Source organism: Humidesulfovibrio sp. (assembly GCF_031082295.1).
GTDB lineage: Bacteria > Desulfobacterota > Desulfovibrionia > Desulfovibrionales > Desulfovibrionaceae > Humidesulfovibrio.
In genome coordinates, this window is the sequence record NZ_JAVHLD010000002.1 from 1 (window position 1) to 109942 (window position 109942).

Annotated in this window: 82 protein-coding genes and 2 tRNA genes; 48 read left to right on the forward strand and 36 right to left on the reverse strand. The window is 61.4% G+C overall.

The features are described from left to right. Window positions 1-228 precede the first annotated feature (228 nt). From abc-f to RDU24_RS01450, 5 genes are all read left to right on the forward strand, one after another. On the forward strand, window positions 229-2193 hold the full coding sequence (gene abc-f, locus RDU24_RS01430) for a ribosomal protection-like ABC-F family protein (protein ID WP_308733941.1): 1965 nt from the start codon (window positions 229-231) through the stop codon (window positions 2191-2193). Window positions 2194-2571: 378 nt separating this feature from the next. Then, a complete protein-coding gene (locus tag RDU24_RS01435; RefSeq protein ID WP_308733942.1) occupies window positions 2572-3297 on the forward strand; it encodes a substrate-binding periplasmic protein in 726 nt (241 codons plus the stop codon). Window positions 3298-3423: 126 nt separating this feature from the next. After that, window positions 3424-4068, forward strand: a complete 645-nt coding sequence (locus RDU24_RS01440; protein WP_308733943.1) for a carbonic anhydrase — start codon at window positions 3424-3426, stop codon at window positions 4066-4068. 63 nt (window positions 4069-4131) lie between these two features. Then, complete coding sequence (locus tag RDU24_RS01445; RefSeq protein WP_308733944.1) at window positions 4132-5010, forward strand: glycosyltransferase family 2 protein; 879 nt, start codon at window positions 4132-4134, stop codon at window positions 5008-5010. Window positions 5011-5120: 110 nt separating this feature from the next. Next, complete coding sequence (locus RDU24_RS01450) at window positions 5121-6104, forward strand: alpha/beta hydrolase (RefSeq protein ID WP_308733945.1); 984 nt, start codon at window positions 5121-5123, stop codon at window positions 6102-6104. 74 nt (window positions 6105-6178) lie between these two features. Here the strand turns inward: RDU24_RS01450 and RDU24_RS01455 are convergent, their stop codons facing one another. Both RDU24_RS01455 and motA read right to left on the reverse strand, forming a co-directional pair. After that, window positions 6179-6955 carry an OmpA/MotB family protein gene (locus tag RDU24_RS01455; protein WP_308733946.1) on the reverse strand — a complete coding sequence of 259 codons (777 nt, stop codon included), beginning with the start codon at window positions 6953-6955 and terminating at the stop codon, window positions 6179-6181. After that, a complete protein-coding gene (motA, locus tag RDU24_RS01460; protein ID WP_308733947.1) occupies window positions 6942-7799 on the reverse strand; it encodes a flagellar motor stator protein MotA in 858 nt (285 codons plus the stop codon). The genes RDU24_RS01455 and motA overlap by 14 nt, the downstream gene beginning before the upstream one ends. Window positions 7800-8075: 276 nt before the next feature. Between motA and RDU24_RS01465 the strand changes: the two genes are divergently transcribed. The 3 genes from RDU24_RS01465 to RDU24_RS01475 all read left to right on the forward strand — a co-directional run bounded on the left by RDU24_RS01465 (window position 8076) and on the right by RDU24_RS01475 (window position 10891). Beyond that, complete coding sequence (locus RDU24_RS01465; RefSeq protein ID WP_308733948.1) at window positions 8076-9476, forward strand: DUF4139 domain-containing protein; 1401 nt, start codon at window positions 8076-8078, stop codon at window positions 9474-9476. Between the two features lie 80 nt (window positions 9477-9556). Then, window positions 9557-10468 carry a DMT family transporter gene (locus tag RDU24_RS01470; protein ID WP_308733949.1) on the forward strand — a complete coding sequence of 304 codons (912 nt, stop codon included), beginning with the start codon at window positions 9557-9559 and terminating at the stop codon, window positions 10466-10468. Window positions 10469-10531: 63 nt separating this feature from the next. Then, on the forward strand, window positions 10532-10891 hold the full coding sequence (locus tag RDU24_RS01475) for a PilZ domain-containing protein (RefSeq protein ID WP_308733950.1): 360 nt from the start codon (window positions 10532-10534) through the stop codon (window positions 10889-10891). A 104-nt stretch (window positions 10892-10995) separates the two neighbouring features. Here RDU24_RS01475 and RDU24_RS01480 read toward each other — a convergent pair whose 3' ends face one another. From RDU24_RS01480 to RDU24_RS01490, 3 genes are all read right to left on the reverse strand, one after another. Next, window positions 10996-14592 (reverse strand): PEP/pyruvate-binding domain-containing protein, encoded by a 3597-nt coding sequence (locus RDU24_RS01480; protein WP_308733951.1) that lies wholly within the window; start codon window positions 14590-14592, stop codon window positions 10996-10998. Window positions 14593-14935: 343 nt separating this feature from the next. Then, on the reverse strand, window positions 14936-18640 hold the full coding sequence (locus RDU24_RS01485) for a pyruvate carboxylase (protein WP_308733952.1): 3705 nt from the start codon (window positions 18638-18640) through the stop codon (window positions 14936-14938). 58 nt (window positions 18641-18698) lie between these two features. Continuing rightward, window positions 18699-19595 (reverse strand): biotin--[acetyl-CoA-carboxylase] ligase, encoded by an 897-nt coding sequence (locus RDU24_RS01490; RefSeq protein ID WP_308733953.1) that lies wholly within the window; start codon window positions 19593-19595, stop codon window positions 18699-18701. A gap of 59 nt (window positions 19596-19654) precedes the next feature. Here RDU24_RS01490 and RDU24_RS01495 point away from each other — a divergent pair, with 59 nt between their 5' ends. The 5 genes from RDU24_RS01495 (at window position 19655) to RDU24_RS01515 (ending at window position 24624) form a co-directional block, all read left to right on the forward strand. Next, entirely contained in the window at window positions 19655-20779 is a 1125-nt protein-coding gene (locus RDU24_RS01495) for an HD domain-containing protein (RefSeq protein ID WP_308733954.1), read from the forward strand. 137 nt (window positions 20780-20916) lie between these two features. Then, window positions 20917-21957 (forward strand): energy-coupling factor ABC transporter permease, encoded by a 1041-nt coding sequence (locus RDU24_RS01500; protein ID WP_308733955.1) that lies wholly within the window; start codon window positions 20917-20919, stop codon window positions 21955-21957. A 73-nt stretch (window positions 21958-22030) separates the two neighbouring features. Next, window positions 22031-22864 carry a cobalt ECF transporter T component CbiQ gene (gene cbiQ, locus RDU24_RS01505; protein WP_308733956.1) on the forward strand — a complete coding sequence of 278 codons (834 nt, stop codon included), beginning with the start codon at window positions 22031-22033 and terminating at the stop codon, window positions 22862-22864. Then, complete coding sequence (locus tag RDU24_RS01510) at window positions 22861-23655, forward strand: energy-coupling factor ABC transporter ATP-binding protein (protein WP_308733957.1); 795 nt, start codon at window positions 22861-22863, stop codon at window positions 23653-23655. Before cbiQ ends, RDU24_RS01510 begins: the two co-directional genes overlap by 4 nt. 51 nt (window positions 23656-23706) lie before the next feature. After that, window positions 23707-24624 (forward strand): exopolyphosphatase, encoded by a 918-nt coding sequence (locus tag RDU24_RS01515; RefSeq protein ID WP_308733958.1) that lies wholly within the window; start codon window positions 23707-23709, stop codon window positions 24622-24624. A 37-nt stretch (window positions 24625-24661) separates the two neighbouring features. Here RDU24_RS01515 and RDU24_RS01520 read toward each other — a convergent pair whose 3' ends face one another. Next, window positions 24662-25429 (reverse strand): hypothetical protein, encoded by a 768-nt coding sequence (locus RDU24_RS01520; RefSeq protein WP_308733959.1) that lies wholly within the window; start codon window positions 25427-25429, stop codon window positions 24662-24664. A gap of 212 nt (window positions 25430-25641) precedes the next feature. On the opposite strand from RDU24_RS01520, the gene RDU24_RS01525 reads away from it, so the two are divergent. The 3 genes from RDU24_RS01525 to RDU24_RS01535 all read left to right on the forward strand — a co-directional run bounded on the left by RDU24_RS01525 (window position 25642) and on the right by RDU24_RS01535 (window position 27865). Continuing rightward, entirely contained in the window at window positions 25642-26736 is a 1095-nt protein-coding gene (locus RDU24_RS01525) for a glycosyltransferase (protein WP_308733960.1), read from the forward strand. Between the two features lie 9 nt (window positions 26737-26745). Further along, a complete protein-coding gene (locus RDU24_RS01530; RefSeq protein WP_308733961.1) occupies window positions 26746-27711 on the forward strand; it encodes an NAD-dependent epimerase/dehydratase family protein in 966 nt (321 codons plus the stop codon). Window positions 27712-27788: 77 nt separating this feature from the next. Then, a tRNA-Pro gene (locus RDU24_RS01535) sits at window positions 27789-27865 on the forward strand. A 263-nt stretch (window positions 27866-28128) separates the two neighbouring features. Here RDU24_RS01535 and pyk read toward each other — a convergent pair. Both pyk and RDU24_RS01545 read right to left on the reverse strand, forming a co-directional pair. Then, window positions 28129-29550 carry a pyruvate kinase gene (pyk, locus tag RDU24_RS01540; protein ID WP_308733962.1) on the reverse strand — a complete coding sequence of 474 codons (1422 nt, stop codon included), beginning with the start codon at window positions 29548-29550 and terminating at the stop codon, window positions 28129-28131. 150 nt (window positions 29551-29700) lie between these two features. Continuing rightward, a complete protein-coding gene (locus tag RDU24_RS01545; protein WP_308733963.1) occupies window positions 29701-30594 on the reverse strand; it encodes a carbonic anhydrase in 894 nt (297 codons plus the stop codon). Between the two features lie 246 nt (window positions 30595-30840). On the opposite strand from RDU24_RS01545, the gene RDU24_RS01550 reads away from it, so the two are divergent. Beyond that, a complete protein-coding gene (locus RDU24_RS01550; protein WP_308733964.1) occupies window positions 30841-31233 on the forward strand; it encodes a flagellar protein FlaG in 393 nt (130 codons plus the stop codon). Window positions 31234-31312: 79 nt separating this feature from the next. Here RDU24_RS01550 and RDU24_RS01555 read toward each other — a convergent pair whose 3' ends face one another. From RDU24_RS01555 to RDU24_RS01565, 3 genes are all read right to left on the reverse strand, one after another. Beyond that, window positions 31313-32641 (reverse strand): HlyD family type I secretion periplasmic adaptor subunit, encoded by a 1329-nt coding sequence (locus RDU24_RS01555; protein ID WP_308733965.1) that lies wholly within the window; start codon window positions 32639-32641, stop codon window positions 31313-31315. Next, the gene (locus tag RDU24_RS01560; protein WP_308733966.1) at window positions 32638-34323 is read right to left on the reverse strand and encodes an ABC transporter ATP-binding protein; all 1686 of its coding nucleotides are present in this window, start codon (window positions 34321-34323) and stop codon (window positions 32638-32640) included. Before RDU24_RS01560 ends, RDU24_RS01555 begins: the two co-directional genes overlap by 4 nt. An 85-nt stretch (window positions 34324-34408) precedes the next feature. Continuing rightward, a complete protein-coding gene (locus RDU24_RS01565; protein WP_308733967.1) occupies window positions 34409-35800 on the reverse strand; it encodes a TolC family protein in 1392 nt (463 codons plus the stop codon). 186 nt (window positions 35801-35986) lie between these two features. Here RDU24_RS01565 and RDU24_RS01570 point away from each other — a divergent pair, with 186 nt between their 5' ends. The 9 genes from RDU24_RS01570 (at window position 35987) to RDU24_RS01610 (ending at window position 44895) form a co-directional block, all read left to right on the forward strand. Beyond that, entirely contained in the window at window positions 35987-38209 is a 2223-nt protein-coding gene (locus RDU24_RS01570) for a CHASE2 domain-containing protein (protein ID WP_308733968.1), read from the forward strand. 160 nt (window positions 38210-38369) lie between these two features. Further along, window positions 38370-41183, forward strand: coding sequence for an isoleucine--tRNA ligase (gene ileS / locus RDU24_RS01575; protein WP_308733969.1), 2814 nt, complete (start codon window positions 38370-38372; stop codon window positions 41181-41183). A gap of 11 nt (window positions 41184-41194) precedes the next feature. Beyond that, window positions 41195-41710 carry a signal peptidase II gene (gene lspA / locus RDU24_RS01580; RefSeq protein WP_308733970.1) on the forward strand — a complete coding sequence of 172 codons (516 nt, stop codon included), beginning with the start codon at window positions 41195-41197 and terminating at the stop codon, window positions 41708-41710. Between the two features lie 21 nt (window positions 41711-41731). After that, window positions 41732-41956 (forward strand): PLD nuclease N-terminal domain-containing protein, encoded by a 225-nt coding sequence (locus RDU24_RS01585; protein ID WP_308733971.1) that lies wholly within the window; start codon window positions 41732-41734, stop codon window positions 41954-41956. Further along, window positions 41953-42879, forward strand: coding sequence for a tetratricopeptide repeat protein (locus tag RDU24_RS01590; protein ID WP_308733972.1), 927 nt, complete (start codon window positions 41953-41955; stop codon window positions 42877-42879). Before RDU24_RS01585 ends, RDU24_RS01590 begins: the two co-directional genes overlap by 4 nt. 36 nt (window positions 42880-42915) lie before the next feature. Next, window positions 42916-43359 (forward strand): NIL domain-containing protein, encoded by a 444-nt coding sequence (locus tag RDU24_RS01595; RefSeq protein WP_308733973.1) that lies wholly within the window; start codon window positions 42916-42918, stop codon window positions 43357-43359. A gap of 22 nt (window positions 43360-43381) precedes the next feature. Next, window positions 43382-44116 carry a protein phosphatase CheZ gene (locus tag RDU24_RS01600; protein ID WP_308733974.1) on the forward strand — a complete coding sequence of 245 codons (735 nt, stop codon included), beginning with the start codon at window positions 43382-43384 and terminating at the stop codon, window positions 44114-44116. Window positions 44117-44184: 68 nt separating this feature from the next. Next, window positions 44185-44261: transfer RNA gene (locus tag RDU24_RS01605), tRNA-Arg, on the forward strand. Window positions 44262-44403: 142 nt separating this feature from the next. Next, window positions 44404-44895, forward strand: coding sequence for a superoxide dismutase family protein (locus RDU24_RS01610; protein ID WP_308734148.1), 492 nt, complete (start codon window positions 44404-44406; stop codon window positions 44893-44895). 69 nt (window positions 44896-44964) lie between these two features. On the opposite strand, the gene RDU24_RS01615 is transcribed toward RDU24_RS01610, so the two are convergent. After that, window positions 44965-46776: a methyl-accepting chemotaxis protein gene (locus RDU24_RS01615; RefSeq protein WP_308733975.1), complete on the reverse strand. Its 1812-nt coding sequence runs from the start codon at window positions 46774-46776 to the stop codon at window positions 44965-44967. Window positions 46777-46902: 126 nt separating this feature from the next. Between RDU24_RS01615 and RDU24_RS01620 the strand changes: the two genes are divergently transcribed. The 4 genes from RDU24_RS01620 to RDU24_RS01635 are packed head-to-tail and all read left to right on the forward strand — an operon-like array spanning window position 46903 to window position 61052. After that, window positions 46903-50610: a hypothetical protein gene (locus tag RDU24_RS01620; RefSeq protein WP_308733976.1), complete on the forward strand. Its 3708-nt coding sequence runs from the start codon at window positions 46903-46905 to the stop codon at window positions 50608-50610. Then, complete coding sequence (locus tag RDU24_RS01625; protein ID WP_308733977.1) at window positions 50607-51200, forward strand: DUF1318 domain-containing protein; 594 nt, start codon at window positions 50607-50609, stop codon at window positions 51198-51200. The genes RDU24_RS01620 and RDU24_RS01625 overlap by 4 nt, the downstream gene beginning before the upstream one ends. Next, complete coding sequence (locus RDU24_RS01630) at window positions 51197-59788, forward strand: CHAT domain-containing protein (RefSeq protein ID WP_308733978.1); 8592 nt, start codon at window positions 51197-51199, stop codon at window positions 59786-59788. Before RDU24_RS01625 ends, RDU24_RS01630 begins: the two co-directional genes overlap by 4 nt. A gap of 49 nt (window positions 59789-59837) precedes the next feature. Beyond that, window positions 59838-61052: a M48 family metalloprotease gene (locus RDU24_RS01635; RefSeq protein ID WP_308733979.1), complete on the forward strand. Its 1215-nt coding sequence runs from the start codon at window positions 59838-59840 to the stop codon at window positions 61050-61052. Between the two features lie 9 nt (window positions 61053-61061). Here RDU24_RS01635 and RDU24_RS01640 read toward each other — a convergent pair whose 3' ends face one another. Genes RDU24_RS01640 through RDU24_RS01650 form a run of 3 tightly spaced genes read right to left on the reverse strand, consistent with a single transcriptional unit; the run spans window position 61062 to window position 65523 of the window. Continuing rightward, window positions 61062-61649, reverse strand: coding sequence for a hypothetical protein (locus tag RDU24_RS01640; RefSeq protein ID WP_308733980.1), 588 nt, complete (start codon window positions 61647-61649; stop codon window positions 61062-61064). Window positions 61650-61687: 38 nt separating this feature from the next. Beyond that, window positions 61688-63862, reverse strand: coding sequence for a RelA/SpoT family protein (locus tag RDU24_RS01645; RefSeq protein WP_308733981.1), 2175 nt, complete (start codon window positions 63860-63862; stop codon window positions 61688-61690). After that, window positions 63862-65523, reverse strand: coding sequence for a peptide-binding protein (locus tag RDU24_RS01650; RefSeq protein ID WP_308733982.1), 1662 nt, complete (start codon window positions 65521-65523; stop codon window positions 63862-63864). The genes RDU24_RS01645 and RDU24_RS01650 overlap by 1 nt, the downstream gene beginning before the upstream one ends. A gap of 208 nt (window positions 65524-65731) precedes the next feature. Here RDU24_RS01650 and RDU24_RS01655 point away from each other — a divergent pair, with 208 nt between their 5' ends. The 3 genes from RDU24_RS01655 to RDU24_RS01665 are packed head-to-tail and all read left to right on the forward strand — an operon-like array spanning window position 65732 to window position 70244. Continuing rightward, window positions 65732-68941 carry an SNF2-related protein gene (locus RDU24_RS01655; RefSeq protein ID WP_308733983.1) on the forward strand — a complete coding sequence of 1070 codons (3210 nt, stop codon included), beginning with the start codon at window positions 65732-65734 and terminating at the stop codon, window positions 68939-68941. A gap of 20 nt (window positions 68942-68961) precedes the next feature. After that, the gene (locus RDU24_RS01660) at window positions 68962-69849 is read left to right on the forward strand and encodes a hypothetical protein (RefSeq protein ID WP_308733984.1); all 888 of its coding nucleotides are present in this window, start codon (window positions 68962-68964) and stop codon (window positions 69847-69849) included. Then, window positions 69822-70244 carry a DUF3783 domain-containing protein gene (locus RDU24_RS01665; protein ID WP_308733985.1) on the forward strand — a complete coding sequence of 141 codons (423 nt, stop codon included), beginning with the start codon at window positions 69822-69824 and terminating at the stop codon, window positions 70242-70244. Before RDU24_RS01660 ends, RDU24_RS01665 begins: the two co-directional genes overlap by 28 nt. A gap of 212 nt (window positions 70245-70456) precedes the next feature. Here RDU24_RS01665 and RDU24_RS01670 read toward each other — a convergent pair whose 3' ends face one another. From RDU24_RS01670 to RDU24_RS01705, 8 genes are all read right to left on the reverse strand, one after another. Beyond that, the gene (locus tag RDU24_RS01670; protein ID WP_308733986.1) at window positions 70457-70981 is read right to left on the reverse strand and encodes a single-stranded DNA-binding protein; all 525 of its coding nucleotides are present in this window, start codon (window positions 70979-70981) and stop codon (window positions 70457-70459) included. A 54-nt stretch (window positions 70982-71035) separates the two neighbouring features. Continuing rightward, complete coding sequence (locus tag RDU24_RS01675) at window positions 71036-71416, reverse strand: hypothetical protein (protein WP_308733987.1); 381 nt, start codon at window positions 71414-71416, stop codon at window positions 71036-71038. A 10-nt stretch (window positions 71417-71426) separates the two neighbouring features. Next, window positions 71427-72077, reverse strand: coding sequence for a biotin attachment protein (locus tag RDU24_RS01680; RefSeq protein ID WP_308733988.1), 651 nt, complete (start codon window positions 72075-72077; stop codon window positions 71427-71429). Between the two features lie 86 nt (window positions 72078-72163). Further along, complete coding sequence (locus tag RDU24_RS01685) at window positions 72164-74422, reverse strand: acetyl-CoA carboxylase carboxyl transferase subunit alpha/beta (RefSeq protein WP_308733989.1); 2259 nt, start codon at window positions 74420-74422, stop codon at window positions 72164-72166. Window positions 74423-74444: 22 nt separating this feature from the next. Next, the gene (locus RDU24_RS01690; protein ID WP_308733990.1) at window positions 74445-75881 is read right to left on the reverse strand and encodes a biotin carboxylase N-terminal domain-containing protein; all 1437 of its coding nucleotides are present in this window, start codon (window positions 75879-75881) and stop codon (window positions 74445-74447) included. Between the two features lie 23 nt (window positions 75882-75904). Continuing rightward, window positions 75905-76288 (reverse strand): PilZ domain-containing protein, encoded by a 384-nt coding sequence (locus tag RDU24_RS01695; protein ID WP_308733991.1) that lies wholly within the window; start codon window positions 76286-76288, stop codon window positions 75905-75907. A gap of 79 nt (window positions 76289-76367) precedes the next feature. Then, on the reverse strand, window positions 76368-77111 hold the full coding sequence (locus tag RDU24_RS01700) for an OmpA/MotB family protein (protein WP_308733992.1): 744 nt from the start codon (window positions 77109-77111) through the stop codon (window positions 76368-76370). 3 nt (window positions 77112-77114) lie between these two features. Beyond that, window positions 77115-77861: a motility protein A gene (locus RDU24_RS01705; RefSeq protein ID WP_308733993.1), complete on the reverse strand. Its 747-nt coding sequence runs from the start codon at window positions 77859-77861 to the stop codon at window positions 77115-77117. 76 nt (window positions 77862-77937) lie between these two features. On the opposite strand from RDU24_RS01705, the gene RDU24_RS01710 reads away from it, so the two are divergent. The 6 genes from RDU24_RS01710 to RDU24_RS01735 all read left to right on the forward strand — a co-directional run bounded on the left by RDU24_RS01710 (window position 77938) and on the right by RDU24_RS01735 (window position 84556). Next, window positions 77938-78789, forward strand: a complete 852-nt coding sequence (locus tag RDU24_RS01710; RefSeq protein ID WP_308734149.1) for a purine-nucleoside phosphorylase — start codon at window positions 77938-77940, stop codon at window positions 78787-78789. Window positions 78790-78881: 92 nt separating this feature from the next. After that, window positions 78882-79658 carry a FlgO family outer membrane protein gene (locus tag RDU24_RS01715; protein ID WP_308733994.1) on the forward strand — a complete coding sequence of 259 codons (777 nt, stop codon included), beginning with the start codon at window positions 78882-78884 and terminating at the stop codon, window positions 79656-79658. 87 nt (window positions 79659-79745) lie between these two features. Then, window positions 79746-80630 carry a carboxylating nicotinate-nucleotide diphosphorylase gene (gene nadC / locus RDU24_RS01720; protein WP_374989735.1) on the forward strand — a complete coding sequence of 295 codons (885 nt, stop codon included), beginning with the start codon at window positions 79746-79748 and terminating at the stop codon, window positions 80628-80630. An 86-nt stretch (window positions 80631-80716) separates the two neighbouring features. Continuing rightward, entirely contained in the window at window positions 80717-81748 is a 1032-nt protein-coding gene (gene nadA / locus RDU24_RS01725) for a quinolinate synthase NadA (RefSeq protein ID WP_308733995.1), read from the forward strand. A gap of 35 nt (window positions 81749-81783) precedes the next feature. Then, the gene (gene nadB, locus RDU24_RS01730) at window positions 81784-83376 is read left to right on the forward strand and encodes an L-aspartate oxidase (RefSeq protein WP_308733996.1); all 1593 of its coding nucleotides are present in this window, start codon (window positions 81784-81786) and stop codon (window positions 83374-83376) included. 52 nt (window positions 83377-83428) lie between these two features. Continuing rightward, window positions 83429-84556, forward strand: coding sequence for a M48 family metallopeptidase (locus RDU24_RS01735; protein ID WP_308733997.1), 1128 nt, complete (start codon window positions 83429-83431; stop codon window positions 84554-84556). A 120-nt stretch (window positions 84557-84676) separates the two neighbouring features. Here the strand turns inward: RDU24_RS01735 and rpsT are convergent, their stop codons facing one another. The 9 genes from rpsT to RDU24_RS01780 form a co-directional block, all read right to left on the reverse strand. Beyond that, a complete protein-coding gene (gene rpsT / locus RDU24_RS01740) occupies window positions 84677-84949 on the reverse strand; it encodes a 30S ribosomal protein S20 (protein WP_308733998.1) in 273 nt (90 codons plus the stop codon). A gap of 105 nt (window positions 84950-85054) precedes the next feature. After that, window positions 85055-87139 carry a glycine--tRNA ligase subunit beta gene (gene glyS, locus RDU24_RS01745; RefSeq protein ID WP_308733999.1) on the reverse strand — a complete coding sequence of 695 codons (2085 nt, stop codon included), beginning with the start codon at window positions 87137-87139 and terminating at the stop codon, window positions 85055-85057. 28 nt (window positions 87140-87167) lie between these two features. Next, window positions 87168-88040 (reverse strand): glycine--tRNA ligase subunit alpha, encoded by an 873-nt coding sequence (gene glyQ, locus RDU24_RS01750; RefSeq protein ID WP_308734000.1) that lies wholly within the window; start codon window positions 88038-88040, stop codon window positions 87168-87170. A gap of 17 nt (window positions 88041-88057) precedes the next feature. After that, the gene (gene recO / locus RDU24_RS01755; protein ID WP_308734001.1) at window positions 88058-88852 is read right to left on the reverse strand and encodes a DNA repair protein RecO; all 795 of its coding nucleotides are present in this window, start codon (window positions 88850-88852) and stop codon (window positions 88058-88060) included. A gap of 21 nt (window positions 88853-88873) precedes the next feature. After that, entirely contained in the window at window positions 88874-89938 is a 1065-nt protein-coding gene (locus RDU24_RS01760) for a helix-turn-helix domain-containing protein (RefSeq protein ID WP_308734002.1), read from the reverse strand. A gap of 15 nt (window positions 89939-89953) precedes the next feature. Then, entirely contained in the window at window positions 89954-90931 is a 978-nt protein-coding gene (locus tag RDU24_RS01765) for a SurA N-terminal domain-containing protein (RefSeq protein ID WP_308734003.1), read from the reverse strand. 73 nt (window positions 90932-91004) lie between these two features. Next, window positions 91005-92051 (reverse strand): peptidylprolyl isomerase, encoded by a 1047-nt coding sequence (locus tag RDU24_RS01770; protein WP_308734004.1) that lies wholly within the window; start codon window positions 92049-92051, stop codon window positions 91005-91007. Beyond that, window positions 92051-95530, reverse strand: coding sequence for a transcription-repair coupling factor (gene mfd / locus RDU24_RS01775; protein ID WP_308734005.1), 3480 nt, complete (start codon window positions 95528-95530; stop codon window positions 92051-92053). The genes RDU24_RS01770 and mfd overlap by 1 nt, the downstream gene beginning before the upstream one ends. A gap of 124 nt (window positions 95531-95654) precedes the next feature. Continuing rightward, a complete protein-coding gene (locus RDU24_RS01780) occupies window positions 95655-96134 on the reverse strand; it encodes a chemotaxis protein CheW (protein WP_308734006.1) in 480 nt (159 codons plus the stop codon). Window positions 96135-96370: 236 nt separating this feature from the next. On the opposite strand from RDU24_RS01780, the gene RDU24_RS01785 reads away from it, so the two are divergent. Continuing rightward, on the forward strand, window positions 96371-96589 hold the full coding sequence (locus tag RDU24_RS01785) for a hypothetical protein (RefSeq protein WP_308734007.1): 219 nt from the start codon (window positions 96371-96373) through the stop codon (window positions 96587-96589). A gap of 22 nt (window positions 96590-96611) precedes the next feature. Here RDU24_RS01785 and RDU24_RS01790 read toward each other — a convergent pair whose 3' ends face one another. Genes RDU24_RS01790 through RDU24_RS01805 form a run of 4 tightly spaced genes read right to left on the reverse strand, consistent with a single transcriptional unit; the run spans window position 96612 to window position 100876 of the window. Further along, window positions 96612-97778 carry an ABC transporter permease gene (locus tag RDU24_RS01790; protein ID WP_308734008.1) on the reverse strand — a complete coding sequence of 389 codons (1167 nt, stop codon included), beginning with the start codon at window positions 97776-97778 and terminating at the stop codon, window positions 96612-96614. Beyond that, window positions 97778-98935 carry an ABC transporter permease gene (locus RDU24_RS01795; RefSeq protein WP_308734009.1) on the reverse strand — a complete coding sequence of 386 codons (1158 nt, stop codon included), beginning with the start codon at window positions 98933-98935 and terminating at the stop codon, window positions 97778-97780. Before RDU24_RS01795 ends, RDU24_RS01790 begins: the two co-directional genes overlap by 1 nt. Further along, a complete protein-coding gene (locus RDU24_RS01800; RefSeq protein ID WP_308734010.1) occupies window positions 98910-99665 on the reverse strand; it encodes an ABC transporter ATP-binding protein in 756 nt (251 codons plus the stop codon). Before RDU24_RS01800 ends, RDU24_RS01795 begins: the two co-directional genes overlap by 26 nt. Beyond that, window positions 99662-100876 carry an efflux RND transporter periplasmic adaptor subunit gene (locus RDU24_RS01805; protein WP_308734011.1) on the reverse strand — a complete coding sequence of 405 codons (1215 nt, stop codon included), beginning with the start codon at window positions 100874-100876 and terminating at the stop codon, window positions 99662-99664. Before RDU24_RS01805 ends, RDU24_RS01800 begins: the two co-directional genes overlap by 4 nt. 226 nt (window positions 100877-101102) lie before the next feature. Here RDU24_RS01805 and RDU24_RS01810 point away from each other — a divergent pair, with 226 nt between their 5' ends. The 8 genes from RDU24_RS01810 to RDU24_RS01845 all read left to right on the forward strand — a co-directional run bounded on the left by RDU24_RS01810 (window position 101103) and on the right by RDU24_RS01845 (window position 109818). After that, window positions 101103-101756, forward strand: coding sequence for a CBS domain-containing protein (locus RDU24_RS01810; RefSeq protein WP_308734012.1), 654 nt, complete (start codon window positions 101103-101105; stop codon window positions 101754-101756). Beyond that, window positions 101756-102550: an ABC transporter ATP-binding protein gene (locus RDU24_RS01815; protein WP_308734013.1), complete on the forward strand. Its 795-nt coding sequence runs from the start codon at window positions 101756-101758 to the stop codon at window positions 102548-102550. Before RDU24_RS01810 ends, RDU24_RS01815 begins: the two co-directional genes overlap by 1 nt. A 20-nt stretch (window positions 102551-102570) precedes the next feature. Then, complete coding sequence (locus RDU24_RS01820) at window positions 102571-104478, forward strand: AMP-binding protein (RefSeq protein ID WP_308734014.1); 1908 nt, start codon at window positions 102571-102573, stop codon at window positions 104476-104478. Between the two features lie 3 nt (window positions 104479-104481). Beyond that, on the forward strand, window positions 104482-105369 hold the full coding sequence (locus RDU24_RS01825) for a branched-chain amino acid ABC transporter permease (RefSeq protein WP_308734015.1): 888 nt from the start codon (window positions 104482-104484) through the stop codon (window positions 105367-105369). 3 nt (window positions 105370-105372) lie between these two features. Further along, window positions 105373-106419, forward strand: a complete 1047-nt coding sequence (locus RDU24_RS01830; RefSeq protein ID WP_308734016.1) for a branched-chain amino acid ABC transporter permease — start codon at window positions 105373-105375, stop codon at window positions 106417-106419. Between the two features lie 84 nt (window positions 106420-106503). After that, on the forward strand, window positions 106504-107706 hold the full coding sequence (locus RDU24_RS01835; RefSeq protein WP_308734017.1) for an ABC transporter substrate-binding protein: 1203 nt from the start codon (window positions 106504-106506) through the stop codon (window positions 107704-107706). Between the two features lie 4 nt (window positions 107707-107710). Then, complete coding sequence (locus RDU24_RS01840; RefSeq protein WP_308734018.1) at window positions 107711-108529, forward strand: ABC transporter ATP-binding protein; 819 nt, start codon at window positions 107711-107713, stop codon at window positions 108527-108529. 53 nt (window positions 108530-108582) lie between these two features. Beyond that, complete coding sequence (locus RDU24_RS01845) at window positions 108583-109818, forward strand: phenylacetate--CoA ligase family protein (RefSeq protein WP_308734019.1); 1236 nt, start codon at window positions 108583-108585, stop codon at window positions 109816-109818. Window positions 109819-109942: the final 124 nt, after the last annotated feature.

Sequence of the window (109942 nt, forward strand, 5' to 3'; positions counted from 1 at the left end):
ATTTCCGACCGGGCCAACATCTATCTTAACCTGCCCTCAAGGCATGCTCAGACATCAACACACTCATTGCGCCGACGATTGAGACGATACGACATTCCCAAGCGTTAGCGCAGGTTCGCTTCTCATACCAAGCGATCCGAATCCATCTCTTCATTCAAAAGCTCCTGCACGCCCTTCCCTCCTCCCATTGCCTTGACCCACAGCCTCAGCCAGCATAGGAAGCCCGGCATGGCACTCTTCAGCGTTAACAACCTCTCCATGAGTTTCGGCGGACCCAAGCTGCTCGACAGCATTTCCTTCCAAATCGAGCCTGGACAGCGCGTCTGCCTTGTGGGCCGCAACGGCGAAGGCAAGTCTACACTCCTGCGCCTGCTCTCAGGCGACCTGACTCCTGACAGCGGCGACATTGCGCGCTCTGTCGGATTGACGGTTGCTCGTCTCTCGCAGAAAGTGCCCGAGGAACTTACCGGCACGGTGTATGAGGTCGTCACCCAAGGGCTGGGTGAAGTCGGGCGTCACATTGCCGAACACCACAAGGCGCTGGAGAGCGGCGACATGGACCGACTGGCCGAGGCGCAAACCGCCCTGTCTGATGCCTGTGGCTGGGAAGCGCTGTCCGATGTGGACGCGGCCATTTCCCGCCTGGCCCTGAATCCGAACCAGAACTTCGAAGACCTCTCCGGAGGGCTCAAGCGCAGGGCGCTGCTGGCTCGGGCGCTGGTCGGCAACCCCGACGTTCTGCTGCTCGACGAGCCCACAAACCACCTGGACATCGACTCCATCGCCTGGCTGGAGGACTTCCTGCTGCGCCACGTGCGCACGCTCATCTTCATCACCCACGACCGCATGTTCCTGCGGCGCATCGCCACCCGCATCATCGAACTGGACCGTGGCAAGCTGGCAGACTGGTCCTGCGACTACGACACCTTCCTGGAACGCAAGGAAGCCCTGCTCGCCTCCGAGGAGAAGAGCTGGGCCGAGTTCGACAAGAAGCTCGCGCGGGAGGAAGTCTGGGTCCGCCAGGGCGTGAAGGCCAGGCGCACCAGGAACGAAGGCCGCGTGCGCGAGCTCAAGAAGCTGCGTGAAGAACGCGCCCGCCGGCGCGAGCGCACAGGCACCGCGACCATCATCGTGCAGGACGCAGAGCGTAGCGGCAAGCTGGTGGTGGAGGCCAAGGGCGTGTCCCACTACTGGGGCGATGGCCACCTTGCTGGCGCCACGCCTGTATTTAAGGACCTCGATCTTTCCATCATGCGCGGGGACAAGCTTGGGCTCATCGGTCCAAACGGCGCTGGCAAGACGACCCTCATACAGGTGCTTTTGGGCAGGATCAAACCCACAACCGGCATTGTGCGCCTGGGCACCAACCTCGAGGTGGCCTATTTCGACCAGCACCGCGAAGAGCTCGACCCCAACAAAAGCGTGCGGGAAAGCGTGGCCGAAGGCAGCGACCAGGTCACCATCAACGGCCATGTGCGCCACGTCATGGGCTACCTGAAGGACTTCCTCTTCTCGTCAGACCGCGCCAACAGCCCGGTCCGCGTGCTCTCCGGCGGGGAGCGCAACCGGCTGCTTCTGGCACGCCTGTTCACCCGGCCCTCCAATGTGCTGGTCATGGACGAGCCAACCAACGATCTGGACGCTGAAACCCTGGAGCTGCTTGAGGACCGCCTCATGGAGTATCCAGGCACCCTCATCCTGGTGAGCCACGATCGCGCGTTCCTGAACAACGTCGTCACGAGCACCCTTGTTTTCGAAGGGGATGGCGTTGTGGCTGAATACGTCGGCGGCTACGATGACTGGTTGCGGCAGAGGCCCGCGCCCACGGAGTCTTCAACGACCTACGCTTCGAGCAAACCCTTGCTGGTCAAGCAACCCGCGCAGGTTACGGCACCGACGTCACCAACGCCTTCTTCCACGTCAAAGCCGAGAAAGCTGAGCTTCAAGGAACAGCGCGAGAAAGAAGCATTGGCGACAGAACTGGCGGAATTTCCGGCGCGCATCGAAGCGCTTGAAACTGAAATCGCAAAGACCACTGAGCGACTGGCCGACCCCGAGCTCTACAAGAAGGCTCCCAAGGTCATGACTGCGACACGCAACGAACTTGTTGCCCTGGAAGAGGAGCTCGAACAGGCGTTCGCTCGCTGGGAGGAGGCTGAGGCCAGGCTGAACGAACTGAATGCGTCTGCTTGAATCTATCGAGCGACTCAAACATCCTTGACTTTGCATTCAGCTTAAAAGACGAAGTACCACACGCGCTGGCTTGCTGCATTTGTAGGCGCCACAGGGTTCAGCACTGAATGCGCTACGTTAATATCGTGAGCGCACAAACGTATCTCGGCAAGCCACATTCTTAGCACCTTATAAGTGCTGTGAAGTTTAATTACACCATGCGCTCTAATACTGTTTTCACCTCTGAAACAGAAACGACGTCATAACGGCACACCAGACAACCAACCAAGGTATTTCAGGACAGCACATAGTCCTTGCTCAAATTATTATTGACGCACCTCCCAAAAGTAGGTCATTAACATCTAATGCATCAAATGGATTACCACCCAAGGGATCGCTATGCGCACTTGTATATGCACGGTCATTATCGTCCTCTTCCTCTTCACAAATGCATCATTTGCTCAGACGCTGGTGCTCAACACCGATGATATATATCCGCGCTCAACGCCAGATGCCACCGGCTTTGAAGACTTGATCCTCAAAATGGCTTTCCGCAGCATCGGACTCGATATCAGAGTCGTTCTTCTGCCCTCGGAACGAGCCCTTATCAACGCTGACCAAGGCATCGACGACGGGAACTTTGCAAGGACAAGCGGAGTTGAGGACAAGTACCACAATCTTGTGATGGTCCCAGCCAAGATATGCGACTTCGCATTTACAGCCTTTGTTAAAAATCCTGACATAGTCATTAAAAAGTGGGAAGATCTTAAGCCCTACAATGTCGGGATGCTGAACGGCTGGCAATACCCTGAACGATACATGCCCAAAACAAAATCCTTACACAAGGTACGCGACGACAAGACGCTGTTCACGTTGCTCACGAATGACCGCGTTGACGTGATTATCCATGAGGATATCGCAGGATCCATGCTCATAAAGTCCATGGGCTTGACGGGAGTGAGAGCGCAAACACCGGCGCTGGGCAACCCAGACATGTACCTCTACCTCAACAAGAAGCACGCCGCTCTGGTTCCTCTGCTGTCCAAGGCGCTTAAGCAAATGGACGCGAATGGAACACGCCAGGCCATAATTGATCGCACATTAAAGCAGGCTGGCCTGCAATGATCAATTCTTGCCAGTCACTCCAGCCAGTGACGCATTGACTCCGCAACGATTTTCGGACAGATATGTTTTGGCGTTAGTTCACCACTAATGCCCTAAGCAGACATCACCCCGCTTCACAGGAACTCCATGAGCGAAATCGCCAAGTTCATTTTTGGATTCAAGCGTTTCCAGAAGGACTACTTCTGCGCTGATTCCACAGTTTTTTCTGATCTCAAGGAAGAGCAAAAGCCTCGCGCCCTGCTTATTGGCTGCTCCGACTCTCGCGTTGACCCTGCCCTGCTTACCGGTTGCGCACCTGGCGACCTCTTTGTGGTTCGTAACGTCGCCAACCTTGTGCCTCCCTGCGAAAACGACGGCGGGCACCACGGCGTCAGCGCTGCCGTTGAGTTTGCTGTGCGCTCCCTTGAGGTGGAGCACATCATCGTGCTTGGCCACTGCAACTGCGGCGGCATCAAGGCCTTGTTGCGCGAGGGCGGCGGTGGCCGAAGCGGCGCCTTCATCGACGCTTGGGTGGGCATCGCCGCCAAGGCGCGCGAGGAAGTCCTCACCAATCTGGCTGGCCAAGAACCACGGGTACAAGAACGCGCGTGTGAGCAGGCAGCCATCCTCATCTCGCTGGAGAACCTGTTGAGCTTCCCCTGGGTTCACGAGCGGGTCGAAGCTGGCAAATTATACTTGCACGGCTGGTACTTTGACTTCGAGAGTGGCGAACTCTTCAGCTATCTTCCGGAGACGCAGCAGTTCGAACTGCTGGTCCCTCGCTGCCCCTAACCCAACAGGAAAAAGGTTCCAGGTACGCTTCTTGCTCAGTCCATCCCGCAGACTGGAGGCAAGATGCAACGCCCACAGGTAAACATCACCGTCGTCACCCACAATCGGCTGGAGCTTACGCGCCGGACCATTGACTCGGTGCTTCGCAACACGCGAGAGCATTACGCCTTATGCGTTGTCGACAATGCCAGCACTGACGGCACACGAGCATTCCTTCGCGAACTGAAGGCACAGGGCAAGATCCAACATCTCATCATGTTTGAGAAAAACATGGGCGTCGCCTGCGCCTGCAACACGGGTTGGGCCGCTGCCGATGCCGACCACTTCCTCAAGCTCGATAACGACATCGAAGTGTTGCACATAGGCTGGCTCAAGAATCTGCTCCAATTCTTCACCCCAGGCTCAAGCATAGGCGCAGTAGCCTACAAGGTCATCCCAGACGATGCGATCCCGACCTTGCATATTGGGCCAACCGCCATCTTCGAGACGGAATTCTGCGGCGGAGCGTGCCTGCTCACCTCCCGCGAGATGCGTTTAGCATTGGGCAATTTTTGTGAAGACTATGGGGTGTACGGCGAGGAGGATTCCGACTTCGGAATTCGCGTCGGCCTGAGTGGACGCAAAAACATCTTTGTCGATGGCGCTGGTCATGTTCTGCACAATTGCGACAGCGACTATGACATGCAGATGCAACCAGTGAAATCTCGTATCGCCCGCAAGCGTAACATTGAACAGTTCCAGTCAAACGTCCACGCCTACGACACAGGACTACGCTCTTTGCACGTTGGGCGCAGATTCCTCCCGGTACAGAAAGGCGAACTCCATGCATGCACTCTCAGCCAATCATATAAACGAGAAGCGCTGGCCTGGAACAAATACCGGAAGGTTGTAAGCTACGCCACACGCGACATCATTTCCGAGCATCTCTCTCAAGCCATGTAGCAATCTACGCCTCTATCAGCCAGCCAAATACTGGACAAAGTCTTCCCATTGGGGCTAGATTCCAATGAGGCAGTGACAACTCTTGTGAATGATCCGCAAAGGAGCAGCACATGTTTTTCATCACCAACAGGCCGTTCGTCGAGGGCAACAAGTCCTCTGAAATGCGCAAGGTGAGTTTCGACCTGGACAACAACGAAGCCTCCCAGTCCGTATATTTCTGCTGGCGTGACGACAACAAGAAGGCTTACGTTGAGCTGGGCAACGAGAATTTCATGAAGGCCATGCGCAAGTCTCCTGCGCGCCAGATTCTGTTCTACATCCACGATTCAGCGCAGTTGCCCGAAGAACACATCTTCCCTTTGGCTGAAAAGCTCCAGGCACTGTTCGACGAACAAGACAAAGGCCTTGTTGATGTTGTGCCCATCATCTGGCCCTGTGACAACGGCTCGGGCATCCTCAAAGACTTCCACGAGGACCAGGTCGCCGCAGAGGCAAGCGGAATCGCCTTCGCCCGCGCTCTCGAGAAGTTTCTTGTCTGGCGCGAGTCCGTAAAGTCCAGCGACGCCCCCTGCCTCAAGCGCATGAGCGTTTTGGCCCACTCCATGGGCAACCGCGTGCTCCGGCAGGCACTGTTCTGCTGGTCTCGCTATCACCGCAAGAGCCAGGTTCCGCTGATGTTCCGCAACATCTTCATGCTAGCGGCCGATGTCTTCAACGAAGCACTCGAAAACAGCCGCGAAGGGCGTTTCATCTGCCACAGCACGCGAAACGTCATCGTCTACTACGCTACCGACGACCGCATTCTCGGCGCAGGCACTGTCGGCCCCCTCGGCGCTGATTCCGCCTCGCGCCGCCTCGGTCATACCGGCCCAGAGCATATCCACCTGACGCCCAAGAACGTCTTTTCCGTCGACTGCGACGACGTGAACAACAAGTACGACCGCCCCAGGGGGCATACCTACTTCCTGCATGACGAAAAGGGCGAACCGGGCAAGGTCTTCCTGCACATTTACGATGCCATGAAAAAGGGGCGCCTTGAAGGCCATGACGAGCACAGGAATCTCATAGTGGACTTGAACTTCCGTTCCTGCTGATCACCTGCCCCACCAGACAACAAAAAAGGCGCCCGGAAGGACGCCTTTTTACTGGTAAAACCAAGCCGTAGCAGCTACCAGGTCTCAGTCTCTGGGCTGTGGTAATAGAACTCCACCCTTCTGTTTGCCGAGCGACTTGCGTCGTCAAAAATCGGCACAAGCGGCCTTGAGTCGGCGTAGCCCGCCGCTCGCATGCGGGTTGCTGCAATGGCGCCATTGCCCTTGGCCAGAATGAAGCGCAGGCAGGCGGCGGCACGTGCGGCGGACAGCTCCCACTTGGAGGGGTAAAGGCCGCTGCCGTTTTCCGTATCGTCCGTATGGCCACGAATGACGAGATTGACCTTCTGGGACAGCATGATGTTGGTGACGCCTTCAAGCATTTTCGCAGCTTCCGGCTTGAGCACAGCCGAATTTGGCGCGAACATGACCGAGTTGTTCACCTGCATCAGCACACCGGCGTTGTCTGAACTGATGCCGGAGTTGTTCTGAAGGTCTTGGTCCTTGGCCAACAGCTCCTTCACCAGCAGGGCCACCTGGTACTTGAGCTGATCCTTTTCGGAAAGGTTCATCTCCGCTACGCCGACCTTGGCATCTTTTGGGATGAAGGTCGCCATGACGACCTGCTTGGTCACCTGGGTGGCGTCCTTCTTGACGTCCTTAAAGACGATGGACAGGGACTCCTTTTGTTGCGGCTTAAGCGCGGCGATGAGCCACATGAGCAGGAAGAAGGCCATCATGGCCGTGACGAAGTCAGCGTAGGCAACCTTCCAGCTGCCTCCGTGGTGGGCCGCGTGCCCCTCACCACCCTTCTTGATGATGATTATGTTCTGGCTGCCTTTACTTTTGGCCACCCTTCAGGGCTCCTTCCAGTTCTTCAAACGAGGGCCTGGCCTGGCCGGAAACGGCACGTCGCGCAGCCTCTACGGCGAGCATTGGCGGAAAGCCGCTGGCAAAACCGACAAGTCCAGACTTGACAACTTCAAGCATGGAGTGGGTTTCCTTCACTTGATATTCAAGATTCTGGGCCATGGGTCCGGCGAAGCCGTAGCACATGAGAATGCCCAGGAAGGTTCCGACCAGCGCCGCGCCGATGCTGTGTCCAAGCACCTCGGGGGGTTCATTGATCTTACCCATGGTGAGAACGACGCCAAGAACCGCGGCAACGATACCCAGGCCGGGCAGGGAGTCGGCGACCTTGTTGATAGCGTTTGGCGTGTTGGACTCATGCTTGTGGGAAGCCGACATGTCGATGTCCATGAGGGCTTCGAACTGATGCGGCTCGATGTTGCCAGCAAGAAGAACCTTGAAGTTGTCGCAGATGAAATCACGCACTTCGTGGTTCTTGAGCACTGACGGGAATTTTGTGAAAACAGCGCTTCCATCGGGCTTGTTCACATGCGACTCGATGGACACGATGCCGTCGCGGCGGGCCATGTTCATGAGCGTGTAGAGCACGCTCAGGATATCGAGAAAGGTCTGCTTGGAAGCTTCCGACGCAGTGAAGACTTTTAAAGCCTTTTTCATAGTCCCAAAAATGATGCTTTTCGGCGAGGCAATGAAAAATGATCCGACAGCGGCGCCGCCAATGATGAGCAGTTCGATGGGCTGGTAAAGCACGCCAAGGGGGCCGCCCTCAAGGACATAGCCCCCAACGACACAGCCCAGAACAATAAACACACCTATAATCGCAAACATACTGCTTGAATCTCCTCCTGGCAGCCTTCAGCGGGCGGCCTATCACGTCAACCTGCGCCATTGGCAGCAGACTCGACTGGGAATACTTATTGAATCAAGTTGTGCCCTCTTGTAAAGTACTCATTTGCAATATTCTCGTTACCAATGGGATTCTCAATAGTTATACTTTTTATAGACTCTTTCGACAGGCTCAGAAACCCGCTGGACAAACCCGCAAAACATGGTACGTATCCAATCAAAATCTTACATCTTTACTCGTCCATCCTGGAGGATGCCGTGAAATACCTTTTCCTGACCATTGCCGTTGTCGCTGCTCTCTCGACAAACATTTTTGCTCAGGAGCGGTCTTCAAAAGTTCGTCTTGTCGTACAACAAAACAACCAGGCTCTGGTAACCGAGATTCGTCATTTGACCCTGCCAAAGGGCGAAGGCAGCGTTCTTTTGACCGACCTGCCGGCCACCATAGAGGCGCACACGCTTCAGGTTGACTCCAAGTCCTCGCCTCGAGCTCTCACCATTCGTGATCTCAGTCTTGAAAACGACCTGCTGACACCGACCAACCTGTTGCGCAAACACCTTGGCAAAGAGGTCATGCTCATCCTGCCTGATGGCAAGAGCCGCGATGGCCGTGTTCAGAAGCAGGCCACTATCATGTCCACTGAGGAGGCGCCCGTGTTCCTTGTAGATGGCGCACTCTACGCTGGGCCATACGATGCGATCATCTATCCGGAGCACCCCAAGAGCCTTTCGGCACGTCCAAGAATCGTGATGAACGTCAACAACACCGGCCAGGTCAAGCAAGACATCGAGCTGAGTTACATCGCTCGCGAGATTTCCTGGCGAATGGACTACGTCCTGACAATGAACAAAGCATCCACAAGCGGCCAACTCACAGGCTGGGTGACCATCCAGAACCGTTCAGGCGCTGATTTCACAAAGGCAGAAGTCGAACTGTTGGCCGGAGAGCCGCGAAGCGTTCAACAGTTCACTCCAAGGACCTTGTTCGCGAACCAAGCAAAGTCGGCTGCGATTTCACTCGAGTCTTCAAGCACGCCGGAAGAACTCTTTGAGTACCACCTCTACCCCTTGAAGCGTCCAGTCACCCTGGCGAACCAGCAGTCCTCGCAGGTTCAGCTATTAGCTTCCGGCCGCCTGGACGTGAGCAAAAAACTGCTTGGGCACGCAAACGCCTTGCCATCTGGTCGCGACGTTGACCCCATCAAGGAACGGCTCGACACCATTATCTCTTTTCGGAACTCCGAGGTCATGGGTTTAGGGGTTCCGCTGCCCAAAGGCATCGTGAGAGCGTTTCAGTCAGAAGGCGGCAGCAAGCATTTTCTTGGTGAAGCGCCTATAGACCCCGCCCCCGCAGGCGAAATGGTAGATCTTCGCCTTGGGCAGGCGTTTGACGTCACAGTTGAACGAGTGGCCATGGAGTTCGAAAAGACCGGCAAGAACAGCTACAGGTGCTCCTGGGAGCTGCGGGTTAAAAACGCCAAGAAACAGAAGCAGCGGGTGGTTCTGCAGGAACTGATACCTGGCAACTGGAAGGTTCAAGATTCCACGCAGAAATGGACGAAGCGTTCTTCCGGAGTTCTGGAATTTGCGTTGGATGTGCCAGCGCAAACAGCACAGGAGCCGCTTGTCATCAAGTACACCTTCACGACGGATCTTTAGCGGCGTCCTTCTGACGCTGAACTTGCTCTGTGTCCTCACATCGCGTAGCACACTGCCCACGAGTATAGGAGTGTGCAGTAGTGGGACACGGCTCTAAAGGCTTCATTTATGCCGCGCTCAGCGCTTGCTGCTTCGGCATGCTGGCGGTGCTGGGAAAGCTTGCCATGACTCACGGCCTGGAGGCCGCTGAGATCCTGCAGTACCGCTTCGGATTCGCAGGCCTGATGCTGCTTGCCTATTTTGGGCTCACGGACCGTTCTGTTCTTCGCGCACGGCCCAAGACCCTGCTCAAGGCGGCCTTTCTCGGCATCGGCCTGTACCCGGTGCAAAGCTTCTGCTTCATGTCCTCACTCAAGTACATCCCCGCAGCCACGACCTCACTCATCCTCTACTTCTACCCGGTGGCGGTGACGCTTCTTTCCGCCCTACTCTTCAAAACCCGGCTGGATCGCCTCGTTGCCATTTCGCTGGCCCTGCTGGTTGCCGGGTGCGGGCTTGTGTTTTTCGATGCCTTCCTGCGCAGCATCAGCCAGACAGGGCTGACTCTCGCCGTCGCTTCGATGCTGATCTTCTCGCTGTATCTTCTTTGCCTGGAATACCTGCTTGTCGGAGAGAACCCGCGCACCATCTCCGTGTACGTTGTTGTCGCCACCGCCCTTGTCTACACGACGATGGCCCCGCCGACTCGTTTTCCCGACCTCGACATGTTCACCAAAGCACTGACCATCCTGCTCGGCCTCGTACCGACAGCCCTGGCAGTGACCCTCTTGTACCGCGCGGTTGAGCTTGTGGGCAGCGCCAAGGCCTCAATCTGCTCCACCCTTGAACCCATCACAACGGTGCTCGCCTCTGCCTTGATTCTGGGCGAAGCCATCGTTCCGATACAGGTTGCTGGCATGGCGCTGATCCTTGCCGGGATCGCGCTTCCGAACCTCAAGGTTCTGAGTCTGGCCAAGCAGCCGGACAAGCCGACACAAACCCCCAACCCTTGACGCCCCAACACCTTCAACATACATTTTTCGGTAGAGCATACCGACTCCACCAAGGGGCACCCCATGGAAGAAAACCGCCGTCGCCGCAGCAGGGTAAACACGCATATTATTGCGCAATACCTCCAGAAAGGCAGCACTGTGTTCCAGCTCAGCACTGAGAATATCAGCCTGAAGGGAATGTTGGCCAAGCCTCAGCCCGGCATTTCCACTGGCGAGGTTGGCGTCATTCGCATCGAACTTTCAAGCGAGGCCAGCATTGAAATCGAGTGCGAGATCATTCGAAGCGATACCACAGGCGTCGCCATAGACTTCAAGCCCATGGACGAAGACAGCTTCTTTCATCTGCGCAACCTGGTGCGCTACAATGCGCCAGATGCCGACCAAATCGACGACGAGCTCAAGTTCCCCGCCTTTGAGGACTAAGCGTTTCCTTGCCAAACAAGAAGCGGCGGCCCGTCTCCAGGCCGCCGCTTTATTACTGTTGCTCGTCTAGCGCCGCTAGCGCGTTGTCGCCAACGGCACCATTGCTACCACTGCATAGACCGCTTCACGGCCATGGCCTTGGCCTGCTCGTCGTAGGTGGCGAAGCCGGCGTGGTGCATGGCGTCTTCTACAGTGTATGTCCAGTTCCAGCTGGAATAGATCACGGGCTTGTGGAAGGTGGAACGGAAGTGCTCCATCTCCTGGCGGTAGAAGGCTTCCTTGGGGCTCTCGATATTGTCGCGCAGCTGCTCGCTGAAACGGTCAAGCTCGCCCTCGTACCATTCCATGATGTCCTCGGCGGTGTTGTAGCGCTTGAGGATGTGGCCGTAGCCGTGCTCGTCGAGTAGCATGCGAAGGCGGGCGAAGTGCTGCTCCTTCAGCCATGCGCCGAGTTCGGACACAGGGATGTTCAGGGCTTCGACCTCGGCCATCTGGACCTTGGTCTTACGGTAGGTGTCGGGCACGACCGATGCGGAGTCGATGCCGGCGATGGCCACCAGGCCGCGCAGGATCTCGCTGTTGGACACGCCCTGGCCGCAGAAGCCGACCTTCTTCACGTACTTCTGACCCGCGAAGATGGTCACCAGGATGGCCCAAACGACAGCGGGATCTTCCTCGTCGTAGATGTGCTGCAGGCGGGGATTGTCGCGGTCGGTGGCCAGCACCATCTGGGTCATGTCGTTGGAGCCGATGGAGAAGCCGTCGACCTCCTGCAGGAACTCCTTGCAAAGAATGGCGTTGCTGGGAATTTCCGCCATAAGGATGAGCTTGACCCCGTCCTTGCCGGACTCGATGTTGTGCACCTGCTTCAGGTAGCGCTTCATGCTGCGCGCCTCTTCAAGGGTGCGCACGAAGGGCAGCATGATCTGCAGGTTCTTGCCGCCGAAGATGCCGCGCGCCAGCTTGAAGGCCTCAAGCTCCCAGTCGTGGATGTTGCGCGACACGCCGCGGAAGCCCAGCATGGGGTTGTCTTCGTCGTGCTCGAACAGCAGCCCGCCCAGGAGGTTGCGGTACTCATTGGTCTTGAAGTCCGTGGTGCGGTAGACGATGTTCTTGCCGTAGAAGGCCATGGCGAACAGGGCCAGGCCCTGGGCCAGAGTCTGGATGTAGTGCTCCTTGCCGGTGCGGAACCCGCGCGATTCAAGCAGCTTGCGGATGCGCTCCGGCAGGGTGCGCACCTCGTCCATTTCGGTCTTGAGGCCCATCTTGAGGGCCACTTCCTCGCGCAGGGCGGCGATGCGATCCAGCACCTCGACCACGCCCGGCTCGTCCTTGATGCGCGCGGCGATCTTCTCGATCTCGCGCTCGTGGTCCTGCTTGGTCTTCTGGGCGTCGGCGTAGTTCTCGTTGATGTTGTCGACGACATCGGTGTAGCCCATGATGACGGCGATATGCTTCTTCAGGGAAACCGAGGTCTTGAGGGTCTCCAGGCGCTCGGTGGCGAAGCCGATGTGCTCGTCGAGCTTCTTGTCCAGCTCGCGCAGGCGGCGGTGCAAGGCAAGCACCTCGTCGGTACCCTTTGTGTTTTCGCGCTCGGAGAGGGCAGCGAGCTCCTTGCCCAGACCGGTGACGAGGCCGACGTAGTCGCGCAGCTTGATGCGCATGTTGATGAGGCCGGAAGACAACTGCTCCTTCATGACCTTGGACAGGATGCCGTCCAGTTCACGCAGCTTGGCATCAACCAGGGAGTTCAGCACGCCCCGGTCATAGGCCTCAAGGGCCAGCGGATGTACGCTGATGTTGCCGAGCATGAACTCGGCGCGCAGGAGGCCGACCTCAAAGTCGGGCACATGGCGCAGGCGCGACAGGAACAGCGACTGGCCGATGTCCGCCAGGATCAGGCCGACTTTGGTCTTGGTGGCCGGAAGCTTGCTCACGTCGATTTCGCCGCCAACGTCCACCAGGGGCAACAGGCCCCGGTACACGCGACCGCGCGAGCCGTCTACCGTGATCTCCTGCCCGTCGAGAGAGCGGATGACCTCCAGGCGCTGCAGGCCGATGACGGCCGGAATGCCCAGTTCGCGCGAGGTGATGGCGGCGTGGCTGGTGTCGCCGCCAACATCGGCCAGAATGGCGCTGGCGATGCGCATTCCCGGCACCATGTCCGGGTCGGTGCGCTCTGCGGCCAGGATGTCACCCTTGTTGACCTTGTTGAGTTCAAGGGCGGAACGCAGGAACTTCACGGTGCCCTGCCCGGCCCCGCGCGAGGCGCCGTTGCCTTCAAGGATCAACTCGGCGTCGTTCAGGGCCTTGGGGTCCACTTCCTTGCGCCGCATGAAAATGGTGTGCGGGTGCTGGTCGAAGTCGTCGTTCCAGCGGGTCTCGGGCCGGGCCTGAACGAACCACAGACGGTCGGCGGAGTCGATGCAGAACTCGGTATCCATGATCATGCCGCCATAAGCCTTGGAGATGCCGCGAACGCCGCGGGCGACCTCCTCTGCCTGGGCAAGCGAGAGAGCCCAGCGAAACACCTCGTTCTCGTCAACATGCACGTCTTTGGTGCCGCCAAGATCCTCGTCGTAGACGATCTTCTTGTCCTTGCAGCCCATGTAGCGGACCACGACCTCGCTGCCGTCGTCACGCTGGAAGACGTAGAACTTGTCGGGGGTGACCATGCCGCCCACAACTGCCTCGCCGAGGCCGTAGCTGGCGTCGATGGAAACAAGATCGTTGCGGTCGGTGCCACGGCAGCCGGTGGCCGTGTCTGCGCTGAAGGCCGTGCCGGAAATGAGCGGGTTGATCATGCGCATGATGCACACCGAGAGGGAGGTGTTCTCGATGGCCCATTCCTTCTTGGCCGTTTCGGCGATGGTGTCGTCGCCGGTCTGCTCGGCCTTGTGCACCGCGTCGAGGATGGCTTCGCGGCGGTAGGTCATGCTGCGCAGATTGTAGGCAGAGGCACAATCCCAGTGGTAGGCCTCGACGCAACGGTCTTCGCCCACGATGTTCAGGTAGGTGTCCTGCAGGCCGGCAAAGGCCTTCTTGCGGCTGTCCTCGCCCGCGGCTGAGGAGCGCACGGCCATGGGCTCGTTCTCCAGGCCGGCATCGGCGCAGATGTCGAGATAGGCGCGGCGGACGGAATCAACGACCTCCTGAGGGGGGTCGACCGAAAGAATGGCCGCCTGGACGAGGACAGAACGCTTGCGCAGCTGGTCGATGCCCTCCGGCGAGGTGGCGAAGCCCTCGACAACATTGTTCACGAAGGTACGCAGCTTGATGAGCGTGCCGGAATTGCGGACCAGCTCTTCCCTGATGCGCTTGGAGATGCGGCGGGTGAACTTGCGAAGGAATTCAACGTCGCGGTTGACCTCGTCGTCGTTCCAGTCTGTGGCGTTGTATTCCTTGTCCACGATGGAGCGCACAAGAGCCGCGTTGACCTTGGTCTCATCAAGCAACATGTGGAAAGCGTTGGAGGAAATGGCTCTGAATTGCGGGGCGCGGATGCCGGGAACCTGGCTGATGATGGCGGTGTTGTAGTTCTTTCCGCCGACAATCAGCTCGGCGTCAGGTCCAATCTGGACGATGTCGGCGCCAGTGAGGACGATTTTCTTTGTGAGATCGGTCGCTGCGGCAGGCTTGGACTTGGACTCGGCTCCAGCGCCTTCGGGCTTTTCGCCCTGTTCCTTCTTGCTCTTGGCCATGCTCTCCTCCTTGGCATCTTGGGGCATCGGGGCCGTATGGCCGCATCAGAGGACACAAATGCGTCCATCCCTGTGCACGAGCCTCTCGTGGAAGTGGGATGAGGACGCGGTTCGTCTTCTCGTTCGAACTGCGATACACCGTTTGCCGACTCTACGTCAATTGTACATACAACAACAGTCGCAGATAATCGAGAAGGCCTTGATGCGTGGGGTTTTTGGCAGGAATGAGAGGGTCAAAGAAACGCAGCAGAAAGGGACAGACTCAAGAAAAGAGTCGCGGACAACCTCCGGCTGCGCGTCAATTGCACATACAAGCAACTAGACGCGCAGCCGGAGGAGCGACCTAGATCTTTTGGCCGCAGCCGGGGCAGAACTTGAAGTCCGCGCTACCGACAGGAGCTTTGCAGGTGGGGCAGCAGCTCTCAACCGGGCCAAGCTCCACAAGAAGCTCGCCTTCCTTAACAGGTACCATGATCTTGTCTTCCTGGTAGTTGGCGTTCTTGAGCACGCGCTTGACCATGCCGGCCGTGGCCGCGTAGACGCTCTTCTCCTGCTTCATGATGGAGATGTTGCAGATCTCCTCGCCAAGCTTGACGTGATCGCCCACGCGAACATGCATGACCCAGAGGTCACCGTTCGAAGGCGAGGCGATGTGGTACTCGTTCTTCAGGTCGGCCATCTCCACGGCATCGCGCTCGGAGGCGGCTCCTTCACGCACCTTCACCTGATAGCTCACGCTCTCGTTGTCCACCGTGTAGCGCACCGTGCAGATGCCCTGCTCGTCCGGCTCGGAGATGTCATGGATCTGCATGACGTGCGGCTTGCCGGAAGCGCTCTGGAAGAGCAGCTTCTCGTTCTTCTCAAGCCCCTCGAACCAGACATCGACGGGCAGGTTGTTGGCATCGCCGAAGTTCTCGCAGAACTCGATGGTCTTGAGCGCATCGCCAGGGTGGTTCAGGTAGAGCACGAACTCTTCGGGCGTCGGCTTGCGGCCAAGGCGCACTGCCAAGGCCTGCTCCTCGGCGGCGAGGTCCATGTCGGCCAGGGTCTCGAGCGGGGAGGCCTCGGTGCGGCAGGCGACGGCGTCCTGCCAGTCGTTGCCGAAGGCGCTCTGGTAGACCCAGTCGGCAGGGAAGCCCAGAGGCAACTTGCCGTACTTGCCGAGCAGCAGATTGCGGAAGGCGTCGTTGCTGTCGCGATAGAGGTCGAGGCGCGCCTCGCACTCATGAGCGGTGAGGTCGGCCTCGGGCGCCAGGTTCACGATATCCAGAATGTTCAGCAGACGACGCACCTCGCGCTCGCCGCCGCGCTTGTACGCGCCGGTGACAGCCAGAAACGCCGTGTTCCAGGTGATCTGGGAACCGGGGGTGACGTCGTGGTAGCGCACGATCTTGCGCGTTCCGGCCAGGAACTTCAGCATGTAGGGCAGGAGGTGGATGTAGCCCTGCTTCATGGCCCCTTCCTGCGAAGAGGAGGTGGCCCCGCCGGGCATGCCGTGCATGACAACGTCGTGGTCGATGCCCTGGAAGTACGGCGCGCAGTAGCGGTCATAGTACGGCATGATCTGCTTGAGGGTGAAGTTGGTGGAGCGGATCATCTCCTTGTCGATCACGGTCGACAGCCCCATCTCCTCCTCAATGTACGCGCAGGTGGAGAGCACGTCGCCCTGTCCGTACCAGCGCACGGAGGAGCCGATGGCTGTATCGACGATGTGCGCGCCAGCGCTCGCGGCAGCGCCCATGGTGGGCACGAAAAGGCCGTCCGTGTAGTGGCGGTGGCTGTGGATGACCAGATCCGGGTACTTCTTGACCAGCGCCTGGATGAGCTCGCGCATGAAACGCGGCGGGCAAACCCCTGCCATGTCCTTGAGCCCCAAGGTGATGGACTGGCTGGCCATTTTCTTGGAGACGCCCAGCACGTCCGCGCACATGGCAAGGATGTTCTCAGTGACGCCCAGGTAGTGATCCACGTCAAAGCCCTTGGCCCAGGACAGGGACAAGGCGGGCTCGAAGATGTGCTTCTTGGATTCGAGGACCACTTCCGCGAACGGACGCATGTTTTCAACATGATTCAGGAAGTCAAAGCAGCGGATGACGTCGTAGTGCTCGCAGATCATCTCGCCGGTGAGGCGCATCAGGTTCTTTGGTTGCGGCTTGTAGCCCAGAACGTTGGTGGAGCGGATGAGGATCTGCTTCAGCGTCGTGGGCGCGAACTGGTTCCACTCCTTGGCCTCGGTGAAGGGGTAGGTCATGTTGGCCAGCATGGCCACGTGGAAGTGCGCGCCTCCGCCATTCTCCAGGGAGAAGAATCCGCAGCGGTCCAGGTAGGGGCCGATGATGCGGTCTTCGGCCAGGCGGAAACGGTTTCCGGAATTGCTCTGTGTGATGTCGCGTGTGGTGGTGTCGCTGAAATGGACGATGCCCTTGGAGCGGTCCTCGCGCAGCGCATCCAGAATGGAATCACGGCTCATGCTGCGGGTGATGCGCGGCTCAAAGGCGGCGTCAGAGGTCTCCGGCGCCTTGACCAGCTGGAAGCGGCCCACACGCTTGTCGGCGCGGCCACGGTACTCTCCCAGGGACACATACGGGTTGTAGCCCTTTGCCGAAATCTCGGCCACCAGGCGCGTCAGGCGCACGCGCTCCGGCTCCTGGTCCGAGTAGGACATGAGCTCGGCCTTTTTCAGGCGAACGAAGTTGGTGTCGTAGTAGCCGGAAACGAAGTCCGGGTGCTTGATGACCTGGCGGTGGAAGTTGATGGTGGTTTTGACACCGCTAATCATGTACTCGCGCAGGGCGCGGCGCATGAGCATGACGGTCTTGTCCCAGCTGCTGCCGTACGTGATGAGGAGCGCGGCGGCGGAGTCGTAGCGAGAGGGGAAGCGGTAGCCCGCGCAAATGCAGGAGTCGATGCGCACGCCCTGGCCGCCGGGAGAAACGTAGCGGGTGATGGTGCCTGCGTTGGGCGAGAAATTGTCCTGCGGGTCCTCGCAATTCACGCGCACCTGCATGGCGTGCAGGTAGGGCTTGGTGTTCTTCTCGTTGAAGCGCAACTTGGAGCCGAAGGCGATGGCGATCTGCTCCTCAACCAGGTCAATGCCGTAGCGGCATTCGGTGATGCCGTGCTCCACCTGGAGGCGCGTGTTGACCTCGATGAGGTAGGGGCGTCCGTCCTTGTCGACGAGGAACTCCACCGTGGCCAGGGAATGGTAGCCGCACGCCTTGATGAGCTTCTCAGAGTAGCCCTTGAGCTCCTTGCGCAGCTCCGGCGTGAAGACCGGCCAGGGCGAAGGGGTGATCTCAATGAGCTTCTGGTGGTTGCGCTGCACGGAGCAGTCGCGCTCGTCGAAGACGAAGACGTTGCCGTACATGTCGGCCACGGTCTGAAATTCAATGTGGCGCACCGAGGTGAGCAGCTTTTCCACGTAGAGGCGCGGATTGCCGAAGCTTGCCTTGGCCAGGGCCGAAGCCTTGGTGAAGGCGCTCTCAAGCTGGGATTCCTCGTAGACCTCGTAGATGCCGCGACCGCCGCCGCCGCCCTCGGCCTTGAGCATGATCGGGAAGCCGATCTCCTTGGCGATGCGGCGTGCCTCGGGGATGCTGACGGCCTCGGGGGAGCCGGGCACCACGGGTACGCCAATCTCCTCGGCCAGTTTGCGCACGGCCACCTTGTTGCCAAGAAGACGCATCGGCCCCTGGTTCGGCCCGATGAAGATGATGCCCGCTTCCTCGCATTTCTTGGGGAAGGAGTCGTCCTCGCTGCCGAAGCCCCAGCCGGGGTGGATGGCGACAATGCCGCGATCCTTGGCCATTTTGATGACGCGGTCCAGATCGAGATAGGCGCGGGGGTCCTCGCCAAGCAGGAGCAGCTCGTGGGCGCCGGTAGTGGCCGGGGAAGTCTTGTCGACATCGGTCGCGGTCATGACGGCCACGGCCTCAAACATTTCGGTAATGGAGCGGCAGATGCGACGTGCCGGGATGCCCCGATTGGCCACCAGGATTGGCTTGCCCTTGACGATTTCCAGAACCTGCTCAAATGACTTCGGCTTCATGCGAAAGCGTTCCCCCTTATATCAAACTTGTCGCCCGCCAAACCCAAAACGCCAGGGATCAGAGAGGCGTCACATCGCCGGCAAGGAGACGTATTTCCCTGCCCTCACTATCGAGAACCAGTTCACCAATTCCGGAGACACCCATCACCCTCGCCTCGTACCGAACGCCTGCGCCTTCGGTCACAAGGACACGACGACCGACCCAGGCAAGCCTGGACCGGAAGATCGTCAGAAAATCACTGGGAGTGAATGTCTCAAGTAGAGTTGTGTAACCCGTTTCCATCCGATTTACAAGCATCCGCCACAGCCCGAGGACGCCAGGAATGTGCTGGAGGCCCGGAAACTGCGCTGCCGCAACGCAATGCCCGTCACGCAGGTCCGACTCGCCAGGAGCCCATGCCACGTTCAGTCCAAGCCCAGCGAGAATGCAGCCAGGCCGCTCCTCGACGAGGATTCCACCTATCTTCTTGTCATCCAACAGAAGATCATTCGGCCATTTCACGCGGACAGGCCCGCAAACGTCCTCCAAAGCCTCCGCAAGCAGATGGCCGAGCACGAGAGGGCGTAGGTCGTTCCAAAGCCCCTGCGCAGGCGGGCAGACTAGTGTCGCCAGCACGTTGCCAGGCGCCGAGAGCCAGTTCCGGCGGAGCTGCCCGCGCCCAAGCGTCTGCACCGGCGCGATGACGCTGCCGAAAACGCCCAGGCAGCCGCGCGACACCAGTTCACGGGCCACGTCCATGGTCGACGAGCAGGGGCCGCACACGACCACCGCAGAGCCCGGCGGCGCATCTGCGCGCAACGTCCTGTCATCGCAATGGTTCCAGGGGGCAAAAGTCTGCATATCCGACGCCCAAAGCGGATGAAACGACGCCAGCGAGTCCGGCGATATGGGGTCAGCCAGACCGGGTAGGCCTTCGGCTAGCAGGCGCACGCCGGAAGCGTCTGACTCAGGCACTGGATGCTCCACGAGAGACGCCTTCTTTCCTTCCAGGCCGCAAGGTGCTATGTTGACGCATGAAAATTCTCCTGGTGGGCGGGGCCGTCCGCAACAAACTCCTTGGACTTCCCGTCAGAGACAGGGATTATCTTGTCCTTGAGGCCACTGTCGAGGACTTCTTGGCCACTCATCCCGGGGCCAAGCCCGTCGGCAAGTCGTTCCCGGTCTTCATATATAACGGCGAGGAGTACAGCTTTCCTCGCGGCGCTGGCCTTGATGAAGATTTTGTCCGCCGCGATTTCACCATCAACGCCATTGCAGAGGATGAAGACGGCACGCTCCACCACCATCCGCTGGCCCTGGAAGACATAAATAACCGCCTGCTGCGTCCGGCCTCGGAGCATTCCCTGTCCGACGACCCCTTGCGGGCGTATCGTGCCGCGAGGTTCCTGGCGGAACTACCAGGGTTCACCCCGCACAAGGACCTTGTCGTGGCCATGCGGCAGGCCGCAGACCTCGGCACTCTCGGGACGCCTTTTGCCGAGCGTGTCGGCCAAGAGACGCTCAAATCCTGCGCCAGCGCTCGTCCCGGAGAATTCCTGCGACTGCTGGACCAGGGGCGCTGCCTGGCGCCGTGGTTCTCTGAACTTGCCAGCGCCTCGGACATTCCGGCGGGACCGCCCAAGTTCCATGACAGCTCCCTGCTTGAGCACACGGCGCAGGTCATGGACAAGCTCGCCGGAGACGGCATGACCGTGTGGATGGGCCTGTGCCATGACCTTGGCAAAGCGACCACTCCTGCGTCGGAATTACCGCGACACATCGGTCACGAAACGCGCGGCGAAGCCCTGGCCAAGGCTCTTGGGGAACGCCTGCGGCTGCCCACTCGCATGGTCAACGCAGGGGCCGACGCTGCCCGCTGGCACATGCTGGCCGGAAACTACCCTGAACTGCGCGAGGCGACCCGCGTAGACCTGCTGTTCCGGCTCAAGAGCCGCGGCGTGCTGCGTGAATTGTTCAGGCTTGTTCAGGCGGACAAGGATCAGGACCACCTGCCAGAGGCCCAGGCCGATCTTGATGCGGCGCTTGCCGTCTGCTTGCCGCCTGAGGCACGCGACCAGGGCGAAGCCTCCGGCGACCTCCTGCGTTCCTTGCGCATCAAGGCATTGCGCTCTGCAAAGAAGGCTGTTGGCCGCACCTGATTACCAATGCCTTGCACGGAGCGTAACACTATTTTTCACTTCGTGAGACTTTTTTGTTGACGCGAATCAGACCCGTGTGCATAAAGAACTGGCCTGGACGTCCAAGAGCTCGTTTTCTGGAGGACTAACACATGCACATGGCTGACGCTCTTCTCTCCCCCGCCGTCGGCGGGACCATGTGGGCCGCATCCGCTGGTCTGCTCGCCTACTCCTCAAGCCGCTTGAAAACCACCCTGGACGACAACCGCGTGCCCCTCATGGGTGTGCTCGCCGCATTTGTTTTCGCGGCGCAGATGATCAACTTCAGCATCCCTGGCACCGGTTCCAGCGGTCACCTCGGCGGCGGGCTAATCCTGGCCGTTCTGCTCGGCCCCCACGCCGCGTTTTTGTCCATCGCCTCGGTGCTTGCCGTGCAGGCGTTGTTCTTCGCCGACGGAGGCCTGCTGGCTCTTGGCTGCAACATCTTCAACCTCGGCTTCTTCCCCTGCTTCCTGTGCTATCCCTTCATCTTCAAGCCCCTGGCGGGCGAGGCGCCGAGCAGGGGCAGGCTCATGACCGCCTCGGTCATCGCAGCCGTAGTCGGACTGCAGATGGGAGCTTTCGGGGTCGTGTTGGAAACCGTGGCGTCCGGCATCAGCGAACTTCCTTTCAACTCCTTCGTGCTACTCATGCAGCCCATCCATCTTGCCATCGGACTAGTCGAGGGCGTTGTGACCGCGGCGCTGCTGGTGTTCCTGCACAAGGCGCGGCCGGAGCTCTTCGGCGCTGCCCAGCAGAATGCCAAGACTCGCTCCCTGCGCCCCGTCATCGTTGGCCTGGCTTTGGCGGCCATGGTCGTCGGTGGTGGCCTGAGCTGGTTCGCCGCTGGCGATCCTGACGGACTTGAATGGTCCATGGCCAAGGTGAGCGGCAAAGAAGAGCTGGAGGCCCCGGAACATGGCATCCACAGCACCCTGGGCAGTTTGCAGAAGAGCTTCGCCTTCCTGCCGGACTACAATTTCAAGGAGCCCGAGGCGACCGCCACCGATTCCGGCAAACCTGAGGCTCAGCAGACTGAGTCCTGGCCCAACGTCAGCGCTGGCACAAGCATTTCCGGCCTTCTCGGCGGGTTCATGACCCTGTGCCTGGCTGGACTCGTGGCCTTGTTGCTGCGGCGCCGCGCACCGAGCAAGGCTTGAACCAGGTGGCTTAGGACTTACGGCATCACTCGGCGGGCAGGGCTCACCCTGCCCGTTGCTTTTCGGGGCATTCATGGGGCTGGATAGCGCACTGCACGAGATACGACACCTGGATGACCTGTCCTCCAAGGATACGCCCACGCATCGGCTTGACGCCCGGGCCAAGGTGTTGGTCACGCTCTTTTATCTTGTCTCGATGCTTTCCCTGGGACGCTACGAGGTTTCAGCACTTCTGCCCTTCGCAGCCTTCCCCTTGCTGCTGGCCGTTCAGGGTGAAGTCCCCCTTGCGCTTCTGCTTCGTCGTGCCGCCCTGGCCCTGCCCTTCGTTATTTTCGTCGGCATCTTCAATCCCCTGATCGACCGCGCGGTGCATTTCCATGTTGGCCCGCTCGCCATAACCGGAGGCATGCTCTCCTTTGCTTCCATCGTCCTGCGATCGCTCTTGGCCGTCACTACCGGCCTGGCGCTTGTGGCCGTAACCGGGTTCGACCAGATCTGCCGCGCCTTGGGGCGGCTTGGCATGCCGACCACCCTGCTTGTTCAGCTCCAGTTCCTTTACCGCTACCTGTTCGTCCTTGCCGACGAGGCGCTTCGCATGCTGCACGCCCGCGTCCAGCGCTGCGCCAAAAACAACCATCCGACCCTGCGCGAGTATCGCACACTGCTCGGCAGCCTGCTCCTGCGAACCCTTGACCGGGCCGGGCGCGTGCATCAAGCCATGCTCTGCCGCGGTTTTGACGGCCAGATGCCCGACCTGCGTCCTACTACGACTTTTGGCCCGGCGGAATGGCGCTTCTGCGCAATTTGGGGGCTCTTCCTCATCGCCGTGCGCATCCTCAACATCCCCCAACACCTGGGCAACCTGCCCCTGTACCTGGGCGGCAAAGCTGGAGGCCTGTTCCCGTGAGTCATCACATCGTTGAGTTGAAAGGCCTGAGCTTTCGCTATCCAGACGGCACGCCTGCCCTGGACAGCATCGACCTGACCATCCACCACGGAGAATCGGTGGGACTTGTTGGCGCCAACGGCGCGGGCAAATCAACACTGCTCCAGCATCTTTGCGGGGTGCATGTGCCGCAGGCAGGTCGCGTCCGTGTGGGCGATGTTCCAGTGCTGCCAAGCACCCTGGGGGAAGTGCGGCGCACAGTCGGCCTTGTCTTTCAGGACCCGGACGATCAGCTCTTCATGCCGACCGTGGCCGAGGACGTTGCCTTCGGCCCGCTGAACATCGGCCTGCCGCCCGAGGAAGCCGCCCAACGCGTGGATGAGGCCCTGGCCCAGGTGGACGCTCTGCACCTGAAGCACCGCCCGCCGCACCGGCTCTCCGGCGGCGAAAAACGGGCCGTCGCCATTGCCACGGTGCTGGCCTGTTTGCCGGACATCATGGTCATGGACGAGCCATCAGCCAACCTGGACCCGCACTCACGCCGCCTGCTCATAAACCTGCTGCGCAGCTTTCATCACACGAAAATCCTGGCCACCCACGATCTGGACATGGTGCTGGACCTCTGCGAACGCACCGTGGTCATGCACAAGGGCCGCATCATGGCAGACGGTCCCACCGGGGAATTATTCTCAGATATCGAACTTTTGACAGCTTGCGCACTGGAACCACCCTTGCGCATGCAGGGTTGCCCCCTGTGCGGAGCAGGCAAAGAAGTCGTTTCCGAGTTGACAGTTCCTTCGGCATCGGGATAATAGCGTGAAGGGTCGACACATTTCGGCCAAACGCAACCAAAGGACACCTCGATGCGACTTGTGACTCGGTCCGACTTTGACGGCCTCGCCTGCTCGGTGCTGCTCAAAGAACTGGGGCTCATCGATGACTACCTCTTCGCCCACCCCAAGGACATCCAGGACGGCTTAATCACTGTCAGCGAAAACGATATACTGGCCAACGTTCCCTATGTTCCCGGTTGCGGCATGTGGTTCGACCACCACAGCAGCGAGCAGACCCGCCTCGGCAAGGACATTAAGTTTGTGGGAATGAGCAAGCCGCTCAAGAGCTGCGCGCGCGTCATTTGGGAGTATTACGGAGGAGACAAGAAATTCTCCAAGAGCCTGCACCCGATGCTTGAAGCCGTGGACAAGGTCGACAGCGCCACGCTGACCGCACAGGAGATCGCCGACCCCAAGGGCTGGATCCTGCTTGGCTTCATCATGGACCCGCGCACAGGACTCGGCCGCTTCAAGGACTTCCGCATCAGCAACTACCAGCTGATGCTGGACATGATCGAGTATTGTCGCACGCACAAGGCCGAAGACATCCTGAAGCTGCAAGACGTTCAGGAACGTGTCGACATCTATCGCGAACAGTCGCGCATCTTCGTCGACATGCTGCGCCGCAACTCGACCCAGCACGGCAACCTCGTGCTGACAGATCTGCGCGGCGAGGAAGCCATTCACGCGGGCAATCGCTTCCTCATCTACACCTTGTTTCTGGGTTGCAACATCAGCATGCAGATCATGTGGGGCGTTCGAAAGCAGAACGTGGTCATCACCGTTGGCCACAGCATCCTCAAGCGCAACTGCAAGACCAACGTTGGTCGTCTCATGCTGGAATATGGTGGCGGAGGGCACGACAAGGTCGGCACCTGCCAAGTGCCCGCGGAGGGAGCGGACGCTGTCATTGACGCGCTGATGAAGCAGATTACCGCAAACGGCTGATCATATTCTCGCGAAGATAACGAAAGGGTGCTGTCGGCTAGGATAGGTCGGACAGCACCTTTTTAATTTGGGTGCTGTTCCGCTTGTAATAGCCCTGGCAGAAGCTGCGTATGGCCGGTCCGCACGACTCCACAGGAGGCAGGTTGGGCGCCTTCCACAGGCCTAGCGACACGAAGTCTATCTTTGGAAACATGAGTCCGTTGTCGAGACTCTCAGCGCCCAGGGAGTTTGACAGCGTCCCATGTCCCGGCTGATCCTCTGCGCTGATGCTCCGGGCATACTGCAACACCGAGGATGGCGACATCTCCGTGTTGACCTTATCGATGCGCTCGTTAAGGCGCGCGCAATGCCGTTGAATCTGCCGATAATGCGGACTCAAGCGCTTGCGCCCGCTCCGGTCGGGATCTTCTTCGTACTCGCCATTCATGTAGACTTCACAGGTACGTCGCACTTCAGAATACGCCTGGAGGACAGCCTTCTCAAACCGCGTGCTGACAAAGAAGGCGAAAGCAACACGCTCGGGCTGCCAAGTGCGCGAACCAGGATGAAGCATCGAGCCGTTGAAGGGATCCTCAAGACCCAAGGCTGCGAATAGCTCTGCCTCGCCTTCTTGACCCAGCAGAAGCGAACGGAGGAAGAAAACTCGAGAGAACACCTTGGCCTCCCTGGCCTTGATGTCCTCAACGAGAAGTTTGAAGTCCTCGATCAAGTCTTCAAGCGCCTTGCGCTTTCCGAAGAAGGTGTCCGCCATCTCGGTCAGCACCTCGCTCTCCAGGGCATCCGCAAGGGTCTTGTGCCTATCCATGCAAAACCTCATGTAGTTCTTGCAAGAGTACTTACGTTAATACACACGGCGAAGCAATGCGCAAGCAACCGGCATTCGGGTATCCTCCAGATAATCTTGCTTGCCCGTTGATCTTCAAAAGAGTAGGAAGCATTGCGGCCTGGCACGAGTGGCTGGCCTCCGGCTCAAACAGCGACAAAACCCGATCAGGCACACTCTCACAAGGATATATAATGCAGCCCAAGTGCATCTGTTTTTTCAACTCCAATAAGCCCTGGGGCGGTGGCGAGAAGTGGCATTACGAGAATGCCCTGCTTGCCCGAGACAAAGGCTATCGAGTCTGCGTCGTGGCAAACCTGGAGAGCGCGTTTGCCGACAGGATCGAGAAAGAGCCTGGCATCACGCTGCTGCGAATGGACATAAGCAGCATGAGCTTCCTGAACCCCCTGCCCCTTTTGCGGCTGGTTCGCTTTTTCCGTAGACAGGCGGTGAAGGCTGTCATCCTGTGCCTTCCAGCCGACATGAAGGCCGGAGGCATCGCCGCCAAGCTCGCCGGCGTTCCGGACATCATTTATCGCCGCGGCATTGCCGTGCCGGTGCGCGACCGCTGGCTCAACAGGATGCTGTTTCGGCATGTGCTGACAAAGCTCATCGCCAACTCGGCAAACACCCGCGATTGCGTGCTAGCCGAGAACCCTAGACTCATCGCGCCAAGCCGCGTCCATGTAATCAACTGCGGGTTCGACGTGGAGGCCTTCGACGCCCTACCGACCCGTGAGCTGTTGCAACGTCGTCCCGGCGAGATTCTCATTGGCAATGCCGGTCGCCTGACCCACCAGAAGGGCCAGAAGCTGCTCATAGACATCGCCGCACGGCTGAAAAAACAGCCGATCCCCTTTCGCATCCTGATCGCCGGCATCGGCGAGCTGGAAGCAGAGCTCAAAGACTATGCACGCGAACAGGCCGTGGATGACGTTGTAGAGTTCCTCGGCTTCGTGTCGGACATGAAGAGCTTCCATCAACACCTCGACATCTTTGCACTTACCTCCCTATGGGAAGGCTTCTGCTACGTTCAGGTCGAGGCCATGGTGCTCCGGCGACCTGTGGTTGCCTGGAATGTCAGCAGCATCCCGGAGGTTGTCACGGACGGCGAAACCGGGTACCTATGCACCGTTTCGAAAGTTGATGATTTTGCCGATCGCCTGCTTGCCCTCATGCAGGATGAGGCTTTGCGCAAACGTATGGGAGACAAGGGCCGGGCCAGGGTTATCGAGCATTTCGAAATGCGCAAAACCTTCGCTGACCTAGAAAAATGTCTGAATTCTTAAGGGAGTAATATGGCCAAGGTATTCATCACCGGCGGCGCTGGCTTTGTAGGTTCCCGCGTGGCCAAGCTATTTGTGGATCGTGGCGACGAAGTTTTCATCTTCGACACCTTCAAGCAGTACCTCATCCCCGACTGCGAAACGACGCCTCCCAACCTGCTCATCCGTCTGCGCGACATCATGGACAAGATTGAGCTTGTACAGGGCGACACCCTGAACAAGGACCATCTGCGCCGCGTGCTGAACCGCATCAAGCCTGACATCATCATCCACATGGCTGCACTGCCACTGGCATTTATGGCCATTGAACATACCGAGGACGCCTTCCAATCCATCCTCGGCAGCACGGTCAATTTCCTGGAGATTGTCCGCGACTTCGACCATCCCTGCCGCTTCGTGTACACGTCCTCCAGCATGACGTACGGCGACTTTGTCACCGATCCGGTCACCGAAGACTCTCCCCAGAGCCCGAAGGAGATCTATGGATCCTTTAAGCTCGCTGGGGAAATCGTCTGCAGGGGCTACATGCGCTGTTACAACCTCGACCTGGCCATTGTGCGCCCCTCTGCCATCTATGGGCCTTATGACGCCAACCAGCGCGTCATCCAGAAGTTCGTCACCCGGGCGCTGAGTGGCGAAGCCATCAAGGTCGACGGCGACGGCTCCATGCGCCTTGACTTCACCTACGTTGACGACGCGGCCCAGGCCATCTTCCTGGTCGGCACGCATCCGGCCGCCAAGGGCGAGACCTTCAACATCACCCGCGGCGAAGCCCGTAGCCTGAAGGACGTTTTGGACATCATCCAGAAGGAAATACCTGAACTGAACGTCCAGTATGGTCCTGTCCCGTCCTATATGCCCAAGCGCGGCACACTGGACGTGACCAAGGCCAAAACTCTTCTCGGCTACAAGCCCGAGTACGATCTCGAGCGCGGCGTGAAGCTCTACATCGAGCATCTGCGCAAGAATCCTATCTAAAGACAATAATCCGCAGGTTTTCGCTTGTCCTTTGTTGACAACCGGCACCGGCAGGGGTATCAACCCACTTCGCAAGACGGGATGTAGCGCAGCCTGGTAGCGCACCTGAATGGGGTTCAGGGGGCCGGAGGTTCAACTCCTCTCATCCCGACCAGAAAGAACAAGGGCTTACGGTGAACACCGTAGGCCCTTTTTCATTTGCCCATGACTGACATTCCGCCCCGTTCACACTTATGGCCTTCCCTGGACTTGTGCTCGCGCACGAGCTGCGGGAAGGGTCCATGTATAAAGGAGAAAAGCGGATGCTCAGCCACTGAGGCACAATGACCCGGTCGAAAACCAGAAGGGTTTGGGGGCGTTCGCCCCCAAACCCCTTGATGGTGAGATAAAGCCAGACCCGGGACAACCCGGCCTGGACTATTTGTAATAGATCTTCAGCTCGTTGGTGTGTGTCGTGGCCTGGCCGGGCGTGGGCTGTCCGGCGGTAATGACCACGCTCTGTCCCGGAGTGAACGCATCCGATTCGCTCACAAACTTCTCGGCTCGTGCGACATGGCTGGTGAGGGTGGTGTCGACCTGTCGTGGCTCTACGCCCCAGAAGAAGTTCAGGTGCTTCACCACCCGCGGATCAGGTGTCAACGCATAGACGGTATGCTCCGGACGACGGCTGGAGAGATACCGCGCGGTGGAGCCGCTGCTGGAATGCGACACGATTCCCTCGGACGCGCAGTTCTGTGCCAAAAGGCAGGCGGCGTAGGACAAATACTTTGCGGGATTCTTTTCCGGCTTGGGCGCAAGCGGGCCTTTCGAGCGTTCAATGTAATACGGCTCGGCGTTGGCGGCGATCTCGCTGATGAATTTGACAGCCTCAAGCGGGTAGTTACCCATGGCCGTCTCCTCGGACAGCATGACGCAGTCGGCGCCGTCGAGCATTGCGTTGGCCACGTCAGCCGCTTCCGCCCTTGTGGGCAGAGGGTTGTTGACCATGGACAGCAGCATCTGCGTGGCCACGATGACGGCCTTTTGGGCATGGCGGCAGGCGCGAATGATGCGTTTCTGAATAACAGGCACGGCGGACAGCGGGCACTCCAGCCCAAGGTCGCCTCGGGCCACCATCACGGCGTCGGTCAGGCTCAGGATGGATTCGATATTGTCCACCGCGTTCTGGCGCTCGATCTTCGCCACCACAGGAATCCAGACACCATGCTTCTGAATCTCGCTGCGGATGTCTCGAATGTCGTCGAGGGTTTGCACAAAGGACAGGGCCACAGCGTCCAGACCGATATCCAGCCCCTCATGCAAGTCCTTGCGATCCTTGGCGGTGAGGGCGGGCATCGGATGAAATTTTCCCGGGAAGGCAATGCCCTTTTTAGATGTAAGCACGCCGCTGTTCTTGGCCTCCATGACGAAGAGGGAGTCCGTCTTGCGAACCTCGGTGACGGTGAACTGGAGCATGCCATCTGACAGAGACACCGGCATGCCCTTGTCCAGCCCCTTGAGCAACTCGGGCATGTCCAGGTTGACGAAGACCATGTCGCGCACGCTGCCTCTATGCTCCGGCAATCCCAGCGCCAGCATGTCTCCCTTGCGGACCTGCACGGGCGAGCCCGTAATCTCGCCGATGCGAACTTTTGGTCCGCACAGGTCGCCCATGATGGTGACCGGTTGGCCAAGATCCTGCTCAACCTTGCGAATGAGCTTCACCGTAGGCGCAAAGGTCGCAGCATCAGAGTGCGAAAAGTTCAGGCGAAATATGCGCACCCCATATTCGACCATGGCCTTCATCGTTTCGTAATTGTTGGAGGCGGGCCCCAGAGTCGCGACGATCTTGGTCAGCATAGGTTCTCCTCGCAGGCAGTGCTGAAGTTCGATGAATGTTCAATGATGACTCTACGCATCATCCATTGATGGTTCAAGACATAAACAGTGCACTTAAGAACGAGGGGAAGGCGGCGCAACTCCGCCCTCCCCGACGATACTCTGCGAGGATTACTGATGCGCCGGAGCGGCCGGAGCAGGATGAGCGGCAGGGGCCGGGGCAGGCGCGGAATGCGCGGCCGGGGCCGGATCGATCATGGAACCCTGATCCGCAGCTTCAGCCTTGGCCGAAGCGGCAGGCTCGGCGGCGGCAGGAGCAGGAGCGTGCTTGGGCTTCGCAGGAGCATGCGGCTTGACGGCAGCGACAAGGAGCTTGCCCTGGTCAGGATGCGCGCCCAACCACTTCACCTGTCCACTGTGCAGGTCGTAGATGCCGCCCACAACCAGCAACTTGCCCTTCTTAACCAGTTCACGCACCTCGGAGCTTTTGCGGAACATGTTTTCCATGGTCAGATAGACATTGGCCTTGATGGAAGTCGCGACGAGGTCATCGCCGCTGGCAGTGGGATTCCAAGACCTGGCCTTGGCTACCGCTGGCTTGATCTGGTTGATGAGGAAAGGAAGGTTGCCATGAACCTTGGCGTTCTGAACGGCGGCGGTCACAGCACCGCAGGAGGTATGGCCGAGCACCAACATCACGGGGGTGTTCAAATGCCCAACGCCATACTCAATTGAAGCCAGTTCGTCGGGACCGGCGACGTTGCCGGCAACACGGATGACAAAAATGTCTCCAACTCCCTGGTCAAAGATATGCTCAAGGGGTTCGCGGGAATCCGAGCATCCTATAATGGTGGCAAAGGGGTGCTGACCGTTCTTCACAGTTTCGGCGCGCCTGTCGCTGCCAAGGTTCGGGTGCGTCGATTGACCTGCGGCATAGCGGGCATTGCCCTCTTTCAACAGATTCATTGCCTCGTCGGCGGGAATGGCCGGGCCTGCAGACGAGGCCAGGGCCGAAGCGCCAAAAGATAATACAAGAACTACTGTCGCCAAATAGCTGCGTTTCATTATTTCCTCCAACGAATTATGTGCGCAAATCACTATCATCCATTCTTGGTGATTTATCACAGGAGGTTCATGGAATCAACGAGGATCATCGACTCGGGCCAAGCCAACGGCTATAACACCAAAAATCTACGCACGCGATCGACCATTTCTTTCCATTACCCTAAAGATCGTGATCAACTCTGCCGATAAGAGGTGCGTAAGGATAAATGCAAACTGTGACCACCACAACTCAAAGAGGTTAGCGCTATGAACATCAACCCCTCGGACATGGAAGTCAGGCAGGGGTATTCTCCTGCCGAACATGCAGCCACCCGTGTGACCGCGAACACAGGCCAGCAGAAGCCAAATACCCAGGATTCCACTGGGGGCGTGGAGTCGGATGCTCGTTCACAAGCTGCCTCTGCAGCCGCTGACAGGATGATCGCCCTTGAAACGGCGGATAAAATCTCCAAGCAGTTGGACGCAACCGACACCACACTTAAGATAAGGCTGCTGGACAATACCCAGGATGGCGTTCAGGTGGAGATAGTTGACAAGGACAGCGACAAGGTGCTGCGGAAGATCCCGCAGGACGAGCTTATCAAGCTCTCGGCGTCCATCAAGAAGATGTCCGGCCTGTTCCTGAATCAGACGACCTGAGCCAAGGAACAATAGAGTTAGGCAGACACAGCCCCCGTTGGGGGCTTTTCTGCGTTCAGGTGTCGGCTTGGGGAAACGGCTAGCGTTCGTGCATCGAACCGCTCAGTGCGTCGATGAACGGATCAAGGAAGTACCCCAGCACTGAACGGCGCCCAATATGAATGCCCACGATGACGCGCATGCCGGGAAAAAGATTGTAGCGGTTTGAATTATGGGAGAAATGGTCCTGCTTTGTTTCCACGAGGACCTTGTAGAAGGTGTTCACACCGCCAGGCATCGTCTGGGTCACGGCGTCAGGACTCACGTGCAGAACCTTGCCGTCGATGTTGCCGAAACGACGCGCATCTCGTGAAGCCAGCTTCACGACAGCAAGCTGTCCTGGCCGCACATAGCCGATGTCCTGAATGGGAAGATGGGCCTCGATGACAAGCTTGTCACCAGCGGGAACTATCTCCGCAACGGTCATTCCCGGCTGAATGACCTCCCCTTCGCTAACCACGTTGATGCTCTTGACGATGCCCTCTTCAGGAGCGCGCAGGGTGGTTCTGTTCTGGCTGTCGCGCAGCTTCTTCATGCGTTGCGTAAGCTCCATGAGCTCGCGCTGGACCTTCTTGAGTTCCGTCTCGACGTCCTCGTTGAAGGCGTTCTGCGTGCGGACCAGCTCTTCCTTTGCCGCGGCCAGTGCGGCAACGGCGCGAGAATACGCAGCCGAGTTCTCAAGGATGGCGCTTCTGGTGTTGTTCTCTTCCTTGCGCCTGGCGATGAGTTCGTCCTCCTTGACCAGACGTTCACGGTACAGCTCTTCGCTACGCTGCACCTGACGCTGCACAAGAGGCAGATTCCGGCGCAGGTTTTCAAGCCGGGCGCCAGTCTCGCGAATATCCTGTTCGCGCTGACGTACCCGTTCGGCCTGGGACGAAATATCTGTTGTTACACGCTTTTTGCGTGCCTCGAAGAGATTCCTAGCCTGGTCCACAAGATCCTTGTGCTTTTGCTCCAACTCAGGCGTGAACTTTGGTTCCGGCAGTCCCTGCGACTCGGCTTCAAGACGAAGGGATTCGATCTTCAGTGAGTTGAGGCGCACTTCGAGTTCGTCGGCGTTGGCCTCGGCGGCGGCGGCGTCGAGAACGATGATGGGCTGGTCCTGCTTCACCAGATCGCCTTCGTGGACCAGTATCTCGCGCACAATGCCGCCCTCAAGGTGCTGGATCTTCTTGACCTTTGTCCGTGGAATGACCTCGCCAACGGCCTCGCTGACGATATCCAGGCTGGTAAGGGCCGACCAGAAAAAGGTCAAAACAAGCAGGCACCCGCACAAGTACAAGAACCTGCGGTGCGCCGCCATGGTCTTGTCGACGGCTGCGTGGAGGGCATCCGGCCCGAGGATGGAGGGGTCGGGCCTGGTCATGCGCCCTCCTCAGCCTTTGGCTCTCGCACCTGGGTGAAGGTCGGGGTCGGCTTTTCGTTCATGTCCAGCACGTACGTTGCGCCCTTGAGGATATTTTGATCCACGGTTGCCACAATGATGGTGGCGCCGACCTTGGCGAGAGCGTTCAGGACGTTGTACACTGCCAGGCAGCCTTCGGAATCAAGGCCTTCGGTAGGGTCGTCGAACACGACCAGACGTCCCTGGTTCATGAGTGCGCGGGCCAACGCAATGCGGCGGCGGATGCCAACCGGGAGCGTGCGGCCTCCTTCCGCGATCTCCATATCCAGCCCCTGGCGGCTGACATCGAGGAAGCGGCGCAAGGCGGCGGCACGGACGGCCTGGTTGAGCCGTTCCTGGGTTGCTGGGCTGTCTGGCTCCAGTTCCGCCAGAGTGATGTTTTCACGAATGGTCGCGTTGAGGAACGTCGGTTCCTGCGGAAGGTAGAGCAGTTGCCTCCGCCACCAATCAGGCGCGAACTGGCGCAGCTCAATGCCGTCAGCCAGGACGTGACCGCGCCCAGGTTCAAGCAGCCCTGCGACGAGCTTGCAGAACGTCGATTTGCCGGAACCGTTGAAGCCAGAGACCGCGAGGATAGCGCCAGGAGGCAACGTAAAGCTCAAGGATTCGAAGACAGGACCAGTGGAGCCGGAATAGGCAAAGCCCACATCGCGCAATTCCAATCGACCTGAAAATTCCCGCACGGCTGAGCCGGACACAGGCTCGAGGGGCATGGAGTGGAACTCGCCAAGCTGAAGGAGAGCTTCTTCCGCCTTCTGGCCAGCCAAGTGAGACTGCAGAAAGCTCGTGCTCATCTGCATGGCCTTGGCCGAGAGGATGCTCGCGCCGATGAGCCCACCGACGCTCATCTCTCCCACGACGGCCAGCATGGCGCCAAAAAAGTAGATGGATACGCGAAGCAGCATGCTCACAGTCTCAAGCCGGGTCTTGCTTCTATCGCGCGCGTTCTCCATGACCTCGCGCAGATCCTGGATGGCCTGCATCTGCTTGCGCCAAGCCTTGCGCAAAAAGTCGCCGCCAAGAAAAGCCCGCACTGTCTCAGCACCAGCGACAGCAGAGAGCGTCAGGTTGCGGTGGGCGATTCCCTGTTCACGTTGGCGCTCGTCCAGGGGAACGTTTGCGCGCATGCTCGAGAGGGTGAAGATAATAGTCGCGATGATCGCTAGAACTGTGATGACTGCAAGCAGCGGGTGGATGAAGGCGATCGCGAGGAGGAACAGCAACAAGAAAGGGGCATCGAGAATAGCAGAGATGTTATTGGAATCGTAGGCGAATTCTACAGTCTTGAGGGCCGTGAGCATCTCCTGGTGACGCCCAGTCGGCATCCTGTACAGCGCGGTCAGGCGCGCTCTTGTAAATACCGTGAGGGTTTTCTCGTTCAGTTCGTGATCCGGCAGGACACTGACCGCACTGGCCAGGCGCCCACGTACGGAAGCGAAGCCGGTTCCAAGGATGGAAGCGATAAGCACGCCTGTTGTAAGCGTGTAAAGGGTGCCGTCAAACCCGTAGCCAATGTAACGGTTCAAAACCAGGATGACGTAAATGGAGGAAGCCACAGACATGAGATTCGCCAGAAAAGAAGCGAAGAGGATTTCCCAGGCCAACCTGGGGCGAAGAGCTAGGCGCCGGAAGAGTTCTTTCATCAGACTGCCAGATCATCCGTTGAGCCGAGCGCGGGCTTCACGGCGGCCCACTGCCCAAATGCGTCTGCGCTAGGAGCGCAACCGCTCAATTTTCAACGACATCTGGGGTGATAAGCCCCATCTGGTTGAGAAGGGTGTATGCGGCGGTGATATGCTCGATCTCGGAAGTGACCTTGCTACTCGTGGCGTTGATGTAGTCACGCTCACCGGTGATGATCTCGGTGATGCCAACCTCTCCGCCCATTGCCTTCTTCTTCTTGACGAGCTCAAGGTACGCCCAGGTGATGTTTGCTTGGTTATCGTACAAGGCAATGGTCTTCTGCAATGTCAGCATGTCGTTCCAGGCGTTGCGTATGCGCTCTTCGACGATTCTGCGGCGGTCGAGGAGAGACTTGCGGACGGAAAGGATATCACTCTTGGCGGCACGGATGTTATCCACGTCACGGAAGCCGGAGAACAGGTTGTAGCTGACCTGCAGCCCGGCGCGCTGTTCGGAGCGGATGCCGGCGTCGCCCTGATCGTTCTCCTTGCGCGTAGCCTCGGCGACCGCCTCGAGCTTAGGATACATGGCCGATTCGCGGACCTCGAGATCACCCTTCTTCGTACTCAAAGCCTGCTGCAGTTCGATGAGTGCAGGGCTGCTCTCAAGCGCCTTGGATACTGCCTCGTCCAAACCGGCAGGAAGACTCTTCTTGGGCAGGGAAGGCAGGATAAGGGAGTTGATCTGCTCTTCCGTGAGGTCAACGCCGTAGACGGACTTGTAATTATTGCGCGCGTTGGTGTAGGCGCGTTCAATGTTGATGCGGTGGGCGATGGACTGGGACAGCTGCGCCTTGATCTGCAGCTCTTCATACGACAGGCCGACGCCACGCTCGACAAGCGCTTCCTGCATGCCGGATAGACGCTTGATGTTCTCCTCGGAGCGCAACGCATAACGCAACATTTCACGGGTGCGGATGAGGCCTAGGTAGGCGGTGACGCCCTGCAGAGACACTTCCTGACGGATGAGATCGAGCTTCGCCAAGGACTCCTTTCGGATTCCCTCGGCCTGGGCGATGCCGCCGCTGGTGCCGCCGAAGTCGTAGATGGTCTGGGCGGCAGAGAGGGTCTGCACATTACGCCATTTGCTGGTGTTCGCTGGGTCAGCGGGCTTTTGGATGTCTTCCTTGCCGCCATCGATAACCGCGTTCAAGCGGGGATACCAGGCGCCCTTGGCGCGTTCATACATGTGCCCAGCCGAGTCGACAGCGGCCTCAGCCGCCTTTATGCGGTCATGTGTTCTGAAGAGTTCAGCAATGGAGTCCTTGAGAGTGACCTTGACCAGCCCCTGGTCTTCAGGTGATTTATGGGAAGCGGTCACGGAAGGGGGCGCCTGAGGCTCCGCATCGGCGCAATAGCTTGCTGCAGGAGCTGCGAGCAAAAGCGCAGCAATCGCGAGCGCCAATCTCGTGCTTTTCCTGATCAGATGCATGCTCATTTCGCCAATCCCCGTATTGATGGTCAGGAGTCGGAACACCTCAAAAATGTGTATCAACTTCTTTGACGTATTCTTCAAAGTTCGTTATACGACATGGACTGAATTAGCAAGTAATTTTCATATCCGTCATGTTTGTCGCCAAGCTGCATCAAGACCTGTCATCACCGTCGACAACGGAGAGGCACCATGCTGAATTTTCTTAAAAAAATTCTTAAAAGCGACAAGACGCTGCTTGTCGCCATCGGTATCCTGGCCTCACTTTTCATGGCTGGACTGTATATCGTTCAGCCAACCGTACTTCGGTTTCTGGACTATAAGATCTACGACCAACTTCTACGCAGACAGCATACAAGACAAACATCAGGCATTCCTGTCATTGTTGACATAGACGAGAAAAGCCTCGCCGCCCTTGGCCAATGGCCATGGCCACGCTATCGAGTCGCGCTGCTGCTGGAAAAAATCCGCCTCGCCGGAGCGTTGTCCGCCGGAATGGACATCGTGCTCGCGGAACCGGACAGGACCTCACCCGCCCTGCTCCGCGAGCAGATCAAGAAGGAACTCCAGGTCAACGTTGATTTCCAGGGACTGCCCAAGGCCCTGGAAGATCACGACGCCCTTCTGGCGTCAGTCATCACCGGCAAACCCTACGTCCTCGGCTTCTACTTCAACTTCTCCAAGGCCGAAGCCGACCAGCAGATACAGACTTCCGCCTGCATGATAAAACCGGCCCAGGTGGCCATGCTGGAAGCCCCCGGCGCCATGAAGGCCAAGAACGCCCTGCACACTGCTTCCGGCACCGTCTGCCCGCTGCCGGCATTGGCCAGCGCCGCAACGGCCACCGGCTTCTTCAACGCCACGCCGGACCCTGATGGCATCCTGCGGCGTGTCGCGCTGCTGATTCACTACAAAGACAACATCTACCCTTCCTTGGCTCTTGCGACGCTCATGGAGGCCACGGGAGAGCGGAACGTTCTGCTCAAGCTCGACACCCAGGGCACGGAATCCCTGCGATATGCAGGTACGGTCATCCCTGTCGACCGCGCCGGACAGCTTCTGGTCAACTACCGCGGACCAGGAGGCGCCTTTCCGTACATCAGCGCGGTTGACATCATCGATGGCAAGATCGCGCCAGGCGCCCTGGACGGCAAGATCGCCTTCATCGGAACCTCGGCAGCGGGCCTCAAGGATTTACGCGCAACCCCCTTCTCCGCCGTCTATCCTGGTGTTGAAACGCACGCCACCATCGTGGACAACATACTGACCCAGGACTTCATCTCCATCCCAGACTATGCTCCAGCAGTTGAGCTGCTGTGCACCATCCTTGCAGGCATCACCATCACCCTGCTGGTGGCCTGGGCGCGCGCGGTGTGGCTCATGCTGCCCCTGGCCGGCATGGCCTTCGGCATGTGGGAAGGCTCGGCCTACATGATGTCCAGCGCCCGCGTGTACATCTCGCCCCTCTATGCCTACATCATCCTCGCGGCCAACTTCACGCTGCTGACGCTGCTCAAGTTCTGGCGCGAGGAGAAGCAGAAGAAGTTCATCCACGGCGCCTTCTCCCACTACCTCGCCCCTGCGGTCATCAAGCAGATTTATGATTCGCCAGAATCCTTAAGCCTGCAAGGCCAGGAAAAGGAAGTCACCGTCATGTTCTCCGACGTGCGCGGCTTCACCACCATGTCGGAACAGCTCACCCCGACACAGGTGACGGACCTGCTGCATGATTACCTGACCCCCATGACGCGCATCATCACCAGCAACATGGGCACCCTCGACAAGTTCATCGGCGACGCCATCATGGCCTTCTGGAACGCCCCCATCGACGTGCCCGATCATCAGAAAAAGGCCATGTCCTCGGCCCTGCAGATGCTCGACCACATCCACGTGCTGAACGAGGGCTTCAAGGAAAAGTTCGGCCTCACCATCAAGATCGGCGTCGGCCTGCATTGCGGTCGCGTTCGCGTGGGCAACATGGGTTCCGCCGACCTGTTCGACTACACCCTCATCGGCGACAACGTGAACCTGACCTCGCGCCTGGAGAGCCTGACCAAATACTACGGCCAGGTGCTCCTGGTGAGCCAGGCCATGAAGGAAGTCTGCGGCGAGGACTACGCCTACGTCGAAATGGACTCCGTGCGGGTCAAGGGCAAGCATGAGCCCATCACCATCTTCACGGCCATGACGCACGAAGCTCGCGCCGCCAAGAAGGCTGACTTTGACCGCTACGAAGAGGCGCTGGCGATGTACAAGGCCATGCGCTTCGGCGAGGCCGCAGAGGTCTTCGCCGAGCTCAAGGCCAAGGGCTTCGAGGAAGTGCTCTGTTCGATGTATGAGGAACGCTGCAATCATCTGAAGGAAGAGCCCCCGGGCGAGAGCTGGGACGGCGTCTACACGCACAAGACCAAGTAGCGCTGACGGACCTGTATTCAAGACCGTCCCCTGTTCGGCCATGCAGGCCGCATTGGGGGCGGCTTGACTTCCAGCCCGTGATGAACCAAGTTACGCGTTTCCATTGATCCAGGCATTGCACCGGCATGCGCCGACACCCCCAGCGGAGGACACACAAGGCATGAGCGATTACAAGAGCACCCTCAGACTGCCGCAGACCGGCTTTCCCATGAAGGCCAACCTGAAGCAGAAAGAGCCGGAAACCCTCAAGTTCTGGGCGGAGATCGACGCCTACAGCAGGATGGTCTCCGCAAACGAGGGCAGCCAGGCCTACGTCCTGCACGACGGCCCCCCCTACGCCAACGGCAACATCCACATGGGCACGGCCATGAACAAGGTCCTGAAGGACATTGTGGTCAAGTCGCGCAACATGAGCGGCCAGAAGGCCGAATACGTGCCCGGCTGGGACTGCCACGGCCTGCCCATCGAGCACAAGGTCGAGACCGAACTCAAGAAAAAGAAGAAGGAGCTTCCCGCGGTCGTCATCCGCAAGCTCTGCCGCGAATACGCCCTCAAGTTCCTCGACATCCAGCGCAGCGAGTTCAAGCGCCTGGGCGTTCTGGGCACCTGGGACAAGCCCTACATGACGCTCGACCCCAAGTACGAGGCCGCCACCGCCCGCGAACTCGGCAACTTCATGGACAAGGGCTCGGTCATACGCGGCAAGAAGCCCATCTACTGGTGCTGCTCCTGCCACACGGCGCTGGCCGAAGCCGAGGTCGAGTACGCCGACCATTCCTCGCCGTCCGTCTTCGTGCGCTTCCCGCTCACCGACAAGCGCGTGAAGGACCTGCTGCCCCAGGGCGCCAAGTACGACGCTGCGAAGACCTTCGTGGTCATCTGGACCACCACCCCGTGGACCCTGCCCGACAACATGGGCGTGTGCGTCCACCCCGAGTTCGACTATGTTTTCGCAGAGGTGCAGGGCAACACGTACCTCATGGCGGCCCGCCTCCTGGCGCCTTGCGCCGAAATCTTCGGCTGGGACACCCCCAAAATTCTGGCCACCGTGCCGGGACTGAAGCTTGAAGGCCTGGAGGCGCAGCACCCCATCTACAAGCGCAAGTCGCCCATCATCCTTGGCGACCACGTGACCCTTGACGCCGGCACCGGCTGCGTCCACACCGCGCCCGGCCACGGCCGCGAGGACTATGACGTAGGCCTGAAGTACGGCCTTGAGGTCTATTCCCCGCTGGACGACGCCGGACGGTTCTTGACGGACGTCGAGTTCTTTGCGGGCCTGAACGTCTTCGAGGCCAATCCCAAGGTCATCGAGAAGCTGAAGCAGGTCGGCAACCTCATCGTCCAGGAAAAGATCACCCACTCCTATCCGCACTGCTGGCGCTGCAAGGAGCCGGTCATCTTCCGCGCCACCACCCAGTGGTTCATCAGCATGGAGGCCAATGACCTGCGCAAGAACGCGCTCTCGGCCATCCACAACGACGTGCGCTGGATCCCCGCCTGGGGCGAGGAGCGCATCGCCAACATGATCGAGAACCGCCCGGACTGGTGTATTTCACGCCAGCGCAACTGGGGCGTGCCCATCGTCGCCCTCATCTGCGTGGACTGCGACGAGGCCTATTTCGAGACGCCCTGGGTCATGAGCGTGGTGGACCGCTTCGCCACGCACCCCACGGGCTGCGACTACTGGTTCGAGGCGCCGCTTGAGGACATCGTGCCCGCAGGCTTGGCCTGTCCCAAGTGCGGCCGCAACCACTGGCGCCGCGAGACGGACATTCTGGACGTCTGGTTCGATTCCGGCACCAGCTTCGCCGCGGTGCTGGAGCAGCGCCCCGAGCTGTCCTGCCCCGCAGACCTGTACCTGGAAGGCTCTGACCAGCATCGCGGCTGGTTCCACAGCTCGCTTCTGGCCTCTGTCGGCACGCGCGGGGTTCCCCCGTACAAGGCCGTGTTGACCCACGGCTACGTTGTGGACGGCGAAGGCCGCAAGATGAGCAAGTCCATCGGCAACGTCATCGCGCCCCAGCAGATCATCGACAAGTACGGCGCGGAGATCCTTCGCATGTGGGTCTCGGCGGTGAACTACCAGGAAGACATCCGCATCTCCGATGAGATCCTGAACCGCCTGGTGGACGCGTACCGCCGCATCCGCAACACCTGCCGCTTCATCCTGGGCAACCTGGCGGACTTCAACCCGAAGACCGACGCGCTGCCCGTCGAGAAGATGCTCCCGCTGGACCGCTTCGCGCTTGATCTGGTGGAGCGTCGCCACAACACCATCGCCCAGGCTTACGAAGACTTCGAGTTCCACAAGGTATACCACACCTTGCACAACCTGTGCACAACGGACCTCTCGGCCTTCTACCTCGACATCATCAAGGACCGCCTCTACGTGTGCGCGGGCGATGACCGCCGTTCAGCCCAGACCGTCCTCTGGCGCGCGCTCCTGGTGCTCCTGCACGACATGGCGCCGGTGCTGTCCTTCACTGCAGAGGAGGCTTACGGCTACCTCTCCCCCGAAAGCCGCCCCGGGACGGAGAGCGTGTTCTCCATGCGCCTGCCCGAGGGTCCTGCGCTCATGGCGGACAGGGATCGCCAGGCCTTCGAACTGCTGCTTGCCATCCGCGGCGAGGTCACCAAGGCCATCGAGCCCAAGCGCAAGGCCGGTGATGTCGGTCATTCCCTGGATACCCACGTGACGCTGCACGTCAGCGGCGATGCTGCGGAGGCCTTGGCTACTCCGGGCCTGGACCTGTGCGAGTTCCTCATCGTCTCCCGCGTGAGCCTGGACGAGTCCGGCAAGGTCCCTGCGGACGCCTTTGTGTCCGAGGAGGTCAAAGGCCTGGCCGTCTCCGTGGCCAAGGCACCTGGAGAAAAATGCCAGCGTTGCTGGCGCTATGAGGAAAACCTGGGCTCCGCTGAAGACCATCCGGAGATCTGCCCCCGCTGCACCGCAGTGGTCCAGGGACTGTAGGAGTTTCCGGCATGGACCAGCGCCTCAAGACGGCGGCGCTCCTGGCCGCAGCCATCATCGTGCCAGACCAGATCACCAAAGCGGTGATCCAGCAGAAATACGCCCTGTGGGCCTCGGATACAGTGATTCCAGGGTTCTTCAACATCGTGCACGTGCTGAACAAAGGCGCGGCGTTCGGTTTCCTGAACCAGCCCGACACCGATTGGCAGACCGGATTCTTCGTGGCCGTGACCATCGCCGCTGTCGGCTTCATCTATTATCTGCTGAAGACCGCTGACGCTGGCGATCGCTTTTTCATCTGGGGCCTGGGCCTTGTCCTTGGCGGCGCGCTCGGCAACCTCATCGACCGCCTGCGCACCGGGCTCGTGGTCGACTTTCTGGACTTCTACATCGGGCCGTACCACTGGCCAGCCTTCAACGTTGCGGACATCGCCATCACCTGTGGAGCTTTTGCGGTGCTCATGTCCATGTACATGCAGAACAAACGCGAAAGACCCCCCAAAAACAGGCGCACAAGCGCGCCCTAGTCTGCGCCCAAGGGAGCGAACATGTTTTTTTCATCGCCTCAGCTCACGACCATGCATTGGGTCGCCATCCTGTTCGGCGGAGCCCTGTTCGTGGGACTTACCTGCTACAGCATCTACGACGCCCTGCGTCGAGACTTCGGCTCCACCAACGCCAAGCTTGCCTGGGTGCAGCTTTCCGTGCTTGTTCCCTTTTTTGGCGGACTGGCGTATCTTATCTTTGGAAGAAAAAGAGGGAGAAAGATATGAAGACATTCAGCTGCCGTAACGCGCTGCTCAGCCTTGTTTGCGCCGGACTCCTCGGAGGATGCGCCAGCAAGAGCGACATGGAGACCCTCCAGAACCAAGCCTATCGTGACCGCCAGGAGAGCCGCAAGACCATTCAGCGCCTTGAGGAAGAGCTTGCCAAGAGCCAGGAGGTACTTCGCGAAGACATCCAGAAATCGACCTCCCCGGTGCAGGCCCGCCAGGCCAACACCTGGGCCGAGCTTGAAGCCTTGCGCGTGCAGGTCGCCAAGCAGCAGGAAAAGCTCGAAACTCTGACCATGAAGTTCAACGCGCTGACCAGCGCACAGGGCGAAGGCCCCAGCCTGGCCGACACCGTTCGCGACGTTCAGAACATCAAGGTCGCGCTACAGAGCCAGTTCGGCCTGGAGCTCGACTCCACCCCGACAGCCGCTGTCGCTGCCGCTCCGGCGGATGCAGCTGTTGCCACTGCCGACAAGGCCAAGGCGGCCACCAAGACCGAGACCGCGAAGCCCAAGGCAGCGGAAGAACCCAAGGCCGATCCCAAGACCAACACCGCCGACGCATTGTTCGCCAAGGCCGAAGCCGCCTTCAAGGCCAAGAAGTACGAGGAGGCGAGCCAGTATTACTCGGAGTTCGCCACGGCCTTCAAGAAGCACCCCAACACCTCACAGGCCGTGTTCTGGGTTGGCGAATGCGCGTACAACCTGCAGGACTACGGCAAGGCCGTGCTGGCCTACCAGGAAGTCATCGAGAAGTACCCGCGCAGCACCAAGTACAAGCCCGCTGTGCTCAAGCAGGGCATGGCCTTTTTCAAGATCGGCAAGGACAAGGCCGGCCGGGCCGTTTTGCAGGACCTGATCGACCGCTTCCCTAAGGACCCCGAGGCCACCGTCGCCAAAAAGTTTCTCAAGGAGCACAAGTAGCCCCGGTTTCGTGCCGGGCCTTGTTTGGAGCGCAGCATGACTGAAGAAGCCAACGGTTTCCGCAAGATCGTCTACCTGTCCTTCCCGCCGGAGGCTTCCAACCGGCCTGTGGTCTGCAACCTTGCCCTGCTGTTCAACTTGAGCTTCAACATCCTCAAGGCGGACATCAGCCCCAGGCACGAAGGCTCGCTCACTCTTGAGCTCGCCGGGCGCGAGGTGGACTACCACAAGGGCATCTCCTACCTGAAACAGAACGGGGTCAAAATTACTCCGGCGTCCCAAAAGATATTCCGCGACGAGGAGTTGTGCATGCACTGCGGCCTGTGCACGTCGCTTTGCCCAACCAAGGCCTTAAGCGTGAACCTCGAAAACCGTATCGTTGAATTCGACGTAGAGCGGTGCTCGGCCTGCGGCATGTGCACCCGCGTCTGCCCTGTGCGGGCCATGATCGTTGACATGAACGAGAACGACCTGCGCTGATTGCTTTCTGGAGGCTTGCATTATGGACGAAGCAAAACTCTCCCATGAACTCATGCAACGCGTGGCCGACCAGATTACGGCTGAATTGCGCGAGACCTTGAGCGTTACGGTGGAGCGCGAGATCAACAAGATTCTCTCCAGTGCGCTCGTCGAGGGAGAATTCTATCGTCGCGTCAACGAGGACCTGCAGAAAGGCTTCAAAGAGATCTACCAGGAAATCAAGCACGCCAAGACCGGAAACGGCAACTCGCAGCCTGTGCTGAACGAAGACCCCAACGAGCTCTTCAGCCAGGCATCCAACCAGCTGGATGCCATAATGCAGACGACCGAAACGGCGACGGTCAAGATCATCGACACCATCGAAAACCTGCAGACCCTCTCCGACACCCTCGCCCGCATCGTCAAATCCTTTGAAAAGGGCGGCGTGTCCAAAGCCGAGCGCGAACAGTTAAGCGACATCAACTCCAGCCTGAGCCAGGATCTCATGTCCATAATGACGACCTTGAGCTTTCAGGACCTGACGGGCCAACGCATCAAGATAATCATTGAAACCATTAAAAAGATTGAGAAAATTGTCCTTGATGTCTACATGACCACGGGGCTAATGATCAAGGCGCACACCGAGGCGCCGGACACCAAGGCCGATTTCAGCCGCCTGCAGGCACAGGCCAAGAACAAGCTTTCTGAATTGCAGGGTCCTCAACTAGACAGCAGCCAGGGTTCGGTGGATGATCTTTTGGCCAGCATGGGCCTCTAGCAGGGCCGGTATCGCCTTTGGTTTCGCCTTGACAGCGGCTGGCCGACACTGTAGCCATTCACCCTCGCGGGCAATTAGCTCAGTTGGATAGAGCGTTGGCCTCCGGAGCCAAAGGTCGGGCGTTCGAGCCGCCCATTGCCCACCATTTTCAGGCCGCCCCACAGGCGGCCTTTTTCATGTCAAACCGGCGTGTTCAAGGCGGTCTCCGTGGCAGCCATTATCTCGGCGCTTCGCGCCCCTTCGCAGAACGACCTAATATGACGGGAGGACTCATGCGCGAGAGTATCATGATCGCTGTCTTGGCAATCTCTGTCTCAGCGTGCGCCTTCAAAGCGCCCAGCGCGGAAGCGGTCCTCAAACCGACTCGAGGCAACACCGCCAGCGGCACCTTGAGTTTTGAGCAACAAGGCGGCAGCGTGTTCATCAAGGGTCAATTTGCAGGGCTCACCCCCGGAGCGCACGGGTTCTCCATACACGCCAAGGGCGATTGCACCGCCGCGGATGCCTCCAGCGCCGGTGGGCACTTCAACCCTTTCGGCAAACGCCATGGCTCGCCCTCCATGCCGAACCACCACGCCGGGGATCTGCCCATGCTTGTGGCCGGGACCAACGGCAAGGCGCAGTTCCAGGCGCTCATGGACGGGATCAGCCTTGAGGACAGCCCGAACGGAATTCTTGGGCGTAGCGTCATCATCCACGCCAAGCCAGACGACTTCACCACGCAACCAGGCGGAAACTCTGGGCCAAACGTTGCCTGTGGCGTCATCCAAGCGCGTTGAGGCAGATCACCGCAAATGAAAAGGGCCCCGGCACGCCGGAGCCCTTTTGATTTGTGTACTGACAAAGGATCAGCCTCGTGCGGTCCCCGACGAAGCCTTTCCAAGGTTGATGTCAGCGGCCAGAACACCTGCGATGGCGCCATCGGGGCTGAGGATCGGCGTGGACACGGTGATGCAGTTTTCACCCGTTGCACTCGACAAGTAGACATCCGAAACGATGGTTCCACGCATTTCCACCGGCTGGCGGAACCAGGCCCGCGTCCCCCAGTTCTTGCCCACGGCGCTGCCGTCCACGACGATGCCGGAGTCTCCGCGTCCGATGTTGGACACGATCTGCCGCCCGTCGGCATCCGTAATGTACAAAAGTTCAAAGGACGGGTTGAGCTTGAGCGTCTCGCGCATGGCCTGTTCCTGTTCATCACGGCGCATGGAGCGCACGGAAGGCTGCGTTGCCATATCCTCCAGAATATGCTGAATGCTGCCGCCGCCGATGAGCTGGAACACGGCGTTCATGGCCTCCAGCTCCACAACACGCTCAAGCAGCAGGTCCACCGCCAGTGATGCATTTTGCGCCCCCTCGTAGCTCGCTTCCGAAATGCCGCTCACCTGCCGAACGATGCGGCTGATCCGCTCTCCTGTCGCGGCCTGGCTGCGGGTGTCTTGGGCGATTTCGCTGATATGCGCTGCAGAACTGCCTGACAACTCAACAATTTCGCGCAGGGCGTCACCGGAGCTCTTGGCCAGCGCAACAGCCTGGTCGACACGCTGCGAGGTCTCCTGCATGTCGCGCCCGGTGCGCTCCACCCCATCCTGAATGCCCTTGATGTGGTCCGCCACGTCACGGGTCGCATTCATGGTCTTTTCAGCAAGCTTTCGCACCTCATCGGCCACAACAGCGAAGCCGCGACCGGCATCGCCAGCGCGAGCGGCCTCGATCGCGGCGTTCAAGGCCAGCAGGTTTGTCTGGTCGGCAATATCGCTGATGACCTCCATGATGCGTTCCACGTCACGGGCCTGGCTGCCCAGGTCGCGCACAACCTCGGCAAGGTCCTCGGCCTTGCGTTCCACCAGGCGGATTGACTGGACGGTTTCGTCAACAACCTTGGCCCCGCCAAGAGCACGATCACGCGCCGACTGGGCCTGGATTACAGCGCGGTCAGAGCCGTTCTGCATTTGCGAAAATGCGCTGTCCAATCCGTCCATTGCCTGCACCGCCTCGGCCACCAGCCGCTGCTGATCCTTGGCGCCATTACCGGCAGACTTTGACAAGGTGCGCAGGTTGTCGCTTGAACCGTGAATACCCTCAATGGCAACACCAAGAGTCCGTGCGGCAGACAAGAGTCCGTCGCGACGGGACGCCTCGGAACTCTCACGAATGAACACTGCTTCTTGCCGCGCCACATTCAGAGCCTTCTCCTGGTCCGCGAGCAACGCGCGCAGTTCAGCTTCGGTCTTTGCCGCCGCTTCCAACCGGTCGAGCGCTGCGTAAAGAGTTTGCTCAAACATGACAGAACTGTCGCCCGTTGCCGACAGTTGGCCAATGCCTGTGAACAATTTTGAAGAAGACAATTTTGCACGGATCGACAACGATAAGGCACTATCATTACGGGCGGTTAAGATTGACACAACGACCAACACCATACCGCTCGCCACGAGCAGCACCCCCATGCCGAGGCTAAAATCCAGGGCAATGGTTTGCAAAAACGTTAACTTTGAAACACCGGCAGCAACGTCGTCCTTGCCTGGCGCGGCTGCAACCACAAAGCCGGTGAGCACACACAACGCACCGATTACATTAGAAATTATCAACTTTGACCGAACGCCCATATTCATGACTGCTCCTTCAAGCGTAAAACGATTGCCAGCGCTAAAGCAAATCATGGACCATCGGTGCAGGGAAGATTATTATGTTGCAAGCGGTGTATCGTTCTTGCAAAATGATTCATGAATCAGGTTGGAAGCAAAACGCAGCCAGTCAAAACCTGAGACGATACTTTTGGAGTCCAGATGTCCGAGCAACGGCAAGACCAGCAAAGCTTCTTCCTCAAACGCAAGTGGTTGCGACGCCTGCTGTTTTGCCTTGCTGCAATTGCCGCACTTCTCGTTGCCGTCGTGCTTGCCATACCGGCCATGGTCAGTTCAGACTGGGCGCGGAACAAGGTGGAGCAGGCGCTCAGCGCCTCGACCGGCAAGGACGCGACCGTGCGTCAGCTCTCTTTCGGCTGGTCTGAGGGTCTGAACGTCGGTGGCCTGAATGTCGGGCAGGGCGGACTGGACGATGAGGCTTTCCTGTGCTCGCTTGAGACCCTGAGTGTGAAGTTCGACTTTCTTAAAGCCCTGCGCAAGGATATGCACCTGACTGTGTCCGTCTCCGGCCTGCGCCTGCGCCAGATCGTTGAGCCCACACCCCCACACGCTGAACCCCAGCCAACTGAACTTCCCAAGCCCCTGCCGAAGCTGCTCAGGGACAGCCTTTCTGCGCTGCGCCAAGGCCTCAAGCCAAGCCCCAGGAGTGGTGATGCGCATATCCTGGTAGATGTTTCGGACATCGAGGCACGACTGATATTCGTCGCCGACAACAGCACCCTCGACATCCGCGACGTGACCTTTCGCTTGAGTGTCCCCGGGCTCGCAAACGGCCCGGTACGACTCAATGCTGGTTTCAAGACGCTGCTTAATGGAAAGGAGCTGGCCCCGCTGAAGCTGGAGGCGCTGCTTGAGGGCCTCGTGGATGAAACCGGGCAGCTGAACCCGGCCCAAGCTCGCCTCAAGGCCAATGCCGAAGCGCCTGGCGTGGCTCTGCTGGCCCTGGGCAGCGTGGGCAAGGGCTTCAAGACCGACCTTCGCGTTGACTTGCGCAAACTTGCGCCCCTGCTGAAGCCCTTTGTCGGGTCAGCGCTCCCAGATGTCTCCGGTGCGCTGGCCATCGGGCTGACGGCTGCGCAACCAGACACGGACCATCTCAACCTTGGGCTTGTCGCTTTTGTTGATTCCTTGCGTGCCGCAGGCGGGCCGCTCGGTCCCAAGAGCGCTGGCCCTTTCGCCATGAACCTGCTGCAGGAGGCGAGCGTTGACCTCAAGACAGGCGCCATACAGCTGCCGGGCAAGCTTCGCCTGCTGAACAAAAGCACTGCAGACTGGCAGGGCGAGGTCACAGGCCTCAACGAAAGCCAACCCAAGCTGAACCTGAACGTCCACCCCATCCACCTGCAGCTCGACGAGTTGATGAACGCCGCACGCGCCTGGATTCCCCCCGGCATCAGCATTGCCGCCGCAACCCTGGACATTCAGAGCATGGTGCTCCAGGCCGCGTTGCCCACGAACGCCGGGGGCAAGCTCCAGGCACTAGCGTCCTTGAAAGACCTCAACCTTGAGGCCAAAAACGTTACCCGCACGTCCGGGCAAGAACGCCTGAGCATCGCACGTTCACAACTTGTCCTTGAGACCGCTCAGGTCGAACTGCCGGGCAAGGCTCCCGGGCAGCTTTCAGCCAAAGCGATGGTGACCGTTGAAGGCCTGCGCCAGCAGGGCAAGACGCCAGTGAGCGTGAAGCGCATGGCGCTGACGCACCTTGCCGCCAGGGTCGACGGTCTTGCCCAGGATTCGGCGGGATTGTTCGGCGTGCTTGGAGCTGCTGCCCTGGACATCACGGGAGAGGTCCAGGGCATCGACATCCCCAAAATGGCGCAGGTGCCCTCGCTGAAGCACACAGTTACCCTCCGCGCGGACCTGCCCGCCACGAAGTCCGCCACAGCCCGCCTTGAGGCACTGACTCTGGACGCACCACGTCTGCGCGTGCTCCTGCCCGGCAAGCGCCCGGTCGATACTCCCCTTGCCCTGCATCTCAGCGTACCGGACATCAGCCTTTCCGATTCCTCGCCCATGGAGGTCGGCATCGCAGATGCCAAGCTGACCCTTGAGCTCGGGCAGGCCCTGCGTTTGCTGACCACTTCAAGCATGCAGGGAAAAGCGGTGCGCAGCTCCGGCACCATGACCTTGGACGTGCAACGCTTGCTGGCCTTGGCCACGCCACTGCTTCCGAGCAAGGCGCAAGGCTCGGGCGGTGTCGCGCTGGACTGGAAACTGTCCGCCGTCCTGCCGCAACCCCAGGGGCCGGTGCAGCAGCCGGTAAAACTCTCCAAGACCCTTGCGCGGCTTGATTTCCTGAAAGAGTTGGAAGCGGTGTTGACCCTTACCGACGTCAACCTGGACTGGCCCAAGGCAGGGACGGCCCAGGCCGGTGGCGGAAAGCCAGGCGACGTTCTGCGCTTGCGCTCGCTCAGCACCCCAAAGCCCCTGCGTGTGAACACTTCCGGTGGCCTGCGCGAGTCGAGCCTGCGTGGTTCACTGGCTTTTGGGCCGTTGGACGAACTCCCCGGAGTCGGGGCGTTGGCCAAGCCACTGCGCGGGCTCGTGACCGTCAACGCCGCGCAGCAAGGTCTTCGTTCGCTCCAACTCTCTGAGATTCTGCACACGGACGGCCTTGAACTTGACCAGAGCCTGAACATCGCCCTGGATCGCCTGGACCAGGTGCTGGACCGTGACAAAGACAGATTCGCCGCCATCCTGGAGCACGTGGACGGCACCATCAGCTTCGCCGCCAAGACCGGACTGGCGACCCTGTCCGCCCAGGCGGGCAAGGCCCAGGCCGCACAGAAGCTCTCCGGCAAGGGCAACCTCGAGGCAGGATTCGACGCGAAGCTCTCCAGCGGCCGAAGCCTTGCCCTGTCCGCGCGCCTGCTGAGCCCCGGGCTTGACCTGAACCTTGGGCCGAACCTGGCCATTAGCGGCCTGACCAGTTCCCTGCGCCTGAACAAGCGCTATGCCCTCCAGCCCGGCCTGCGATGCGCCGGACCAAGCCACGAAGTGCTGCAGCCCCTTTCCGAGCAGGTCTTCGACCTGTTCCCGTCCTCCACCCCAAGCAGCAACTTTGCCGATGACGACAACGCAGTGGCGCACGCACGCCTAAGCGAGTTCCAGGCCGGTGGCGGGAGCCTCGGCTTCAGCCGCATGAAGCTCAAGTCCGGCTCGCTGCCGCTGGCTCTCCACGATGTCTTTCTGCGCCTGGACACCAGCGGCCCGCTCCCTGCCTTGCGCTCTTTTCGCGCGGGCCTGTTGGGCGGAAACATGCTGGGCAGCCTCCAGGTCAAGGGCGCTCGGGGCGACTACGCCCTGGCGGCCGACCTGAGCTTCACGGGCATCGATCCGTCACGGTTCTTCCCCGGCAAGGCCGCCAAGGACCTTGGCGACAAGGCCGAGACGGCAGGCCGCGTGAGCGTGACCCTGCCCCTGACGCCCGACGCGGAAGCCCTGCTGCAACGCATCGGCCTGCGCGCGGACATCACCAAGATCGGCCCGCGCACCCTGGAGCGCATGCTCTATGCGCTCGATCCCGACGAGCAGAACGAGACCATCGTGCAACAGCGCCGCCTCATGGACATCGGCTATCCGCGCTTCGTGAACCTGGGATTGGCGTACGGCAACCTGAGCCTGTCCGGCGCGGTGGAGGTCAAGGGTTTCCAGTTGGACCTGCCGCGCATCGACCGTTTGCCCGTCGGGAACCTCCCCATTGGCACACAACTCAAAAAGGCACTGGCGCCCATGCCCAAGCTCATCAAGACCCTGGACGCAGTCTCGTCCAACAGCCTCTGCCGTGACCCAGCAGGGTCGCTCAAGGTTTCCGGCAACAACGATCAAGAAGGAGTCGCACCATGAAACGATTGATCCTGACGACCTCCCTCGTGGCACTGGCCACCCTGTCCGGCTGCACCCTTGCCGAGGTCAAGGTCAACGTCGCCAGCGAACGAACCTCCCTTGAGAACCAGATCCTCGGCTCGTACAATTCCCTGTCCGAGGAGACGCTGCTCGTGGCCTCGGTGCGCGGAGTGGATCCACTCGGCCGCATCCAGACCCCGCCACGCAAGAGCCGGGAACAGCAGGACGCCATCACCGCCATGCAGGTCACAAGCTTCCATGCGGACGACGTGGACGCCTTCAAGCGCCTGGGCTGGGTGGGCGAGGACAACAAGGGCCTGCTCACCGGCTTCCCGCTCACCAGGGACAACGCCCCGGACGACCTCAAGGATTTCGCCGCGCGCTACCAGCAGAATGAATTCAATGCGGTTCTGGCCGAGGTCAACCGCGCTCGCGACACCATCATGCGTCGGGCCATCGAGACCAACGCCTCCCTCACCCAGGCCGACTTGCCCAAGGTGCGGGGCGTGTTCGCGAAGCTCAACGAAGACACGGCAAAACCCGGGGAGAAGGTGCAGACCCCTGACGGCGCCTGGACGGTGAAGAAATGAACGCGCGACCCTTCCGACAACTTTACCGGCAGATTTTAGCGGGATCCTGCCTGGCGCTGGCCCTGCTGCCTTGGCCAGCCACGGCTGCCACCCCGAAGGCGACTCCGGCGGCTGTGCCCCAAACCCAGCTTGACCAGTCGGCCAAGGCACTGTCCGAAGAGGCATTGCGCGCCACGGGGAAACGCCTTGCGCCGCGTCGCGTCGAGGTCAATCGCCCCGTGCAGGTCACGTTCGAGACCGGAGCCGTGCAGCATCTGGACATCACGCCTGATGGAAAGTGGCTGGCCTACACTCGCCAGAGCAACGGCTACAGCGAGCTTTGGGTGCGCGGCTTGGGTGACGGCCTCACCGGCCTGCCCAGACGACTGGCCCCGGCACTGGCCGACCGCCTTTCCCCTGCGCTTTCGCCCGACGGCCGACGTATCGCCTTCGTCGGCATGGAGGACGATGTCAAAGGCGACATCTACCTCCTTGACCTGGCCAATCCCCAGGCTCAAGCACAAAAGCTGACGGGCCGCGCCACCGAGGACCGCTCGCCCTGCTTCAGACCGGACGGCAAGAGCCTGTACTTCCAACAGCGCGACGAGGGCGAGCCAAAGCGTCGCATCGTTGCCCTGGAACTCGCCAACCTTTCGTCCGCCCCGCGCGCCCTCGACACTGACGGCGACGCCGCCCAGCCCACCCTTTCGCCTGATGGACGCCGGCTTGCCTTCGTCTCGGCGCGCACGGGCGTCAGCGCCGTGTACGTCATGAACCTGGCCTCCGGCGCAGCAGCCGGACTTCCGCAAAAGCTCACCACGGACGTCCTGCCCCAGGCCTATCCGCGCTTCACGCCCGATGGCATGACCGTGCTGTTCACCACCGCCCCGGTCTTTGGCGTGACTTCGGACCAGGGCGGCATCCAGACCGTCATCGCACGCGCACCAGTGCCAGCAGATGCCGGTCAAAGCAGCAAGCCTGAAGACCTGACCTCGGCCCAGGGGGCTGACCTTTCCCCGGTCATGGCCGCGGGCAGGCTGTTCTTCCTGGCCTCGCGCGCCCTTGGAAACACCATCCCGTCCAATGTGTTCAGCCTCCCGCCAGAGGGCGAGATACCAGACAAGTCCTCCGCGGAGCTGATGACACTCGCCGAAACGCTGGCCAGCCAGTTGCCCGTTGATCGGCACCTGACCATCCTGGCCTTGGGCAAGGCCGCGCGGACTTCAGGCTACCGCGGCGACATCGCCGCCAAGGCTCTCCTCGGAATGGGGCGGCAGTATGAAAGCCTCGGGCTTGAGACCCCTGCTCGGCAGGCTTTCGATGCCGCTTCGGCGCTTGATGTGCAGCCCGAGTCGGGCTTTGCCCACATCCGCAGCCTGCTCCTCGGCGTGGCCGAGGATACCCGCCAGGCTCTGAACGACAAGGGCAGGCGCGCGGCGTTGCAGGCGGGGCTGAAGGCCCTTTCGGGCATTGCCGCCAAGCCGGCCGATACCCCCGCGCAATCGCGCGTGCAGGCCCAGGCCCGCCTGGAACAGGCCCGGCTGCTGCAAAGCGCCGGGGACTCCAAGTCCATGGCCGAGGCCATCCGCCTCCTCGATGCGCAACTCGCCGTGCGGGGCATCGCGCCGGAACAGGCTGCCGAGGCGCTCTTCCTCAAGGCCGAGACCTTTGGGCGCATCGGCCAGGTGCAGGCAGTGCTCCCCATCCATGCCCAGGTCATCCGCGACTACCCGGACAATGGCCCCTGGGCCGACATGGCCGTCTCGCGCGTGCTGGACCGCACCGTGGAGGCCGCCGGACCGAAACCTGAAGCCCAGGCCCAGGCCCTGCTTCTCTTGTCGGGCCAGCATCGCCTGGACCTGCCCAAGCTCTCACTCGGCGCTTTGAACCGGTTGGGGGATGTGTATTACGCCTCGGACGAATGGTCCAAGGCCAAGGACGCATACCGCCAGGCCCTGGACAATGCCAACGCATGGCAGAAGCAGTCTCCGCAGAACGCCTCGCAGGTGGCCACGCAGGTTGCCGCCGCCCGGCTCGCCCTGGCGGAGATACTCTACCGCGAGGAACGCTTCCATCAGGCGCTTGATCTCTACGAGAGCGAAATGGCCTCGCGCCCCTTCGAGGACCGCCTGTACCGCCTGGCCAAGACAGCGCACCTGCGCAAGTCGACAGCGGCGGGCGACTATCTGCTGCGCATCGGCGAGGTGCCCTCGGCCCGGGCGATCTTCGCCGGGCTCCTGCGTGACGACCCGGACTTCGTGCCCGCCCACAGGGGCATGATCCGCGCGGCGGCGGCGCTCAAGACCATCCCCGCCACCCTGGCGGAATACAGGCAGAAGCTGTCCGCCAAGCCGGACGACGCCACCCTGCTCTACGCCACGGGCCTCACCCTGACCTATGAGAACGGCAAGGCGCCGCTCCTTGAGGCGCGCGACCTCATCAGCCGGGCCATCCAGAAGAATGGCCAGGTGGAGTACTTCCACCAGACCCTGGGCTACATCGACGAGGTGCTGGAGACGGTTCATGGTGAACGCGGGCGGCTGGAAGCGGCGCTGGAGTCCTATCAGCGCGCGCGTTTCCTCAACAGCCGCGAGCAGAACCCGGAAAACGCCGCCAACCTCGACATGAACATCGGCAACATCCACTTCCTGCTGGGCCAGTATGCCCAGGCCTTTGAGGAGTATGGCAAGCGCCAGGACTCCAAGGTGCCTTTCGACAACCCGGAAACCGAGATCCTGTTCTATCAGCGATTCGGCACTTCCGCCTTCCAGGCCCGCGAGCGCGACAAGCCAAGCCTCGCGTTTGCCAAGTCCCTGGAGCTTGTCGAGCAGCGCATCCAGCCAAAGTACGCCTCCGAGGTCTTTGGCCGTATCAACAAGTTCGTGTTCGACCGCGTGCTCACACTTGCCCTGGGCCACGCAGACTTGGCCGAGAAGGCCAAGACTCTGGCCACGCGCCAGTCCGAGCTGAACAACCGGCTCTTCGAGGCCAGCATCAAGCCCGCCGGACCGCCGCCTGACCCGGCCTTTGGCGTGTACGTCAAGGCAGTGCAGGAGCTCTTGTCCGAGCAGGAGCGGATCATCGGCGAGTTGCCGCCGCTGATGCAAAAGGACCGCGAGGCGTCCATGCAGACGCTCTTCGTCATGGCGGGAAAGGTGCGCGAGGCCCTGGGCTTTCCGCCCCGGTTCGTGCAACTGCGCGCGGAATTGTACGACCGCCTGGGGCTTGCGCATCAAGAGGCCGGTCGCTGGCACGAGGCCAGAGAGGCCTTTGAAAAGGCGCTCGTCATGAACACGTCCCTGGGCCTCAACCAGAACCTCACGGCCAACCAGCGATCCGTTGCCTACTGCGCGTACATGGAGGCGGGACTGACCACGGGCCTTGATCGCGACAAGCTGCTTGCTACCGCCGAAGCCGGCTTCCGCCGCATCCCGGAGTTGGTGAGCAAGTATGGCGTGGCCGACAAGAAGGGCGGCAGGGCCGGCAAGGGACTGATCAACATCGACCTGGACGTGAGCCTGGACAAGTCCACGGCTTCCCAGGCCGCATACGGGTTCAGCGCCGAGCAGGAGCTGCGCCTGGCTGAGACGTTCCTGGCGCGCATCGCCACCGAGCGCGGCCGCCCGCGTGAAGCCCTCGGGCTGGTCGAACGCCAATCCACCGCCTTCGAGAAGGGCTCCGTCGCGCCACAGGACACCTTTGGCGCGGCCCTGCTGCTGCACCGCGCCGGCATGCTGGAAGCCTCTCTCGGCAGCGAGCCGCAGGCCTTTGAGCGTTTCCGGCGCTCCGCAGAGCTGTCGCTGGAGATGAAGAATCCTGTCAGCGCCTCGCTGAACGTCATCGACATGGCCGCAACCCTGTTGCGGATGCCCTTTGATTCCAAGGAATTTGCGCTACGCCTGAACGAACTGCGCCGTGTGGAGGCCCTCGTCGCCGAGGGCTTGCGGCATAAGCTGCCCGGTGGCGATTCCCTGTCCGCACCGGCCTTCCAGAACATCATGGCCGCGCAAAACATGGCCCTGGCGGAGCGCCTGCCCGTCACCGACGCACTCAGCGCGGCACGGCGCATGGAACTGCTGGCACGCTCCGGCCAGCGGCTTGCCGAGGGCCTGTCCTGGTTCAAGAACAGCCTACCCGCTGGCAACCGCCGCGCACTTGCTCTCAACGCCGCCTTGCACCTGAACCAGGCCGAGCTTGCCTTGCGCCTGGGTGAAGACGACGTTCGCGCCGAGCAGCTGAACGCAGCCCTGGTCCTGGCCGATGAAGGCCTGCTGCCGGGCTTGCGTTGGCGCGCATTGGCAGGCCTCGGGCGCCTCAAGGAAGCCCTTGGCGTCGTGCAGGCCCTGCCGCTGGACGAGGCCTCCTGCGGCGCTGGCGAGATCACCGGAGCTTTTGCGCCCCTGGTGGCAGCGCTGGTGGACGCCGGTAAGGCCGAAGACGCATACAACCTGACCGAGCGCCTGTCTGAACTGGAACGCGTGGGCCGCATGGGTCGGCTCGGCGTGGCGCAGCCAACCCAGGCAGAATCCCAGCTCTTGCGGCGCACCGCGCTGAGACTGCTGGCCATCCGCGACCTCAAAGCCCGTATTACAGCCACCAAGGGCGATGACCGCGTCGACCTCTCGCGCCGGTTGAGCCAGGAGGAAGAGATCCTCCAGCGCGACCTTGGCCTGGACCGCGAGTCCCTTCCCGGCGTGGCCCGTCTGGGCAACAGCGTCGCCGAGCAGGACTGGCTGACCATCCTGCACGGCTTGTCGCTTGAGGCTTCGGCCGCTGCCGACTCCGCCGCGAGCGGCTCCGCCGAGCAGCGATCCCGTCACGCCCAGTTGATGACGCGTCTTGGCGCGCTCAAGGCCGAGGCCGGGAAATCCATCGGCAGGCTGGACGCGCCTGGAGCCTTGGGCCTGTATCTAGCCGCGCCGAGCGAGGCCATCGACCTCATGGAGAACCTGCCGAAGAACACCAGCACGCTACGCGTCGTTGCCCTGCCTTCGCCTCGCCGGGATGCGATGCGCTGGGTGGGCCTGCGCCTGGACGCCGATTCCGTTCGTTCCGTGGCCCTTGGCAGCGGCCCTCGCCCGACGCTTCCAGCCGTTGCTCCAGGGGAACAGCGCCTGCTGGCCTTCGAGGATCCGGGATTCATCGCATCGGATGACTTGCGCACGGCCCAAGCCGGAGCCTTGAGCGGCACGCATCTGGTTCGCTCGTTCAAAGCGCGCAAGCCCTTCCGCAAGAACCTGGTCTTCATCACCGGCTCGGCCCAGGCCGCATCAATCGGCTTCAAGGGCTTTGACACAAAGTCCGTGGCATCTTCCGCCGCCGGCTTGCGGCAATCTCTGGCCCAGGCCCACACCGTGGTTGCGGAGACCCCAGCCCGCCTGTCGCAGTCTGCGCCCAGCCGTCAGGATGAGCTGCCGGTGCGATTCCTGGCGTTGACCCCGGCCAAGGGAGAGCCGCTGCCGCTGACCGGCCTGGCCACGGCCATGCAGGATGTCTCCCTTGCCGTGCTGACCCAGGTCCCTGCGGAGAGCCTGCCGCTTGTCGTGCATCTCCTGTCCCTCTACGGCGTGCCCTCGGTGCTGGCCGCACAGGAAGCGGACGCCAGCGGCAAGGGGTTCACCACCTCCTTCCTGACAGCCTACGCCGAGGATTCGGCGGCCAACGCCCGCGCCAAGGCGCATGCCTCGGGCAAGGACACCGCTTCCTGGCTGCTCCTGGGCGATCCGGGGCTAAACGTCGCTCAGGCCGGCGCCTTCGCCGCCACCCAGTTTGCCCGCTACGTGCGCTCCGGCATGGAAGACTTCAAGTCGGGACGCCATGCCCAGGCGTTGTCCCTGTTCGAAAACGCCCTGCGCGTAGCCCGGTCGTCGACCCAATTCAGCAAGCACTTGCCTGACCTCTTGTCATACTGCCGCGAGAGCGCCTACGCCTCCGACCAGTTCGACAAGTCCCTGGCCTATGCCAAGGAGCTTGCGGCCCTGGTGGCCAAGTCCAGCCCGGACACCCCGGCCCACGCCGAGGCCTTGCTGCGGCTCGGCCTGGTCTACGCCAGGCTGGAGCAGTATTCCCAGGCCATCACGGCCGTGCAGCAATCGACGGACATGCTCGCCAATCTCGAGTTGGCGCCAAAGGAGATCGAGGCCTTGGCGAGCCTTGGCGCGGTGCTTGAAAACGCCATCCAGTACGACAACGCGCTCAAGCGCTTCGAGGGTGCGGCCAAGCTGTCCAAAAAGACCGGCTCCAAGGAACTTGTTGCCAAACAGTACCTGAGCATCGGCCGCATTCACGACCTGCGGCTCTCGCAATACGCCCAGGCCCGCGAGGCCTACGGCGAGGCCCTCTCCATCTACACCAGTCTCGGCCGCAAGGCGGACATGGCCCAGGCCATGCTCGACATAGGCCGCTGCGCGAGACTCATCGGCAACTTCACAGAGGCTGAGACCCGCTACGCCGAGGCCCTCAAGCTCATCGCCGCCGACAAAGCGCAGGAACGCCTGCGCGCGCGCATCCTCATCGAGCAGGCCAACAACGCCTGGCAGCAGGCGCGGTTCCAGCAGGCCTTCGACCTTCAGCGGCAGGTGCTCAAGTCCGCCGAGAAGAACGGCTGGGTACTTGAGCAGGTCATCGCCCGCAACACCGCCGGACTCCTGTGGTGGAGCCTGGGCGACCACAACCGCGCCGTGCGAGAGCTTGACGCGGCCCTGCCCCTGGCCCAGTCCCTGCGCATCCGCAAGGACGAGGTCGCCACCACCCTGAACAACCGTGGCTTGGTCGAACGCGACATGGGCCGCTACCCGCTGGCGCTCAAGACCCTGGGCGAGGCACTCGCCATTGACCGCGAGATACGCTCGCGCTGGGCCATCGCCTACGACCTGCGCAACATCGCCCAAACTTACGTGCGCATGGGCGACCCGAGGAAAGCGCTGCCGCTGCTGGACGAGGCGCTCGCCATCGTCTCGGCCACAGGAAACCGCATCAACCAGACCAAGATCCTGCTGGCCCAGGGCGAGGCGCTGCTTGCCCTTGGCAACGACGACAAGGCCAAGGCCGCCTTTACGCAGGCCGATGGATTGTCCCGCGAAATGGGGCTGCGAGACAGCCAGTGGCGCGCGCTGCACGGGCTCGCACGGCTGGACATTGCCGCGGGCAAGCGCCAGGAGGCCAAGGACCTGCTGCAAAAGGCCGTCGATGTCATCGAGGGCATGCGCGCCGAGCTCAAGGTGGACCAGCTGAAGGACGGCTTCATCGCCGACAAGGCCGTGGTCTACGAGGACCTGGTGACGCTGCTGGCCGATATGGGCGAGGTGGCCGAGAGCTTCCGCACGGCAGAACGCTCCCGCGCCCGCAACCTCATCGACCTCCTGGGCAACAAGCGCAGAAGCCCACAACACAAGGAAGACCAGGCGCTCTACGAGCGCATTAACGCCGTGCGCTCGGCCCTGCGAGAGCAGGAATCGCTGCTGGCCCAAGCACAGGGCAAGAACGAGCGGGAGGTTTACGCCAAGGGCGTGAAGCGCCTGCAGGACGACTACCGCGACATCCTGCTGGAACTCCAGGCCAACCGGCCGGACATCGCCAGCCTTGTCAGCGTCAATCCGCTCACCCTGGCCGACGTGCAGAGGATGCTCGAACCCGGCGTGGCGCTTTTGACCTACTACGTCACCGCCAACGAAATCCTCTGCTGGACCGTGGACCGCGACCGCGTGGAACTGACGCGCACGCGCCTGGGCCGCGACACCCTTGGCCAGATGATCCTGACCTATCGACGCATGCTGCAGAATCTGGAGCCTGTGGAGGCACACTCGAAGGAACTCCATGCGCTGCTGCTCGCCCCTGTGTTGCCGAAGCTCAACGGCGTGAAGGTTCTCGGCATCATCCCCCACGACAGCCTGCACACCCTGGCCTTCGCCACGCTCTCTGACGGCGATTCGAACCTGCTGGACCGCTACCCATTGTTCCAGCTGCCCAGCGCCAGCGTGTTCAAGTTCACGCTGGAACGGCGCAAGGCCGAGCGCAACACCAAGGTGCTCGCCGTCGGCAACCCGGACCTGCACGACCAGTCGCTAGAGTTGCCGTTCGCCGAGCGCGAGGTGGGCTCGCTGGCCTGGAACTACCCGAACATGACAGCATTGACGCGCGAGAAGGCCACCAAGAGCTGGATATCCGAGCACATCAGCGACTTCGGCATCATCCACCTGGCCACCCACGGCGAGTTCGACCCCGTGAACCCGCTGTTCTCGGCACTCAAGCTGGTGAGCGACAAGAAGGACAAGGACGGCGACCTGGACGCCGCTGAAATCTTCGACCTGAAGATCTCGGCGGACCTGATCGTGCTCTCGGCCTGCCAGACGGGTCTCGGCAAGGTCACCAGCGGCGACGAGGTTCAAGGCCTGAACCAGGCCTTCCTGTATGCCGGTACCCACGCGCTGGTATCGAGCCTGTGGCGGGTGAGCGACATCTCCACTGCCATGCTGATGAAGCAGTTCTATCGCGAGTACCAGTCACGCCCGAAGGCCGAAAGCCTGCGTCGGGCCATGCTGCACGTGAAGAACCGTTTCCCGCACCCGGGCTATTGGGGCGCGTTCACCTTGAGCGGCGACTACAAGTAACTTGAGGAATATAGCTGACATGCGTGCAAGACTCTGCTCAACATGGCTGATGGCGATCTGTCTGCTTGCTTTGTCTGCCGGGCAGGTTCTGGCCGCGCAGGCTGGGGGGGCCGTCCTGTGGACCGCCTCGGACAGGACGCCGCTCAGATCGGATCGCTCCGGCGTGGCCGCGACGCTCAAGGACTTGCCGCGCGGTACTCCCGTGCGACAGTTGCAAAACGAGGGCGCCTGGCTGCTCGTGGAAGAACCGGGCGGCGTCAAGGGCTGGGCCTACCAGGGACATCTGGAGGCCTCGCGGCCTTTGCCCACCAGTGTCGACCTCTTTGCGCCGCTGCCTGGCAGCATCGTGCTGGCCGAGACAGCGGACACAAGCCGCAGCTCGCGCTCTGTCCAGCCGGAGCGCAACAAGGACAATGAGGCCTTGTGGTCTGTTCTGGAGCTGCCGCTTTCCCGTCAGAACCTGGAGGACTTCCTGCGCGAAGGGGGCATCGGAGAGTACTCGCAGGCGACGCCGCACAGCAACGGCGGCCCACTCAAGCTCCCTGCGCTCAAACCAGCAGCCCCGCCGGGCGGAGACGCCGAGCGCCTTCTCGGGCTGAACCTTGCCGTCACGGTGACGCGCAAGGTGGCCAAGCCGGCCTTCGGTACGCAGTTGCAACGCTATGTCAATCTGGTGGGTTTGAGCGTGGCGCGTTTCGCACCCGGCAACGCCCTGAGCTATCGTTTCATCGTACTGGACAGCCCTGCGCCGATGTCCTTGAGCCTGCCTGGAGGCTTTGTCATGATCAGCACGGGCCTCGTCAAGTCGCTGGACAACGAGGCCCAGTTGGCGCTGGTGCTGGCGCACGAGGCTGCGCACGCCTCTCTCGCCCATGGCTGGGCCAGGGCCAAGGCGACGCAGTTCTTCCGCTCAGGCCTTGGCATGACCGATGATGGCGTGAAATCGCCGTTGTTCGGGCAGATGCAGGACGAGTTGCTGAAGCAGTTGTTGCGCCACGGCACGGACCAGAAGCAGGAATATGACGCAGACGCCGCAGCCGTGCAGATGGCCTATCGCGCCGGCTACGACCCCATGCAATTGATCGCCGCGCTCCATAACGTGGACCGCGCGTCGGACGGCGCCGTGCTGAGTTCTAGCGCCAGATGGAGCGACCTGCACCCGCCTTTACAGATGCGCATGAACAGAATCCAGGCGCTTTTGGCGCGGTTGCCCATGCAGGACGGACTGGCGCTGGCAACGCAACGTTTCCAGGCCAACATCTAGGCCAAGCAGCTAGAACTTCATGTTCTTGGCGTCCTCGATGGCCTTGAGCGCATCGGGCGGGATGTCCTTTTCAGTGGCCGGGCCGCTGGAAGGATAATCCTTGTTGCCGATGCGAACCGTGCCGCCCTTGTTGACGACCGTGCCGACGCTGGATTTGATCTTTCCCTTTTCAACGCCCTCGGCGGCCTCGCGCTTCAAGGCCTCCTTCTCGGCCTGGGCCTCGGCCTTGGCGGCGGCCTTGAGGGCTTCCTTCTCCGCCTTGAGCTGAGCCTTCAGCGCCTGCTTCTCGCGCTCGCGCTCGGCCTTGGCGGCGGCTTTGGCGGCGGCCTTTTCGGTGTCGGCGGCCGGATCGTGCGGAACCAGGGCCACCTTGCCGTCGCGGATGATCACGTCCATGCCGGGCTTGTACTTTTGCTCCTGCAGGACACCGTCCAAGTAGATTTTGTCACCCTCGATGACCACGCTGTTCACACTGCCCTTGCCGGTTTTCCAGTCGCCCACCACCACGTTGGTCACGTCGTCCGCCGCAATGGCGGACACGCCTGAGGCCAACAACAGGGCTAAGGCAACCAGAATGCTTCGAAACTTGCGGTGCATGGGAACCTCCTTCGCGCCATCGCGCGGAATGGGGCGCCTTAGGAAACGCGGACAGCCTCGGTAACGGACTCCACAAGCCGGATCTTGTCCAGCACGCCGTAGAGCTGATGCAGGTCCTTCACCTCAACGGTGAACTCCATCAGCGCGTTGCCGTCCACGTTGGACTGGAACGAGCCGGACTGGATGTTCACGTCGTCGCTGGTCAAAAGCGCCGTCACCTGGGAAAGCGCCCCCTTGAAGTTGCGGCAGACGATGCGGATTTTCGAAGGATAGGGCTTGTCCTCCACGCCTTCCCAACTGACGGAGATGACGCGGTCGGTCTCGAAGCCCTTGATGTTGGTGCAGTCGAGGGAATGGATGGTCACCCCGCGGCCACGGGTAATGTAGCCCACGATGGGCTCGCCGGGCAGGGGGTTGCAGCAACTGGCGAAACGGAAGAGCACGTCGTCCACGCCGGAGAGCTTGATGCCTTCGCCCTTCTTTGTTTTGGCGGGCTCTGCCTGCTGTTCGGGTTGCTCCGTTCCCTTGCGCTGGTCCTCGGCAATCTTTTCGGCCAGCTTTTCGCCGGGGTGGAGCATGGCGTAAAGCTTCTGGAGCACCTTGCGCGGGGTCAGGCGCGCATAGCCCACCTGGGAGAGCAGCTCGTCCACGCTGGGCAGGGAGAACTCCTCGGCCAGCTTATGGATATGGCCGTCCTTCAAGGCCTTGGCGTAATTCACACCGAGCTTGCGGCCCTCCTTCTCCAGCATCTCCTTGGCCAGGCTGATGCTGCGGGCGCGCTCCTCGGTGCGGATGTACTGCTTGATGCGCGTCTTGGCCCGAGCGGTCTTGACGAATTTGAGCCAGTCGCGGCTGGGGTTGCGGTGGTTGTCGGTGATGATCTCCACGCGGTCGCCGTTCTTGAGCGCCGTGCCGAGCGGCACCAGGCGGCCATTGACCTTGGCCCCGGCGCAGTGGTCGCCGACGACGGAGTGCACGGCGTAGGCGAAGTCCACAGGAGTAGCGCCCTCGGGGAGTTCCTTGATGTCGCCGCGGGGGGTGAAGACGTACACCTCGTCCTGAAACAGGTCGATACGCAACGAGGCCATGAACTCGCGCGGGTCCTGCAGGTCGCGCTGCCAGTCGAGGATCTGTCGCAGCCAGGTGAAGCGCTCGGCGTCGCGGTTGCTGCCCTTTTTGCCCTTTTCCTTGTACTGCCAGTGGGCGGCCACGCCGTACTCCGCGACGCGGTTCATCTCCTCGGTGCGAATTTGTATCTCGATGCGCTCCCCGTCCGGCCCGATGACCGTGGTGTGCACGCTCTGGTACATGTTGGCCTTGGGGATGGAGATGTAGTCCTTGAAGCGGCCGGTGACCGGCTTCCAGATGGAGTGGATGAGGCCGAGCACGGCGTAGCAGTCCTTCAAGCTGCCCACGATGATGCGGAAGGCGATGAGGTCGAAGATCTGATCCAGGCCAAGGTTCTGCTGCAGCATTTTGTTATAGATGCTGTAGAGGTGCTTGGTGCGACCGGCCACGCGGCCCTTGATGGAGTTCTCCTTCAGCATGTCGCTGATCAGGCCCGTGACCTTGTCGATGTACTCCTGCCCGGAGGTGCGATGGCGGGCAACGCCCTGGTCTATCTGCTCGTACACGTCGGGCTTCAGGTACTTGAGGCAGAGGTCCTCCAACTCCCGCTTGGTGCGATGAAGGCCCAGGCGGTTGGCCAGCGGCGCATAGATTTCAAGGGTCTCCTGTGAGATAAGCCGCTGTTTCACAGAGGGCTGAAAGTCCAGGGTGCGCATGTTGTGCAGGCGGTCGGCCAGCTTGACCATGAGCACGCGGATGTCTTCAGCCATGGCCAGGATCATCTTGCGAATGTTCTCGGCCTGGGCCACGGCCTTGGACTCAAACTGCATCTTGCTGATCTTCGTCACACCATCGACGATGTCGGCAACTTCCTCGCCGAAGAGCTCCTCGATCTCGTCGATGGTGGTGCGGGTATCCTCCACCGTGTCGTGCAGAAGTCCGGCGGTGACGGTGGCCTCGTCGAGCTTCATGTCCGCCAGGATGCTGGCCACGCTCATGGGGTGCGAAAGGTACGGCTCGCCGGACAGGCGCGTCTGCCCCACATGGGCCTGCGCCGTGAAGATGTAGGCCTTCTGGATCAGCTCCAGGTCGGGCTTTTCGATGTAGGAAGCCACCTTGTCGGTGATCTCATTGATGCGGATCATTATTGTGTCAGCTCCGGGCCTTGCTTGGCCTCGTTAATCCACCAGCGGATGAAGTTATAGGCGATGCCTGCGGGCGCGGGCTCGATGCCCTGCACGCGCGCGTGAACCATGGGCAGCGCCATGGGGACGTAGAGGAAGCAGTAGGGCTGATCCTCGTGAAAAATCTCCTGAACTCGATCATATATGGGCTTGCGCTTCTTTTGGTCAAGAAGCCTCCGCCCGCGTTCAAGCAGTTCATCAAGTTCCGGGTTCTTGTAGCCCACGAAATTGAGGCCGCCCGGCACGGCCTTGGACGAATGCCAAACGTCGAAGAGGTCCGGGTCCTGCACGATGTTCCAGCCGAGGATGATGGCGTCGAAGCGCCCCTTGTCCACGAATTCCTTGACGAACGCGGCCCACTCAACCGTGCGGATCTCGACCTTTATGCCCAGCGCGGCAAGCCTGCTCTGGACGATGATGGCTGTCTTGATGCGCTGGCTGTTGCCCTGGTTGGTCAGGATGGTGAAGGCGAAGGGCCGACCGTCCGGGTCCACCAGAGGGCCGTCCGGCGTGCGGCGCGTCCACCCGGCCTCGGCAAGCAACCGCTTGGCCTTGGCAGGATCGTACTCGTTGGCGGGAATGGCGGCGTTGTAAGCCCAGGTGCCGGGCTTGTAGGGTCCGTTCGCCGCCTGCCCCAGGCCGGAGAGCACACCGCGCACGATCTCGTCCTTGTTCAACGCATGATTGATGGCCCGGCGCACCCGCACGTCGGAGAAGAGTCGGCTTTTCAGATTATAGCCCAGATAGGTGTAGGCCGAAGCAACGTACTTGAACTTGCGGAAGTTCGCCGCCCAGTCTTGGCCGTCGGTCTGATACAAATACTGCTGCGGCGAGAGGTTGATCTCGTCCAGGTTGCCGCTTTTCAGCTCCATGAACTGGGTGGACTGGTCCGGAATGACGCGCATGACCACTTCGTCGATGTAGGCGCGCCCCTCGAAATAGTCGGGGTTGGCCACCAGCACGAGGCGATCTCCCGTGGTCCAGCTTTTGAGCATGTAGGGCCCCGCGCCGACGGGCTTGCGTGAGAGCGGCGTCTTCAAGAGGTCCTGCCCTTCCAGCAGGTGCCGGGGCAGGATGGAACTGGCCCAGGTGACCAGGGCTCTCGCAAAGGGCTTGTCGTAGCGTACCTCGAAAGAATACTCGCCAGTAAGCTTGAACTCCTTCACCGCCAGAAAATCCTCGGCATAGGCGGTGGGGGTCTTGGGGTCGATCATGAGCCTGTAGGTGAACTCCACGTCGCGCGCGGTGAGCGGCTTGCCGTCGGTCCAGCGGATGCCCGTCTTGAGGGTGAAGCGCAAGAGCCGACCATCCTCTAGAATTTCAAATGATTCCGCTGCGAGGGGCACGAGGTTGATGTTCTTGTCGTACTTGAGAAGGCTGACGTAGATGAGATCGGCGACCTCGTGCGAGGCCGAGTCCGTGGCCAGCGGCGGAATCAGATTGCTCGGTTCGCCGATGGTGGCCTCAACCAGTCGCCCACCGGGCTTGGGGTCGCCTGCAGGCGCTGAAACCTGGACTGGCTTTGCGGATGACGAAACTGTAGGTGCGCGCCCGTCCCCGCCCTGACCGCAACCGGCCAGCAGCAGCACCAAAACAAGCGCCAGTGTTCGTATTCCAGGCATCATCAATCCTCTTGCCAAATCCGGCAACCTTGCGCATATACTGACCGAAGCGCCGCTGTCGCTCACACTATGGCTCAGACCACGTAAAAAGCCAAGCGCCCCTTGCTTTTGCGGCAGCGATTGCTATACTCGCTCATTCGCGTCTGGCAAGGTTGCCCATAATGTCCTCACCGGCGCATGATATTGCACTTAAGGAGTTTTCTGCTTCATGCCCATAGCAGACGAGAACAGGGTTCGGGAGATCCTCACCCGCTTTGTACGGGAGACGATTCCTGACTATATTGTGGAGAATTCCACGGCCATTGTCGAGTCCGATGGCGTGCAGAAGCTCGACATACAGCAACGCGACCAATTTTTGGACGTGGACGGGCAGGTGCAAGGTGACGATTTCCAGATCTACACCTCCGAACTCGGCCTGAACCTGAGCGACGGCACCATCAACTCCTACTGCAACTGCCCGGACTCCTTTTCCGGCGTGTGCCGCCATGTGGGCGCCACGGCGCTCAAGATGCTCAATTCACTTTCGAGCGCCAAGAAGACTGACGTCCCCAAGCCCCGCACGGACTGGCGCCAAACCTTCCGCACCTTCTTCTCCACCGAGCTTGAGCCCGAACCAGGCAAGCATTACCTGGTGTATCGACTCTTCCCCGAGCCAGGTCGACTGCAGGTATCCTTCGCCCGCGCCAGGCAGAACAAGTCCGGCATCTCAAGCGTGCAGCAGGACATCACGCTGGAGCAAATCATAAAGAACCCCGACTGGTGCGAAATCGCGCCGGGCTTGCCGAAGGTAGCGGGCATGATCGCGCACTACCTTGACTATCAGGGGCACCGCGTTGAGCTCCCGGCAGGCCTGCACTCCTGGTTCTTCCGCGCCATCAAGAACGAGTACTACATCTATCTTCGCGACACGGAACAGCCGGTACGCATCGAGAGCAAGACCCTGCAGCTCAAGCTCTCGCCCCAGCTCTCGGAGGACGGCCTGGGCTTTGACCTGCTGCTCTCGCGCGAGGACCGCCCCCCCTTCTCCATCCGCAAGGAGGACGAGATCTATTTCTACGGGCGGTTGCCCCTGTGGCTTTACTGGAAGGGCAACTTCCATCCGGTGCAGACCGGACTCGATCCTGAGCTCATCCAGGAGATGGTCGAGCAGGCGCCCATCGTTCCCCACGCGGACATATCCGAATACCTGGACCGCGTGTGGACCAAGATTCCAGTTTCCGACCTCTACGGCCAGGAGGACTTCCTGGAGCGCATGGGTCCGATCTTCCAGCCCGCCGAGTTCAACCCCAAGCTGTTCCTCGACGAGGAAGGCAGCCTGCTGGTGCTCAAAATCCAGTGCATGTACGACACCGACCACGGCGAGGTCTCGCTGCCCGGCCCCAATCCGGACCTGCAGACCGGCAGCTACCGCTACGCCGACAAAAGCTACCTCATCCGCCGCGCCCAGGACGAGGAGGCCGTGCTCTTCGCCGAGTTGCAGCACATGGGCTTCCAGCCCAGGAGCAACCACACCTGGTTCATGGAGCAGGAGGCGGCCATCAACTTCCTGTTGGACTTCTACCCCATGCTGGTCGAGGGCTACCGTGTCTACGGCGAGCAGAACCTGACCCGCTACAAGGTGCGCCTGAGCAAGCCCGAGATCGTGGCCGAGGTGAAGAGCGACGAGGAGAACAAGTGGTTCACCCTTGATCTCACCGTGCAGTACGACGACCAGAAGGTGCCCATCGAGGAGATTTGGAAGGCCTGGGTCCAGAAGAAGCGCTATGTCCAGCTCAAGGACGGCTCCTACACCAGCCTGCCCGAGTCCTGGCTCCGGCGCTTGGGGCACAAGCTCAAGGCCCTTGGCTTCGACCCCGAAAAGCCGCCGCAGAAGAAGTTCCAGCAGTTTGAAGCCCCGGTGCTGGACAACCTGCTGGACGACATGCCCGGCGCAAAGACCGACGCCTATTTCGTCAAGCTGCGCGAGAAGATCAGCAACTTCCAGCAGATACGGCAGCTGCCGCCGCCCAGGGGCCTCAACGCCACCCTGCGCCCCTACCAGGTCATGGGCCTGTCGTACATGAATTTCCTGCGCGACTACGGTTTCGGCGGAATCCTGGCCGACGAAATGGGACTTGGCAAGACCGTGCAGACCTTGTCCTTCCTGCTCTCCCTCAAGGAGCGCGGGGTCAAGGGTCCAAGCCTCATCGTGGTTCCCACAAGCGTGCTGCCCAACTGGGAGCGTGAAGCCGCGAAGTTCGTGCCCGCCATGACACGGCTCACCATCTACGGCGCCAAGCGCGATGATTTGTTCAGTCGCATCAAGGACTCGGACCTCATCATCACGACCTACGCACTGCTTCGCCGCGACCTGGAGGAGCTCTGCAAGTACAAGTACACCGTGATCATTTTGGACGAGGCCCAGAACATCAAGAACCCCAACACCATAACAGCCCGTTCCGTGCGCCGCCTGGAAGCCGAGATGCGCCTGTGCCTGTCCGGCACGCCCATCGAGAACAACCTCTTCGAGCTGTGGAGCCTGTTTGAATTCCTCATGCCGGGCTTCCTCGGCTCGCAGCACGCCTTCCAGCGCGGCATCGTGAAGCCCATCAAGGACGCCGACGAGGAAACGCTCAACTACCTGCGCTCCCGCGTGAAGCCGTTCATCCTGCGGCGCACCAAGAGCGAGGTGGCCAAGGATCTGCCGCCCAAGATCGAGACCACCCATTACTGCGACCTCGCCGACGAGCAGCGCGATCTTTACGGAGCGCTGGCCGCCAGGCTCAAGGCCCAGGTGCTCAAGGACGTGGACGAGAAGGGCCTGGCCAAGAGCCAGATGTCCATCCTCGACGCCCTCTTGAAGCTGCGCCAGATCTGCTGCCATCCGCGCCTGCTCAAGCTCGACATCCCAGGCATCAACACCAACCTGCCCTCGGGCAAGTTCGACGCCTTCAAGGATCTGGTGACGGACATCGTGGAGGGCGGCCACAAGGTGCTGGTGTTCTCGCAGTTCGTGCAGATGCTGCACATCATCCGCTCCTGGCTGCAGATCCGTGAAGTGCCCTTCGCCTATCTCGACGGCTCAAGCAAGGACCGCTTCGAGCAGGTGGACAAGTTCAACGACTCGCCGGACATCCCGATCTTCCTGATCTCGCTCAAGGCGGGCGGCACCGGGCTTAACCTGACCAGCGCGGACTACGTCATCCACTACGACCCGTGGTGGAACCCGGCGGTTGAGAATCAGGCAACGGACCGCACGCACCGCATCGGCCAGAAGCGGCAGGTCTTCGCCTACAAGATGATCTGCCAGAACACCGTCGAGGAGAAGATCCTGAAGCTCCAGGAGATGAAGAAGGACGTGGCCGAGTCCATCATTCCCGGTCAGTCGGCGTTCAAGTCGCTCACGCGGGATGACCTGGAGATGCTCTTCGAGGTCTAAGGACCTGAGCGACGTCATCCATGAACGCCCTTACACGTCCTCTTATCCAGGCCTTTGACGGACTGCAGGCGTTTGCCGAGTCGGAACCGACGCGTCGCCGGGTCGGCAAGGCGCTCATCTGCTACTTTCTGACGGCGCTGACCCTCATCGAGTTGAACAGCCTGGGCTGGTTGCCAGACTTCCTCGCCCGTTATCTCTCCACAAACCGGTTTGACGCGGTGGCCCACACCTTCACGTTGGTGCTGGTGCTAGAGGTTGTGGATCTTGTGTTCTCCCTGCCCAAGTCCACGTCCAGATCCGTGGGCAAGCAATTTGAAATCCTGGCGCTCATCCTCTTGCGAAACGCCTTCAAAGAGCTGAACAACCTGCCTTTTCCCGTCGACATCACAAACCACACGGACGTGCTGGTGCGGCTGGCAACGAACGGAGCCGGTGCGCTGGCCGTCTTTGTCCTGCTGGGGGCGTACCTGCATGCCCAGCGTTGCGCGCCAAAGCACTGGGCGCCAGATATCCTCCAGAAGTTCATCGCCGCCAAGAAACTCGTGGCTCTCCTCGTGCTTGGATCGTTCTTGTGCATGGGGGTGTACAACGGGATTTTGATCGTACGCGGCGAACCGCATTTCGACGTGTTCCACGATTTCTACACAGTGCTCGTCTTCACCGACATCCTCATAGTGCTCATTGCGCAGCGTTACATGCCGGAATTCCACGCGATCTTCCGTAATTCAGGCTTCGCTTTGTCCACGCTGTTCATTCGCATGGCGCTCACAACCGATACGATCCTCTCGGTCATCGTGGGCGTAGGCGCCATGGTCTTCGCAGTCTGCCTGACTTACGCCTCCAACCACTTCTACAGCATCACCGCCAAACCGGGGCTGCCGTGTCCGCTTCCTCCTTTTCCAAAATAAAGAACAGCGCGAAGAAACGGCTGTACGGTCCGCGCCGCTGCCTTGTCTGCGGCTACAAGGCGGACGAACAGGAAACTCTGCTGGCCATGATGGTTCGTTGGAATTTCGCGGACATGCCCGCGCTGTTCGCGGGTGCCGTGGACATGGACCGCCTGGTGGGTGATATCCTGAGCGAGGAAGGCGGCTACGGCCAGGGCCAGGACAGCCCGCTGCCGCGTGCGGTCATCCTTTCCGGCCTTACCGAAAAGGAACTGCACACCTTCATGGCTGCCTGGAAGCACCTGGGACTGCCACGCCAGAACTGGGCCACGCTGACCCCCACCAGCGAGACATGGACGCTCATCGACTTGCTGACGGAATTGGACATGGAGCGGGTGGCGCTGGGCGGGAAGTAAGAGAATAGCCTCCGGCGGCCAAAGGGCCTGAGGCCCTTTGGGGTCCCCAGTAAACAAGCGGGGCATTCAAGGGAAGTCGGATCAATTCGCCTGAGGCAACTCCATATCACTGCGAAGGGCCGGGAAGAGCATCAGCTCGACCCGGCCCTTTGCCGTGCATGAGGGGGGACGGGGGGAATCATTCCCACCGACCGCCAGAGGCTGAATGCTCTCTAGAACGGCACGTCGTCCATGCCGCTGGCCTCGGACGGGAACGCCGGGCCAAGGTCTTCATCGTCATGGAAGGGCGGATTCTGGCCGCCGCCACGCTGCTGGTTCTGCTGCCCGCCATACTGGTTGCCACCCTGCTGGCGCGGAGCGTAGCCGCCCTCGCTGCCCTGACCGCCACCCTGGCCGCCGCCCGGACGTGGCCCAAGGGCCTGCACGCGCTGTGCGACGACCTCGGTGGAATAGCGATCCTGGCCGTCCTTATCCTGCCACTTGCGGGTCTGCAAACGGCCTTCGACCATAATCAGCGAGCCCTTGGCCAGGTACTTGCCGCAAAAGTCGGCCTGCTTGTCGAAGGTCACGACGGTGTGCCAGTCGGTGCGCTCGGTGAACTGGCCGTCCTTGTCGCGGATGCGCTCGCTGGTGGCCAGGCGCATGTTGGCGATGGGCAGGCCGGACTGCGCATAGGAAATTTTCGGGTCCTGCCCCAGGTGTCCGACCAGAATCACTTTATTCAGGCTGCCAGCCATGTGCTCACTCCTTGCAAAGATATGCGTTCTACGTAAAGTTGATAACAGACGCTGTTAGTCGCGTCCAGGCTGATCCTTGAATTTCTTGCACTGGGACTCAAGGTCGTCCAGTGCGTCCTCTATTGCGTCGGTAGCCGCATTGGCGGCGCGGGCGTTCCATTCGCCAAGCTCGGCGTCCAGTCGCGCCTTGGCCGCAGCTGCCTTTCTGATGCCCTCAGGAAGTTCGCTCAAAGCCTCTTCTGGCAGCAGGCCGATCTCCAGGCGATCGGCCAGGTGCGTCACAAGCTCAAGCACGCCGCGCTTTTCCGGCGGCAAGGCCTCGATCTTCACCGCGACAGGGCTGAAGGCCATGGCCGAAAGCCTCGGCCAGCGCTTCTGTACTTCGGCAGGATCGAAGGTCGTAGCGGAAACGCGAATCTGCAGCGTGCGGCCCATGCCAAAGCTCCTAGTCGCGCTCTTCCCATTCGCCCTGGACGCGGTTGACCACATCCTGAATGAGGCTGAGCTGGTTTTCGGGGCACACGCCGATGAGTGGCTGCCCACCGTCGACGTTGTCGCCCTGCTGGAAATATACCGCGTAGATGATGCCTTCCGGCCCGGAATAGGAGAGCGGGGTCTCGCGTTTCATGCGCGACACGATGAACATGTCCAACCCCTCGCGCACCTTCACCGACTGCTCGCCCCCGGCCTTGATCTTGGCGTCGATCTCGGGGACGAAGTAGTACTTGGCGCGTTCCGGCGCGCAGAATAGGTGCAGGGCTTTCTTGAGGATGCGTCCTATGACCTCCTCCTTGGACAGGAAGTGGCGGATGGTGAGCAGCCGCTCCCCGGCCTCCACAAACTTGCCCTCAAGCTCGCTGCGAATGTCCATGACCTGGCCCTTCTGCGTGGCGTAAATGGGCTTCTTGTTTCTCTCGCGCGTCAGGTGGGCCAACAGCGTGCCTGGGCGCTCCAGCCATTTCCCGGAAGGCCCGGTGACGCGGTCGCCGGCGTTCAGGCCGACGAACTCAACAACACCCGTGTGCGGGGTGTTGATCTCGATCTCTTCATAGGGCGAGGCGTTCAATTCCTCGAGCATTTCTTTAACGTTCAGCAAAGCGTGTCCCTCGCATTAGTCGTTACGGCTTCTTTTCCGTTTCGGCATGCTGTTCTATTTGTCAGGAATTAATAATCTTATTCGCGCTAGCGGTAATACAGGTTCTTGCCGCCCATGGTCAGAAGCGCCTGGTGCAGGTTCTTCTTGATGTCGCGCCTGTCCCAGATACCCTGAATGTGCCCGCGCGACAAGGCCGAGAATGCCCGGTGATATTTCGGGGGCACCTCGACGCCGGTGGTCTCGAAAATGACGCCCGGTCCTGCGAAACCGATGTTCGAGGAGCGCACGGCGAACTGGTAGGGAGAGCAGCCCAGGAAGCTGGCCACCGGTCCAGCGTAGGAGTTGGTGTCATACAGCACCAGGTACAGGCCTCCGGCCTCGATATAGCGGCGGACGGCCATGGTCACGCGCGGCATCTGGATGACCCCGCAGGTGCCCTCCTGAATGCGGATGCCTGCCGTTCCGTGTGAGTACAGGATGAACGGAGCGCGCTTGAGCATGGCCCGCTCGGCCGCGCGGATTATCTTTTCGCCCTCGGCCGCGCCCACCGTGCCGCCACGGAACGGGCTGACCAGCACCGCAACAACCGTTGTCACGCCTTCGATACGCGTCTCGAACGTGATACAGGAGCTGCCCAGGCCGGTCTTCCGCTTGGCCTGCTCCAACTTCAGGTCAAAGCCCTCGTAGGACAACGGGTTGCCGGACTCCAACTCGCGGTTGAACTCGTAGGCTGAGGCAAAATCAAAGACGTTGTACAAATACCACTGGAATTCCAACGAAAAATGGTGGCCGCAATGGGAGCATACACCGGCGAATTCGCCGAAGAGGTCCGGTGACCAAAGATCCAGGCAACCATGGGTCGGCGCATTCGGACAGGTGAGGGTGCGGTCCTCGCGGCTTTTGGGGCTCACGTACACCCAGGAGTCCTCCAGGCGGCATGGCCCTTCTTCCGGGCAGGAGAGGTTGGTCAGTCGTTCCAATGCCTCCGGCGGCACCTCCAGGCGGCGCTGCTGACCGTCGCCCAAACCAAGAAGCTTTCCCAGCGGACCGCCAACGCCCTGGCGCAGTGCCCGCAATTCGGCTTCGGCGGCCTCAAGCATCCGCAAGAGACGACGTTTGTGCGGGGCCAAAAAGTCGTGGCGCAGCGTGCTGTGAGCGGACCAGAGCATGCCCTCCAGGCTGGAATAGATGCGCGCGCCAAGGGTTCGATTGTCGCGGCAGGCAGAGCGGCTCATGGCCCGGAACTTATCGAAACGCCTGCGCACCAGCTTCTTCCGGGCGCTCTGACCAAGCGACCAGCGCACAAAGATATCCTGTGGATCCAAAGACTTGCCCTGGCGACGGATGGCCATGCCACGCAACGGGCCGAGGGCTTCCACGGCGTCTACCACCTCGTCCGTGGCGCGTATGACCTCACGCCGGAGCTTGCGGAAGAAATCATAGTGTTCTGGCCGGGCGCCAAGGGGCGGCTCCTGCACCACGCGGTCGATGAAGCCGAGCTCCAGGTTGTCGGAGGCCGTGATGCGCAATCTCTCGGCGCATTGGGCAATCAGTTCAGGCGTGGCCTTGCCCTTCAGCCCGCCCTCGATGGCCGCGGCGCCCTCGGGAGAGATGACAGAGTAGTAGCCGTGCGAGAGCATAAGCCGCTTGTCGGCCAGCGCGATGGCCTCGGCCCCGCCGCTTCCGCCCTCGGAGAATACGCTGATGATGGGGACTCTCAGCCCCGCCATGACATAAAGGTTCTTGGCAATCTGCTGGGCGGCGCCGGGGTAGTCCTCCACGGGAAAGGCGCCAGGGGTGAACACGTAGGAATGGATGGGGATGTTCTCGATCTCGGCCACGCGCATGTAGTAAAGAGCGTTGGCGTTGCCCCAGGGCTTGATGGAGCCGCCGTTGCGGAACTCCTGGCCGTGGCCCTTCTCCTGGCCGATCACCATCACCGACTGGTGCACCGTTTTCTTGCCCATGCGGCGGGCAATGGTGGCGCGGGCGATGATGATGCCCGGGTCGATGCTCCACTCGTCCTGTCCGCCGATCTCGGTGTAGTTGTCGTAGACGTTTTCGAGGATGTCCTTGAGGGACACGCGCTGCGGGTGGCGCACGATGCGCACGCGATCCATGGGCGTGAGCTCGACCTCAAGCTTGCCTTCCAGTAGCGAGAAGAGCTCCTCCAGCTTGGCCACCTGACGGGACAGCTCCCGCATGCCAAGGTGCGCGGCCTGCTCCAGAAACTCCTCCAGCCGGGTCCTCAGCAACGCCACGGACGAGTTCTCGCGCTGGCCGAAGATGTCCTGAATGTAGGTGAGCCGCGCGGCCAGCTCCTGAGTGCGTTTATCTATGTCCATTGCTTTGGTCCACGTCTGCCGCCTAGAAGTGCAGGATGGTCTGGGTGCGGTTGAGCAGGAAGGAAACGTTGGTGCGCAGAGGCTCGCCGCGCGTATCCGTGCCGCGGAGCACAAGCGCGTTCAGGAACTCCGCGCCGCGCTTGCGGGCCTCATCCAGGCTCTCGCCCCAGACGATGCCAAGCGCCAGGTTGGGGTCGAAGTCCATGGGTATCTCGTAGGGCTTGTCGCCGTCTTTCAGATTCGGGACCTGGGTGAACACCTGAAGCCAGGGTTCCTCACGCCAGCCAAAGGCCTCGATACGGCCCAGACACGGGGTAAAGCGGTCAGCAGGGTCCTCGGCCAGAATGCGGTACTCTATGCCCACTCCGGCGAAGGTGACATCCTGCTGGGTGTAGCCCAAGGGTTCGCCCAGGCCCAGACGGATCTGCTCGGCTATGACGTCCACCCCGTGCTGGCCGTCGGCCCGGCCGCGGATGCGCGAGGTGATGCCGGAGACGCCGTTTTCCACCTGAATGCGCGTGTTGACTTCCATCAGGAAGGGATCGCCTCTCGGCGTCACGATCCACTCCCAGGTGCCCACATTGTCGTACCCGACCTGGAGCGACATGTTCACGCTGTGGGTCGTGATGGAGTCAAGCACCTTGGCGGCGTCAAAGGCATAGGTCAGGCTCACGGGGTCAAAGCCCGGTGCAACCTCGATGCGCTTCTGACGGCCCAGGCTCTGCACGGAGCAGTTGCGCGTGCCCAGATGCACGGCGTTCTTCCCGCCACGCTCGGCCACCACCTGGACCTCCAGGTGGTTGAAATCAAAGATGCGCTGCTCGATGAGCACGCCCTCGTCACTCAGGTTGCGCTTGGCGTAGTTGCGGATGCGCCGGTACACGGAGCGGAACTTGTCGATATCAAAGACTTCCTCGATGCCCATGCCTCCGCCGCCGGCCGAGGCCTTGACCAGCACGCACCCTTCGGCGATGCCCTGGTCCTGCTGGAAGGCGAAGATGGTCTGCGCCAGTTCCACGGCCTCCATCTCGTCATAGATGGGCCGGTCCGAGCCGGGGATGGTGGGAACGCCATGAGCGCGGGCGATGCGTTTGGTGTTGATCTTGTCGCCCAGGTCGCGCACCAGCGTCCACGAGGGTCCGATGAAGATGAGGGGGCGCTGGCGCGTCTCGACGCGTCTTGCGAAACGGAAGTCCTCGGCGAAGAAGCCGTAGCCGGGATGGATCGCGGTGGCCTGGGAGGCATCGGCCACCGCCAGTATCTCGCTCGGGTCCTGATAGGAGTGGATGCGGTAGAGCCGTTCAGGGCCGCCGAGCTCGCGCGCAAGCCGCACATGCCCGGACTGTTCGTCAGCGGTGGTGTAGACGCAGACGAAGTCGTGCCCGAGCTTCACGCAGGCGCGCAGTATACGCATGGCGATCTCGCCACGGTTTGCGATGAGCAGAGTGTGTTTGGCCATTCCCGGTCCCCGGGACAAGCCGGCTATTCTGCCGCGCGCTTGGCCTTGCGCAGTTCGATGAGTCGTTTTTGGACCTCAAGCACGAGCTTGTCGAGCTTGATTTCCTGACGGCGGTCCATAGCCTGGAAGTTGCACCCGATGATGCCCCGATCAAGCACACGCATGACCTTGCCCTTGAGTTCGCCCAGGAAAAGCTTTTTGCTCAGCATGAGATCGAAAGTGAACTCAAGGCCGGCGCTATACCCGCGCGGATTGTCCTCAAAGGCGAAGCCCGAAGCGCTGATGTCGCTCACGGGAAAATCCCGGGGGCCGTTCTTGGTGTTGATGCGGATGTCAAGCCCGGGAACGCGTGTGCGATAGGCTTGGCGGAGCTTGTCTTCCTCGTCAACCTTGATTTCGAAGTCCATGCAGCACCTCGCGGATTCTTGGCATTACGCCGACTTTTGCCCCCATGCAGGGGAGTTGATTCGACGCGTCGGAAGCACCTTACTTTCCGAAGACTCGTTTTTCCAGCACAAATTCAACCCTGCGGTTCTGGGCCCGATACTCTTCGCTTGTGTTCGGAAACAGCGGACTAATGTCCGCCAAGCCCGTCGACGTCAGCCGTTTGGGCTCAATCCCCATGGACATGAGGACACGCAGCACGTTCACCGCGCGCATGGAGGAAACCTCCCAGTTGTCCTTGAACCGGGAACCCGGTGGAGGAGGCTGATCATCGGTATAGCCCCGAATGTTGATGGTCTGGTCCGGGTGTTGGATGAAGAAATCCTTCATCTCAGCAATGATCATCAGGCCCTTCTCTGTCAGGTTCACCTCGCCACGGGCGAAAAGCACATCTCCGGGAGCGCGCAACGTGATGACGCCATCCTCGAAGTTGGCGCCCACGAGCCCTTCCAGACCCTTCTTGGTCTGCAGAAGCTTAACGTCGGAAAAGACCTTTTGCTGGGCAAGCTGAATCTGGCGATTCATCATCACCTGGTCAAGAATGACCCCCGCCTCCTGCTGGCTGATGGTGCTGGTGGCCATGGAGGTCTCCTTGCCGCCAAGCGCCGCCGTCACAGCCTGCAGCGCAGTGGAAATCTTCTTCTCGTCCGGCACGGACATGGAGTACAAAAGAATAAAGAACACCAGCAGAAGCATGGTCAGGTCAGAGAATGTAGTCAACCATTCCTGAACATCACCAGGATCTTCCTCAATGGGCGGCGGAATTCTTTCTTCGCTCTCAGCCATGGGCTACTTCCTTTCAGACGGAGCAAGGAACGAGGAAAGCTTTTCCGAGACGAGCAATGGGTTGTTGTTCTCAAGGATTGATTTGGCGCCCTCGAATATAACTTCCAGGTGCAGTTCTTCCTGAAGTGTTCGCGTGCGCAGCTTGTTGGCGATGGGCAGGAAGATGACCGTGGCCAGGATGGTGCCGTAGAACGTTGTGATGATGGCGACGGCCATGGCCGGGCCGATGGACTTGGGGTCGTTCAGGTTGGCCAGCATCTGGATGAGGCCGATGAGTGTTCCGATCATTCCGAAGGACGGGGCGAGGCTGCCCAGGCGCCTGAAAACTTCCTCACCGACCTTGTGTCGACGCTTCATGGAGCTGATCTCGATGGACAGGGTGCTGCGGATGAGGCCGGGATCGGCGTTGTCGGCGATGAGCTGACAGGCCTTCTTGAGGACCATATTCTCGGTTTTGACGTTCTCAAGGGCGATAAGTCCCTCGCGACGGCTGATCTCCGCGATCTTGACCATGGTGCCGACCACCTCGCGAACCTGGACTTTTCTTGATGAAAAGGCCTTGAACATGGCCTTGAGCGCCTGGGCGACCTCCTCAAAGGGGAAGGCTACGAAGATCGTGCCGAAGGTGCCGCCAACAACGATCATGACGCTGGGCAAGTCAAGGAAGATATTGACCTGACCGCCCATGAAGATGGCGACCATCACCAGCGAAAGTCCGGAGAAGAGACCTATGAGGGTTGCGAAATCCATACGCTGTGCCTACCCTGGCTTGTGCTTTCCGGCGCTCCTGAGGTACATTGCCAAAGGGGGCAAGAAGAACACCATGATGAAAAACTCAATCGACTGCCACGAAACTGCTCGGCACTCTGCCCGCTTCATACGCGAAAAACTATGCAATGTTCAAGCAGGAACCTTGGGGCTCGTGCTCGGGTCAGGCCTTGGGGCCGTCCGCGAGCGGATCACCCAGTTCACCGACCTGCCCTACTCCGGCATTCCCGGCTTGCCGCAGTCGACTGTCGAGGGCCACGGCGGGTTCCTGCGCTCCGGGCTGCTCGGCGGACGACCGGTCATCGCCCTGTGCGGGCGCGTGCACCTCTACGAAGGCTACTCTGCCGCCGAAGCCTGCCTTCCTGTGCGCGTGCTCTTTGAGCTCGGCGTGCGCACCCTGGTGCTGACCAACGCCGCAGGAGCCCTGAACCCGCTCTTCTCCACCGGCACGCTCATGACCATCACCGACCACATAAACTTCACGGGCCAGAGCCCGCTGACCGGGGCCAACGTCGACGCCTGGGGCCCGCGTTTCCCGGACATGAGCCGGGTGTGGTGCCCCGGCCTTGTCGCCCTGGCCAACGCCCAGGCCAGGCGCCTGGGACTGGTGCTTGAGCGGGGCGTCTACATCCAGGTTGCCGGGCCGAACCTCGAGACGCCTGCCGAGACAAGGTCTTATCGGCAGCTTGGCGCGGATGCCATAGGGATGAGCACAGCCATTGAGGCCATCGCCGCCGCGCACATGGGCATGCGGCTCATGGGTCTGAGCTGCCTGACCAACAAGAACCTGCCGGACTGCATGGCCGAGACAAGCCATCAGGAAGTCCTTGACATGGCTGGACGCGCCGCAGCAGACATGGCCATGCTGCTTGAGGCTGTTGCCCAGGCCATGCCGACGCTGGACGCCTAGCTGTTCCTGGCGTAAAGTTATTTCGCCAAACGAACGATATGTTCAGTGCAAGGATAAGCATCGTCAACAACATGTTCCCCGGACAACGAGACATGAACGCGACAATCCGCCTCCGCAAAGTGTGTCTGCTGGCCCTGATCCTCCTGGTCAGCGCGGCTGTGTCCGGTTGCGGCAGCGCAACAACGTCCTACTACAACCGCATCAAGCGGACGGTCGTGGATGCCAAGGACGACGTGCTCGGCACACGGCCGACCACGGCGGAGCTCTTCCCCGAGGACAACACCCCACTTATCGACATCAACTACGATGCGGCTGACGACATGATGGGCCTGTTCGTGCCCGCGCTGAACAAAAAATCGCCCATCTACTACGACCGCTTCACCAACCGCATCGACCCCGCTGATCCGTCGCCTTTTGGCCGCCTTGTGTCCGAGCAGGTGGCGGCGCGCTTTGCGACCCGCAGCTTCATGGTCACCGATGGTCCAGCCAAGATACCGCCAACTGTGGTGAAGAAGCCCGTGGAGCACGACCCGATGCCCGCCTCGCCCGAAGCCAGAGAAGCGGAGTACAAGCGCACGCAGGAAGAGTTCAGTCCGGTGAGGCCTTGTGAGCTCACCGGCACCTACCTCATCGCCGACAGGGTGGTGTACATCTCCGCGCGCCTGACCGCCTTGGACAACGGACAGGTCATGGCCGCGCACAGCTGGACAGTTCCCGTGAACCGCAACACTCGCTCGCTCCTGCCGCAACTCAAGCAGAGCGGCGGCATGAAGCCGTCGGTTCGCACTTCGCTGAACTACAGCCCCCATGAGATAGCCAATCCCTCAGGCCAGCGCGACACCTACATCGAGCGCACGCTCGTCCGCTAACCCCGGCTGGCCGTGAGGGCCGACTCTTGACGCAGCGCCGTTCCTCCCCTACCAATCTCGTCCACACCATGAAAGGGAGACGCGCGCATGTCCGCATCCTTGCCTGAATCCTTGTTCGACACCTTCTTCCAGGCCGAGGCCAAGCTGTTCCTGCTGGCAGGCATCCGCATCGCGCTGAGCGAGGACGGCAAGGACCTTACCTCCCTTGGAATTTTTGAGGACTCTGACCTCGCCGTGGCCCATATCGTAGCCAAGGAGGACACCATTGTCGCCGGCTTGCCGCTTATCCCGCTCATTCTGGAATTCGCCGGGTGCGAGTTCCAGCACATGCTGAACGTGGACGAAGGCGACCGCGTGTCCGCAGGCGCCATGCTGGCGGCCATCCAAGGCCCGGCCGCCCACCTGCTGCGCACGGAACGCGTCATCCTGAACTACCTGGGGCACCTGTCCGGAATAGCCACCCTTACCGCCAAATACGTGGCCGCGCTGCAAGGTTCGCGCACCACTCTGCTCGACACGCGCAAGACCCTGCCGGGCCTGCGCTATCCTGAGAAGTACGCCGTGCTTGTGGGCGGCGCCAGGAACCATCGGCTGAACCTTTCCGAGATGCTCATGGTCAAGGACAACCACATAGACCGCGCGGGTGGCATCATTCCCGCCGTTGAGAAGCTGCGCCTGGCCTATCCCGAGGATTGCCCGCCCATCGAAGTCGAGTGCCGCACCCTCGATGAAGTCGACCAGGCCGTCAGCGCTGGCGTCCAGCGCATCATGCTGGACAACATGGCCGTTCCCCTGCTGCGAGAGGCCCTGGCCCGCATCCCCGAGGGCATAGAGTCCGAGGCCAGCGGCAACGTGACCCTGGAGAACATCGCCGAGATTGGTGCGGCAGGCCCGGACTTCGTGTCTGTCGGTCGCATCACGCATTCCGCACCGTGTTCAGACTTGAGCATGCGCATTCAACCGCTAGAATAGCGCCCCCTGGACCAAGCGTCGGCTTGAATATCCGGAATAAGGCGAGTATGCAGCCAGCATGAGGCCAATATCATAAGGACAGAAGCATGAGCGCACTGAACGAACGCATTGAGACCCTGCGCGCGCAGTACGGAAACAGGCTGGCCATCCTGGGTCACCACTACCAGTCCGACGAGGTCATCCGGCACGTGGACTTCCAGGGAGATTCCCTTGAACTTGCGCGCAAGATCGACGGACTGGCTGCCGAACACATAGTCTTCTGCGGCGTCTACTTCATGGCCGAGTCCGCCTGCGCGCTGGCCAGGCCAGGGCAGAAGATCCACATTCCCGACGTGGACGCCACCTGCCCCATGGCCGACATGGCCCCGGCCCAGCGCGTGGAGGACGTGCTCTCCGCCCTGCGCGACGACGGTCGCCTGGTGATCCCCCTGGCCTACGTGAACTCCTCCGCCGAGGTGAAGGCCGTTTGCGGCATGTACGGCGGCAGCGTGTGCACTTCCGCCAACGCCAAGGTCATGCTCGAATGGGCGCTCCAACAGGGCGACGCGGTGCTCTTTCTGCCCGACAAGAACCTGGGGCACAACACGGCCAACCAGTTGAACATCGACACCACCGAGCGCCTCGAGATCGACATCCGCGACGGCGGCGCCCGCCTTGACCACAAGAAGGCACAGTACGCCCGCCTGCTGCTTTGGCCCGGCGCCTGCGCCATCCACCACAAGTTCAAGAAGAGCCAAATCCAGGAGTTGCGCCGCACCAGACCGGGGGTTCGCGTCATCGTGCACCCGGAATGTTCCCAGGGCGTCGTGCGCGCGGCAGACGGCGCTGGCTCCACCTCCTACCTCATCAAATACTGCGCCAACGCCCCGGCGGGATCAAAGATCGCGGTGGCCACGGAATGCAATCTGGTCGAGCGGCTGGCCGCCCGCCACACCCCAGAGGGCAAGGAGATCTTCCCGCTCAAGCGCCTGGCTTGCTCCAACATGGCAAAAATTTCGGAAGAGCGGTTGCTTGCGCTGCTTGAAAATCTCGACTCAGCGACGCCGCTGGCCCTTAGCGACGACGTCACCGAACATTCGCGGGTGGCGTTGGAGCGGATGCTGCGCATCTGCGCGTAGCGCCTCCTGCTGTCCACCTGTCGCCTGGAGCCTGGATGAACGACTATCGCCTCAAGACCGACGTACTGGTCATCGGCTCCGGCATCGCCGGGTCCATGGCCGCCCTCACCCTCGCCGAAACCGGCGCGGACGTGACCCTGCTCACCGCTGGCGAGGATCTTTTCTCCGGCAATACGCGCCTGGCCCAGGGGGGCGTGGTTTTTCATTCGCAGGACGACGACCCCGGCATCCTTGAAAAGGACATCATGACCGCCGGATGGGGCCAAAACTACCTGCGGGCCGTGCGCTACCTCTGCCACAAGGGGCCGAAAGTCCTGCAGAAAACGCTCATCGACGCCTACCACGTGCCCTTTGAGCACCGCGATGCGGACGCCTGGTACTTCACCCGCGAGGGCGGCCACAGCGTGGCCCGCATCCTCTACGCAGCCGACCACACCGGCCTGACCATCATGCAGCAGCTGACCAAGGCCGTTGAGGAGTCTCCCAACATCCGCGTGCTGACGAAGCGCACCGCCATCGACCTTTTGACCACGCACCACCACGCCACCCACCTGGACTTCAAGTACAGCCTGGCAAACCAGTGCGTCGGCGCATACGTCTTCAACGAGCAGCTCTCGCAGGTGGAGATCGTGCTGGCCGACTTCACGGTTCTCGCCACCGGCGGGGCCGGACACATCTTCCTGCACACCACCAACTCGCGCGGCTCCATCGGCTCGGGGCTTTCCATGGCCAATCGCGCCGGGGTAAAGCTGCACAACCTGGAATACGTCCAGTTCCACCCCACGGCCTTCTACCAGGGCACCAAGCGCTTCGAACGGCGTTTCCTCATCTCCGAAGCCGTGCGCGGAGAAGGCGCGCGCCTTGTGAACAGCAAGGGCGAGGCCTTCATGCAACGCTATGACCAGCGCTCGGACCTTGCCCCCCGAGATATCGTCACCCGCGCCATCATGGCCGAGATGCTCAGCACCGACGAGGATTGCGTCTACCTCGACACGACACGCGGGATGCACCGCGAGGTGACCGAACGCTTCCCGACCATCTACGGCAAGTGCCTGGAGCAGGGCATCGACATCCGCACAACCCCGATCCCCGTTGTACCGGCGGCGCATTATTTTTGCGGCGGCATCCTCGTCGACACGCGCGGGCGCACCACCCTTGAGCGCCTGTACTCCGCCGGGGAATGCACCTGCACCGGCGTGCACGGCGCAAATCGCCTCGCAAGCACGTCCCTGCTTGAAGGCCTGCTCTGGGGCTACAGCGCCGGACAGGACATCGCCAAGCGCCTCGGTTCCAAATGGCGCGTCACCAAGAAAATGGCTGGCGCCATCCCCGACTGGCAGAACCCCGGCGACATCCACAACGAGGACCCGGCGCTCATCGCCCAGGACTGGGCCACCATCCGCAACACCATGTGGAACTACGTCGGCGTCATCCGCTCCACCGCCCGCCTGCGCCGCGCCTTCGAGGACCTGCGCAACCTGTCGAAGAACATGCACGACTTCTACAAGAAAACCCCCATCAGCAAGCCCATCATCGACCTCTTCCACGGCTGCCAGACAGCCTACGTGGTGACCCTTGCCGCCATGCGCAACACAAAGAGCCAGGGCTGCCACTACAGGGTGGACTAGCTCAACGCTTTCCAATACAGTCTGGCGAATACCCCCCCAACGGAGGCCAGACATGCCCTTTGTCAGAATTCTTGCGTTATTTGCAGCGCTTACCCTTATCGCCGGTTGTGGTGCCGTAACCCAACGCCCGGACCTCGACGAGGGCGCGGTGGCTGCGGAAGCCAACCGCATGTATGAAATGACGGCGGAACGCGAACAGAAGATGAGCAAAAGGGTTTTCGATCTCGCCACCCCCCTGCTCATCAACAATGCGGACCTGTGCGAAGACAACACCAGCTACATTATCTCCATGTCAGTCGCCAACGTTGAAAGCTATAGCGGACGTAGGCGCGAGGTCATGAGAACCTTGTACGAGCTGGACGAACGCTTGCGAGTGACGATAGTTGGCCGTGAAGGCCCCGCGCACATTGCAGGCATCCGCGCTGGCGATATCATCCTGGCCGTCAACGACATCGAAACGCCACGAGGGCTGGATGCGAAAGCGTATTTCAAGGTACATATGTCGCCGCTGGTGGAGTCAGGAAAGCCCATCAAATTCAGCCTACTGCGAAACACTGAAATAATCACTGCCTATGTTCAACCAGTCATGGCATGCGACTACCCCGTGCATCTCGTGGCAAACGGCGAAATAAACGCCTATGCCACTGGCACGTCCATTTCAATCAACACAGGGCTTCTGAACGCCTTTGAAAGTGACAGCATCGTCGGAATGGTTGTTGGGCATGAGCTTGCACACAATATCATGGGGCACAGGGAAAAGAAGGAATTGGAGTACTGGAAGGACATCTTCGTCATGAAGGTCTTGAACAATTCCACCGGCACCAACGTCGGCACCGTCTACGCCAACTTCTCCTACCTGGACAGCAGCGTTGATCTCGAATTCGAAGCTGACTACGTGGGCCTGTACCTGACCGCGAGGGCAGGTCTTGAATACGAAGGAGCTCCCGCCTTTCTGCGCAGACTCGCGCTCGACTCGCCCCGGTCCATCAACCGCAGCAGCACCCACCCCAAACTGGCCGAGCGCTATGTCGCCCAAGAGGCGGCCATCGCCGAGATACGCAAGAAGACGGCGCTGGGCCATCCGCTGATCCCGGAGATGAAGCTCGAAAAGGCGGAGAAAAAGCCGACCATGAAGGACGGCTGGGCGCCGGTGGCCGTGGGCCTTGGGGCAGGTGACTAGCCCTATCTGCCAGCCCACGCTTGGGTAAACGCCGCAAACCAATGATGCGCACGTTCCCCAACGCAAAAAGCCCGCCACGGAAATCCGCGGCGGGCTTTATTGTCAGATAAGGGACTCTGTCTAGGCTTCGGCGGCCATCTTGTTGATGGCGGTCTGCAAGCGAGCGATGCAGCGGCCAGCCTTCTTCCAGTGGATGACTTTCTTGGAAGCGGCGCGGTCGAGCACGGAGCTGGCGGCCTTGAGCGCGGTAGCGGCAGACTCGGCGTTCTTCTCGGCCAGGGCCTGACGCACGGCCTTCACCACGTTCTTGATGCGGGTCTTGACGGCTTTGTTGCGCGCCTGACGCTTCAGGCTCTGACGGTGCCTCTTCAAGGCGGAAGGATGATTGGCCAAGGCTCTTTCTCCTGATTCTTTGTGTTGTTCAGTCTCGACACTGAGTCGAGAGAGGGTCCTTAATCACAGCGCCATGCGCTTGTCAAGCGGTTTTTTGTGGCAGGCCTACACCTGCAGGGCACCGAAGTCCGCAAGACGCCCCAGCCGCTCTACCAGGGTGAAGAGAATGTTCAGGCGGTTCTGGCGCAAATCCGCGTCCTCGGCCATGACCATGACATTGTCGAAGAAGGCGTCCACGGCTGGCCGGAGCTCGCCCAGCATGGCGAAAAGTCCGGCGAAGTCGTCCGCAGCCCAGAGCTCCTCAAAGCGTCCGGCGCTGACGCTCAGACTCTCGGCCAGCACGCGCTCCTGGTCCATTTCCAGGCGCGCCACGTCTACATTGGCGGAGAGCGCGGCCCCGGCCTCCGCTCCCTGCTTGCGGATGATGTTGGCGGCGCGCTTGAAGGTCAGCACAGCCTGCTCGAAGTCCGGCTGGCGACTGAAGGTGGTCAGCGCGTCGAAACGCATCTTCAGGGTGCGGATGTCATCGAAGCCAGCGCCGAGGGCGGCGTCGGCCACGCGGCTGTCGGCCTCGCCGCTCGCAAAGAGCGCGCGCAGGCGCAAACCGAAGAATTCCAGCATTTTGGACTTCGCCTCAGATGGAGGGAGCTTCCACTTCACGTTCTCGTACCCGGCTTGGGCCCAGCCAAGCAGTTCATCGAGCTTCAGGCGCAACCCGTGCTCCATGACGATACGGCTGATGCCGAGCGCCGCGCGTCGCAGCGCATAGGGATCGGCGGCGCCAGTGGGGATCATGCCCAGGCCGAAGCACCCGGCCATGGTATCGGCCTTGTCGGCAATGGCGAGCAGCGCCCCGGCGAGGGTGGCGGGCACGGGAGAGTCCGGTCCTGCGGGCAGGTACTGCTCTGCGATGGCCTGGGCCGTCAGCTCGCTCTCGCCCTTCTTGCGGGCGTAGATGCCGCCCAGGACTCCCTGCAGGCTGTCGAACTCGTAGACCATCTCGCTCATGAGGTCGGCCTTGGCCAGGCGTCCGGCGCGGGACATGTCGGCCACGGGCAGGGCACAGGCCTCGGCCAGGCGGGCGCAGAGCTTCTCCAAACGGCGCGACTTGTCGCCCATGCTGCCCAGCGGACCAAGGAAGACCACGCTGTCGAGCTTGGCGAGCCACTTGTCCTGGCTGGCGGCAAGGTCAGCCTCCCAGAAGAAGCGGGCGTCTTCCAGGCGGGCCTTCAGCACGCGCTCCCAGCCCTTCTTGACCAGAGCCATGTCGAGAGGCTCGATGTTCAGCGTGGTCAAGAAATAGGGCAGCAGGTTGCCGTCAGCACCGCGGATGCCGAAGCTCTTCTGGTGGCTCTGCATGCTGGTCAGCAGCACCTGGGCGGGCAGTTCCAGGTAGAGGCGCGCGAACTCGCCCAGAATGGGCCTGGGGAACTCAACGAGGTTCGCCACCTCAAGCAGCAGGCCGTCGTCCCAGACCACGGTTCCGCCCAGGCTGGTAGCAAGGCGGTCACCCTCGGCGCGAACCAGTTCCAGGCGCTCACGGGCGTCGAGCACCACGTTGCACTTGTCGCGGATGATGTCGAAATAATCCGCCGCAGCGTCCACGGTCCACGGGCCGGGGCCGAGCACGCGGTGGCCGTGGGTGATGCGCCCGGAGGTCAGCCCGGCGATCTCGATGGGTACAACGTCGGCGTCGAGAAGTGCCAGCACCCAGCGCAACGGGCGGCCGAACAGGAAATCGAGGCTGCCCCACTTCATGCGCTTGGGGAAGGAGAGGCCCTTGAAAGCCGTGAGGCAGAGCGCGGGCAGAATGTCCTGGGTGCGCCCGCCGCCGACTTTTTTCTTGGCAGCCAGATACTCGCCCTTGGGCGTCTGCTGTATGAACAGATCGGCCTCGTCCACGCCCTGGGTCTTGGCGAAGCCCTCGCCGGCCTTGGTCAGCTTGCCGTCGGCATAGGCGATCTTCACCGGCGGCCCGGAGACGATCTCCTCCTCCAGGCGCTGTGAGGGTGCAAGGCCGGAGACGTGCGCCACGAGCCTGCGCGGGGTGGCGAAAGCGCGAACTCCGGCATGGTCGATGCGCGCCTCGGCAAGCAGGCGCTCGAACAATTCAACAAGTTCCTCGCCCAGGCGCGGCACAAACCGCGCGGGCATCTCCTCGGTTCCGATCTCAAGAATGAATTCAGACATATTGTGGCGCTCCGGCTTGCTTGGCTGGCTATTTTTCGGCGAGCATGGGATGGCCCATGGCTTCGCGCTGGGCGGCGTACAGGGCGGCGATGGCCGAGGCCAAATTCCTTACCCGACCGATGTACCCCGTGCGTTCGGTGATGGAGATGGCCCCGCGCGCGTCCAGCAGGTTGAAGGTGTGCGAGCACTTGAGGCAGTAGTCATAGGCGGGCCAGGGCACTCCCGCGTCGATCAGGCGTTTGCACTCGCCTTCGAACTTGTTGAACATATCGAGCAGCATGGCGGCGTCTGAAAGCTCGAAGTTGTACTTCGACTGCTCAACCTCGTTCTGGTGATACACATGCCCGTAGGTCACCGTGTCGTTCCACTTGAGGTCGTACACGGATTCCTTTTCCTGCAGATACATGGAGATGCGCTCAAGGCCGTAGGTGATCTCCACGCTGGTGGGGAACAGGTCGATGCCGCCGACCTGCTGGAAGTAGGTGAACTGCGTCACCTCCATGCCGTTGAGCCAGACTTCCCAGCCCAGGCCCCACGCGCCCAGGGTGGGCGACTCCCAGTCGTCCTCCACGAAGCGGATGTCGTGGGCCGCAGGGTCCACGCCCAGCGCGCGCAGGCTCTCAAGATAGAGTTCCTGCACGTTGTCCGGCGAGGGCTTCAGAATGACCTGGAACTGGTAGTAGTGTTGCAGGCGGTTGGGATTCTCGCCGTAGCGGCCGTCGGTCGGGCGGCGAGAAGGCTCGACGTAGCAGACGTTCCACGGTTCCGGCCCGATGACGCGGAAAAAAGTGGAGGGGTTGAAGGTTCCAGCCCCGCACTCGATGTCGAAGGGCTGGACCAGCACGCAGCCCCGGTCCGTCCAGAAGCGCTGCAAGGTTTGGATAACGTCTTGAAAGTGCATTTATCTCTCCAGAGAAACTAGATTTTACGATACATTCCATTTTCCCAGCGAAGACCCAAGTGATAGGCGACGAAGCGATCCACCACGCGGCCGAGCTGGCGGCGCATCTCCGGCGCAAGGGTCAACCTCGGCCAGTCCGCGGGCCTGCTCTCGCCGATCCATTCCAGGGTGCGCACGGCTCCGATGGAGAAGGGCTCATCCTGTGCGTCAAAGCTCAAATCGCAGCAACTGGTGCAGACCACGCCGCCGCGCTCCACAGAAAATCCGAGATTCGAGCTCGCGCAGGCATATTGCGTCGGCTCATGGTCGGCACCCGCATGATCCCAGGCCGGACGCCCGCACCGCACACACAAGGTCAAGTCCGGCTTCAGCCCCTGCTCAAAGGTCAGTTTGGCCTTGAACAAGAGCGGCAAAAGCTCCGCGCCGACCTCGCTCTTCTCCAGGGTGCCCAGGGTCTCAAGCAAAAGGTCGAAAACCGCCTGCGCGCCCTGGGAACCGACCTGTACCGCCTCGACGAACTTGAGGCAATGAGCCACCAGCCCCAGTTTTCGCGGATCGGAGCGCAAGCCAGGAAACGCGTGCAGCAGCGTGCCTTCCTCAAGAACCTTGTAGGTGCCGCGCCGGTTGCTGCCCACCCGGAACGTTCCGAGCACCAGCTGGTCAAGGCAGCCGCAAAAACGCCTTGTGCTTCGGCTGCCCCCAAAGGCGAAGGCCGTGACCATGCCACGGCCCGCGAAAAAGAGTCGGAGCCAGATGTCCGCCTCCCGAAACCGGCCCACCTTGAGCACAAGGGCCTTTTCGGTGAACTCCACGTCCGCTCCCCAGGCGGCGGGTTAGCGCGCGCCGAACTCCACGGTTTCGATGCTGCCGCGTTTGCCCTCGTACGGGTAGTCCTTGTCGTTCAGGCGGAAGCTCACGCCCCCGGCGTTGCCCAGGCGAACGCTCAGACGGCGGGAAAACTCCACCTGACGGGTTTCCCCATTGCGCAGGGTGAAACTCTTGGCCTGCTGTCCGTCGTTGACCTGAATCCAGCAGACCTCGTCGGCCTTGGCCGTGATGGTCAACTGCTGCATGCCCGGCGTACGCATTTCGACCACCGGCGCACTGCGCGACACCTCGATGGAAGCGGTCGGAACGTTGACAGAAGTCGGGGCAGGGGCAACAGGGGCGGCAGGAGTCGCGCTGGCCGAGGGTTCTGGCGCAGCAGGCGTTGCTGCAGTCTCCGCGCTGGACGTGTCGGGCAGCGAAGCATTCGCCGAGGCGTTATCCAGGGCGATGGATGCATTGTCGGGGATGGTCGCATTGATGGCCGCTGCTGGCGGCTCAGGCGGAGCCTGGGGCGTTTCCACCTGCATGCGCTGGTACTGCACGAGCAGACCGATCAAGACGCCGATCAGCAGTATGAGCACAGCGATGGAGCGCAAGGTCCCAGCCTTGTTCGGCTTGGGCGGGGTCAGCGGCTCGGGAGTAAAGCGCTGCCTGGCCTCCGGCTCCGGCGCGACGCTCGGCCTTGAGGGGACCTGCTCCGTCATGGTCACCGCAGGTTTTGCATTTTCAATTGAACCGGGAGAGACGCTCGTTGAAGACGAGGCTCCCGTTGCCGGGGGAGCAATCGGGGCCTGGGGCAGATACGTCGACAGCTCGGAATCGAACTGCTGGTCTACCACCTGTGCCAGGGCGTCGGCATCAAGGCCGACCATCTTGGCGATATTGCGCACGTAGCCTTTGAGGTACACGGGGTGCGGCAAGGACTTGACCTGTCCCTCTTCAAGAGCCGTCAGGTTGCGGCGGCTTATCTTCGTCGCCTCCATCACATCACGGATGGTTATTCCGCACCTTTCGCGCTCCCTGCGAAGGAGTTCTCCAACTTCCAATAAATTCATGGCATTGCCCCGCATATACGCCGAACTGGGCTACAAGTTCCTATATTCGATGACGGCTTTTCCCCGCAGCCTCTCCATATATTCCTTGAATACTTTCTCGAATTTGCCCTCGTGAAGGGAATTGTAAATCTGCTCGCGCACTGCATCCAGAGGAAGCTCCTCGCCTTCGTTCACCTTGACGACCTGCAGCAGCCCGTCGAAGTCTTGAATGCGCACAGGCGCCGCAATCTGCCCAGGCTTGAGCCCCCTAAGCGCCTCACTCCATTCCGGCGCCATGTCCTTCCAGGCAATGAAGCCGATATCGCCCCCCTGCTTGGCCCCGGGACCAGTCGAATACTTTTCCGCAGCTTCGGCAAAGGTCATCTTTCCAGCCTCTATGTCAGCCTTCAGGTTCTGCGCGTTCATCGATGCCGGCAGCAGGATCAACGCAAGCTGAACGGAACTGTCCTGGGAAAACTCAGACTTGCGCGCGTTGTACTCCTGCTCCACTTCGGTATCGGTGACCACGACCTTTGAAGTGACAACACCGCCGATAAGCCTGTGCTTGATCAGGTCACGACGCATATTCTTGTAGAATTCCTCAAGGCTCATATGCTGCTTATCGAGCTGCTTCTTGAAGTCCTCTTCACTGAGTTTGCGTTTTTCGCGAAACTGCTTGGTCTGTTCAACCACTTCAGCGTCTGTGATTTTAAGCTTGTAGCGCTCGGCATCATCCTGAATAAGCAGGTCGTCTATCATGCGATCCAAAGACTGGCGGCGCAATGACTGAACCTGGCGCTGTTCCTCGGGTGAAAGCACTCGGCCGCGAATCTGCTCATAGACCGGGCGCATTTGCCCTTCAAGGTCGTAGCGGGTGATGATCTTGCCGTTGACGGTGGCCACGATGCCATCCACAACGGTATCCTCGGCCTGAGCGACGCCGACAAAAGCCATCAGCAGCAAAATGGCCGACGCAAAAGCAAACAGACCGGACTCAAAGCGGTTCTTGGGGGACCGGGGTGCGAACATATCACTCCTCAAAACAGTATCATGCAGAATGAAAGCATCCGTCACAACGGCGGAGTCACTTCAACCAGGGACCCTACCCGGTCTCGTTGCCGCTGGCAACGCCCGGCTGTCCCCCTTGCTGCCCTCCGCTTTGATCGGCGGGCTGGGCTTCTGCTGGAGGCGCCTCTGGCGGGAGGTCCTCGTCCTCACTCTTGTGCAAAAGGCGCTGGCTGACGAGGACTGTCGAGGCGTCCAAGGCCTTGATCAGCCAGGCGTCGAATGCTTGCTGGAGCCGTTCCTCAACCAGGGCGGCTTCAACCTGCGAATAGGCCTGCGCAATGTCCAGGGTCTCGGCAGGGAGACGCTCAAGCAACAATAGCCCCTCGAACACGCCACGTCCCCCGGCGACCACAGCAGTCTTCCCGGGTTGAATGCTCTGCAGCGCCTCGGTCCAGGCCGGGCTCAGTACATCCTTGGCGACAGTGACTTCGCGCGCCTGTATGCCGGCAAAAGCCTCGCTCACAGCCTTGATGTCCTTCTGTTGCAGATAGCGCGACAGGGCCTTTTCCACAGTATCCCGCCCAGGGCCATAGACGACTACCAGCCGCACCCGTTCCGGCAGTCGGAAGGCGGCGATGTGCGCATTGTAGTAGGCTTCGATCTCGCGGTAGTCGAGGTGGATTTGGGGCCGAAGCACCAGCCGCTGGAACTTCTCAGCACCGCAGGCGTAGCGCAGATGCTTGCGCCACATGGGCAAGTCGATGAACTCCTCGGCCAGCATCTTGTCAAAGGCGTCGTCAGGATAATCGGCCCGAACCTTGGCCTCAGCCTCGGCCAGTTCGGCGTCGCTGACCTCCTGGCCGCGTTTCTCTAGCTCCTGGCTCACCAGCTCAAGCGCGATGAGCCCGCCAAGAATCTTGCCGTACGCCTCGCGGAGCGCGCCGACTGTGGGCAGAGAGCCGGAGAATGCGTCAAAATGAAGCAGGTCATACTGATATTCAAGCATCTCAAGAGGGATGGGGCGGCCATTGACCTTGGCCACAACTCCCACATCATCCTGGGACTTGCCGCTGCAGCCGGCCATGAGCGCAGTGAGCAGCATCAGAAGCAGCGCGGCATGCGCGCCGAGGAATTTTCGCATCAGGCACCGGCCTTGTCCGACGTGCTCGCGCCGCCGGTTGAAAGCGTCTCCAGTTCCGTGCGCAAGTACTCCAACCCGCCGCCAACGTCCAGACCCGCGGGGTAGCGCAGCTCGATCTTGGAGGGCGGCAGCAGGCGGGCCTGGCGAGTGGGCTGCCCAACCCACGACACCAGCGCCTCCGGGGACACTGCTCCGGTCTCCTGTCCCCAGTGCAGCACAGCCCGCGTGGTCGAAAGCTCTGCCCGGAGCACCTGCAGCCGCGCCAGCACGGACTTTGCCTCCAGCACGCCCAGGAAGTTCTTGGCCTCCTCGGGCATGGGGCCGAACCGGTCTCGCATCTCCGCCGCCAGTTCCATGAGCAGCTGCTGGCTGCGCGCGCTGGACAAAGCCTTGTAGTAGCGCAGCCGCTCCTTGGCGTCGGTGACGTAGTCCGATGGCAGGTGCGCCTCGAACACGAACTGGAGCTCCGGGCTGGTCTCCTGGGTCATTGGTCCGCCGCGGAGGCGCCGCACCTCCTCCTCCAGCATCTCAAGGAACAGGTCAAGTCCCACTCGGGCGATCTGGCCTGACTGCACCTCGCCAAGAATGTTCCCGGCGCCACGCAGGCGCAGGTCCTCCATGGCCACCTGGAAGCCTGCCCCAAGGTAGTCCAGCTCCAGAATGATGCGCAGGCGGCGCTTGCTGATCTCCGGGAGGCGGTCCAGGCTCGGCACCACAAAATAAGCATAGGCCTGACGGTCGCTGCGGCCGACGCGACCGCGAAGCTGATAGAGCTGTCCAAGGCCGAACATCTGCGCCTGGTCCACGATGAGCGTGTTGGCGTTGGGGAAATCCAGGCCCGACTCGACGATGGCCGTGCACACCAGCACGTCCAGCTCCTTGTGCCAGAAGCCGTGCATGGCCTCTTCCAGCGCGCGCTCGTTCATCTGGCCGTGGGCCATGCCCACGCGGGCGCCGGGCGCGAGCTTGCGCACGTACTCGGCAACCTGCTCCAGCCCCTCCACCCGGTTGTAGACCCAGAACACCTGGCCGCCGCGCTCCAGCTCCCGAGCCAGGACATTGCCAAGCAGCGTATCGTCGCGTTCAACCAGCGCGGTCTCAACCGGTTTGCGGTCCTCCGGCGGGGTCTCGATGACCGACAGGCCGCGCAAGCCTGAGAGCGAAAGCTGCAAGGTGCGCGGGATAGGCGTGGCTGTGAGTGTCAACACATCGATATTCTTGCGCAAAAGCTTGAGCTTTTCCTTGTGCTTGACGCCAAAGCGCTGCTCCTCGTCCAGAATCAGCAGGCCCAGGTTCGGCAGGTCCACGTCCTTTGAGATGAGGCGGTGCGTGCCGATCAGAATGTCCACCTCGCCACGTGCGGCGGCCTGCACCACAAGTTTTTGACGGTTTGCGGGCACGAAACGGCTGAGCATGGCCACACGCACGGGGAAGCCCTCCATGCGCCGGGTGAAGGTCTGGTAATGTTGCTCGGCCAAGACCGTGGTCGGGCACAGCAGGGCCACCTGGCGACCATCACTGACGGCGCGGAAGGCGGCGCGCAGGGCGACCTCGGTCTTGCCGAAGCCCACGTCGCCGCAGACCAGGCGGTCCATGGGCTCGCTGCCAGCCATGTCCACGAACACGTCCTCGATGGCCTTGGCCTGGTCCGGGGTCTCCTCGAAGCCGAAGGTGGCCTCGAACTCGCGGTACATCTCATCCGGCGCGCCATAGGAATAGCCCTTGGCCACACGGCGGAAGGCGTACATCTCCACCAGATCCTGGGCGATCTTCTCGATGGCCTTACGCGCCCGCTCGGTACTCTTGGCCCACTGGCTGCCGCCCAGGCGGTCCAGCCTGGGGTCCAGGCCCTCCGGCCCTTTGAAGCGCTGAACAAGATTCATCCGGTCCACGGGCAGGTACAGCTTGTCCTCGCCGTCGAAGAACAGCAGCAGATAATCGTTGGCCACGTCGCCGACCTTCAGGTGGTGCAGGCCGCCAAAGCGCGACACGCCGTATTCGCGGTGCACCAGCAGGTCGTCCACGCCCAGGTCGTCATGCCGCGACAGCCCCTCGAAGGCCTTTTTGCGGTCGGCGCGGACCTGGGGCGCAGCCTCGGGCTGGAGGATGTTCTCCGGCAGGATGGACAGGTCACAGAAGGACAACTCCATGCCCGCCTTGAGCGGCGAAAGCAGCGCAGCGACGCCGCGCTTGCCCGGCGCGAACTCCGTGCCGATCTTGAGCCCTTCCTGCTCGGCCAGGCCAAGAAACTTGCGGCGCGAGCGCTCCGTGTGGAAGCTCAAAATCACCTGCGAGTTCGAGGCGCTCCACTCCTTCAGGGCCGTGGTCAGGGCGGTCCAGGGGCGACGCGCGCTGTCGGGCCGCCAAAAGAGGTCCTGAAAGCTCTGGTAGCTTTTCTCCGGCAGGTCCACGCCGTGCTTTTCCTGGCCCATGACGAGATCTTCAAAGACCACTTGGCGTTGCCCCTGCCAGGTCTTGCGGGCAGACTCCTCCGGCCAGCACAGGGCGTGCAGCGGCCAGCGCCAGCCGCTCTCAACTGCTTCGCGCTCCAGAAACGACCTCCAGCCGGCGTACTGGTCGGACAGGCGGTTCCGCAGCTCTGGCGCCGACCCCAGCAGGAATACGGCGTCCTGCGGCAGAAAGGCGTCAAGGGCGGCGGCCTCCGGGTAGAACAGGCCCGGCCAGAGGAAGGTGTCAGAGCGCTCCAGGCGGTCGCCAAGCTCCTGCTCAAGCGCAAGTGACATCTCGCCGCTCACGCGCAAGCGGCGCACATGCTCCAAGGCCTGGCCCAGGGAGTGCGCATCAAGGACTCCAGGCGAAACCGGCAACAGCGTCATTTCCTTCAAATCCATACGCGAGCGCTGGGTGGCGGGGTCAAACAGGCGTATCTCGTCCAGGGTGTCGCCAAAAAATTCCAGGCGCAGCGGAAGATGGTAACCGGCGGCGAAGATGTCGACGATGTCGCCGCGCACGGCGATCTCGCCCACCGCCGTGACCACCGGGCGGCGCACATAGCCCCAGGTGACGGCCTGCTCAAGGAGCATCTCGGGCGAAAGCTCTTCCCCCCTGGTCAGGGTGAGGTTGCTCTTCTCGACCACATCAAGTGCTGGCCAGCGGGGAAGCAGGTTGTCCACGGTCAGCAGCACAATGCGCGGCTTGCGGCCGAAACAGAGGCCATGCAGGGCTGACCAGCGTCCGGCCCAATCTTCGGCCGTCGGCTTTCGCGGCAGATGCTGCGGCAGGGTCAGGAAGGCTCGTTCCCAGGCCGGAAGGGTCTCGTCCTGTTGCCCGAAGAAGAGGGAGAGAAGACCCTCAAGTTCGCGAAACTCGCGCGCCCCGGCGGCCACGAGGACGACCTCCTGCCCGGCAGCGCGCAGGGCGTGAGCCAGCAAGGCCTGGGTACCGGGGCCGCTCTTGAAGACACGCAAGGCGCCGCCACGGCCCTTGAAGAATTCACTCAACTCCTGCGGAAACTGCACGGCAAAAACTCCAGCGCGCGGCGCCACAAATCATGGCGTCGCGTCATGCGGTTGAGAATTGAAAAGCCGCCTCTTCGCCGGGTGAGCGAAAAGGCGGCCAATAAGCCTACATGAGGCAGACCGTCTAGACTGCAGAGCCCAGAGCCGCGTGCTCTTCGTTGCTAAGGAGCTTGTTCAGATCCAGCAGGATGAGCAGACGGTCTTCAAGCTTCCCGACGCCGCTGATGTACTCGGAATCGAGGCCGGACACAACTGGCGGAGGCGGCTCCACCGTATTGGCGGGAATTCGCAACACCTCGGACACGGAGTCGACAACGAAGCCGACGACCATGCTGCTGATCTCAATGACGATAATGCGTGTGTGCTTGTCGTGCGCGCGGTCAGCCAGCTTGAACCTGCGGCGCAGGTCGATGATGGGTATGACCTTGCCGCGAAGGTTGATCACGCCCTCGACGAACTCAGGGGCGCGGGGCACGCGGGTGATCTCCATGGTGCGGATGATCTCCTGCACCTTGAGGATATCAACACCGAATTCCTCATCCCCAATACTGAAGGTTACGAGCTGAATAAGAGCGTCATCCTGGCGTCTTACGTTTTCTTCCATTTCCGGCTCCTTGTTGTCCGCCGAGCTATCAGAGGGGCGATAACCAAAGCTCCAAACTTTTCATCGTCCTAATGATTACTTTGCAACATCCTTAAAAATTGTCAATGGCAATTCATCAACTTCATGTAAGTTGTTCGCCACTTCCCAGGTTTGACGGGCGGGAGGGAAACGGCTATTCATGCCTCGTTCACATCGAACAGATGCACGAAATACTTTACCCCAAGGAACCTTATTGCATGGGTCAATTTGCCAACGCCGACGACATTCTCACCCTTGAAGAGCAGATCAAGTCCCTTGGTGACGATGAACTGCTCGACTTCTGGGAAGAGACACAGCACCTGCTGAAGCTCCTGAACTCTGGCGAGCCGGTGTCTGAGGAGCAGGTCCATCCCGAGTACGAGCGCCTTATCCTGCAGGAGCTGCAAGTGCGCTCCGGGCGAGGCGTGCTGCGCTAGCCAGATCAGGCCAGACTCCCCCTCACACCGCCCGCAGGGCGTCCACGATCTTGATGCGTGCCGCGCGCAGGGCGGGAATGAGTCCGCCCAGAAGTCCCATGCCCGTGCCAAAGGCCAGGGATAGAATCACAATGCCCGGCGTGAGCGAAAAGCCGAAGGCCAGCTCCGAGAAGGTCTGAAAGTTCATGGTGGATATGGTGAACAATTGCAGGCCAGAGGCCGCCAAGAGCCCCACCGCCCCACCTAGAAGCCCAAGAAACAGCGCCTCGAGCACGAAAGCTGTGAGGATGGACCGCCGCGGGAATCCCAAGGCCCGGAGCGTGCCGATCTCCCCCACGCGCCCGGCCACGGCCGCGTGCATGGTGATCATGGCCCCGATCATGGCGCCGATGGAAAAGATGGCCGTCAGCGACACGCCAAGAATCTTCAAGAACTTCGCCATCATCTCTGACTGCTCGGCATAGAACACCGCCTCCGCCTTGACGTCGAGCTTCAGCCGCGGATCAGCCTCCACCCCGTTGCGGAATGCCCCGAGCGAGTCCTCGCTGACCAGACGCACCAGCAACAGCGTGTACGCGTTGCGCCGGAAGGCGTTCATGAACTGGTCCACGTCGCCCCATATCTCGGAGTTGAAGCCGGTCGCGCCAGCGTCGAAGATGCCCACGACCGTCCACTCGCGCATACCGAACCGGAGCTTTTCGCCCAGGCCTGCGCCTTTGAACCGCCGAGCCACCCCTTCACCCGCAACGATCTCTGACGATCCGAAACGTGGCATGCGGCCGGACACCAGCCGCACCTGGGGCCGGAGCGCCAGGGACTTCTGCCCGATGCCGCGCAACATCACGTTGGAAGCCTCGCCAGTGCCTCTCTTGGCCAGGTTGATGAGCACCACGACCTCGCTCGCTGCAAGCGCGGAGCCGTCTGCGTCGCGTGCGATCTCCGAGCGAGTCTCGACCAGCGAGGCAACGCCACGCTCCACGACGCTCTCGATCTCCGACTTCGACCCCTTGCGCAACACCAGCGCGTTGCCTGGCGTTCCGGTCTGCACCAGCGTCGAGCGCAGCCCCTCAGCGAGCATCAGCGCCGCCGCGAACACGAAAACCACCAGGGCCATGCCGCCGGCGGTCAAGACCGTGGTCATGCGACGGGCCAACAGGTTGCGCAAGCTGTAGGACACAAGCAGAGCCATCAGGCGATCCTCCGCAGGGCCTCGGCGATGCCGACGCTTTGCGCCCGCAAGGCCGGGACGATGCCCGCCACAAGCCCCACGACGAGCGCCGCCCCGCCCTGCAGGGTTACGGTCAGGCCCGACACCTGGAACACCGGAAAAAACTGGCTCACGGCCTGGCCAAAGGCGTGCGCGGCGGGGAATGTCATGGCGCAGCCAAGCGCGCTGCCAAGCGTGGCGATGGTGAGGGACTCGCCCAGGATAAGCAGCGCAAGATAGCCGCCGCCAAAGCCCAGGACCTTCAAAGCCGCGAATTCGCCCATGCGCTCGCGCGCGCTCATGGCCATGGTGTTTGCGGCCACGGCCATGATGATGACGATGACGAGCAGGGACACGATGCGTATCGCCGCGACGATGGCGCCGCTCATGGCCACGAAGCTCATCTGGAAGGCCTTCTCGGTCTCGGTGAGCGTCTCGGCCAGGGAATTCTTGAAGCGGTTGTCGATGGCGAGGGCGGTCGACGCCGCCAGATCGGCGCTGCTGACGCCGATCATGTAAAAGCCGGCCTGGTCTGCCCGGTTCGGCGAGGTCTTCTTGAGCGTCTCGTTCAGGTAATCCCAGTGGAACAAAAGCTGCGTTTCGTCGGTGCCCTTGTCTCGCCCGGTGTAGATGCCGCGAACTGTCATCCCCCAGTTCCCGGGGAAGATGGTGCCCTTGAGGGTCACGGGATCACCGAGCTTCCAGCCAAAACGCTTGGCCAGCTTGTCCCCGATGATGCACCCCTTGCGGTCGCGCAGGAAGGCAGCCTTCTGGTCCTCGCTGAGCTGAATCTCCGGATAGAGTTCCAGGTAGGTGCGGGCGTCCACGGCAAAATTGGGGAAGAAGTTCTTTTCGTCGATGTATTCCCCGCCGAACCAGTTCCCGCGCGAGACGATGGTCACGCCGTCCACGGCGCGGATGCGTTCCTCGTAGGATACAGGCAACGAGAATATGAGCGAGATGGAGTTTCGCGTGACAAGCCGCGTGGCCGAGCTGGCCTCGACCCCGGCGTACCAGGCGTCAACGGTGGTCCGGAGCAGGCCGAAGGAAAGCACCGACACCGCGATGCCCACGATGGTCAGGCAATTTCGCAGCTTGTGGCGCGAGAGATTCTTAAGAATGAAGCGGAGCGTCAGCATTGCCGTTGCCGCCTTCAGCGCCGTTGCCAGCGTCAATGAGCAGGCCCTTCTCCAGACTGCGCACAAGGTGGGCGCGCTGCGCCGCCCTTGGATCGTGGGTGACCATGACAATCGTCTTGTTGAGGCTTTCGCTCAAGCCCGCCATGAGGTCCAGAATCTCTCCGGCGGAGACGCGGTCCAGGTCGCCGGTGGGCTCGTCGGCCACCAGGATGTCCGGGTCGGTGACAATGGCCCGGGCTATGGCGGTGCGCTGCTGCTGGCCGCCGGAGAGCTCCGAGGGCTTGTGGTCCATGCGGTCGGCAAGGCCCACCAAGGCAAGCGCGGCCTCGGCGTGCTTCCGGCGCTCACGGGCCGAGAGCGGCGTGAGCAGCAGCGGAAGCTCGACATTCTCCAGGGCCGTCAGAACCGGAATCAGGTTGTAGAACTGAAAGATGAAGCCGACGCTGCGGCTGCGCCAGCGGGCCAGCTCGCTCTCGCTCAAGGTGGTTATGTCCGCTCCGCTGACGAAGATGGAGCCCGAGTCCACCCGGTCGATGCCCGCTATAAGGTTCAAAAGCGTGCTTTTGCCCGAGCCCGAGGGCCCCATCAGCGCGACGAACTCGCCCTTTGCGATGTGGAAACTGACGTTCTGCAGCACAGGCACGGTCTGCTGCCCGCGCGTGTAGGACTTGCACACCGAACGAATGTCGATGGCCGGGCCGGAGCCGCCAGGAGCGTCTTGCCCGGTCATTTCTTGGCCGCGACCCCGGCCCCGGACTTGAGAGCCGCAGGAGGGTTCAAGACCACGCGGTCCCCGGCCTTGGGGCCGGAGGAGAGCTCCAGAAAATCACCGATGGCTCCGCCGGTCTCAACGGAGACAGCCTTGGCAACGCCGCCCTCTACCTGAAAGACGACCTTGCGGCCATCGCGCTCCACCACGGCGGCGGCTGGCACGGCCAGACGCGGGCCGCGCTCGGCCTCGGCCAGCTCGCGGGACAGGAATGCGACCTTGGCGCTCATCTCGGGCAGGATGCGCGGGTCGAGCGCCTGGAACTTGACCTTGACCAACACCGAGGCCTTGGTGCGGTCCGCCGTGGGCACGATCATGTGCACGCTGGCGGGAAAGCGTTCGCCTGGCAGGGCGTCGAGCTGAATCTCGCAGGGCGCGCCAGGCTTTACCTTGGCGACGTTTGATTCGGAAACGTCTGTCTCGACAAGAAGCGAGAGCATGTCGGCGATGGTGACAACGCTGGCCTTGGCGTTGGCCGCGGCGCCAAGCGGAGTGACGATGTCGCCCACGTCGGCGTTCTTGGTCAGCACCACGCCGTCGAAGGGCGCCTCAAGCTGGGTGTAGCCAAGGCTCGCGCTCGAGCCGCGCAAGGCCGCCTGCGACGAGCCTGCGTTCCAGCGCGCGGCCTCCATGCCTGCCTGCGCCTTCTGAAAACGGGCAAGCGCGGTGTCGAAATCGGCCTGGGCGATGATCTTCTGGTCCAGAAGCGTCTTCATGCGGTCCAGGTTCCGGGTAGCGTCGGTCAATTCGGACTGGGCACGCTCGATCTCGGCCTTGCTGGCCTTGAAGGTGGCGCTGGCCTGATCTCGGGCCGCAAGCACGTCATCATGTTCGAGCTTGGCGATGACCTCGCCCTGCCGTACACGGCTGCCTTCCTCAACCCCAAGCCAGATGAGCCGCGCGGTGGTTTTGGAGGCCACCGAAGCCTTACGCTGAGCGGTGACATAACCGCTTGAGTTGAGCAGCGTTATGCCCTGGGATGGATAGACCTGGCTCACCGCGGTGGTCTCGACTTCCAAGGAGGAAGGAAAGAAATTCCGCACAGCCATAACGCACACGACCACGGCCCCAAGGACCAAGACAATGCGCAAGGCCCGGCCCGTGGTGCGTTTCGCGCCACCACGCCAGGAGGACTTGTCAATCTTCAGTTTCGAAAGTTCGTTTTCCGTCATTATTCACCGATCCTGAGAAGCCTTAGCAAATGCCGTGCCTTAGAGGGGGCAGAGATATGCGAACGAGTCGTGCTAGGCAAGGACTGAAACTCTCATTTTTGCAGCACCCAATATGGTCAAGGCGGGCGCTCACTCCATTTTCTTCTTGACTCGGCAGGGCTTTCTGGTTTTTTACTTTGTGGATTATGAATTGCTGCCAAGCCAATGGCAACGCCAAGGAGGGGCCATGTACGTCGGCCTGAAAATGCTTCGCAACTTCGTCACCGTGACGCCCAAAACATCCGTCATGGAGGCTCAAAAACTCCTTGAGCAGAGCAAACTCGGCATGCTGTTGGTGGTAGATGGAGGCAAGCTTCTGGGCTATGTACGCCCGGAGGACCTCTCGGCCTCGCTTCCGAGCATCATGACATCCCTTGAAAAGCATGAGGTCAAATACCTCATGACCCGGCTCACCGTCGACAAGATCATTCGCAAGGACATCAAGACCATCGGCCCGGACACGGAAATAGAGGCCGCCGCCGACATGATGTTCGCGGGCAACCTTGCCGGGCTCGCTGTCGTGGACAAGGCCGGGGAGCTCATCGGCTACATCAACAGAAGCGTCATGCTCGATGTCCTGATCGAGGAGATGGGCCACCGCCAGGGCGGAGTGCGCATCACTTTCGAAGCCCAGGACCGCACCGGCGTGCTGCACGAGGCTTCCGGCATCATCGCGGGCATGGGCATCTCCATCATCTCCACCGCCACCTTCTATCATGACGGCAAGCGCATCGTGGTCATCCGCGTGGCCACTGACAACGCCGCCCCCATCGCCAAGGCCCTGGAGGATCGCGGTTACAAGGTCATGGGCCCTGCCGACTTCAGCCACGAGTGGCAGTGATGGCCTTAACCACACCGCTCCTTGAAGTTAAAGGCGTCACCCTGACGTTCAAGGGCATCGCGGCCCTTACCGATGTCGCCTTTTCAGTCGAAAAAGGCCGCATCGTCTCGCTCATCGGGCCAAACGGCGCGGGCAAGACAAGCATCTTGAACTGCATCAGCGGCCGCTACACGCCAGACTGCGGCGAAATCTACCTGGATGGCAAGAACCTGCTGGCCGTGCCCGCGCACAAGCGCACAGGCATGGGGCTCTCGCGCACCTTCCAGAACATCGCCCTGTTCAAGGGGCTGTCCGTGCTGGACAACCTCATGGTGGGCCGCCACCACCTCATCCGCTACGGCATCCTCTCAAGCATCGCCTACTTTGGTCGCGCCATGAACGACGAGGCCGAGCACCGCCGCCGGGTGGAAGACGTCATCGACTTCCTGGGGCTCTCGCCCTACCGGCATCAGGCCGCAGGCCACCTGCCCTACGGCGTGCAGAAGCGCGTCGAGCTGGGCCGGGCACTCGCCGCCGAGCCCAAGCTCATTCTGCTGGACGAACCCATGGCCGGCATGAACCTTGAGGAAACCGAGGACATGGCCCGCTACATTCTCGACATCTGCGAGGAATGGGGCGCCACGGTGCTGCTTATCGAACACGACATGGGCGTGGTCATGGACATCTCGGACAAGATCGTGGTGCTCGACTTCGGTTCCGTGCTGGCGCAAGGCCGCCCAGACGAGATCAGCGCCAACCAGGATGTCGTGGCCGCCTATCTCGGCACAGAAGACGCCACCTTCTTCGGACGCTAGGCGCACAGGAACCACGTCACATGGCTAGAAACTACGATACCACCCTGCCCGCCCTGCTGCTCGCCCAGGCAAGTAAGCGCCCACGCAAGACCGCCCTGCGCGAAAAGCAGTGGGGCGTCTGGCAGCCCTATTCCTGGCGCGACTACCTCGGCCTCACGGCGGAATTCGCCTGCGGCCTGCGAGAGTTGGGCCTTGGCCAGGGCGACATGGTCATCCTGATCGGCGACAACCGCCCCGAGTGGCTCTTCGCCGAAATCGCCATCCAGGCTCTTGGCGGCATGGCCCTTGGCCTCTACCAGGACTCCACGGCCGACGAAGTGCGCTACATCTTCGAACTTTCCGAGGCCAGGCTGGTGGTGGCGGAAGACCAGGAGCAGGTGGACAAGATCCTGAGCCTGCGCCCGGACCTCCCGCAACTTAGGCATATCATCTTCCACGACCCCAAGGGCCTCACCGGCTACGAGGCGGAGGACCTGCTTTCCTTCGAGGCCGTGTGCGAGAGGGGACGCAAGGCCGTCACCGACTCCGTGGCCGAGTTCAGCAGCATGACCGAACGCCTCAAGCCAACGGACCCCTGCCTGGTGGCCACCACCTCCGGCACTACGGGACGCCCCAAGCTGGCCATGCTTTCGCACCGCAACATGCTCTCCATGGCCGCGAACCTCGGCCAGGTGGACCCCAAGCGCGAGAGCGACGAGTTCGTGTCGTTCCTGCCCCTGGCCTGGATGGGCGAGCAGATGATGGCCGTGGCCTCCAGCCTGCTTTTCGGCTTCTGCGTGAACTTCCCGGAGGAGCCGGACACCGCCCAGGCCAACATCCGCGAGATCGGACCGCACCTGATCTTCTCTCCGCCGCGCGTGTGGGAAGGCCTGTCGGCCAAGGTCCGGGGCGACATCCTGGAGACCACCTCGCTCAAGCGCTTCCTGTACAACTTCTTTCTGCCCATCGGGCTCAAGTACGTGGACGAGACCTTTGCCGGCCGCAAGCCCGGCGCGATGCTCAGCCTCGGAAACTTCGTGGCGGACTGCTGCCTGTTCCGTGCCCTGCGCGACCGCCTCGGCTTCTCGCGCATCCGGTCGGCCTCCACCGGCGGCGCGGCCCTGGGGCCGGACACCATCCGCTTCTTCCACGCCCTCGGCGTGAACCTGAAGCAGATATACGGCCAGACGGAGATTGCCGGCATCTCGTGCATCCATCGCGATGGCGCCGTGGACTTCGACTCCGTTGGCCTGCCCATCCCCGAGACTGAGCTCAAGCTGTCCGAGGAGGGCGAGATCCTGTCCAAGAGCCCGGCGGTTTTTTTGGGCTACTACAAGAACGAGAAGGCTACGGCGGAGACGATCCAGGACGGCTGGCTGCTCTCGGGCGACGCAGGCTACTTCGACGACTCCGGTCGGCTGGTGGTCATCGACCGCCTGAAGGACGTCATGCACCTGAAGGACGGCACGCGCTTCTCGCCACAGTTCCTGGAGAACAAGCTCAAGTTCTCGCCCTTCCTGCGTGAGGCCGTGGTGCTTGGCCAGGCGCGCGACATCGTCACGGCCATCGTCTGCATCGACATGAACATCGTCGGCCACTGGGCCGAGGGCCGCATGATCACCTACACCACCTACCAGGACCTGGCTGCCAAGGACCAAGTCTACGCGCTGGTGAAGGACGAGATCCGGAAAATCAACAAGAGCCTGCCCGAGGCCACGCGCATCCGCCGTTTCGCCCTGCTTTACAAGGAACTGGACGCCGACGACGGCGAGCTGACCCGGACCCGCAAGGTGCGCCGTGGGACCATCAACGAACGCTACGGAGCTCTCATCGAGGCCCTGTACACCGACGCCTGCACCATGCGCCTGGACATGGCCATCCAATACCAGGACGGCCGCGTGCAGGAAATGTGCGGCGACATCCGCATCGAGACAGTGGAGGACGAGTAGGCCGTGGAATATTATCTCCAATTATTCATCAACGGCCTGGTGGTGGGCAGCATCTACAGCCTGGTGGCCCTTGGCTTCGTGGTCATCTACAAGGCCACCAAGGTCGTCAACTTCGCCCAGGGCGAAATGGTCATGGTGGGCGCGTACGTGTGCTTCGGGCTCACGGTGCAGCTGCACATCCCGTTTTTCTGGGCGTTCCTCATGACGCTGGCCTTCTCCGTGCTGCTGGGCATGGCCATCGAACGCCTGGCGCTCCGACCCCTCATCGGCGAGGCGCACATCTGCGTCATCATGGTGACCATCGGCCTGTCCTCCGTGCTCAAGAGCGTGGTGCAGCTCATCTGGGGCACACAGATAAAGGTCTATCCTGAAGTCTTGCCCACAACGCCCATCATGATCGCGGGCATGCCGGTGGCGCCGGTGTACATCGCGGCCTTCGCGCTCTCCGGCGTGCTGTTCGCAGTGTTCACCGCCTTCTTCAAGTACTCCCGCATGGGCATCGCCATGCGCGCCACCGCGCACGACCAGCAGGCCGCCCAGAGCATGGGCATCGGCATCCGTGGCATCTTCGCCCTGTCCTGGTGCATCGCGAGCGTTGTGTCCACGGTGGGCGGCGTTATCCTCGGCAACATCAACGGCATCAACTCGCACCTGGGCGTGCTGGGGTTGAAGGTCTTCCCCGCGGTCATCCTCGGGGGGCTGGACTCCCTGCTTGGCGCGGCGCTTGGCGGGCTCATCATCGGAGTTCTGGAGAACATCTGCGACGGCCTGGCCAAGGATCTCTTCGACCTGGGCGGCTTCCGCGAGGTTGCGGCCTTCGTCGTCCTGGTGGCAATCCTGATGATCAAACCTTACGGACTCTTCGGCACCGAAGAGATCGAGCGGGTGTAGCCCATGCGCGGCAAGTGCGGACTGTTTTTCGAGAGCTACCGGGCTGAGGCGGCGGTCTTCCAGAGCGGGTTCCAGAAGACCTGCCTGGGCCTGTTCGTCGCCGCGCTGCTCCTTTCGCCCTGGGTGCTCGACTCCTATTTCGTGTCCATGCTGAACCTCATCTGCATCGCGGTCATCGGCGCGGTGTCGCTCAACCTGCTCACCGGCGTCTGCGGGCAGATATCTCTCGGCCACGGCGCATTCCTTGGCGTTGGCGCCTATGCGGCGGCCCAGGCCACCATGCACGGCGTGCCATTCCTGGCGGCGCTTCTGCTTGGCGGGTTCGCGGCTGCGTTGGCGGGCATGGTGTTCGGCGTCCCGTCCCTCCGGCTCAAGGGCATCTACCTGGCCATCGCCACCCTGGCGGCCCAGCTCATCCTGGAGTACGTCTTTCTGCACTGGGAATCGGCCACGGGGGGCTCGCGCGGCCTGAGCGTCGACGCGCCGAACATTCTCGGATTCGCCTTCAACAACGAGCGCAGGATGTTCTACCTGCTTTTCAGCATCGCGGCGTTGTCGCTGCTCATGGTGACAAACGTCATGCGGACACGCCACGGCAGGGCCTTCGTGTCCATCCGCGACTTCTACCTCTCGGCCGAGATCGCAGGCGTGAACCTCTTCGCGTACAAGCTGGCGGCCTTCGGCCTTTCGTCGTTCCTGGCGGGCGTTGCGGGCGGGCTGTGGGCGCACTACACACTGTTCCTGTCTGCCGAGCAGTTCAACATCGGCCTGTCCATCTCGTACCTGGCCATGATCATCATCGGCGGACTCGGCAGTGTCACCGGCTCGGTCATGGGCGCTGTGTTCATGACGCTGTTGCCGGAGGTTTTGAACGGCCTTTCGGGGGCAATTTCCGATGTGTTACCGAACATCAGCCAGCACATCAACGCCCTGCGCGAAGGCGTGTTCGGCCTAGTGCTCATACTGTTCCTGATCTTTGAGCCGGAAGGCCTAGCCAACCGCTGGCGGCTCATCAAGGCGTACTGGAAACTGTATCCTTTCGCCCACTAGGCGGCGCTTTTGTCCAGTCCCGGGCGGGCCTGGGCACACCGTGTGGGTGATGGTTCAACTGTCTGAGACATTGAGGGGGTTCGCATGAAAAAGATGTTCAGATTCGCGGCCATGGCTGTGGCCATCATGTCCACGCTGGCGCTGGTCGCCTGCGGAGGCGAAAAGAAGGACGACAAGGCGGCAGCCGCAAAGGAAATCAAGATCGGCGGCATCATCGACCTTTCCGGCCCGACCTCTTCCGTCGGCGTGCCCTACTCCGAAGGCGTCAAGGCGGGCGTGGCCTACCTGAACGCCCAGGGTGGCATCGCGGGCATGAAGATCAACTTCGACCTGCAGGACGACGCCTACAACGTCCAGCAAGGCCTGACCATCTACAAGAAATTCGCCCAGGACAAGATCGTGGCGATCCAGGGCTACGGCACCAACGTCACGGAAGCGCTGATGCGCTCCGCAGCCAAGGACGAGATCACGTACTTCTCGGCTTCCTACTCCGCGCACCTGACCGACCCCAAGACCGCGCCGTTCAACTTCTTCACCTCGGCGGACTACTCCACCCAGGCGCGCGCGGCCCTCAAGTACTTCAAGGAGAATTGGAAGGAGTCGCGCAAGCCCAAGCTGGCGCTGCTTTTCCCCGACCACCCCTATGGCATTTCGCCCATTCAGGCGATCAAGGACTTCGCGGCTGAGCAAGGCTTCGAGCTCGTGGGCGAGGCCAACGTGGACCTGAAGGCCATCGACGCCACCACCCAGTTGCTGCCCCTGAAGGAAAAGAAGCCTGACTTCATCTGGTGCGGCGGCACCACCCCGTCCACTGCGGTCATCCTGAAGGACGCCAAGAAGATCGGCCTCAAGGCCACGTTCTTCACCAACATCTGGGGCTCTGACGAGAACCTGATCAAGATGGCCGGTGACGCCTGCGAAGGCGCCTACAGCCTTCAGGCAGCCGCGGTCTATGGCCAGGACGTCCCCGGTATGAAGACCATCCTCGAGCTTACCAAGAACCAGCCGCAGATGACCCACTACGTGCGTGGCTTCGTGTCCATGCTCGTCATGGGCGAGGGCATCCGCCTGGCCGCCGCCAAGGGCCCCGTCACCGGCGCCTCCATCAAGGCCGCCCTTGAAACCATGAAGGACTTCGACCCCATGGGCCTGGCGCCCAAGGTGAGCTTCCTGCCCACGGACCACCGCCCCAGCATGGCCGTGTTCCTGTACAAGATCGTCGACGGCAAGCTGACCTTCGTGACGCAGGAGACCCTGGACCGCAAGGCCGAGTGGCTCGGCAAGTAGAGTTATGAACGAAACGGTGTCCGCAAGAGATGTGCTCCAGGTTGAAAACCTGGAGGTCGTTTACAACGACGTGGTGCTGGTGCTCAAAGGCCTCTCCCTTGCCGTGCGCGAGGGAGAGATCACGGCCCTTCTGGGCGCCAATGGCGCTGGCAAGTCAACCACGCTGAAGGCCATCTCCGGCCTGCTCCTGAGCGAGGACGGAGAAGTCACCGCCGGGAGCGTGATCTACGACGGCCAGCCTATCCATGGCATCGCGCCCGAGCAGATCGTTCGCCGGGGCATCTTCCAGGTCATGGAAGGCCGCCGCATCTTTGTGGACATCACTGTTGAGGAGAACCTGCGCTGCGGGGCGCACACCAGGCCCCGCAGCGAGTTCGCCGAAACCATTGAGAAAGTTTACAACTATTTCCCCAGGCTGGCCGAGCGCAGAAAGCAGCTGGCAGGCTACATGTCCGGCGGCGAACAACAGATGCTGGCCATCGGTCGCGCCGTCATGGCACACCCGCGCCTGCTCCTTCTCGACGAACCAAGCCTGGGCCTTGCGCCCCTCCTTGTGGAGGAAATTTTCGAGATCGTCACGCGCATCAACAAGAACGAGGGCGTCACCGTGCTGCTTGTCGAGCAGAACGCGCGCGCGGCGCTCTCGGTAAGCGGACGTGGCTATATCATGGAGAACGGGCGCATCGTCATGGAGGGCGAGGCAAAAAGCCTCCTCGACAACCCCGACGTGCAGGAGTTCTACCTCGGCATGGGCCATTCCGGAAACAAGAAGAGCTATCGCGACGTCAAGCACTACCGGCGCCGCAAGCGCTGGCTGGGCTAACGCAGCGCGCACGAAGGGCGCTCAAAGGCCACGACGACGGGAGGACGGCACCGATGAAGTACCACGACCTGGAGACCCAGAGCCAAGAGAAGCGCGAGGCCCGGCAGTGGAAGGCCATCCGCAAGCTTCTGGAAAAGGCCGCCAAGCACTCAGAGGAGTTCCGTGCGCGCCTGGAACGTGCCGGACTCAGCCTGGGAGACTTGAACTCGCTTTCGGCCTATTCCTCATTGCCTCCCCTGCGCAAGAAGGAACTCATCAGCCTTCAGTCCGAGCACGGCCTTTCCTGGCTGCTCACCTGCAAGCCCGGCGAGCTCCGGCGCATCTATCAGTCACCTGGTCCCATCTTTGATCCCGAAGGCGCTGAAAGCGACTACTGGGGCTGGGCCGAGGGCTTCTTCGCCGCTGGCTTCCGCCCTGGCGACCTGGTTCAGATGACCTTCAGCTACCACCTGACCCCGGCCGGCCTCATGCTGGAAGAACCCCTGCGCGAAATCGGCTGCGCCGTTATTCCCGCAGGTCCGGGCAACACCGACGTCCAGGTTGATCTCATGCGCCGGCTGCCCGTGACAGGCTTTGTGGGCATGGCCAGCTACCTCAAGGTCATCGGCGAGAAGGCCAGGGGCCTTGGCCTGGACCTGCGCAAGGACCTTGGCATCCGCAAGGCCTTCGTGGCCGCGGAGCGCCTGCCGGAGTCCCTGCGCGCCGAGGTGGAGGAGATGTTCGACTGCACCGTGCGCCAGGGCTATGGCACGGCGGATGTCGGCTGCATCGCCTACGAGTGCGAGACGCCGCGGGGCATGCACCTTTCCTCGCGCGCCTATGTCGAGATATGCGACCCCGAGACCGGCCTGCCGCTGCCGGTGGGCGAAACCGGCGAGGTGGTGGTGACGCCCTTTACCCGCGACTATCCGCTGTTGCGCCTCGCCACGGGCGACCTGTCGAGCCTGATCGAAGCGCCCTGCCCTTGCGGGCGCACATCGCTTCGGCTCGATGGCATCAAGGGCCGCGCCGACGACACGGCCAAGGTCAAGGGCCAGTTCATCTACCCGGCCCAGGCCGCGCAGGTGGCGGCAAAATTTCCGCAGATCGCCGCCTGGCAGATCGTCATCACCAACCCTGGCGGCATGGACCGCATCGCGGTGCGCCTTGCACTCACGGGAGAGATCGACGCAGGAGCCTTCCAGACGGCCTTCCAGGCCACTTTGAAGCTCAAGCCTGAGGTCGTGTGCCTCGGCGCTGCCGAAATCGCCCAGGACGCAAAGAGGCTCGTCGACGAGCGCACCTTCTAGCCTCCCTCCAGAGACTTCCCCCACGAAAGAAAAGGCCGACCCTGTGATGGGTCGGCCTTAAATCTTTGTGGAGCGGGAAACGAGATTTGAACTCGCGACTTCAACCTTGGCAAGGTTGCACTCT

What these genes read in the sequence shown, in the direction of transcription:
- RDU24_RS01610 (WP_308734148.1), top strand. Translation starts at nt 44,404, where the DNA reads ATGATCGCTGTCTTGGCAATCTCTGTCTCAGCGTGCGCCTTCAAAGCG.
- RDU24_RS01475 (WP_308733950.1), top strand. Translation starts at nt 10,532, where the DNA reads ATGGAAGAAAACCGCCGTCGCCGCAGCAGGGTAAACACGCATATTATT.
- RDU24_RS01820 (WP_308734014.1), top strand. Translation starts at nt 102,571, where the DNA reads ATGGCTAGAAACTACGATACCACCCTGCCCGCCCTGCTGCTCGCCCAG.
- RDU24_RS01550 (WP_308733964.1), top strand. Translation starts at nt 30,841, where the DNA reads ATGAACATCAACCCCTCGGACATGGAAGTCAGGCAGGGGTATTCTCCT.
- RDU24_RS01615 (WP_308733975.1), bottom strand. Translation starts at nt 46,776, where the DNA reads ATGATTTGCTTTAGCGCTGGCAATCGTTTTACGCTTGAAGGAGCAGTC.
- RDU24_RS01770 (WP_308734004.1), bottom strand. Translation starts at nt 92,051, where the DNA reads ATGCGAAAATTCCTCGGCGCGCATGCCGCGCTGCTTCTGATGCTGCTC.
- RDU24_RS01785 (WP_308734007.1), top strand. Translation starts at nt 96,371, where the DNA reads ATGGGTCAATTTGCCAACGCCGACGACATTCTCACCCTTGAAGAGCAG.
- RDU24_RS01530 (WP_308733961.1), top strand. Translation starts at nt 26,746, where the DNA reads ATGGCCAAGGTATTCATCACCGGCGGCGCTGGCTTTGTAGGTTCCCGC.
- RDU24_RS01660 (WP_308733984.1), top strand. Translation starts at nt 68,962, where the DNA reads ATGAACGCCCTTACACGTCCTCTTATCCAGGCCTTTGACGGACTGCAG.
- RDU24_RS01765 (WP_308734003.1), bottom strand. Translation starts at nt 90,931, where the DNA reads ATGTTCGCACCCCGGTCCCCCAAGAACCGCTTTGAGTCCGGTCTGTTT.
- RDU24_RS01800 (WP_308734010.1), bottom strand. Translation starts at nt 99,665, where the DNA reads ATGACCGGGCAAGACGCTCCTGGCGGCTCCGGCCCGGCCATCGACATT.
- RDU24_RS01525 (WP_308733960.1), top strand. Translation starts at nt 25,642, where the DNA reads ATGCAGCCCAAGTGCATCTGTTTTTTCAACTCCAATAAGCCCTGGGGC.
- ileS (WP_308733969.1), top strand. Translation starts at nt 38,370, where the DNA reads ATGAGCGATTACAAGAGCACCCTCAGACTGCCGCAGACCGGCTTTCCC.
- nadC (WP_374989735.1), top strand. Translation starts at nt 79,746, where the DNA reads ATGTCCGCATCCTTGCCTGAATCCTTGTTCGACACCTTCTTCCAGGCC.
- RDU24_RS01620 (WP_308733976.1), top strand. Translation starts at nt 46,903, where the DNA reads ATGTCCGAGCAACGGCAAGACCAGCAAAGCTTCTTCCTCAAACGCAAG.
- glyQ (WP_308734000.1), bottom strand. Translation starts at nt 88,040, where the DNA reads ATGCACTTTCAAGACGTTATCCAAACCTTGCAGCGCTTCTGGACGGAC.
- RDU24_RS01500 (WP_308733955.1), top strand. Translation starts at nt 20,917, where the DNA reads ATGGCTGACGCTCTTCTCTCCCCCGCCGTCGGCGGGACCATGTGGGCC.
- nadB (WP_308733996.1), top strand. Translation starts at nt 81,784, where the DNA reads ATGAACGACTATCGCCTCAAGACCGACGTACTGGTCATCGGCTCCGGC.
- RDU24_RS01495 (WP_308733954.1), top strand. Translation starts at nt 19,655, where the DNA reads ATGAAAATTCTCCTGGTGGGCGGGGCCGTCCGCAACAAACTCCTTGGA.
- RDU24_RS01435 (WP_308733942.1), top strand. Translation starts at nt 2,572, where the DNA reads ATGCGCACTTGTATATGCACGGTCATTATCGTCCTCTTCCTCTTCACA.
- RDU24_RS01700 (WP_308733992.1), bottom strand. Translation starts at nt 77,111, where the DNA reads ATGGCTGAGAGCGAAGAAAGAATTCCGCCGCCCATTGAGGAAGATCCT.
- RDU24_RS01640 (WP_308733980.1), bottom strand. Translation starts at nt 61,649, where the DNA reads ATGCACCGCAAGTTTCGAAGCATTCTGGTTGCCTTAGCCCTGTTGTTG.
- RDU24_RS01515 (WP_308733958.1), top strand. Translation starts at nt 23,707, where the DNA reads ATGCGACTTGTGACTCGGTCCGACTTTGACGGCCTCGCCTGCTCGGTG.
- RDU24_RS01625 (WP_308733977.1), top strand. Translation starts at nt 50,607, where the DNA reads ATGAAACGATTGATCCTGACGACCTCCCTCGTGGCACTGGCCACCCTG.
- RDU24_RS01545 (WP_308733963.1), bottom strand. Translation starts at nt 30,594, where the DNA reads ATGAAACGCAGCTATTTGGCGACAGTAGTTCTTGTATTATCTTTTGGC.
- RDU24_RS01570 (WP_308733968.1), top strand. Translation starts at nt 35,987, where the DNA reads ATGCTGAATTTTCTTAAAAAAATTCTTAAAAGCGACAAGACGCTGCTT.
- RDU24_RS01715 (WP_308733994.1), top strand. Translation starts at nt 78,882, where the DNA reads ATGAACGCGACAATCCGCCTCCGCAAAGTGTGTCTGCTGGCCCTGATC.
- RDU24_RS01650 (WP_308733982.1), bottom strand. Translation starts at nt 65,523, where the DNA reads ATGCCTGGAATACGAACACTGGCGCTTGTTTTGGTGCTGCTGCTGGCC.
- RDU24_RS01685 (WP_308733989.1), bottom strand. Translation starts at nt 74,422, where the DNA reads ATGGACATAGATAAACGCACTCAGGAGCTGGCCGCGCGGCTCACCTAC.
- RDU24_RS01485 (WP_308733952.1), bottom strand. Translation starts at nt 18,640, where the DNA reads ATGAAGCCGAAGTCATTTGAGCAGGTTCTGGAAATCGTCAAGGGCAAG.
- RDU24_RS01590 (WP_308733972.1), top strand. Translation starts at nt 41,953, where the DNA reads ATGAAGACATTCAGCTGCCGTAACGCGCTGCTCAGCCTTGTTTGCGCC.
- RDU24_RS01645 (WP_308733981.1), bottom strand. Translation starts at nt 63,862, where the DNA reads ATGATCCGCATCAATGAGATCACCGACAAGGTGGCTTCCTACATCGAA.
- glyS (WP_308733999.1), bottom strand. Translation starts at nt 87,139, where the DNA reads ATGTCTGAATTCATTCTTGAGATCGGAACCGAGGAGATGCCCGCGCGG.
- RDU24_RS01675 (WP_308733987.1), bottom strand. Translation starts at nt 71,416, where the DNA reads ATGGGCCGCACGCTGCAGATTCGCGTTTCCGCTACGACCTTCGATCCT.
- RDU24_RS01585 (WP_308733971.1), top strand. Translation starts at nt 41,732, where the DNA reads ATGTTTTTTTCATCGCCTCAGCTCACGACCATGCATTGGGTCGCCATC.
- RDU24_RS01810 (WP_308734012.1), top strand. Translation starts at nt 101,103, where the DNA reads ATGTACGTCGGCCTGAAAATGCTTCGCAACTTCGTCACCGTGACGCCC.
- RDU24_RS01670 (WP_308733986.1), bottom strand. Translation starts at nt 70,981, where the DNA reads ATGGCTGGCAGCCTGAATAAAGTGATTCTGGTCGGACACCTGGGGCAG.
- RDU24_RS01805 (WP_308734011.1), bottom strand. Translation starts at nt 100,876, where the DNA reads ATGACGGAAAACGAACTTTCGAAACTGAAGATTGACAAGTCCTCCTGG.
- RDU24_RS01655 (WP_308733983.1), top strand. Translation starts at nt 65,732, where the DNA reads ATGCCCATAGCAGACGAGAACAGGGTTCGGGAGATCCTCACCCGCTTT.
- RDU24_RS01520 (WP_308733959.1), bottom strand. Translation starts at nt 25,429, where the DNA reads ATGGATAGGCACAAGACCCTTGCGGATGCCCTGGAGAGCGAGGTGCTG.
- RDU24_RS01555 (WP_308733965.1), bottom strand. Translation starts at nt 32,641, where the DNA reads ATGACCAGGCCCGACCCCTCCATCCTCGGGCCGGATGCCCTCCACGCA.
- RDU24_RS01840 (WP_308734018.1), top strand. Translation starts at nt 107,711, where the DNA reads ATGAACGAAACGGTGTCCGCAAGAGATGTGCTCCAGGTTGAAAACCTG.
- RDU24_RS01845 (WP_308734019.1), top strand. Translation starts at nt 108,583, where the DNA reads ATGAAGTACCACGACCTGGAGACCCAGAGCCAAGAGAAGCGCGAGGCC.
- RDU24_RS01695 (WP_308733991.1), bottom strand. Translation starts at nt 76,288, where the DNA reads ATGGACTTCGAAATCAAGGTTGACGAGGAAGACAAGCTCCGCCAAGCC.
- RDU24_RS01450 (WP_308733945.1), top strand. Translation starts at nt 5,121, where the DNA reads ATGTTTTTCATCACCAACAGGCCGTTCGTCGAGGGCAACAAGTCCTCT.
- RDU24_RS01815 (WP_308734013.1), top strand. Translation starts at nt 101,756, where the DNA reads ATGGCCTTAACCACACCGCTCCTTGAAGTTAAAGGCGTCACCCTGACG.
- RDU24_RS01480 (WP_308733951.1), bottom strand. Translation starts at nt 14,592, where the DNA reads ATGGCCAAGAGCAAGAAGGAACAGGGCGAAAAGCCCGAAGGCGCTGGA.
- RDU24_RS01710 (WP_308734149.1), top strand. Translation starts at nt 77,938, where the DNA reads ATGAAAAACTCAATCGACTGCCACGAAACTGCTCGGCACTCTGCCCGC.
- RDU24_RS01560 (WP_308733966.1), bottom strand. Translation starts at nt 34,323, where the DNA reads ATGAAAGAACTCTTCCGGCGCCTAGCTCTTCGCCCCAGGTTGGCCTGG.
- RDU24_RS01690 (WP_308733990.1), bottom strand. Translation starts at nt 75,881, where the DNA reads ATGGCCAAACACACTCTGCTCATCGCAAACCGTGGCGAGATCGCCATG.
- RDU24_RS01760 (WP_308734002.1), bottom strand. Translation starts at nt 89,938, where the DNA reads ATGCGGGGCAATGCCATGAATTTATTGGAAGTTGGAGAACTCCTTCGC.
- pyk (WP_308733962.1), bottom strand. Translation starts at nt 29,550, where the DNA reads ATGCTGACCAAGATCGTCGCGACTCTGGGGCCCGCCTCCAACAATTAC.
- lspA (WP_308733970.1), top strand. Translation starts at nt 41,195, where the DNA reads ATGGACCAGCGCCTCAAGACGGCGGCGCTCCTGGCCGCAGCCATCATC.
- RDU24_RS01600 (WP_308733974.1), top strand. Translation starts at nt 43,382, where the DNA reads ATGGACGAAGCAAAACTCTCCCATGAACTCATGCAACGCGTGGCCGAC.
- motA (WP_308733947.1), bottom strand. Translation starts at nt 7,799, where the DNA reads ATGTTTGCGATTATAGGTGTGTTTATTGTTCTGGGCTGTGTCGTTGGG.
- RDU24_RS01445 (WP_308733944.1), top strand. Translation starts at nt 4,132, where the DNA reads ATGCAACGCCCACAGGTAAACATCACCGTCGTCACCCACAATCGGCTG.
- cbiQ (WP_308733956.1), top strand. Translation starts at nt 22,031, where the DNA reads ATGGGGCTGGATAGCGCACTGCACGAGATACGACACCTGGATGACCTG.
- RDU24_RS01835 (WP_308734017.1), top strand. Translation starts at nt 106,504, where the DNA reads ATGAAAAAGATGTTCAGATTCGCGGCCATGGCTGTGGCCATCATGTCC.
- RDU24_RS01635 (WP_308733979.1), top strand. Translation starts at nt 59,838, where the DNA reads ATGGCGATCTGTCTGCTTGCTTTGTCTGCCGGGCAGGTTCTGGCCGCG.
- RDU24_RS01795 (WP_308734009.1), bottom strand. Translation starts at nt 98,935, where the DNA reads ATGCTGACGCTCCGCTTCATTCTTAAGAATCTCTCGCGCCACAAGCTG.
- RDU24_RS01735 (WP_308733997.1), top strand. Translation starts at nt 83,429, where the DNA reads ATGCCCTTTGTCAGAATTCTTGCGTTATTTGCAGCGCTTACCCTTATC.
- abc-f (WP_308733941.1), top strand. Translation starts at nt 229, where the DNA reads ATGGCACTCTTCAGCGTTAACAACCTCTCCATGAGTTTCGGCGGACCC.
- RDU24_RS01830 (WP_308734016.1), top strand. Translation starts at nt 105,373, where the DNA reads ATGCGCGGCAAGTGCGGACTGTTTTTCGAGAGCTACCGGGCTGAGGCG.
- RDU24_RS01790 (WP_308734008.1), bottom strand. Translation starts at nt 97,778, where the DNA reads ATGGCTCTGCTTGTGTCCTACAGCTTGCGCAACCTGTTGGCCCGTCGC.
- nadA (WP_308733995.1), top strand. Translation starts at nt 80,717, where the DNA reads ATGAGCGCACTGAACGAACGCATTGAGACCCTGCGCGCGCAGTACGGA.
- RDU24_RS01705 (WP_308733993.1), bottom strand. Translation starts at nt 77,861, where the DNA reads ATGGATTTCGCAACCCTCATAGGTCTCTTCTCCGGACTTTCGCTGGTG.
- RDU24_RS01440 (WP_308733943.1), top strand. Translation starts at nt 3,424, where the DNA reads ATGAGCGAAATCGCCAAGTTCATTTTTGGATTCAAGCGTTTCCAGAAG.
- RDU24_RS01595 (WP_308733973.1), top strand. Translation starts at nt 42,916, where the DNA reads ATGACTGAAGAAGCCAACGGTTTCCGCAAGATCGTCTACCTGTCCTTC.
- RDU24_RS01780 (WP_308734006.1), bottom strand. Translation starts at nt 96,134, where the DNA reads ATGGAAGAAAACGTAAGACGCCAGGATGACGCTCTTATTCAGCTCGTA.
- RDU24_RS01630 (WP_308733978.1), top strand. Translation starts at nt 51,197, where the DNA reads ATGAACGCGCGACCCTTCCGACAACTTTACCGGCAGATTTTAGCGGGA.
- RDU24_RS01565 (WP_308733967.1), bottom strand. Translation starts at nt 35,800, where the DNA reads ATGAGCATGCATCTGATCAGGAAAAGCACGAGATTGGCGCTCGCGATT.